102 protein-coding genes (2 of these 102 only partly in view) are annotated in these 115343 nt (G+C 57.2%); 66 read left to right on the top strand and 36 right to left on the bottom strand.

All coding sequences use genetic code 11. The features are described 5' to 3' along the window. The 13 genes from PGH32_RS22960 to PGH32_RS22900 all read left to right on the top strand — a co-directional run. Positions 1 to 304: the final stretch of a substrate-binding periplasmic protein gene (locus tag PGH32_RS22960; RefSeq protein WP_314419272.1), read on the top strand. Its footprint begins 530 nt before the window's first position; only the last 304 of its 834 coding nucleotides appear in the window; its start codon lies off the left edge, out of view; it ends in the stop codon at positions 302 to 304. Between the two features lie 63 nt (positions 305 to 367). After that, the gene (locus tag PGH32_RS22955; protein WP_314419271.1) at positions 368 to 1204 is read left to right on the top strand and encodes an amino acid ABC transporter ATP-binding protein; all 837 of its coding nucleotides are present in this window, start codon (positions 368 to 370) and stop codon (positions 1202 to 1204) included. Between the two features lie 11 nt (positions 1205 to 1215). Beyond that, the gene (locus tag PGH32_RS22950) at positions 1216 to 1887 is read left to right on the top strand and encodes an amino acid ABC transporter permease (RefSeq protein ID WP_314419270.1); all 672 of its coding nucleotides are present in this window, start codon (positions 1216 to 1218) and stop codon (positions 1885 to 1887) included. A 7-nt stretch (positions 1888 to 1894) separates the two neighbouring features. Next, on the top strand, positions 1895 to 2563 hold the full coding sequence (locus PGH32_RS22945) for an amino acid ABC transporter permease (RefSeq protein WP_239553191.1): 669 nt from the start codon (positions 1895 to 1897) through the stop codon (positions 2561 to 2563). Positions 2564 to 2584: 21 nt separating this feature from the next. Continuing rightward, positions 2585 to 3463, top strand: coding sequence for a dihydrodipicolinate synthase family protein (locus PGH32_RS22940; protein ID WP_314419267.1), 879 nt, complete (start codon positions 2585 to 2587; stop codon positions 3461 to 3463). Positions 3464 to 3524: 61 nt separating this feature from the next. After that, a complete protein-coding gene (locus tag PGH32_RS22935; protein WP_337895286.1) occupies positions 3525 to 4799 on the top strand; it encodes an NAD(P)/FAD-dependent oxidoreductase in 1275 nt (424 codons plus the stop codon). Then, entirely contained in the window at positions 4796 to 6277 is a 1482-nt protein-coding gene (locus PGH32_RS22930) for an aldehyde dehydrogenase family protein (protein WP_337895285.1), read from the top strand. The genes PGH32_RS22935 and PGH32_RS22930 overlap by 4 nt, the downstream gene beginning before the upstream one ends. Positions 6278 to 6288: 11 nt before the next feature. Next, positions 6289 to 7314, top strand: coding sequence for a proline racemase family protein (locus tag PGH32_RS22925; RefSeq protein ID WP_337895284.1), 1026 nt, complete (start codon positions 6289 to 6291; stop codon positions 7312 to 7314). A 42-nt stretch (positions 7315 to 7356) separates the two neighbouring features. After that, positions 7357 to 8064, top strand: coding sequence for a GntR family transcriptional regulator (locus PGH32_RS22920; protein ID WP_337895283.1), 708 nt, complete (start codon positions 7357 to 7359; stop codon positions 8062 to 8064). 109 nt (positions 8065 to 8173) lie between these two features. Further along, a complete protein-coding gene (locus tag PGH32_RS22915; RefSeq protein ID WP_337895282.1) occupies positions 8174 to 8929 on the top strand; it encodes an SDR family NAD(P)-dependent oxidoreductase in 756 nt (251 codons plus the stop codon). A 15-nt stretch (positions 8930 to 8944) separates the two neighbouring features. Continuing rightward, positions 8945 to 9697, top strand: coding sequence for an SDR family NAD(P)-dependent oxidoreductase (locus PGH32_RS22910; protein WP_337895281.1), 753 nt, complete (start codon positions 8945 to 8947; stop codon positions 9695 to 9697). Between the two features lie 327 nt (positions 9698 to 10024). Then, positions 10025 to 12406, top strand: coding sequence for a membrane-bound PQQ-dependent dehydrogenase, glucose/quinate/shikimate family (locus tag PGH32_RS22905; RefSeq protein ID WP_337895280.1), 2382 nt, complete (start codon positions 10025 to 10027; stop codon positions 12404 to 12406). 350 nt (positions 12407 to 12756) lie between these two features. Beyond that, complete coding sequence (locus PGH32_RS22900; RefSeq protein ID WP_337895279.1) at positions 12757 to 13959, top strand: MFS transporter; 1203 nt, start codon at positions 12757 to 12759, stop codon at positions 13957 to 13959. 65 nt (positions 13960 to 14024) lie between these two features. Here PGH32_RS22900 and PGH32_RS22895 read toward each other — a convergent pair whose 3' ends face one another. After that, entirely contained in the window at positions 14025 to 14459 is a 435-nt protein-coding gene (locus PGH32_RS22895; RefSeq protein ID WP_337895278.1) for a DoxX family protein, read from the bottom strand. Positions 14460 to 14841: 382 nt separating this feature from the next. Here PGH32_RS22895 and PGH32_RS22890 point away from each other — a divergent pair, with 382 nt between their 5' ends. Further along, on the top strand, positions 14842 to 15918 hold the full coding sequence (locus tag PGH32_RS22890) for an NAD(P)H-dependent flavin oxidoreductase (protein ID WP_337895277.1): 1077 nt from the start codon (positions 14842 to 14844) through the stop codon (positions 15916 to 15918). An 80-nt stretch (positions 15919 to 15998) separates the two neighbouring features. Here the strand turns inward: PGH32_RS22890 and PGH32_RS22885 are convergent, their stop codons facing one another. Further along, positions 15999 to 16928, bottom strand: coding sequence for a DMT family transporter (locus PGH32_RS22885; RefSeq protein ID WP_337895276.1), 930 nt, complete (start codon positions 16926 to 16928; stop codon positions 15999 to 16001). 132 nt (positions 16929 to 17060) lie between these two features. Here PGH32_RS22885 and PGH32_RS22880 point away from each other — a divergent pair, with 132 nt between their 5' ends. Continuing rightward, positions 17061 to 17549: an Lrp/AsnC family transcriptional regulator gene (locus PGH32_RS22880; protein WP_314419252.1), complete on the top strand. Its 489-nt coding sequence runs from the start codon at positions 17061 to 17063 to the stop codon at positions 17547 to 17549. Positions 17550 to 17553: 4 nt separating this feature from the next. Here PGH32_RS22880 and PGH32_RS22875 read toward each other — a convergent pair whose 3' ends face one another. Further along, positions 17554 to 18357 carry an IclR family transcriptional regulator gene (locus PGH32_RS22875; protein ID WP_337895275.1) on the bottom strand — a complete coding sequence of 268 codons (804 nt, stop codon included), beginning with the start codon at positions 18355 to 18357 and terminating at the stop codon, positions 17554 to 17556. 71 nt (positions 18358 to 18428) lie between these two features. On the opposite strand from PGH32_RS22875, the gene PGH32_RS22870 reads away from it, so the two are divergent. Genes PGH32_RS22870 through attM form a run of 3 tightly spaced genes read left to right on the top strand, consistent with a single transcriptional unit; the run spans position 18429 to position 21917 of the window. Further along, positions 18429 to 19883 (top strand): NAD-dependent succinate-semialdehyde dehydrogenase, encoded by a 1455-nt coding sequence (locus PGH32_RS22870; protein ID WP_337895274.1) that lies wholly within the window; start codon positions 18429 to 18431, stop codon positions 19881 to 19883. A gap of 28 nt (positions 19884 to 19911) precedes the next feature. Further along, complete coding sequence (locus PGH32_RS22865; RefSeq protein WP_337895273.1) at positions 19912 to 21072, top strand: iron-containing alcohol dehydrogenase; 1161 nt, start codon at positions 19912 to 19914, stop codon at positions 21070 to 21072. A 53-nt stretch (positions 21073 to 21125) separates the two neighbouring features. Next, entirely contained in the window at positions 21126 to 21917 is a 792-nt protein-coding gene (gene attM, locus PGH32_RS22860; RefSeq protein WP_337895272.1) for an AttM family quorum-quenching N-acyl homoserine lactonase, read from the top strand. Positions 21918 to 22044: 127 nt separating this feature from the next. Here attM and PGH32_RS22855 read toward each other — a convergent pair whose 3' ends face one another. From PGH32_RS22855 to PGH32_RS22840, 4 genes are all read right to left on the bottom strand, one after another. Next, positions 22045 to 22197 (bottom strand): type I toxin-antitoxin system Hok family toxin, encoded by a 153-nt coding sequence (locus PGH32_RS22855; protein WP_314419242.1) that lies wholly within the window; start codon positions 22195 to 22197, stop codon positions 22045 to 22047. Positions 22198 to 22528: 331 nt separating this feature from the next. Further along, positions 22529 to 22678 carry a hypothetical protein gene (locus PGH32_RS22850; protein WP_337895271.1) on the bottom strand — a complete coding sequence of 50 codons (150 nt, stop codon included), beginning with the start codon at positions 22676 to 22678 and terminating at the stop codon, positions 22529 to 22531. Between the two features lie 50 nt (positions 22679 to 22728). Continuing rightward, positions 22729 to 22881: a type I toxin-antitoxin system Hok family toxin gene (locus tag PGH32_RS22845; RefSeq protein WP_337895270.1), complete on the bottom strand. Its 153-nt coding sequence runs from the start codon at positions 22879 to 22881 to the stop codon at positions 22729 to 22731. 455 nt (positions 22882 to 23336) lie between these two features. Further along, positions 23337 to 23891, bottom strand: a complete 555-nt coding sequence (locus PGH32_RS22840) for a VOC family protein (RefSeq protein WP_337895269.1) — start codon at positions 23889 to 23891, stop codon at positions 23337 to 23339. Between the two features lie 138 nt (positions 23892 to 24029). Between PGH32_RS22840 and PGH32_RS22835 the strand changes: the two genes are divergently transcribed. Continuing rightward, positions 24030 to 24947: a LysR family transcriptional regulator gene (locus tag PGH32_RS22835; protein ID WP_314419239.1), complete on the top strand. Its 918-nt coding sequence runs from the start codon at positions 24030 to 24032 to the stop codon at positions 24945 to 24947. Between the two features lie 150 nt (positions 24948 to 25097). Beyond that, a complete protein-coding gene (locus PGH32_RS22830) occupies positions 25098 to 25859 on the top strand; it encodes an antibiotic biosynthesis monooxygenase (protein ID WP_337895268.1) in 762 nt (253 codons plus the stop codon). A 120-nt stretch (positions 25860 to 25979) separates the two neighbouring features. Here the strand turns inward: PGH32_RS22830 and PGH32_RS22825 are convergent, their stop codons facing one another. The 3 genes from PGH32_RS22825 to PGH32_RS22815 form a co-directional block, all read right to left on the bottom strand. Next, a complete protein-coding gene (locus PGH32_RS22825) occupies positions 25980 to 27116 on the bottom strand; it encodes an alpha-hydroxy-acid oxidizing protein (RefSeq protein WP_337895267.1) in 1137 nt (378 codons plus the stop codon). After that, positions 27113 to 28708, bottom strand: a complete 1596-nt coding sequence (gene mdlC / locus PGH32_RS22820) for a benzoylformate decarboxylase (protein WP_337895266.1) — start codon at positions 28706 to 28708, stop codon at positions 27113 to 27115. The genes PGH32_RS22825 and mdlC overlap by 4 nt, the downstream gene beginning before the upstream one ends. A gap of 196 nt (positions 28709 to 28904) precedes the next feature. Beyond that, entirely contained in the window at positions 28905 to 29588 is a 684-nt protein-coding gene (locus tag PGH32_RS22815; protein ID WP_337895265.1) for a GntR family transcriptional regulator, read from the bottom strand. A 124-nt stretch (positions 29589 to 29712) separates the two neighbouring features. Here PGH32_RS22815 and PGH32_RS22810 point away from each other — a divergent pair, with 124 nt between their 5' ends. From PGH32_RS22810 to PGH32_RS22795, 4 genes are all read left to right on the top strand, one after another. After that, positions 29713 to 30189, top strand: a complete 477-nt coding sequence (locus PGH32_RS22810) for an OsmC family protein (protein ID WP_337895264.1) — start codon at positions 29713 to 29715, stop codon at positions 30187 to 30189. A 134-nt stretch (positions 30190 to 30323) separates the two neighbouring features. After that, positions 30324 to 30764 carry a VOC family protein gene (locus PGH32_RS22805; RefSeq protein WP_314419225.1) on the top strand — a complete coding sequence of 147 codons (441 nt, stop codon included), beginning with the start codon at positions 30324 to 30326 and terminating at the stop codon, positions 30762 to 30764. Between the two features lie 281 nt (positions 30765 to 31045). Continuing rightward, a complete protein-coding gene (cysI, locus tag PGH32_RS22800; RefSeq protein WP_443112822.1) occupies positions 31046 to 32743 on the top strand; it encodes an assimilatory sulfite reductase (NADPH) hemoprotein subunit in 1698 nt (565 codons plus the stop codon). A 406-nt stretch (positions 32744 to 33149) separates the two neighbouring features. Then, entirely contained in the window at positions 33150 to 33377 is a 228-nt protein-coding gene (locus tag PGH32_RS22795; protein ID WP_337895262.1) for a hypothetical protein, read from the top strand. A 38-nt stretch (positions 33378 to 33415) separates the two neighbouring features. Here the strand turns inward: PGH32_RS22795 and cyoD are convergent, their stop codons facing one another. Genes cyoD through cyoA form a run of 4 tightly spaced genes read right to left on the bottom strand, consistent with a single transcriptional unit; the run spans position 33416 to position 37292 of the window. Then, a complete protein-coding gene (gene cyoD, locus PGH32_RS22790; protein ID WP_314419220.1) occupies positions 33416 to 33751 on the bottom strand; it encodes a cytochrome o ubiquinol oxidase subunit IV in 336 nt (111 codons plus the stop codon). After that, a complete protein-coding gene (gene cyoC, locus PGH32_RS22785; RefSeq protein ID WP_337895261.1) occupies positions 33752 to 34366 on the bottom strand; it encodes a cytochrome o ubiquinol oxidase subunit III in 615 nt (204 codons plus the stop codon). Between the two features lie 2 nt (positions 34367 to 34368). Next, positions 34369 to 36348 (bottom strand): cytochrome o ubiquinol oxidase subunit I, encoded by a 1980-nt coding sequence (gene cyoB / locus PGH32_RS22780; protein WP_337895260.1) that lies wholly within the window; start codon positions 36346 to 36348, stop codon positions 34369 to 34371. A gap of 17 nt (positions 36349 to 36365) precedes the next feature. Beyond that, positions 36366 to 37292, bottom strand: coding sequence for a ubiquinol oxidase subunit II (gene cyoA, locus PGH32_RS22775; RefSeq protein WP_314419216.1), 927 nt, complete (start codon positions 37290 to 37292; stop codon positions 36366 to 36368). A gap of 270 nt (positions 37293 to 37562) precedes the next feature. Here cyoA and PGH32_RS22770 point away from each other — a divergent pair, with 270 nt between their 5' ends. From PGH32_RS22770 to PGH32_RS22750, 5 genes are all read left to right on the top strand, one after another. Continuing rightward, positions 37563 to 38960 (top strand): aminotransferase-like domain-containing protein, encoded by a 1398-nt coding sequence (locus tag PGH32_RS22770; RefSeq protein WP_337895259.1) that lies wholly within the window; start codon positions 37563 to 37565, stop codon positions 38958 to 38960. A 147-nt stretch (positions 38961 to 39107) separates the two neighbouring features. Continuing rightward, positions 39108 to 39365 carry a hypothetical protein gene (locus tag PGH32_RS22765; protein WP_314419214.1) on the top strand — a complete coding sequence of 86 codons (258 nt, stop codon included), beginning with the start codon at positions 39108 to 39110 and terminating at the stop codon, positions 39363 to 39365. Between the two features lie 532 nt (positions 39366 to 39897). Next, positions 39898 to 40137 carry a biofilm development regulator YmgB/AriR family protein gene (locus PGH32_RS22760; RefSeq protein WP_337895258.1) on the top strand — a complete coding sequence of 80 codons (240 nt, stop codon included), beginning with the start codon at positions 39898 to 39900 and terminating at the stop codon, positions 40135 to 40137. Positions 40138 to 40495: 358 nt separating this feature from the next. Beyond that, entirely contained in the window at positions 40496 to 41383 is an 888-nt protein-coding gene (locus PGH32_RS22755; RefSeq protein WP_337895257.1) for an SDR family oxidoreductase, read from the top strand. Positions 41384 to 41454: 71 nt separating this feature from the next. Then, positions 41455 to 43260: a glycoside hydrolase family 15 protein gene (locus PGH32_RS22750; RefSeq protein WP_337895256.1), complete on the top strand. Its 1806-nt coding sequence runs from the start codon at positions 41455 to 41457 to the stop codon at positions 43258 to 43260. Positions 43261 to 43441: 181 nt separating this feature from the next. Here PGH32_RS22750 and PGH32_RS22745 read toward each other — a convergent pair whose 3' ends face one another. The 4 genes from PGH32_RS22745 to PGH32_RS22730 form a co-directional block, all read right to left on the bottom strand. Beyond that, positions 43442 to 44116 carry an NAD(P)H-binding protein gene (locus PGH32_RS22745; protein ID WP_337895255.1) on the bottom strand — a complete coding sequence of 225 codons (675 nt, stop codon included), beginning with the start codon at positions 44114 to 44116 and terminating at the stop codon, positions 43442 to 43444. Positions 44117 to 44225: 109 nt separating this feature from the next. Then, the gene (locus PGH32_RS22740; RefSeq protein WP_337895254.1) at positions 44226 to 45638 is read right to left on the bottom strand and encodes an aldehyde dehydrogenase family protein; all 1413 of its coding nucleotides are present in this window, start codon (positions 45636 to 45638) and stop codon (positions 44226 to 44228) included. A gap of 104 nt (positions 45639 to 45742) precedes the next feature. After that, on the bottom strand, positions 45743 to 46306 hold the full coding sequence (locus PGH32_RS22735) for a TetR/AcrR family transcriptional regulator (RefSeq protein ID WP_337895253.1): 564 nt from the start codon (positions 46304 to 46306) through the stop codon (positions 45743 to 45745). Positions 46307 to 46865: 559 nt separating this feature from the next. Beyond that, positions 46866 to 47423, bottom strand: a complete 558-nt coding sequence (locus tag PGH32_RS22730) for a histidine phosphatase family protein (RefSeq protein WP_337895252.1) — start codon at positions 47421 to 47423, stop codon at positions 46866 to 46868. A 332-nt stretch (positions 47424 to 47755) separates the two neighbouring features. Here PGH32_RS22730 and PGH32_RS22725 point away from each other — a divergent pair, with 332 nt between their 5' ends. Further along, positions 47756 to 48367: a TetR/AcrR family transcriptional regulator gene (locus PGH32_RS22725; RefSeq protein WP_337895251.1), complete on the top strand. Its 612-nt coding sequence runs from the start codon at positions 47756 to 47758 to the stop codon at positions 48365 to 48367. Positions 48368 to 48808: 441 nt separating this feature from the next. Here the strand turns inward: PGH32_RS22725 and PGH32_RS22720 are convergent, their stop codons facing one another. The 3 genes from PGH32_RS22720 to PGH32_RS22710 all read right to left on the bottom strand — a co-directional run bounded on the left by PGH32_RS22720 (position 48809) and on the right by PGH32_RS22710 (position 51403). Then, positions 48809 to 49579 (bottom strand): MipA/OmpV family protein, encoded by a 771-nt coding sequence (locus PGH32_RS22720; protein ID WP_337895250.1) that lies wholly within the window; start codon positions 49577 to 49579, stop codon positions 48809 to 48811. Then, the gene (locus tag PGH32_RS22715; RefSeq protein ID WP_337895249.1) at positions 49576 to 50241 is read right to left on the bottom strand and encodes a DUF3313 domain-containing protein; all 666 of its coding nucleotides are present in this window, start codon (positions 50239 to 50241) and stop codon (positions 49576 to 49578) included. The genes PGH32_RS22720 and PGH32_RS22715 overlap by 4 nt, the downstream gene beginning before the upstream one ends. A gap of 283 nt (positions 50242 to 50524) precedes the next feature. Further along, positions 50525 to 51403, bottom strand: a complete 879-nt coding sequence (locus tag PGH32_RS22710; RefSeq protein WP_337895248.1) for a DMT family transporter — start codon at positions 51401 to 51403, stop codon at positions 50525 to 50527. A gap of 141 nt (positions 51404 to 51544) precedes the next feature. On the opposite strand from PGH32_RS22710, the gene PGH32_RS22705 reads away from it, so the two are divergent. Together PGH32_RS22705 and gap are read left to right on the top strand one after the other, a co-directional pair. Then, a complete protein-coding gene (locus PGH32_RS22705; protein WP_337895247.1) occupies positions 51545 to 52429 on the top strand; it encodes a LysR family transcriptional regulator in 885 nt (294 codons plus the stop codon). A 152-nt stretch (positions 52430 to 52581) separates the two neighbouring features. After that, positions 52582 to 53583 (top strand): type I glyceraldehyde-3-phosphate dehydrogenase, encoded by a 1002-nt coding sequence (gap, locus tag PGH32_RS22700; RefSeq protein WP_314419179.1) that lies wholly within the window; start codon positions 52582 to 52584, stop codon positions 53581 to 53583. A gap of 70 nt (positions 53584 to 53653) precedes the next feature. Here the strand turns inward: gap and PGH32_RS22695 are convergent, their stop codons facing one another. Next, positions 53654 to 54532: a LysR family transcriptional regulator gene (locus PGH32_RS22695; RefSeq protein ID WP_337895246.1), complete on the bottom strand. Its 879-nt coding sequence runs from the start codon at positions 54530 to 54532 to the stop codon at positions 53654 to 53656. 127 nt (positions 54533 to 54659) lie between these two features. Here PGH32_RS22695 and PGH32_RS22690 point away from each other — a divergent pair, with 127 nt between their 5' ends. Then, the gene (locus PGH32_RS22690) at positions 54660 to 55385 is read left to right on the top strand and encodes a pirin family protein (protein WP_337895245.1); all 726 of its coding nucleotides are present in this window, start codon (positions 54660 to 54662) and stop codon (positions 55383 to 55385) included. A 70-nt stretch (positions 55386 to 55455) separates the two neighbouring features. Here the strand turns inward: PGH32_RS22690 and PGH32_RS22685 are convergent, their stop codons facing one another. Continuing rightward, positions 55456 to 57084, bottom strand: coding sequence for an MFS transporter (locus PGH32_RS22685; protein ID WP_337895243.1), 1629 nt, complete (start codon positions 57082 to 57084; stop codon positions 55456 to 55458). A 188-nt stretch (positions 57085 to 57272) separates the two neighbouring features. Further along, positions 57273 to 59150 (bottom strand): amidohydrolase, encoded by a 1878-nt coding sequence (locus tag PGH32_RS22680; protein ID WP_337895242.1) that lies wholly within the window; start codon positions 59148 to 59150, stop codon positions 57273 to 57275. A gap of 320 nt (positions 59151 to 59470) precedes the next feature. On the opposite strand from PGH32_RS22680, the gene PGH32_RS22675 reads away from it, so the two are divergent. Genes PGH32_RS22675 through PGH32_RS22655 form a run of 5 tightly spaced genes read left to right on the top strand, consistent with a single transcriptional unit; the run spans position 59471 to position 66647 of the window. Then, complete coding sequence (locus PGH32_RS22675) at positions 59471 to 60157, top strand: hydrolase (protein ID WP_337895241.1); 687 nt, start codon at positions 59471 to 59473, stop codon at positions 60155 to 60157. Positions 60158 to 60216: 59 nt separating this feature from the next. Then, entirely contained in the window at positions 60217 to 60369 is a 153-nt protein-coding gene (locus tag PGH32_RS22670) for a DUF1427 family protein (protein ID WP_443112821.1), read from the top strand. A gap of 31 nt (positions 60370 to 60400) precedes the next feature. Next, on the top strand, positions 60401 to 60655 hold the full coding sequence (locus PGH32_RS22665) for a XapX domain-containing protein (RefSeq protein WP_314419165.1): 255 nt from the start codon (positions 60401 to 60403) through the stop codon (positions 60653 to 60655). 41 nt (positions 60656 to 60696) lie between these two features. Then, complete coding sequence (locus PGH32_RS22660) at positions 60697 to 61083, top strand: response regulator transcription factor (RefSeq protein ID WP_314419163.1); 387 nt, start codon at positions 60697 to 60699, stop codon at positions 61081 to 61083. Beyond that, a complete protein-coding gene (locus PGH32_RS22655; RefSeq protein WP_337895240.1) occupies positions 61080 to 66647 on the top strand; it encodes an ATP-binding protein in 5568 nt (1855 codons plus the stop codon). Before PGH32_RS22660 ends, PGH32_RS22655 begins: the two co-directional genes overlap by 4 nt. A 74-nt stretch (positions 66648 to 66721) precedes the next feature. On the opposite strand, the gene PGH32_RS22650 is transcribed toward PGH32_RS22655, so the two are convergent. Both PGH32_RS22650 and PGH32_RS22645 read right to left on the bottom strand, forming a co-directional pair. Continuing rightward, the gene (locus tag PGH32_RS22650; RefSeq protein WP_314419158.1) at positions 66722 to 67342 is read right to left on the bottom strand and encodes a response regulator transcription factor; all 621 of its coding nucleotides are present in this window, start codon (positions 67340 to 67342) and stop codon (positions 66722 to 66724) included. A 776-nt stretch (positions 67343 to 68118) separates the two neighbouring features. Then, positions 68119 to 68328 (bottom strand): YdgH/BhsA/McbA-like domain containing protein, encoded by a 210-nt coding sequence (locus PGH32_RS22645; RefSeq protein WP_314419157.1) that lies wholly within the window; start codon positions 68326 to 68328, stop codon positions 68119 to 68121. 453 nt (positions 68329 to 68781) lie between these two features. On the opposite strand from PGH32_RS22645, the gene PGH32_RS22640 reads away from it, so the two are divergent. The 3 genes from PGH32_RS22640 to PGH32_RS22630 all read left to right on the top strand — a co-directional run bounded on the left by PGH32_RS22640 (position 68782) and on the right by PGH32_RS22630 (position 71371). Continuing rightward, positions 68782 to 69237 carry a helix-turn-helix domain-containing protein gene (locus PGH32_RS22640; RefSeq protein WP_337895239.1) on the top strand — a complete coding sequence of 152 codons (456 nt, stop codon included), beginning with the start codon at positions 68782 to 68784 and terminating at the stop codon, positions 69235 to 69237. Then, positions 69234 to 70358, top strand: coding sequence for a porin (locus tag PGH32_RS22635; RefSeq protein WP_337895238.1), 1125 nt, complete (start codon positions 69234 to 69236; stop codon positions 70356 to 70358). Before PGH32_RS22640 ends, PGH32_RS22635 begins: the two co-directional genes overlap by 4 nt. A 104-nt stretch (positions 70359 to 70462) precedes the next feature. Then, positions 70463 to 71371, top strand: a complete 909-nt coding sequence (locus PGH32_RS22630; protein ID WP_314419152.1) for a LysR family transcriptional regulator — start codon at positions 70463 to 70465, stop codon at positions 71369 to 71371. 5 nt (positions 71372 to 71376) lie between these two features. Here PGH32_RS22630 and PGH32_RS22625 read toward each other — a convergent pair whose 3' ends face one another. Beyond that, positions 71377 to 71862, bottom strand: a complete 486-nt coding sequence (locus tag PGH32_RS22625) for a universal stress protein (protein WP_337895237.1) — start codon at positions 71860 to 71862, stop codon at positions 71377 to 71379. Positions 71863 to 72042: 180 nt separating this feature from the next. On the opposite strand from PGH32_RS22625, the gene PGH32_RS22620 reads away from it, so the two are divergent. Genes PGH32_RS22620 through PGH32_RS22610 form a run of 3 tightly spaced genes read left to right on the top strand, consistent with a single transcriptional unit; the run spans position 72043 to position 76076 of the window. Next, positions 72043 to 73590, top strand: coding sequence for an MFS transporter (locus PGH32_RS22620; RefSeq protein WP_337895236.1), 1548 nt, complete (start codon positions 72043 to 72045; stop codon positions 73588 to 73590). A 9-nt stretch (positions 73591 to 73599) separates the two neighbouring features. Beyond that, positions 73600 to 74652 carry an HlyD family secretion protein gene (locus PGH32_RS22615; protein ID WP_314419145.1) on the top strand — a complete coding sequence of 351 codons (1053 nt, stop codon included), beginning with the start codon at positions 73600 to 73602 and terminating at the stop codon, positions 74650 to 74652. Then, on the top strand, positions 74649 to 76076 hold the full coding sequence (locus PGH32_RS22610) for an efflux transporter outer membrane subunit (protein ID WP_337895235.1): 1428 nt from the start codon (positions 74649 to 74651) through the stop codon (positions 76074 to 76076). The genes PGH32_RS22615 and PGH32_RS22610 overlap by 4 nt, the downstream gene beginning before the upstream one ends. Before the next feature lie 361 nt (positions 76077 to 76437). Here PGH32_RS22610 and PGH32_RS22605 read toward each other — a convergent pair whose 3' ends face one another. Beyond that, positions 76438 to 76731, bottom strand: coding sequence for a hypothetical protein (locus PGH32_RS22605; protein WP_337895234.1), 294 nt, complete (start codon positions 76729 to 76731; stop codon positions 76438 to 76440). 30 nt (positions 76732 to 76761) lie between these two features. Beyond that, the gene (locus PGH32_RS22600) at positions 76762 to 78162 is read right to left on the bottom strand and encodes an aminotransferase-like domain-containing protein (protein ID WP_337895233.1); all 1401 of its coding nucleotides are present in this window, start codon (positions 78160 to 78162) and stop codon (positions 76762 to 76764) included. Positions 78163 to 78529: 367 nt separating this feature from the next. On the opposite strand from PGH32_RS22600, the gene PGH32_RS22595 reads away from it, so the two are divergent. The 8 genes from PGH32_RS22595 to PGH32_RS22560 are packed head-to-tail and all read left to right on the top strand — an operon-like array spanning position 78530 to position 85875. Then, entirely contained in the window at positions 78530 to 79012 is a 483-nt protein-coding gene (locus PGH32_RS22595) for an MSMEG_0572/Sll0783 family nitrogen starvation response protein (protein ID WP_123333457.1), read from the top strand. Between the two features lie 13 nt (positions 79013 to 79025). Further along, positions 79026 to 80006: a Nit6803 family nitrilase gene (locus PGH32_RS22590; RefSeq protein ID WP_337895232.1), complete on the top strand. Its 981-nt coding sequence runs from the start codon at positions 79026 to 79028 to the stop codon at positions 80004 to 80006. Continuing rightward, positions 79987 to 81096, top strand: a complete 1110-nt coding sequence (locus PGH32_RS22585) for an MSMEG_0568 family radical SAM protein (protein ID WP_337895231.1) — start codon at positions 79987 to 79989, stop codon at positions 81094 to 81096. Before PGH32_RS22590 ends, PGH32_RS22585 begins: the two co-directional genes overlap by 20 nt. Positions 81097 to 81106: 10 nt before the next feature. Further along, positions 81107 to 81667 (top strand): MSMEG_0567/Sll0786 family nitrogen starvation N-acetyltransferase, encoded by a 561-nt coding sequence (locus tag PGH32_RS22580; protein WP_337895230.1) that lies wholly within the window; start codon positions 81107 to 81109, stop codon positions 81665 to 81667. Continuing rightward, a complete protein-coding gene (locus PGH32_RS22575; protein WP_337895229.1) occupies positions 81667 to 82629 on the top strand; it encodes a sll0787 family AIR synthase-like protein in 963 nt (320 codons plus the stop codon). Before PGH32_RS22580 ends, PGH32_RS22575 begins: the two co-directional genes overlap by 1 nt. Positions 82630 to 82641: 12 nt before the next feature. Further along, positions 82642 to 82932 carry an MSMEG_0570 family nitrogen starvation response protein gene (locus PGH32_RS22570; RefSeq protein ID WP_337895228.1) on the top strand — a complete coding sequence of 97 codons (291 nt, stop codon included), beginning with the start codon at positions 82642 to 82644 and terminating at the stop codon, positions 82930 to 82932. A gap of 17 nt (positions 82933 to 82949) precedes the next feature. Continuing rightward, on the top strand, positions 82950 to 84212 hold the full coding sequence (locus tag PGH32_RS22565) for an MSMEG_0569 family flavin-dependent oxidoreductase (protein ID WP_337895227.1): 1263 nt from the start codon (positions 82950 to 82952) through the stop codon (positions 84210 to 84212). Continuing rightward, the gene (locus PGH32_RS22560; protein WP_337895226.1) at positions 84187 to 85875 is read left to right on the top strand and encodes an AMP-binding protein; all 1689 of its coding nucleotides are present in this window, start codon (positions 84187 to 84189) and stop codon (positions 85873 to 85875) included. The genes PGH32_RS22565 and PGH32_RS22560 overlap by 26 nt, the downstream gene beginning before the upstream one ends. 109 nt (positions 85876 to 85984) lie before the next feature. Here the strand turns inward: PGH32_RS22560 and PGH32_RS22555 are convergent, their stop codons facing one another. Next, the gene (locus PGH32_RS22555) at positions 85985 to 88465 is read right to left on the bottom strand and encodes a membrane-bound PQQ-dependent dehydrogenase, glucose/quinate/shikimate family (protein WP_337895225.1); all 2481 of its coding nucleotides are present in this window, start codon (positions 88463 to 88465) and stop codon (positions 85985 to 85987) included. A 552-nt stretch (positions 88466 to 89017) separates the two neighbouring features. Next, positions 89018 to 91447 carry a membrane-bound PQQ-dependent dehydrogenase, glucose/quinate/shikimate family gene (locus PGH32_RS22550; protein ID WP_337895224.1) on the bottom strand — a complete coding sequence of 810 codons (2430 nt, stop codon included), beginning with the start codon at positions 91445 to 91447 and terminating at the stop codon, positions 89018 to 89020. A gap of 333 nt (positions 91448 to 91780) precedes the next feature. Here PGH32_RS22550 and codB point away from each other — a divergent pair, with 333 nt between their 5' ends. The 8 genes from codB to PGH32_RS22510 all read left to right on the top strand — a co-directional run bounded on the left by codB (position 91781) and on the right by PGH32_RS22510 (position 103039). Then, positions 91781 to 93049, top strand: coding sequence for a cytosine permease (codB, locus tag PGH32_RS22545; RefSeq protein WP_337895223.1), 1269 nt, complete (start codon positions 91781 to 91783; stop codon positions 93047 to 93049). A 2-nt stretch (positions 93050 to 93051) separates the two neighbouring features. After that, the gene (locus tag PGH32_RS22540; RefSeq protein ID WP_337895221.1) at positions 93052 to 94287 is read left to right on the top strand and encodes a PucR family transcriptional regulator; all 1236 of its coding nucleotides are present in this window, start codon (positions 93052 to 93054) and stop codon (positions 94285 to 94287) included. Continuing rightward, complete coding sequence (codA, locus tag PGH32_RS22535) at positions 94284 to 95522, top strand: cytosine deaminase (protein ID WP_337895220.1); 1239 nt, start codon at positions 94284 to 94286, stop codon at positions 95520 to 95522. Before PGH32_RS22540 ends, codA begins: the two co-directional genes overlap by 4 nt. Positions 95523 to 95877: 355 nt before the next feature. Then, positions 95878 to 98310: a membrane-bound PQQ-dependent dehydrogenase, glucose/quinate/shikimate family gene (locus PGH32_RS22530; protein WP_337895219.1), complete on the top strand. Its 2433-nt coding sequence runs from the start codon at positions 95878 to 95880 to the stop codon at positions 98308 to 98310. A gap of 125 nt (positions 98311 to 98435) precedes the next feature. Further along, the gene (locus tag PGH32_RS22525) at positions 98436 to 99260 is read left to right on the top strand and encodes a sugar phosphate isomerase/epimerase family protein (RefSeq protein ID WP_337895218.1); all 825 of its coding nucleotides are present in this window, start codon (positions 98436 to 98438) and stop codon (positions 99258 to 99260) included. Between the two features lie 106 nt (positions 99261 to 99366). Then, a complete protein-coding gene (gene iolE / locus PGH32_RS22520; RefSeq protein WP_337895217.1) occupies positions 99367 to 100278 on the top strand; it encodes a myo-inosose-2 dehydratase in 912 nt (303 codons plus the stop codon). 14 nt (positions 100279 to 100292) lie between these two features. Beyond that, positions 100293 to 101723 carry a sugar porter family MFS transporter gene (locus tag PGH32_RS22515; protein ID WP_337895216.1) on the top strand — a complete coding sequence of 477 codons (1431 nt, stop codon included), beginning with the start codon at positions 100293 to 100295 and terminating at the stop codon, positions 101721 to 101723. 272 nt (positions 101724 to 101995) lie between these two features. Then, positions 101996 to 103039 carry a LacI family DNA-binding transcriptional regulator gene (locus tag PGH32_RS22510; protein WP_337895215.1) on the top strand — a complete coding sequence of 348 codons (1044 nt, stop codon included), beginning with the start codon at positions 101996 to 101998 and terminating at the stop codon, positions 103037 to 103039. 219 nt (positions 103040 to 103258) lie between these two features. Here PGH32_RS22510 and PGH32_RS22505 read toward each other — a convergent pair whose 3' ends face one another. After that, on the bottom strand, positions 103259 to 103696 hold the full coding sequence (locus tag PGH32_RS22505) for a VOC family protein (protein ID WP_337895308.1): 438 nt from the start codon (positions 103694 to 103696) through the stop codon (positions 103259 to 103261). Positions 103697 to 103995: 299 nt separating this feature from the next. Here PGH32_RS22505 and PGH32_RS22500 point away from each other — a divergent pair, with 299 nt between their 5' ends. From PGH32_RS22500 to PGH32_RS22480, 5 genes are all read left to right on the top strand, one after another. Then, on the top strand, positions 103996 to 106029 hold the full coding sequence (locus PGH32_RS22500) for a beta-galactosidase (protein ID WP_337895214.1): 2034 nt from the start codon (positions 103996 to 103998) through the stop codon (positions 106027 to 106029). Then, on the top strand, positions 106026 to 107450 hold the full coding sequence (locus PGH32_RS22495) for an MFS transporter (protein WP_337895213.1): 1425 nt from the start codon (positions 106026 to 106028) through the stop codon (positions 107448 to 107450). Before PGH32_RS22500 ends, PGH32_RS22495 begins: the two co-directional genes overlap by 4 nt. Positions 107451 to 107538: 88 nt before the next feature. Continuing rightward, complete coding sequence (gene araC / locus PGH32_RS22490; RefSeq protein WP_337895307.1) at positions 107539 to 108417, top strand: arabinose operon transcriptional regulator AraC; 879 nt, start codon at positions 107539 to 107541, stop codon at positions 108415 to 108417. 215 nt (positions 108418 to 108632) lie between these two features. Continuing rightward, on the top strand, positions 108633 to 108977 hold the full coding sequence (locus tag PGH32_RS22485; protein WP_337895212.1) for a helix-turn-helix domain-containing protein: 345 nt from the start codon (positions 108633 to 108635) through the stop codon (positions 108975 to 108977). Beyond that, complete coding sequence (locus PGH32_RS22480) at positions 108967 to 109161, top strand: hypothetical protein (RefSeq protein ID WP_337895211.1); 195 nt, start codon at positions 108967 to 108969, stop codon at positions 109159 to 109161. The genes PGH32_RS22485 and PGH32_RS22480 overlap by 11 nt, the downstream gene beginning before the upstream one ends. 11 nt (positions 109162 to 109172) lie before the next feature. On the opposite strand, the gene PGH32_RS22475 is transcribed toward PGH32_RS22480, so the two are convergent. Beyond that, positions 109173 to 110243, bottom strand: a complete 1071-nt coding sequence (locus PGH32_RS22475) for a LacI family DNA-binding transcriptional regulator (protein ID WP_337895210.1) — start codon at positions 110241 to 110243, stop codon at positions 109173 to 109175. A 261-nt stretch (positions 110244 to 110504) separates the two neighbouring features. Between PGH32_RS22475 and PGH32_RS22470 the strand changes: the two genes are divergently transcribed. Further along, positions 110505 to 111767, top strand: a complete 1263-nt coding sequence (locus tag PGH32_RS22470; RefSeq protein WP_337895209.1) for a maltoporin — start codon at positions 110505 to 110507, stop codon at positions 111765 to 111767. Between the two features lie 103 nt (positions 111768 to 111870). Here the strand turns inward: PGH32_RS22470 and PGH32_RS22465 are convergent, their stop codons facing one another. The 3 genes in view from PGH32_RS22465 to PGH32_RS22455 are tightly spaced (at most 58 nt apart) and all read right to left on the bottom strand, a layout consistent with a single transcriptional unit that may run on beyond the window. Then, a complete protein-coding gene (locus PGH32_RS22465) occupies positions 111871 to 112185 on the bottom strand; it encodes a glucose PTS transporter subunit EIIB (RefSeq protein ID WP_337895208.1) in 315 nt (104 codons plus the stop codon). Between the two features lie 58 nt (positions 112186 to 112243). Beyond that, positions 112244 to 114301 (bottom strand): beta-galactosidase, encoded by a 2058-nt coding sequence (locus tag PGH32_RS22460; RefSeq protein WP_314419096.1) that lies wholly within the window; start codon positions 114299 to 114301, stop codon positions 112244 to 112246. A 46-nt stretch (positions 114302 to 114347) separates the two neighbouring features. Continuing rightward, a protein-coding gene (locus PGH32_RS22455) for a glycoside hydrolase family 53 protein (protein ID WP_123333524.1) crosses the window boundary here: on the bottom strand, positions 114348 to 115343 show its 3' portion. 198 nt of this gene lie beyond the right edge of the window; the window shows 996 of its 1194 coding nt (coding positions 199-1194); its start codon lies beyond the right edge, outside the window — the gene reads right to left on this strand; its stop codon occupies positions 114348 to 114350.

Here is a 115343-nt window from a genome sequence, read left to right as displayed (position 1 = left end):
AGGCACAATCATGCGCCTGCCCGGCAATGATGAAACCCGCCTGGCGCTGATGGCCCGCCGTGCCGACGTGCTGGTGGACGCCAGTGATACCAACCATCTGTTCGCACTGGCTAACCCGGACTGGGCGAAAGAGATCCTGCCGGTTCCGGCGCTGGCGAAACAGGGCGTGTCCTTCGGACTGCCGCGCTCCATCACCGAAGCGGATCGCGACGTGATTGATATCTATCTGACCCAGCGCCGTGCCACCGGCGAGATCGACCAGCTGGTCAATAAAGCCTCAATGGAAGTCAACGCCGCAAAATAAGGCGTGATAAATCTCTGAAATTAAATTAACCGTGTGCATTCCGCACGCAGCGGAGGAATGAGTATGAATGCCTCAAGTAATTTGGCGGCCGCACCCACGCGCCTGCAAGATAACCGACCTGTATTTCTCAATGAATTTAATAAAGGCGAATTTATTCAGCTGGAAAAAGTGAATAAAGCCTATGGCGAATTAGTGGTGATGGATAATTTTGACCTCACCATGAGAAGTGACGATCGTCTGGTTATCATTGGTCCGAGTGGAAGTGGTAAAAGTTCTCTGCTGCGTGTGTTAATGGGGCTGGAAGGTATTCAGGGCGGGACAATCAATTTCCATAAGCAGCACTATATCGTCGGTGATAAAGCCAAACGCGCAAAAATCGTTGACGCAAATATTCAGAAAAAGATTGGTATGGTCTTCCAGCACTATACGCTGTTTCCGCACTTGTCGATTTTAAGCAATCTGATTCTGGCCCCGATGAAAGTCCACGGGCTGGAGAAAAAGGTGGCGGTGGAAAAAGCGCGTGCGCTGCTGGCCCGCTTCGGGCTGGAAAGCAAGATCGGCGCCTATCCCAGCCAGCTTTCCGGCGGCCAGAAGCAGCGCGTAGCCATTGCCCGCGCGCTGATGCTGGAGCCGGAGCTGATGCTGTTTGATGAAGTGACCTCGGCGCTTGACCCGGAAATGGTTACCGAAGTGCAGAGCGTAATGATGCAGCTGGCCGATCAGAAAATGGCGATGATTATTGTGACCCACGATATGCACTTTGCGCGGAATATTGCTTCCCGCGTGGTGTTCTGCGCTAACGGGAAAATTGTCGAGCAGGGGCACCCTGATTCGTTATTTACCTGCCCGAAAGAAAAACGTACTCGTGAATTTCTGGAAAAAGTCCTGCATCTGGATTAATGAGGTTGATTATGAACTATCAGTTTGACTTTCATTTCCTGCAGGGAAATCTGGGGGCGCTGTGGGACGGTTTAAAAGTCACCCTTGAGCTGGCGCTGGTGGCTAATATATTTGGCCTGGTTCTGGGATTTATTTTATGCCTGATGGCGATGAGCTCGCTGGCGATATTTCGCTGGCCGACGAAATTATTTATTGAGTTCTTTCGCTGTACGCCGGTATTGCTGCAAATCGTCTGGTTTTATTACTGCGTACCAATCATGTTCAACCTGTTTATTGATCCGATCTATATGGGGTATCTGGCGCTGGGGCTGAATCTGGCGGCGTTTAATGCCGAAGCGTATCGCGCCGGGGTGCAGGCGGTGCCGCACGAGCATCACGACGCGGGGATTGCCCTGGGCCTGAATCGCTTCCAGCAGACGGCATACGTGGTGCTGCCGCAGGCGATTCGCAACGCGCTGCCGGTGCTGATGACCAACGGCATCTCGATTCTGCAGCAGAGCGCGCTGGTGGCGATTGTCGCTATCTCCGATCTGATGTACGTCGGCCGCAATATCGCCACCGAAAGCTACCGTCCGCTGGAAACCTACTCGCTGATTGCGCTGATTTACTTCGCGCTGTCGCTGCCGATTTCCCAGCTGGTTGCCTGGGTTGAACGCCGCCAGGATGCGGCTACAGAACGCTGAGGCTCAGATGATGACACTTGATTTCACCCAGGTATTTTCCTACTGGCAGGTGCTGCTGCAGGGCTTAGGTCTGACGCTGGCCTTTACGCTGAGCTGCGCGGTCATTGGCAGCCTGGCAGGCTTTATCGTCAGCCTGCTGCGCCTGTCCCCGTTCCGGCCGCTGCGCTGGCTGGTCACGCTGTACGTAGAGTTCTTTCGCGGAACGCCGCTGCTGATCCAGCTGTTCTGGGTATTTTTCTGCTTCCCGGTGGTGTTCCAGCTCAATATCGCCCCGTGGCTGTGCGTCACCCTGTCGCTGGTGCTGTATATGGCGGCGATCACCAGCGAAACCTTTCGCGGCTCGCTCAAATCCATCGCCGGGGAACAGCACGATGCCTGTGTGGCGCTCAGTCTGACGCCCACGGCCAAAATTCTCTACGTCATCTTCCCACAGGCGCTGCTGCGCGCCGTGCCCACGCTACTGTCGAACGTGGTTGCCCTGTTTAAAGAGAGCGCGCTGATCTCATCGGTCGGCGTGGCGGATCTGATGTTCGTGGGACAAAGCATATCCAACAGTACCGCGCGTCCGGTGGAGTTTCTGACGGCCGTGGCGGTGATCTATTTCGTTGTGGCATTCCCCTTAACGCGCCTGGTGGGCGTGGTCGAGTCGCGTTTGTTACGGCGTTACGCCCTTTAACTGTCCACAGGAGAAGTAACGATGAAACTACAAGGTATTTTACCGGCCCTGGTCACCCCTTTTGATGCCGCAGGCGCGGTAGACCATCAACAGCTGGCCGATATTCTGGAGTACCAGCTGAAGGCGGGCGTGAACGGCTTTGTGCCGCTCGGTTCTACCGGCGAATATTATGCCCTGACCAATGAAGAGCGCCGTCAGGTGCTGAAAACGGTGAAAACGGTGGTGGGCGATCGCGGCACGCTGATCGCCGGGGCCAACGGTTCCTGCACCCGCGAAGTGCTGGAACAGGTCAGACAAACGGTTGAAGCGGGCTATCACAACCTGCTGATTGCTCCGCCGTACTACGCGCTGCCTTCTCAGGAGGAATTGATCGGCCACTATCAGGCGATTCTTGATGAATTCAGTGACATCAATGTGGTTCTGTATAACTATCCGGTGCGCACCAATGTGGAGGTCGGCTTCAGCGTGCTGGAAGCGTTTAAAGACCATCCACGCGTGGTCGGTATTAAGGAAAGCAGCGGCAGCGTGCTGCGTGCGGTGGAAATTGGTCACCGCTATAAGGATCAGTATCAGCTCTCCTGCGGTTCGGACGATGTAGCGTTTGACTTCTTTATGTGGGGCGCCAGCAGCTGGATTTGCGGACCGGCCAACTGCTTCCCGGATCAGATTGTCGACTTCTACCGTAAATTCAGCCGCGGTGATTTGCGCGGCGCCCAGGACGTGATGCGCACGCTGTTCCCGGTAATGGCCAGCATGGAAGAGGGCAAGTTTATCCAGAAAGTGAAATACGGCTGCGAGCTGGCAGGATTCAAGGCGGGTAACGCCAGGATGCCGCTACAGCCGTTAACCACGGAAGAGAAAGCGGCATTCCGTCAGGTATTTGAAGCGTCCCAGCGCTAATCGCGAGGGTGGAAATTGGCTGGCGGCCAGAAGGGTGCCAGCCTGTTAACGAGTGGTAACTATGTCAAAACAGCAGATTACGCAAAAGTCGGTGGTGATTGGTGGCGGTATTGTGGGCGTCTGTTGTGCGCTCTGGCTGCAAAAAGAGGGGCATCAGGTCTGGCTGATCGACCCGGCCGCACCCGGCGACAGCACCGCCAAATGGAGCTGCGGGCAGATGGCAGTCAGTGAAGTGATCCCGCTTTCCAAACCGGGTATTTTGAAGCGCATTCCGGGCTGGCTGCTGGATCAGACCGGGCCGCTGGCGCTGCGCCCGGCGGCGCTACCGGCCATGCTGCCGTGGTTTCTGCGCTTTGTTGCCAATGCACGCCACAGCCGTATCGACGCCATTGCCCATGCGATGGCCACGCTGACGCATCAGGTTTACCCCGATTTTGCCACGTTGCTGGCGATGTGCCCGGATAAAACGCTGCTCGGCCAGCGTCCGGTGATTGAGGTTTTCGATTCACCGCGCGGCCTGGCGGCGGAAAGCGAACATCTGCGCCTGCGTGAGCAGCTGGGTTTCCAGGCCGAAACGCTGGATGCGGCGGCGATTGCCGATCTGGAACCGGCGCTGGCGGGGAAATTCTCGCACGGCGTGCTGTTCCCGGACTGGTGCGCCGTCAGCGATACCAAAGGATTTATTGCCGCGCTGACCGAGGCGTTTGTGCGTCAGGGCGGCGTGCGTGTAGACACCGAAGCGCGGTCAATTAACGAAGCTAACGGGCTGGCCTGCGGCGTGACGCTGAACGATGGCCGCCAGCTGCCCGCCGATCACGTTGTGGTGGCGGCCGGGACCGGCTCGCGGCGCTTCTTCAACCAGCTGGGCGTGCGCGTGCCGCTGACCGGTATTTCCGGCTACCAGGCGCTGCTGCCAAGCCCCGACGTTGAGTTTAACCATTCGGTGATTTATGCCGAAGGCGGTTTCTGCTTCACGCCGATGACCCGCGGTTTGCAGATCGGCGGCACCATTGAGTTTGCCGGGGCCGATGCGAAACCGAATTTCCACCGTGCCGAGATTATCCTGCAGAAGGCGCGCAGGCTGCTGCCGCAGTTGAATGTGACCGATAAGGAATTCGGCGTCGGGCACCGTCCCTTCCTGCCGGACACCAAACCGATTATCGACCGTTCGCGCCGTCTGACCAATGTGCTGATGGCCTTTGGTCACGGCCAGCTCGGGCTGACGTTAGGCGCGACAACCGGACGACTGATCGCCGACCTCGCCGCTCAACGCGCCACCGCCCAGGATTTAACGCCGTTCAGCGCCTACCGATTTATGTCAGGAGACCGTTCATGACCACTACCAATCAGCTCTTTATTAACGGCCAGTGGGTTGCCCCGGCACGCGGCGGCAGCTTTGACACCATTAACCCGGCGAATGAAACCGCGATAGCACAGGTTGCGGCCGCCACCGCTGAAGACGTGGATCGGGCGGTACAGGCCGCGCGCAACGCCTTCGACCACGGCGGCTGGCCGGAACTGAGCGGCAAAGCGCGCGCCGGGTATCTGCGCCGTATCGCCAGCCTGATCCGCGACCGGCAGCAGACGCTGGCGGAGCTGGAAGTGCGCGATAACGGCAAACCGCTGCCTGAAGCTCTGTGGGATATTGGCGATACCGCCTACTGTTTCGATTTTTATGCCGATCTGGCCGAGCAGCTGGATGCGCAGCAGGAAAAAGCGGTGGCGCTGTCCGACGATCGTTTCAGCTGCGTGGCGCGCAAAGAGCCGGTCGGGGTCTGCGGGGCGATTATCCCCTGGAACTTCCCGATGCTGATGGCGGCGTGGAAAGTGGCGCCGGCCCTGGCGGCGGGTTGCACGGTGGTGCTGAAGCCTTCGGAAGTGACACCGCTGACCGCGCTCCAGCTGGCGGACATCGCCCGGGAGGCCGAACTGCCGCCGGGCGTGCTGAATGTGATCACCGGCTTCGGGGCCGATGCCGGTTCACCGTTAACCGAACACCCCGATGTCGATAAGCTGGCGTTCACCGGCAGCGTGCCGACCGGACGTAAAATCATGCAGGCCGCCGCCGCCGGGATTAAAAACGTCAGCCTGGAGCTGGGGGGGAAATCGGCGTTTATCATCTTTGACGACAGCGATATTGAAAAGGCGGTGGAGTGGATCCTGTTCGGTATTTTCTGGAACAAAGGGGAAGTCTGCTCGGCGACCTCGCGGGTGCTCGTGCAGCGCAGCCTGTATGATGCGCTGCTGGCGCGGCTGGTGGAGGAAGCGGAGCGCATCCGCATCGGCAACGGAATGACGGACGGCGTGCTGCTCGGGCCGCTGGTCAATGCCGCACAGTATGAAAAAGTGCAGGCGGCGATCGCCCGGGGAATCGAACAGGGGGCAACGCTGCTCAGCGGCGGTCAACGGCCGGTGGGGCACGATAAAGGCTATTTCCTGCAGCCGACGATTTTCACCAACATGTCGGAAGAGAGTGACATCTGGCGCGAGGAGATTTTCGGCCCGGTGGTCTGCGTGCGCGCCTTCGATGATGAAGCCGAAGCCGTGGCCTCCGCTAACCGTTCTCGCTTTGGCCTGGCCGCGGCGGTGATGTCGCCGGATCTGGCGCGCGCCGAACGCGTAGCGCGCAGACTGCGCGCCGGGATCGTGTGGATTAACTGTTCGCAGCCGACCTTCACCGAAGCGCCGTGGGGCGGCTTCAAGGAGAGCGGCATCGGCCGCGAGCTGGGCGAATGGGGGCTGAATAACTATCTGGAAACCAAGCAGATGACCCGCTACGACAGCGATGAGCCGTGGGGCTGGTACATTAAATAAGAGATAACGCCATGCGCTGGAAAAAAACATTACAGCTGATTGATGTGCACTGTGAAGGGGAGATCGGCAAGGTGATCACCTCGGGGGTGATTGATATTCCCGGTGCCACCATGCTCGATAAAATGAACTACATCAACGAGGTGGACGACAGTCTGCGTCGCCTGGTGATGCTGGAGCCGCGCGGCTGCCTGCAAATGTCGGTGAACCTGCTGCTGCCGCCGACGGTGCCGGGCGCGCAAGCGGGGTTCATTGTCTTGCAGGCCGATAAGGCGCATCCGATGTCCGGCAGCAACTGCATCTGCGTGGTTACCGCGCTGCTGGAAACCGGGATGATTGCCATGCAGGAGCCGGAAACCACCGTGGTGCTGGATACCCCCGCCGGGCTGGTGACGGCGGTAGCGGCCTGTTCCGACGGGCGCTGCGTGAGCGTGTCGCTGGACATGGTGCCTGCCTTTGTTGAACATCTGGACCGCGAGTTTAATATTCCCGGCTTTGGTAAGATTGCCGCGGATATTGCCTTTGGCGGCGTTTATTATGCGCTGATTGACGTTGAGCAGATCGGCCTGACCATTTCACCGGACAACGCCCGCGAGCTGGCAACCCACGGCGTGGCGTTTTGCCAGGCGATTAACCAGCAAATCCAGGTTCGCCACCCGCTGCTGCCGTTAATCAACGACGTGGCCTATGTGATGTTCCGCCAGCGCGAGGACGCGAAAACCTGGCGAACCTGCACCACGCTGCCGCCGGGACGGGTGGATCGTTCGCCCTGCGGCACGGGCAGTTCTGCTAACCTGTCTGTACTGGATGCGCGCGGTGAGGTGGAAGTGGGCGATCGCCTGACCTCGCGCTCAACGATTAACGGGGAATTTCGCGTAGAGCTGCGCGGGCGCACTCAGGTGGGCGAAAAGCTGGCGGTGCTGCCGCGCGTCACCGGGCGGGCCTGGGTGTACGGCATTCAGCAGCTGGGGGTGGATCCTGACGATCCGCTCGCGGCGGGCTTTATGCTCAGCGATACCTGGGGACCGGCGTTATCCTGAGGCCGTTTTTGTATGAATTGACACTCAGTCAGGGAAAAGAATATGAAACCAAACGAGAAAGAAGAAGGCACCGGCCGCCGCCACGGTGGGCGATATATTTATGAAGAGCTGCGTCGGCAGATCCTGACGCTACAGTTGAAGCACGGCGAACAGCTGGACGAGATCTCGCTGGCTAACACCTTTGGCCTGTCCCGTTCCCCGGTGCGCGATGCGATGGCGCGCCTGGTCAGTGAAGGGCTGGTAACGATTCTGCCCAACCGCACCGCCATCGTCACGCCGTTTGAAATTGAAGAATTTCCGAACTACATCACCGCGCTGGATCTGATCCAGCGGGCGGTGACGCGGCTGGCGGCGAAGCACCGCAGCGAAGCCGATTTGCTCAAAATCGAAGCGGCCAACGCGGAGTATATGGAAAAGGTCTACCAGGGGGATTTCAGCGCCATGACGGAGAAAAACAAGGCATTCCACCTGGCCATCGCCGCCGCCGGCCGCAATAACTACCTGGCGACCTACTACGATAAGCTGCTTTCCGAAGGCCAGCGCATCCAACATCTGCAGTTTGATTTTATGACCAGCCAGGATGCGCCGCAGAAGCTGGGCCGCGATCATGATGAACTGATCGCGGTGATCCGCGCCGGAGACGCCGACGCGGCCGACAAAGCGGCCCATGAGCACACCATGCTATTCCAGAATCGTTTCCTGACCTTTATGCAGCGCAATCTGCTGAAGGATATGGACATTAACGCCTGATTTCCCGGTTATAAACCCGCCGCCGTGCGTCAAAAGCACTGCGGGCGGGGAGCGTTTGGTTTTTTTTCCGGCAGCGGGCAGCGCACAACAGCGACACGAGGAGTGAAAAATGCAGCGTTTTATCAATAAGAACGTCATCGTTACCGGCGGCGCAGGCGGCATCGGCGAGGCTATCTGCCGTCGTTTTGCCGCAGAAGGGGCGCAGGTGTGGATCGTCGACAGCAATGCGGATCTCGCCGCCGCGCTGGCGGAAAGTATTCGTGAACAGGGCGGAAGAGCGCAGTGGCGGGCCGTGAATCTGGCGAGTGCTGCGGAAATTACGGCGTTTGTTGCAGAGGTCAAGGCGCTGGAGGCCCGCATTGATGTGCTGATTAACAACGCCGGTATCAACCGCCGTGGTCCGCTGCTGGAACTGAGCGAAGAGGACTGGCACAGCACCTTTACGGTGAATCTGGATGCGCTGTTCCATATGTGTCGCGCGGTGCTGCCGCAGATGATCGCCCAGGGCGGTGGGGCGATTGTCAACACCGCCTCGCAGTGGGGGCTGCATCCGGCCCCGGGTCATATTGCCTATAACACCTCTAAAGCCGCCGTGGCCGCCTTTACCCTCAATCTGGCGCGTGACTACGCCGCCGATAAGGTGCGGGTCAACGCGGTGTGCCCCGGTGAGGTGCGCACGCCGATGCTGGAAAGCAACCTGGCGCGCAGCGGCCGCACGCTGGACGATTTAAACGCGCTGGTGCCGTTCGGACGCATCGGTGAACCGGAAGAAATTGCCGCTACGATGGCGTTTCTGGCCTCTGATGAAGCGCCGTATCTCTGCGGCGCACTGATTGAAATCACCGGCGCACAGGCCGTAGCGTAACCCTCTGGAGGAATAATGACTTCACTTACCGGCAAAACGATACTGGTCACCGGCGCAACCAAAGGCATTGGCCGAGAAATTGTTAAATCCCTGCACGCTGAGGGTGCCTCGGTTATCGGCCACTACGGCCACGATGAACGCAGTGCGGTGTCGCTGCTTGCGGAGTATCCCCGACGACTGCAACTCGTTCAGCAGGATTTGTCACAGCCGCAGGCTGCGGCGGCGCTGTGGCAGAAGGCGCTCCGCTGCGCCGACAGAATAGACGTGCTGGTGAACAACGCCGGGATTTATGTTGCCTCCCCACTGGGTGATGACGAAGCCTGGCAGGCAGGCTGGCAGGTCAATTTACAGGTGAATCTGCAGGCACCCGCCGACCTGTGCCGCCTGGCGATCGGGCACTTTACCCCACTGGGCGGCGGGATCCTGATCAACATGGCCAGCCGATCCTCGCATCGCGGCGACGGCCCGGAACACCTGGCCTACGGCGCGGCAAAAGGCGGGCTGCTGGCGCTGACCAAGGGGATCGCGCGCGGCTACGGCCACCAGAACGTGCTGGCCTACGCGCTGGCTCCGGGCTGGGTACGCACGGCGATGGCGGAAGAGCATATTGCCAGCGTCGGCGAAGCTGCTGTCACCGCAAACCTTCCCCTGCGCGAAGTGACGCCGCCCTCCGACGTGGCGGCGATGATCGCCTTTCTCGCCAGCGGCCGCTGCCGCCATGCCACCGGATCGACCATCGATATCACCGGTGCGGATTACGTCCGCTAAACATCCTCGCTGAATTTTTCACCTCTGTTTCGCCATCCTGCATTCCGCCAGTGGAGTGCAGGTGTGATCTGCATCACAAAATATACCCCGATGCGGTGAATTTAAATTTATGTAAAGCAGCTTGATTGACTTTGTTAACCACGAGGTTCTATCCTTTGCGCCTCATTGTGTGCAAATTTGTACACAATGAAACTTTCAGCCTGACAATCCGTCATTCCCTGAGCGGATGAAACGATTATCGCTTTTAACACAGTGTGTTAAGAGACGGGCTGCTATTGCCTGAATCAACGTGAGTTAACTGACTATTCATTTTTTGGAACTAAATTTATGGATGCAAACAACCCGGGGAAACTCGGCAAACTGTGGCTGAAGCTGGTGGCGGTGGTGACCACGCTGGCCGGTATTTACTTTCTGGCGGGCGGCGCCTGGCTGGCTGGCATCGGGGGAAGCGGGTACTTCCTGATCGCTGGTATTCTGCTGTTGGGCAGCGGGGTGCTGATGTTCCGCCGCCGCCTGGCCGGCGCGGTGCTGTTTGGCATTACCCTGGTATACACGGCGGTCTGGGCGCTGTGGGACGTCGGCCTGCAGTTCTGGCCGCTGTTCTCACGCGTTTTTGCCCCGGCGGCGGGCGCGGTGCTGATCGCGTTTACCGTGCCGTTGCTCACCCGCCGTGTCGGTATCCGGCGCGGGGCATTTGTTTCCGGCTGCGTGCTGCTGGTAGCAGTCATTGCCGCCTTTATCAGCTCATTCCAGCCGAAGGGCATCATTCGTAACACCGATGAAGCGGTAGTCAGTAAAGCGATCCCGGAAACGGACCCGCACGCCTCGCAGTCCGACTGGCCCGCGTGGTCCGGTGATAACAAAGGCTCACGCTTCTCCTCGCTGAGCGATATCACCCCGGCCAACGTTAAAGATCTCAAGGTCGCCTGGACGGCGCATACCGGCGAAGCGGTGATCCCGGATAAAGGCGATGCGGAAGACCAGAACACCCCGCTGCAGATTGGCGACAGCCTGTACGTCTGCACCGCCTATACCTCGCTGATTTCCTACGATATCGACAGCGGTAAGGAAAAATGGCGCTACAAGGCCGGGCTGGGGAACTCCACCTATCAGCGCTGCCGCGGCATTGGCTACTTTGATGCCACGACGGCGAAAAACGTCGCCGAGCCGGGGAGTGCCGTTGATGCCTCCGTCAGCCCGCAGCGCCTGTTCTTCCCCACCGGCGATGGCCGCCTGGTGGCCATCGATGCGCACACCGGTAAACCGGCTGCCAACTTTGGTAACAATGGCGTTGTCGATCTGAAAATCGGCATGGGTGAGGTGAAACCGGGTTATTACCAGCAGTCTTCTTCTCCGCTGGTGGCCGGAAACCTGGTGATCGTCGGCGGCCGCGTGGTCGATAACTTTGAAACCAACGAGCCGCCGGGCGTGGTTCGTGCCTATAACGCCGTGACCGGCGAACTGGTGTGGGCGTGGGATCCGGGTAACCCGGACGTGACCCGCGAACCGCTGTCGCCGGAAGGCTATACGCGCGGTACGCCGAACGTCTGGGTCGGCATGTCCTATGATGCCGAGCTGGGGCTGGTGTATCTGCCAACCGGAAACGCCACGCCGGACTTTTACGCCGGCGAACGTACCGAGGCCGATGATCAATACGGCTCTTCAATTGTGGCGGTGAAGGTCTCCACCGGGCGTCCCGCCTGGTCGTTCCAGACCGTGCATCACGACGTTTGGGACTTCGACGTGACCGGCACGCCGGTGCTGTACGACGTGAAAAACGATGACGGTACGGTCACACCGGTGCTGGCGGAAACGTCGAAAACCGGGATGATTTACCTGCTGGACCGCCGCGACGGCAAGCCGGTTGCGCCGATCGAAGAAAAGCCGGTGCCGCAGGGCAACGTGCCGGGCGAACGCTATTCCCCGACGCAGCCTTATTCCACCGGGATGCCGGGCATCGGTAACGAAACGCTGACTGAATCGGATATGTGGGGAGCCACGCCGTTTGACCAGCTGATGTGCCGCATCCGCTTCAAGTCCAGCCGCTACGATGGCATCTTCACCCCGCCGGGGCTGGATACCGCGCTGCAGTATCCCGGTTCGCTGGGTGGCCTGAACTGGGGCGGCGCGTCCGTTGACCCAACGACCGACCTGATGTACGTCAACGATCTGCGCCTGGGGCTGTATCACTACCTGGTGCCGGCGAAGGATATTCCACCGGGGCTGGGCAGCAGTGAAGGGATGGGGATCGTGGTGCAGAAAGGGCTGCCTTACGGCTCCATGCGCCAGCGCCTGATGTCACCGCTCGGCGTGCCGTGCCAGGCTCCGCCGTTCGGCACGCTGTCGGCGATCAATCTGAAAACCCACAAGCTGGTGTGGCAGGTTCCGGTGGGCACCGTGCAGGATACCGGGCCGTTAGGTATTCCGGTTGGCCTGCAAATGCCGCTGGGTATGCCAACGCTCGGCCCGACGCTGACGACGCGTTCCGGCCTGCTGTTCTTTGCCGGTACTCAGGACTTCTACCTGCGGGCATTTAACAGCCACAACGGTGAGGAAATCTGGAAATCGCGCCTGCCGGTGGGCAGCCAGAGCGGCCCGATTACCTACCGTTCGGCGAAAACCGGCAAGCAGTACGTGGTAATTTTTGCCGGTGGTTCGCCGCACTCCAGCGAGCGCGGTGATGACATTATTGCTTACAGCCTGCCTTAACGGCTGACGCGGCGGCAGGCAGCTGCCGCCTGGAAGGGCCACGGGATTGCCGTAGCCCTTTTTACTGCATAAATGACTTGCCGCACGTTAATCCGAACGGCAGGCTGCTAACTCTGCTAAAACTCTGCTAACTCTGCTAACTCTGCTTTCCCGGCTAAGCGATTTTTATGCTAAGGATTTGCGGAGTTTTTTTTTTCGTTCAAAACTCCATCATTCGTCACCTTTTTAACTTGTTTCCAATCTTTAACATCTGCTAAAAAGGGTCTGCCAGGACGGCATTTGATTAATGGCAAATTCAATTCTCCTGCGTTAGAACAATAACGTATTAAAACTATCTTACTGGTATAAAAATGAATAATACTGCGGCCGTTGCGCGGCCAAAAACCTGGATGAGCGTGCTGCTTGTTCTGGGGTTAACGCATTTACTTAACGATCTTATTCAGTCTCTGATACCCGCCGTTTACCCGATACTAAGAGAGAAATATCAGCTCGATTTTGTGCAGATCGGTATTATCACCCTGACTTTCCAGATTGCCGGATCGCTCCTGCAGCCGGTCGTGGGCGCGATTACCGATCGTCGCCCGTATCCTTATTCCACCGTGCTCGGCATGATGTTTACCCTGGCCGGACTGGTGGGGCTGGCGTATGCGCCAAGCTATCATCTGATCCTGCTGTCCGCTGCCAGCATCGGTATTGGTTCCTCGATTTTCCACCCTGAAGCCACACGTATGGCGCGCTACGCGTCCGGCGGCAGGCAGGGGCTGGCGCAGGGGATCTTCCAGGTGGGTGGTCAGGCCGGTGGGGCGATGGGACCGCTGTTTGCGGCGCTGATTATCGTGCAGCGCGGGCAGGAAAGCCTGGCCTGGTTTGCGGTACTGGCGCTGTTCGCCGTGGCGCTGATGATCTGGACCGCCGGACGCCACGATGCGATGAAGCACAGCTTTATCCAGTCGGTCAAAGCCAAGGCGAAAAGCGGGCACAAGTCCAAAACCTATCCCCCGGCGGTGGTGGCAACCGGGCTGATCGTGCTGACCCTGCTGATGTTTTCCAAGAACGCCTATAACGAAAGCTTCCGCTCGTTTTACACCTTCTATCTGATGGACCATTTTGGTGCCTCGATCACCACATCCCAGTTTATGCTGTTCCTGTTCCTCGCCGCGTCGGCGGTGGGTGCGCTGCTGGGCGGGATTCTGGGTGACCGCATCGGCCGCTATAAAATCATCTGGATTTCAATTCTTGGCCCGCTGCCGTTGACGCTGATACTGCCGTATGCGGATTTCCAGTGGACGGTGGTGCTGACGATCCTTATCAACCTGATCATGGCCAGTGCCTTTGCCGCCATTCTGATTTATGCCATGGAGCTGGCGCCGAATCGTATCGGTCTGGTCGGCGGATTATTCTACGGGCTGAACTTTGGCCTGGGCGGGATCGCGGCGGCGGTGCTGGGCGCGCTGGCGGATAAAACCGGCATTGAGAATGTTTACTGGCTGTGTTCATTCCTGCCGCTGGCGGGGCTGCTGGCGTGGTTCCTGCCGAAAATCGACAACGTATAAACCGCGTTCGGTGGGTTCAGCAATAAATCGGGCAGCTTTCGCGACAGGCGGGCTGCCCGTTTTTTTTACCGCCAGTTGGGGTTCGTTATCACGGAGTATTTGCCGCTGCCAAGGAGCAGTAAAATAACCGACAGCATCACGTAGAATATCAGGTCTTCTATTGCCCATGCGCCGGTTTCACTCAGCGCCAGCGTTTTATCAACGCCCACCAGCAGCCATGCCACGATCATTGTACCAATGATTGCCAGCGCCGAAGGGCGACAAAGGATACCGAGAATAATCAGTATTGGAGCCACGACTTCACCGAGGTAAACGCCGTAGCCAACAAAGGCGGGGACGCCATGTTCGGCGAGGGTATTTAAAATAAAGCTGATGCCGCTATGGACCTTGTGCCAGCCGTGGAACAGTAATAATCCCCCTAAGGTGATCCTTAACAGCAGGGCCGCCAGGTCTTTATTACTCAGACGGTGGTTAATATTGGTGAGGATATTTTCAATCATGATTCAGCTCCGGTTTTTATAATTTAAATATTACGGCTAATGCTGTTTTCAATGAGATATCCGTTCTGAAAGCGGTTAATGGCGTCCTCCCCATTAATACCTGGCGACAGAGTTATTGCATAAGGTAAAGGAGAATCGTTTCTGGTAATTAACTTAGTGTAAATCTTTACTCCATTCAACGATATTTTAAATTCTTTTTTAAAAGAATTAAATTGAACAAGGCAATAACAATTGCCTCACATTTACTGTATTTCCACTTCTCTTTGACGCATCCTTTTGTACTCATAAAAGCAATATTGACAGGGCCAGCCCGCGCAAACGATCTTATACTCTTGCCATTCGCTTTTAAGGCCCGTCCAGTAATGCCGCAAAGGATGACCGAATGAATAATGTGCTCTGTAAAATGCTTAACCTCCGCTTTCCGCTGATTCAGGCACCGATGGCCGGGGTCTCCACGCCCGAACTGGCCGCCGCCGTCAGCAATGCGGGCGCACTGGGATCGATCGGCGTAGGAGCATCAACGCCGCAGCAGGCGGAGGCGATGATACGGCAGTCGCTGGCGCTGACCAGCGGCCCGCTTAACGTCAATGTTTTTTGCCACGCCCCGGCGCAGCGCGATGCGCAGCGGGAAAGCGCGTGGATTGCACGGTTTGACGAGCGCTTCAGGCGCTTTGATGCGGCTCCCCCCGCAGAACTGTCGGAGATTTATCAGACCTTCTGCGGCAATGAGGCGATGCTGGAAGTGCTGTTCAATACCAGCCCGGCCGCCGTCAGCTTCCATTTCGGCCTGCCTTCGGCGGACTTTATCCAGCGGCTGAAATCGCAGGGTATCGTCACGCTGGCGACGGCCACCAGCCCGGAAGAAGCGCGAAAAATTGAGGATGCAGGCGTTGATTTTATCGTTGCGCAGGGCATTGAAGCCGGAGGACACCGGGGTATTTTTGACCCACAGGCTGAGGACCGATCCCTCAGCACCTTTACGCTGGTGCAGGCGATACGTCGGGCATCGCGGCTGCCGGTGATTGCCGCGGGCGGCATCATGGACGGGGCGGGGATCGCGGCGATGATGAAGCTGGGCGCGGCAGGCGTACAGCTGGGAACCGCCTTTGTGCTGTGCCCGGAATCTGCGGCGAATGCGGCCTATCGGCAGTTGATGAAGAGCGAGCACGCCGCGAGTACGGTGATGACGGCGGCGATTTCCGGCCGGCCGGCGCGCTGCATCACCAACGATTTTTGCCGTATGGCGCAGGATATTCCCGCACAGGCTATCCCTGACTATCCGCTGACCTATGCGCTCGGCAAAGCGCTGGCGGCGGCAGCCGGCGCAAAAGGCGATGACGGTTACGGTGCCCAGTGGGCGGGACAGGGCGCATCGCTCGCCCGCGAGCTGCCCGCCACAGAACTGGTCAATGTACTGATAGCCGAGTGGCAGGCCGCTGAGGATGTGACGAAAGGCTGATGCCGGGCGTTGAGAGGGTGGTGGTGTTTTGAGAGAAAGGGATTCGAGGAACAGAGGCCCGCTCGGGCCTCTGCGATAAATTACTTTTTCACGGCGGCAAAGGTGGTCAGCAGCACGCCGGAGAAAATCAGCAGCAGGCCGGCGATATACAGCGATGACAGCGTGTTGTGCAGAAATACCACGGCGGCCACGGCCCCGATCAGCGGCACGCCAAGCGTGACGTTAGACATGGTAAACACGCTCACCCGACGGCCATGCTCGGATGAGATCACAAAGCACAGCGACGTCGCCACCGGGCCAATAAACAGCAGCAGCCACAGCAGATTGCTGCTGAATTCAATCGTTGCCGGTGAGCCTTCCACACCCCAGGCGATCAGCGCCAGCGGCACCACGGCGAGCAACATTTGCCAGGGAGCCAGCGACAGCGGTGATGAAGCCCAGCGGTGATGGCGCACGTGCACAATCACCAGCGACCAGGAGATCGCGCCGATAATCAGCAGCGCGGCACCCATCAGCACCTCCGCATTATCCCACTGCATTTCCCACGGCGAACAGATCAGCCCGATGCCCGCCATGCCGGTCAGCAGCGCCACCAGCTGCAGTTTCGAGGGTGCCTGCTTCAGCAGCAGCCACGAAGTGAGGATCCCCCAAAGCGGCGTGGTGTACGCCAGCAATACCGCGTGGCTGGTGTCGGTGTGGCGCATGGCGATCATCCCCAGCCCGGTGAACACCATCATCTGCATGATCCCCACCGAGGCGACGATAGGCAGATCCTGACGCGATGGCAGCCTGAGCTGGCCGCGCAGGGCGACAAAAGCAAACAGGCAGATCCCGGCCGAGCCGAAGCGGATTGCGGCCAGCCACAGCGGGGGCGTGACGTTCAGCGCCAGTTTCGTCGCGGGCCAGCTTAAGCCCCACAGCACCACCATCAGCAGCAGCCATAACAGGGTGGATCGCCCGGCGTAACGGGCTGCGTTTTGTTTCAGGGCTTCGGAAGTGATAACGCTCATCGGGTTTCCTGATAATTCAGCATGATTGCGATAATGCTATGCCGCTTCATCAGGTAAATCCGTGCTATTTTGTTCTCACTTTGCTTCATTAAAGAAAAAATTAACGCAAAAAGCTATCAAGAAAGGAAAACTATGCCGCAACAGAAGCCGCAGCTGGACGAAGTGAGTCTGAAAATTCTCGATATCCTGCAAAAACAGGCCGATATCAGCAATGCTGAACTGGCCGAACGGGTCGGCCTTTCGGTGTCGCCGTGCTGGCGACGGGTGACTGAAATGCGCGAAAAAGGGGTGATCCGGGGGTCGGTGATGCTGGTGGATCCGGAAAGCCTGGGGCTGGAGGTCAACGTTTTCGTCCACGTCACCCTCAGGCATCAGGATAAACAGTCGCTGGAGGAGTTCACCAGCACCGTCAGCAACCGGCCTGAAGTGATGGAATGCTATCTGATGACCGGAGAAGCCGATTATCTGCTGCGCGTGGTGGTGGAAAACCTGAAAAAATATCAGGTGTTTATTCAGGAGTGCCTGACGCAAATCCGCAGCGTGGCGAGCATTCGTTCCAGCTTTGCCCTGAGCCAGGTGAAATACACTACCGCACTGCCGACCGAGCATCTGCTGCGCTAACCGCCTACTTCCCGCTGTAGCCGCTCTGCCGCGACAGCGCCATCGCGGCATTCCGTATTTTCTCTCCCAGGCGGGTAGTCATATCCGAACGGGCCTCGCTGCTGAGGAAGCTGGTGGCAATCCCCGCCACCACTTTACCCGTGTGATCGTAAATTGCCGCGCCGACGCAGGTCATCGCTTCGTGGATCTGCCCGTTATCAATCGAAAATCCCCGTTCCCGAATGCCGGGAAATTCCGCCTGCAGTTCAGCAAGGTTGCTGACGCTGGCTGGGGTCAGCGGGGCGGGAAAGCGATCGGCAAAGATCCGTTCGAGTTCGTCATATTCCAGCTCGCTCAGCAGCACCTTACCGGTGGCGGTGAAGGGGGCGGGCAAACGCTTGCCGATACGGAAGCTGTGCCCCAGCGGCTGATCGGTGTTGCGGCAGCTGACGTACACCACCTCATCACGGTCGAGCACGGTGAGGGTGATGGTATAGCCGTCGAGTTCGCTGTCGCCGGCGAAATAGTCACGAAACAGCGCAACAAAATCCATCTGCGACAGGAAACCGTCCGCCCAGTGCATCAGATGCGGCCCCAAACGATAAGTGCCTTCCGCCGTCCTCACCAGTAATCCCAGTTCGGCCAGGACGTTTATCTGGCCGTGCGCGGTGCTTTTCGGCAGCGCCAGCTGCCGGGTGATATCCGCCGCCGAGAGCGAACCGCTGGCCGCCGCCACCAGATCGAGGATGGTGACCGCGCGCCGCAGGGCGGGCACCGAGTCGACGCTTTTGAGCGGTTGATCGCTTTTTGCACTGGAAATCCCTGACATACTGCACCTCGCATAAAGTTCATAATACAGGCTTTAGTTCAATATATTGAACTAAACGACAAGAGGAAGCTATGATCAAGCTCAAGAATTCAGCACTGCTGCGTGTCCGCTGCCTGATTAATGGAGAATGGATTTCCGCCAGCGATGGCCGTGTGATTGAGGTCGATAATCCGGCCAGCGGGAAAATAATTGCCACGGTGCCCTCGCTGACCGGCAGTGAGGCGGAAAACGCCATCGCCGCCGCGAAAGCCGCGCTTCCTGGCTGGAGTCGCCTGGCGGCGAAGGACAGAGCCGCCATTCTGCGCCGCTGGTTTACGCTGATTGTAGAGAATGCTGACGATCTGGCCGCGCTGATGACCGCAGAGCAGGGTAAACCGCTGGCGGAAGCGAAGGGGGAAGCGCTGTACGCCGCCTCCTTCGTCGAGTGGTTCGCGGAAGAAGCCAAACGCGTGTATGGCGAAACGGTCCCGGCCCCCGGTACTGACAAACGCATTATCGTCATGAAGCAGCCGATCGGCGTCTGTGCCGCGATCACCCCGTGGAACTTCCCGGCGGCGATGATTACCCGCAAGGCCGCACCCGCTCTGGCGGCGGGCTGTACGATGATCGTGAAGCCCGCCGAGCAGACGCCGCTGACCGCGCTGGCGCTGGGCGTGCTGGCGGAGCAGGCCGGTATCCCTGCGGGCGTACTGCAGGTGATCACCGGCGATGCGAAGGCGATCGGCGGGGTACTGACCGCCAGCGAGACGGTAAGAAAGCTCTCTTTCACCGGCTCGACGGAAGTGGGCCGGATCCTGATGGCGCAGTCTGCGCCAACGATCAAAAAGCTGTCGCTGGAGCTGGGCGGCAACGCGCCGTTTATCGTCTTTGACGATGCCGACCTGGATGCGGCCGTTGAGGGCGCGCTGGCATCGAAATATCGCAATGCCGGCCAGACCTGCGTCTGCTCAAACCGCATTTACGTTCAGTCCGCCGTCTATGACGCCTTCGCCGAGAAATTTGTGGCTCGTGTCGCCGCGCTGCAGGTGGGAGAAGGCACCCAGCCGGGCGTAACCATCGGGCCGTTGATTGACGGCAGTGCCGTTGAAAAGGTTGAAGATCATATCGCCGATGCGCTGGCAAAGGGCGCAAAACTGCTGTTCGGCGGGCGGCGGCACGCCCTGGGGGCCACCTTTTTCCAGCCGACGGTGCTGGCCGAAGCCACGCAGCAGATGAAAATCGCCCGCGAGGAAACCTTTGGGCCGGTGGCACCGCTTTTCCGCTTTGAAACGGAAGAGGAAGTTATCGCCATGGCTAATGATACTGAATTTGGCCTGGCGGCCTATTTCTATACTGAGAACGTGCGCCGTACCTGGCGGGTGGCCGAAGCGCTGGAGTACGGGATGGTGGGCCACAACAGCGGGCTGATCTCTAATGAAGTTGCGCCGTTTGGCGGCGTGAAGCAGTCCGGGCTGGGGCGCGAGGGTTCGCACCACGGCATTGATGAATATCTGGAAATTAAATATCTGTGCTCGGTCATCGCCTGAGCATGCCCGTTACCTGAAAGGAGGAATAATGACTATCAATCCCTTTGAGTTCCGCACCGTGCCCTCCATTGAGGTGAAATGGGGAGGTGCTCAGGAACTGGGTACAATCGTTGCGGCCCGGTTTAAGGCGCGCAATGCCCTGCTGGTGACCGATGCCGGGCTGATTAAGGCCGGACTGATCGCGCCGATTGAAGCTTCGCTCAGGAGCGCCGGCTTTACCGTGACGTTGTTTGATCGGGTGGTGGCTGACCCACCAGAGACGGTTGTTCACGCCTGCGCTGACGCGGCGCGCGCGGCGAAGGCCGATATCGTGATCGGCCTGGGCGGCGGCTCATCGCTGGATATCGCCAAGCTGGCGGCGGTTCTGGTGGAGAGCGAGCAGCCGCTGGCGGAGATGTATGGCATCGGTAAGGTGAGCGGATCCCGCCTGCCGCTGGTGCTGATCCCCACCACCGCGGGAACCGGTTCGGAAGTGACCAATATTTCGATCATCACTACCGGTGAAACCACCAAAATGGGCGTGGTATCGCCGCAGCTGTACGCCGATTTCGTGCTTCTGGACGCCGAACTGACCGTCGGGCTGCCGCAGATCCACACCGCCGCAACGGGCATTGATGCGATGGTGCATGCGATCGAAGCCTATACCAGCAAACATAAAAAGAATCCGCTGTCCGATGCGCTGGCGCGTGAAGCGCTGCGACTGCTCGGTGCGAATCTGATTGCCGCCTGCCGCGACGGTAAAAATCGTGCGGCGCGCGAGGGGATGCTGCTTGGCGCAACGCTGGCCGGGCAGGCGTTTGCCAACTCGCCGGTGGCCGCCGTACATGCGCTGGCCTATCCGCTCGGCGGCCACTATCACATTGCGCACGGCCTTTCGAACGCGCTGATGCTCGGCCCGGTGCTGCGCTACAACGCCAGCACCGCCGCACCGCTGTATGCCGAGCTGGCAGACGTGCTGGGCGTTGAGGGCAGCGGCAATGCGCACCAGCGCTCGGCCGCTTTCGTGGAGCATATGCTGAACCTGATGGAAGAGAGCGGAGCGCCGCGCCGTCTGCGTGATGTGGGCGTCACGGAAGAGAGCCTTCTGCGCCTGGCGGCGGATGCCATGCTGCAAACGCGCCTGTTGATGAACAATCCGGTCGACGTGCAGGAGCAGGACGCACTGCATCTGTATCAACAAGCATTCTGACAACCTGACTCAAACCTGTGACTGTACCCACTATAAAAAGAGGCAAGCCCAGTATGAACGATATCAGACTCTATATGCTTCAGTCCGGCACCCTGAAGTGCAAGGTGCACAATATTAAAATGAACCAGGGCAGCGGTGCGGATTATGAAATCCCGGTGCCGTTTTTTCTGATCACGCACCCCGACGGTCACACGATTATTGATGGCGGCAACGCCATTGAAGTTGCGACCGACCCTCGCGGCCACTGGGGCGGCATCTGTGACGTGTACTGGCCGGTTCTCGCGGAGGATCAGGGCTGTATCGATCAGATTAAAGCGCTGGGCATCGACCCGGCGGATGTGAAATATGTGGTGCAGTCGCATCTGCATCTCGACCATACCGGCGCAATTGGCCGTTTTCCGAATGCGAAACATATTGTGCAGCGCGTGGAATATGAATATGCCTTTACACCGGACTGGTTTGCCGCCGGCGGCTATATTCGTAAAGATTTCGATAAGCCAGGACTGAACTGGCAGTTCCTGAACGGCACCGAGGATGATTTTTACGATGTATACGGCGATGGTACCCTAACCACCATCTTCTCTCCCGGACATGCGCCCGGCCACCAGTCGTTCCTGGTGCGGTTGCCCAACAGTAAACCGCTGCTGCTGACCATCGACGCGGCCTATACGGTGGATCACTGGGAGGAGAAGGCGCTGCCGGGCTTCCTGGCCTCGGCGGTAGATTCCGTGCGTTCGGTGCAGAAGCTGCGTAACGTTGCCGAGCGTAACGATGCCATTGTGGTCACCGGGCACGATCCGGATGCCTGGGCGGGCTTTAAGAAAGCGCCAGAGTATTATTCCTGATCGGCGTTGAGAAATTCGATAAGGACGGGGCTATCAGCGTTTACTGATAGCCCCGTATTGATGGTGCTCTAAGCCATGCCCTGAAGCATCAGCCTGAAAACGGGGGATTGCTCCCCCGTCCAGGTCGCTACTTACCGGATTCGTAAGCCATGAAGGCAGCCACCTCCTGCTCCCCACTCTTCCAGCGTAATTCGCAAAGCGTTTCACGGGTAAAGTAGGTAAATATCAAAACGGTAATACAGAGTATTAACACGATAATGATTAGGGATGGTATTTTCATAGCCCTTGCTCCTTGCATTGCTGCGGGTAAGAGGCTACTCTGATGTTCTCTGGACATAGAGGATGCCTCGTTGGTGATTAACATTACCTTCGGGGCTTTCTTCTTTTTATCCTTCAACAACCTGTTACTGCCAGTTACCTGAGATAAAAAGCCTCAAGCACCGCCTGGGATTATACTGTGGCTCGGGATTTATTAAATAAGCTTTGGCCTTCAGCACATCTTTTTGCATGCCATATCGCAATTCACATGAAATTAACTCTGAAGTGTTATTATTATCAGTAACTGACCCGCGTTATTATCCCCAATTCAATGACTGGCGATAGCCAGACCATCATGCCACGTTATCTTTATCCTTGCCGGTACAATGATAATTTTCTGCCTGCATGAGGCAGGGAAACAGCAGAATATTTGCACCGTGTTGTAGAAGGACGGGGCTATCAGCGTTCACTGATAGCCCCGTATTGATGGTGCTGTAAGCCATGCCCTGACTCATCAGCCTGAAAACGGGGGATTGCTCCCCCGTCCAGGTCGCTACTTACCGGATTCGTAAGCCATGAATGCAGCCACCTCCTGCTCCCCACTCTTCCAGCGTAATTCGTAAAGCGTCTCACGGGTAAAGTAGGTAAATATCAAAACCGTAATACAGAGTATTAACACGATAATGATTAGGGATGGTATTTTCATAGCCCTTGCTCCTTGCATTGCTGCGGGTAAGAGGCTACTCTGATGTTTCTTGGGCATAAGAGTGGGCCTCGTTGGTGATTAACATGACCTTCGGGGCTTTCTTCTTTTTATCCCTCAACAACCTGTTACCGCCAGTTACCTGAGATAAAAAGCCTCAAGCACCGGAAAAGATTATACTTTCCTACGGCTAATTTTGAATGGATTTATATTTCCCATCTGTTTATTTATGGCCAGAATCACAAACTTTATGAAATTTAAAGGCCGTATTCATTTGCGCTGTGGATAATTTTTCGTGTGGAAGTAAATAGAGTTACGCATCCTTTTTAAATGCACCAGTAATTAATGCTGCCAGACATCTCTGTTGTTATTAATTTAATTGATTCGGCGTAGTTATTATTAGCCGTAACCGACCCGCGTTATTATCCCCGATACGATGACCGGGGATAGCCAAACCATCACGCTGATTTAACACCTTCAGCCACCAGCTCAATCTGCGAGCCCCACGGTGTGAGGAAATAAAACCACTGCGTACCATCAGCGTTGGTCACCGGTTCATTCAGGATTTTCAAACCGGATTGCTTCAGCGCCCGATAGCTGGCCTGAATATCATGCGTGCGCAGGGCGATGTGCGTTGCCGCAGCGTCATCCTCATGCGGCTGGGTTCGATCGATCTCTGGGCCACTGTACTGGAACAGTTCGATCCCGCTACCGTCCGGCAGCCTGACCATCACAAAGCGTTTTAACTCGCTCGATGAACGCCAGTTGAACGCCGTTTTCCATTCCTGGGGTATGGCGCCCGGCGCAGAGTCAGATTCCACCTTCGCACCAAAGGTTTTCACAAAGAAGCTAACGGCGGCTTCAACATCCGGAACGTTGATCCCGCCGTGATCGAGGCCGCTGATTTTGACCACCGGTTCAGGCTGGACTTCAAGCGCCGCAGCGGAGAACGACACCGCGCCAAGAAGCAGGCCGGAAGCGAAAAGGGTTGAATTAATGCTGATATTTTTCATCGGAACGCTCCATCTAATGAGTTTTATCGCCCCACAGGGCAGGATGTCAGGCGACGGTTTGTCGCGATGGAAGAAGCATATCGACGAGTCAGGATTTTCAAAATAGAATGGTTTGAAATCCATCATTGCAGAATTGAAATGAGTAAACTTCCTGATTTTGAAGGCCTGGCTATGTTTGCCAAAGTGGCGGAAGAGGGCTCTTTTGCCGCAGCGGCAAGAGTGATGGGGGTCTCGGTGCCGACAGTTTCCCGTGCCGTGGCGCGTCTTGAGGAACGTCTGGGCGGCAGGTTATTCAACCGGACATCCCGCCAGTTAGCGCTGACCGAGTTTGGCCAGAGCATGGCGGCGAAGGCGGCAGAGATCTACCGGCAGGCGGAAGAGGTTGAGAGTGAAGCGCACGAGCTTTCCGTTCAGCCACGTGGACAGGTACGGCTGGCGATCCCGATGTCATTCGGGCTGCGCTGGGTCGCTCCGCTGATGCCTGAGCTGATCCGCCAGTTTCCTGAGCTGAGCGTGGATCTGCATTTATCGGATGCTTCGGTAGATTTAATCGCCGAGGGGTTTGACGCAGCGCTGCGTATTGCCGCACTGCCTGACTCTTCGCTGGTGGCCCGGCGGATCTGCCCGGTTACCCAGTACCTCGTGGCCTCGCCCTCTTATCTTGCGCTGCATGGGCAACCCGTTCACCCCCGGGAGTTAACCGGAAGGCCGTGCTTCAGCTACGCCTATCGCGCCCGCAGCCAGGTCTGGCGCTTCACCCATACTTCCGGCGAACAGGAGGATATCGTGCCCAACGGGCCGCTGCGGGTGACAAACTCCGACGCGCTGGTGCCTTCTCTGCTGGCGGGACTGGGAATTGCAGAGCTGCCGGAGTTTATTGCGGCGGAATATCTGCGCGATGGCCGACTGGTCCGCCTGCTTGATGAATGGTCGATGACTCAGGGCGGCCTGTACTTTGTGACGCCAACGGCGCGCAGCCGTCCGCTTAAAGTGCGCGTACTGTCCGATTTCCTTGCCCGCCATCTTGCGGAACCCGAGTGGCGCTGGCCGCAGTAAGCCCGCATCGATCGGTACAGGTTCAGCGGTACTTTCATTTTTGAAAGGATGACTTTCATTCATTGCTGTTTTCAGCGTCAATGAAGTTCCTTAAGGTTAATCCACGCCGCCGGAAACGGGGCAGACACTTAACACTTTAGGAGCAAAAAGATGAAAAACGCCATTCAACTACTGCAAAACTACCTGGACGTTATACAGGATCCGCACGCCGCTGCGGCGTTGTTCGCCGAAGATGGCGTGCTGGAATTACCTTACTTACAGACGCTTGGCCTGCCGCACCGCGTGCAGGGCCGTGAACAGATCCAGGCTTTTATCGCCGGATTATTGAAAAAAGTACCGGATTTCCGCTTCCGCAATATTCAGTTCCTTATCGACACCCCGACCCAGGCGTTTGCCGAATACAGCGTAGAGGCCAGTGTCCCCGCCACCGGGCAAATCTATAAACAAACCTATGCCGGACGTCTGGTGGCTGAAAAGGGACAAATTGCCCTGCTGAGAGAATCAATGGATACGCTGGCCGCACAGCGCGCCTTTACCGATGGCCATATTTCCACCGCCGGGGATCATGATAAAACGCAGCCAACGGAGATCGTTGTCAGCGCTTATTATCGCGTTCATCCGGAAGACCGGCAGACCTTTATCAATGCGGTAAAACCGGAAATGCAGGCCGCTCAGCGTCTTCCCGGTTGTGTGTTCTATGCCTTCTCGCAGGATTTAGTGAACCCCGATGCTTTCCATCTCTCTGAAGGGTGGGCAGATAGCGAAGCCTATGAGCGTCACGAACATTCCGCGACCTTTTTGCAGGCGCTGTCCACCGTGGTCAAAGAGGTGCGGATCCTGCACCGGGAAGGGGTTCGTTACGACGTGGCGAAGCAGCATATCGACGATCCGCGTGGAAAGGTGACTGCCTGATTGCGAGTCAACGCTGGGCCAAACTGAAAAACAATGATTGTGTCATCGGGGAAGTCTGACCCGCCGGATTGGCCCTGACGGCCCATCTGGCCGGTCGGGGCCAGATCCGTCTGGCCAGATTCATGACTGCTGATGAATATATGCTGCTGATAACTCTGTAACGGCGGGGCAACCTATCTGTGCCAGGGTGCAGTCGATCTCTTTTTTCAACAACGAGATGACCTCATCCACCCCCTGCTGGCCCCCGGCCGCCAGGCCGTAAAGCGTAGCCCTGCCCAGCAGAACCATATCCGCGCCGAGGCAGAGCGCCTTAACGATATCCGATCCCCGGCGGAATCCACTGTCAATCAGCACCGGTCGGTCGATGCGGCCGGCGACGTCGGCCAGTGTTTCAATCGGTGCCAGGTTACCATCTAACTGACGGCCTCCGTGGTTGGATAACACCACACCATCGGCACCGCAGGCCACGCACAGCTCTGCATCCTCCGGCCGGATGATACCCTTAACCAGCAGCCTGTGAGGCCACATTTCGCGAATGCGCCTGAGGCTGTGCGGGTTAAAGCTGGCATCCATCTGGCGGCTCATCACCGCCGCCTGTGCTTCAAGACTGCTGCTTTCTGCACTGGCAAAATTGGCCAGCTGCGGCATGCCGTTTTGCAGGAATCGCAGCGTCCAGGAGGGGTGAAGACAGCCAGACATCATCAGCGAAGGGGTGAACTTCAGCGGGAGACTGAATCTGTTCCGTCTGTCGCGCTCGCGGTTGCCGTTAACCCCAACATCCACCGTCACGATCAGGGTGGTGTAGCCTGCATTCAGCGCACGCATGACCAGCTGTTCCGCCAGATCCTGCTGGACGACATACAGCTGGAACCATTTTTCCCCGTCGACACAGCGGGCGACCTCTTCGATCGATGCATTTGATGCGGTGGACAGAATAAACGGGATACTGGCACTGGCTGCGGCTCTGGCCAGCTTGATGTCACCCTCTGGCCACAGTGCGCTGTTAAATCCAGTCGGTGCGATAGCAAACGGCGCGCTCCATCGCCTGCCGAACAGGGATGTCGAGAGCGTACGCTGGCTGACATCCACCAGCCGGTGGGGCGTAAAGCGCCACCGGTCAAAGACGTCGCGGTTATGCGCCAGACCTTTTTCATCCTCGGCGCCGCCCTCCAGGTAATCAAAGATGATGCGCGGCAGCGTTTTGGCTGCCAGTCGCCGGTAGTCTTCAACGTTGACCCGCTTGCCCATGCCCATCATGGCTTCTCTCCCTGTTCCGCCCAGCAGGTTTCGACCTCAATCAACGCCGGTTTACCCGATGTACGCGCCTGACCAATGGCATCGCTGAGCTGCTCTGGCGTGCTGACTTTGCAGGCATGGACGCCGTAGCCCTCCGCCAGCTGTGAAAAGTTGATGCCCGGCAGGTTCAGCCCGGGGATATCGGTGGCATCCAGCACCTCCGCGAACCATCTTAATGCGCCGTAGGTGCCATTTTTCATCACGATAAAGATGACCGGGATCGCATAGTGCGCGGCGGTCCACAGCGCCTGAATACTGTAATTTGCTGAGCCGTCACCCACGACGACGAACACCTGCCGTTCCGGGCTCGCCAGCTGAATGCCCACGCCTGCCGGCATGGCAAATCCCAGTCCGCCGGCAGCGGCCAGGTAGTAGCTCCCCGGAGTGGCCATATTGATACGCTGCCAGAGCGCCGGAATCGTCGAGGTGGATTCATTGACGAAGATGGAGTTTGCCGGGGCCACGCGATTCAGGGTGTCGAAGACGGCTTCTGCTTTGAGCGGATGGGTGATAGAGGCAGGCAATGGGGCGGGCAGGGCCTCGGGCATGGCTTTGGCCCGGTCGGCAACGTGATCTGCCAGCTGGCTCAGTATGGGGTTAATATCGCCAATCCAGGCATCCCCGACCGGTGCGCGGGCGGCTTCCTGCTGGTCGCAGGAGAGAAGGATCAGCTCAGATCCTTTGGGGAGAACCGGCCCGGCTTCAAACTGATGATAGCGAAATACCGGCGCGCCAATGACCAGGATCAGATCGTGACCGGTAAGCAACTGGCTGATGGAAGCAATTCCGGCGGGCAGCATGCCCCTGAAGCAGGCATGGCGCGTCGGAAACGCACAGCGTGGAGAGGAAGGGGCGGCCCATACCGGGCACTTGAGTTTCTCCGCCAGCGTAACGGCGGCCTGACTGGCCCGCGCGGCATCAACATCGGCACCCAGCACCAGCACCGGATTTGTTGCCGTATTAATGCGTTGAACCAGTGTAGCCAGTTCATCACTGCCCAAAGCGCGGGCGTTTTTGACCCACCGGTTGAGCAGGCTGGCGGACGATTCATCCGCCCGCTTATCCCAGTCGTCATAAGGAATGGAAAGATACACCGGTCCGGGCGCATCGGAGGTCGCCGTGTGGAGGGCGCGACTGAACGCATGGGGCACCGCCTGAGCGGAAGCCGGTTCATGGCTCCATTTCACCAGCGGTCTGGGCAGCATTGGGGCATCAATATTGGTCAGCAGCGGTTCCAGCGCGACCATCGCACGGGTTTGTTGCCCGGCGGTAATAATCAGCGGTGAATGCCCGTTCCAGGCGTTGGCCAGCGCACCCATCGCGTTCCCGGTTCCCGCCGCAGAATGAAGGCTGACCAGCGCGGGTTTGCCAGAGGCCTGGGCATAGCCATCCGCCATGCCCACGGCAACGCCTTCGTGCAACGCCAGCACGTAGTCAAAATCTTTGGGGAAATTCTTGAGGAAGGGGAGTTCGTTGGAACCCGGGTTGCCAAATACTTTATTGATCCCGTTGCGGCGCAGTAATTCGTAAGTCACGTTGCGTACAGTTTTCATCGTAGCATCTCCCTTAACGATGGTGATCCGTCATGATCCTCAACGCCAGGCGGCGGCCTGCGTTGAGCTGGAGATCAGCGTATACCAGGGAGATATAGATGTTTTTGTGAAAACGCGACAAATGCCTGTTACAGAAACACTTTGTTAATGTTTGGTTCGGCTTTTGCGGCGAGGCCGCCTGCTGCGCGAACCTGTTTTAACCACGCTTGCTGTAAGCGAGCTGACCATTCTCTTCAACTGATGGGGGAGTCACTGCATCCATCACGATCTTCCCTGCGGAGAGGATATGCTTAATGGTCATTTCACGTGCTTTATCAGCGTCCCTGGCCCGGCAGGCGTCAAGAATAGCGGCGTGTTCATGCTGAAACATCGGCGTATCGGAAAGCAGCTTTCGCTGAAGGTGCTCATAGCGTTCTATCTGGTTGCGCAGTTCGGCAATCAGCAGCAGCTGGCGCGGATTGCGACAGTCGGCATAGAGGATTTCATGGAACTCAAGATTCAGCGATCCCTGCTTCTCCGCTTCGCCGGCATCCCCGAGCAGCTGATGGGTGAGGCCAGCCCGTGAAAGGGTCTCTGCACCCATATTCTTTACGCTGTGGAATATTGCATCGCCTTCCAGCAGCGCACGCAGGTGATAGATATGGCGAATCTCATCGGCTGACATTGTCCTGACTACCGCGCCGCGATTGGGATAAATATCTACGATCCCCTCCTGCTCCAGCTGCCGGATAGCTTCACGCATAGGAACACGGCTGACAGAAAACTGCGTAGCGAGATCGCGCTCCACCAGCCGCGAGCCTTCAGGCAGCGTACCGTTGTTGATCATCGCCCTCAGCTGCTCAGCTAAAAGGCTTGCCGTGGATTGAGTTTTTAGCGTCATAAACATCCCCTGTTGATTTTGGCATAATGGTATACCATTATGATGGCTTCTGCCAGATCGTGGCTAACAGCCCCTTAACCCTGGTAAATGCTTTATGGAAACCTTCCAGACAGGAGAAAACATCATGGCTCAGCGCGAACATCATTATCGGGTTAACATCGAATGGACCGGCAATAAAGGGCAGGGCACGGAATCTTATAAAGCGTACAGCCGCGACTTTACGATTTCGGCATTAAATAAAGCCGGGATAACCGGCTCGTCCGATCCGGCTTTTCTGGGTGACAAATCGCGCTGGAACCCGGAAGACCTTCTGGTTGCCTCGGTATCAGCCTGCCACAAGCTGTGGTATTTGCATTTGTGCGCCGAAGCGGGCATCAGCGTGTTCGCCTATCAGGATCGTGCAGAAGGCACCATGGTTGATGGCGATCGCGGACATTTCACGCGTATCACGCTACGGCCTGAAATCGTGATTCGCGAAGGGGATGATATCCAGCGGGCGGCAGACCTGCACCACCAGGCTCACGAACAGTGTTTTATCGCTAACTCCCTTAATTTTCCCGTTGAATGCCGGCCAATTATTTCCTGTACATCAGAGAAATAGACGAATAACTGTTCATTCTCCGCACCTTCGTGTTCTGCCGGAAGTGGCAATGTAGTTCCCCTCAGTCACGGAATCCTGCTACGTTATCGACATCAGAATGTACTGATGTCGATAATGTGAAAAAGGGAAGCGCCATGACACAGGATTTAGCGGGAGTGGATGTTCTGTTTGTTGCCGGTTTTGGGCCAGTCACGCGCAGTAGCGCAGTCAGCGCTGCATTTTATCGCGATGCACTCGGTTTACCGCTGAAGGCAATGGAAGGAAATGAAGACTACCTGCTGAGCGAGCACGATGCGTTGGGTGGGGTTAAGCATTTCGCACTGTGGCCGCTGGCGCAGGCCGCGTTATCCTGCTTCGGCAGCGAGCAGTGGCCTGCCGATCTGCCCGAACCCCAGGGATGGATCGAGTTCGAAGTGCGTGATATTCAGGCTGCGACCCGCTCGCTGGAGGCGCAGGGCTATCGCCTGCTGGTGGCAGAGCGCGAAGAGCCCTGGGGCCAGACGGTGACGCGACTGCTCAGCCCGGAAGGGCTGCTGACGGGCGTGACCTTTACCCCCTGGCTGCGCGACGCGTAATGATCCGCAGGAAAGCAAGCTGAGAGGTCAATATGTCGCTTCGCTGTAATATTATGCGGATTGATTTATAACATTTATCCTGTACATATTTCGTTTCGATATAATAATAAGCCATCCGTTCATGGCTTATTATTTGCGGAATCGATAGGTTTAATAAATTAAAGTGATTAGCGCCAGATAAATCAACTGTTATAGCTCGCTACATTATTTCTGTGCATGGTGGCGGTCCGTTTTCAGTGATTAACTTTCCATTCATTATGATAAAGAGTGGTAAGTTTATTATGAGCGATGAAAAACTGTCTGATAACGAGCGGTTAAAAGGCAATAGCGTATTACTTCGCGGCACCATTACCCGCGATCTTGAAAATGATATTACCGGTGGCTTTGACGGCGATAACTTCCAGCTGATTCGCTTCCACGGCATGTATCAGCAGGACGACCGCGATATCCGTCAGGATCGTATTGCGCAAAAACTTGAGCCGCTGCATACCGTCATGCTCAGGGTGAGACTACCGGGTGGGATAATTACGCCGCAGCAGTGGTTAGGCATAGATGAGTTTGCGCGTGATAATACGCTGTATGGCAGTATTCGTATTACCAACCGGCAGACCGTTCAGTTTCACGGCGTATTGAAACACAATATTAAACCCGTACATCAGCTACTTCACCGGCTGGGGCTGGATTCCAGAGCCACCGCAGGGGACGTAAACCGTAATGTATTATGCACGGCCAACCCCGTTGAGTCGAATCTGCATATTGAAGCTTACGAATGGGCGAAAAAGATATCTGAGCATCTTTTACCCCGTACTAATGCCTATGCTGAAGTCTGGCTGGACAAGGAAAAAGTTTCCATTAAGGATGAGAAAGAACCTATTCTCGGTAATACCTATCTTCCGCGAAAGTTTAAAACCGCGGTGGTGATCCCGCCGCAGAATGATGTCGACCTTCACGCCAACGATCTGAACTTTATTGCCGTTGGTGAGGATGGACAGCTTACCGGTTTCAATGTGCTGGTCGGTGGCGGTCTGGCTATGACTCAGGGAGATGCCTCCACCTGGCCGCGGCTGGCGTCGGAATTTGGTTTTATCCCGCTGGCGCAGACGCTGCAGATTGCCGAAGCGGTGGTGTCGGTGCAGCGCGACTGGGGTAATCGCAGCAACCGGCGCAATGCCAAAACCAAATACACCCTGGAACGCGTGGGCGTTGCGGTGTTTAAAGCCGAGGTCGAAAAAAGGGCGGGGGTCAGCTTTCAGCCGGTGAAGCCGTATCAGCTTACCGGGCGCGGCGACCGCATCGGTTGGGTTGCAGGTGTGGATAAGCAGTGGCATTTAACGCTGTTTATCCCCAGCGGCCGTCTGATTGATAAACCCGGCTATCCGTTTAAAAGCGGCATTGCGGAAATCGCGAAAATTCACCAGGGTGACTTCCGCCTGACGGCGAATCAGAACCTTATCGTGGCGGGCGTCAGCGAGGAGCAAAAGCAGCAGATTGACGACATTGCCCGCCAGTTTGGTCTGATCGACGATACCGTGACGAATCTGGAAAAAGATTCCATGGCCTGCGTTTCGTTTCCCACCTGTCCGCTGGCCATGGCGGAAGCCGAACGCGTACTGCCTGATTTTGTCAAAAGCCTGGAGCAGTCGCTGGACCGCCATGGACTCACCGACGAATCGATCGTATTCCGCATCACCGGCTGCCCGAACGGCTGCGGCCGCGCCATGCTGGCAGAAATGGGGCTGGTGGGCAGAGCACCGGATCGCTACAGCCTGTACCTGGGCGGCAACCGGCAGGGTACGCGTATCCCCCGGCTTTATCGCGACAATTTCAGCAGCGCTGAGCTGATGCTCATGATGGATGAACTGATAGCCCGCTGGTCTGCCGGGCGCGATGCGGATGAAGGGTTCGGCGACTTTGTCATCCGCAGCCAGATTGTTGCACCGGTGGTCGACTCCGCCAGAGATTTTCACGCCGTTGTTTGAGGCCGGAAAGCCATAGGGCAATATCAGCATTGCTATTTTCGGGCAGAAATGATTTACAACATCAAAGCCGCACGAGTGCCCGCGTCATATATTCCACGTTAAGCACCGGGGAAATTAATTATTATTATAATATTTATCTTTCGCAAACGATAACAGTCATTGAATTAAATGCTATAACAGTTTTCATTTGATATTTAACTTTACTTGGTAATTCGGTAAGCGTAATATTTATTTCGACAAGGGAGGTGTTGTGGTTTAAGTGTGTGTTCCTCCTTTTTATACGCCCGCCCCTTTTTGGAGTCGGGCTTTTTTTATTCATCTTTTTTAATTCTTTTTCATTCATTCGGAGTCAGCCATGAAGTTAACGAGGGTGAGAAAAAAAGAACCCGGTAAGTCAGGGTGTTTAATGCTGATGCTGGCGGCCTGCGTTTTTATCGCAGCGGTATATGGCGTGATGATCCTCTGCATGACCCTGCAGGATAAATCGTCCGCCAGAGAAAATTCGTTAAAGCAGATTGATGCCTGTCACCAGGCGGAAGGCGGGGGTAAAGATAAAATAAGAGATTACTTCGATAACGAATCCTGCACCGAGCTGATTAAGCAGCACGCGGCGAAATTTAAAAATGAACCCTGAGAAATGGCCTGTTGAATAGAAACAACAGGCCATTTTTATTATCGATTAATCATCATGTGGTAATGCATACTCCAGATGATCCAGATTGAAAGTCCGATAATGATTAACAGGATCAGCAGAGTGAAAACAAAGCTTGCCAGATTCCAGCCATCCTCGGTCTTACGATTTAAATGCAGGAAATAAACCAGCTGTACCAGCAGCTGCGCCACCGCCGTCACCACAAAAAGCGTAATAGTGAGCCAGCGAGGCCCGGCCGGATACATCACCAGCATGAAAGGGATCAGCGTGAGGATCACGCAGAGCACAAAGCCGGTAAGATAGCTTTTATAGCTGCCGTGATCGTGGCTGTCGGAATGTAAAACCGCCTTACTCATTTAATAGACCCCCAGCAGATAAACAACGGTGAACACGCAGATCCACACCAGATCGAGGAAGTGCCAGAACAGGCTCAGGCACTCCAGCCGCAGCGTGGTTTTGCCCCCCAGTCCCCGGGTCATAATCTGGTGGATCATAATGCCCATCCAGATCAGGCCCACGCTGACGTGCAGGCCGTGGGTGGCCACCAGGGTAAAGAACGCGGAGAGCCAGGCGCTGCGGTCGGGTCCGGCGTTGTTCTCAATCAGATGGTGGAACTCGTTGACCTCCATCCCAACAAAGGCGAGGCCAAACAGGAAGGTCACGGCCAGCCAGAACAGCACCTGATTCTTTTTCCCCTGGCGCAGGGCGATCATCACGAAACCGCAGGTGATGCTCGACAGCAGCAGCATAAAGGTTTCGGTCAGAACGTAGGGGATCTCAAAGATGTCCTTTGGCGTTGGCCCGCCGGCAAACGCATCGCTCAACACCGCGTAGGTGGCGAAGAAACTGCCAAACAGAATGCAGTCGGACATCAGATAGATCCACAGCCCGAGTTTGGTGCCGTGATCGTGATGCCCGTGTTCATGCTCTGCATCGTGATGCAGAGCCGGATTGAGTGTGTGACTACTCATAGTTAAGCCTTTTCCGTAACAGAATGAATACGCTGGTTTTCTATTTTCTCAATCTCTTCCGCCGTGACGGTGTACTCGATGTCCTGGTCATAGACGCGCATAAAGACGCCCGCGGCCATACCAAACACGCAGAAGATTGCCAGCCACCAGATGTGCCAGATCAGCGCGAAGCCCAGCAGGGTAGCGATCATCGACACCACGAACGGCGAAGCGGAGTTTCGCGGCATCAGGAAAGCTTCGTATCGGGTGGGTTTTGGCGGCAGCCCTTTTTTCTTCGCTTCGTGCCAGTAATCCAGGCTGTCCACATGCGGAACGACGGCGAAGTTATAGAATGCCGGCGGTGACGAGGTGGCCCATTCCAGCGTGCGGCCATCCCACGGATCTTCCGCGCACGGCTGCCGCTTGTGTTTAATGTGATCGCGCACGCTGACGTAGATCTGCGCGAGGAAGAAGAGAATGCCGAACAGAATGAAGAAGGCACCGACCTCAGCGATTTTCAGATACGGGCCCCAGTCCGGGTTGGTGTAGTGGTTCAGGCGGCGGGTCATGCCCATAAAGCCGAGGATATACATCGGGATAAAGGCCAGATAGAAGCCAATAATCCAGCACCAGAACGAATAGCGGCCGAGTCTTTCATTCAGCTGGATACCGAAGACTTTCGGGAACCAGAAGCCGAAGCCCGCGAAGTAGCCGAACAGCGCCCCGCCGATAATCACGTTATGGAAGTGGGCCACGAGGAACAGGCTGTTGTGCAGCAGGAAATCCGCGCCGGGGATGGCGAGCAGCACGCCGGTCATACCGCCGACGGTAAAGGTCACCAGCGACCCCAGCACCCAGAGCATCGGCGTGGTAAAGACCAGATTGCCGCGATACATGGTGAACAGCCAGGTGAAAATCTTCACCCCGGTCGGGATGGCGATGATCATGGTCATAATGCCGAAGAAGGCATTAACGCTGGCCCCGGAACCCATCGTGAAGAAGTGATGCAGCCAGACGATAAACGACAGAATACCGATCGCCACCGTGGCGCTGACCATGGAGGTGTAGCCGAACAGTTTTTTACGCGCAAAGGTGGGGGTGACTTCGGAGAACACGCCAAAGGCGGGCAGCACCAGAATATAGACTTCAGGGTGTCCCCAGGCCCAGATCAGGTTCACGTACATCATCGCATTCCCACCCAGTTCATTGGTGAAGAAATGCATATCCAGATAGCGGTCCAGCGTCAGCATCGCCAGCGCCGCCGTCAGGATCGGGAACGCCGCAATGATAATCGCGCAGGTCACCAGCGTGGTCCAGGTGAACACCGGCATGGTCATCAGCTTCATGCCCGGCGCACGCATTTTCAGGATGGTGACAAACAGATTCACCCCGGTCAGCAGCGTACCCAGGCCCGAGAGTTGCAGGCTCCAGATATAGTAGTCGACCCCAACGCCGGGGCTGAACTTGATCCCCGATAGCGGCGGATAGGCGACCCAGCCGGTCTGCGCAAATTCACCGACGCCCAGGGAGAGGTTAACCAGAATCACCCCGCCGACAAACAGCCAGAAGCTGAGTGCGTTAAGCCACGGGAACGAGACGTCGCGCGCGCCGATTTGCAGCGGCATGATGATGTTCATCAGACCGGTAATAAACGGTGTGGCAACGAAGAAGATCATAATCACGCCGTGGGCGGTGAAGATCTGATCGTAGTGATGGGGCGGCAGGAAACCTTCGCTGCCGCCACCGGCCACCGCCAGCTGGGTACGCATCATAATGGCATCCGCAAAACCGCGGATCAGCATAATCAGCGCCACGAAGATGTACATAATGCCGATGCGCTTGTGGTCAACGGTGGTCAGCCAGTCGTTCCACAGCACGGTCCATTTTTTAAACCAGGTTATGCCCGCCACCACCGCCAGCCCGCCCAGAATAATGGCGGCCACCGTCACCATGACGATGGGTTCGTGATAGGGGATTGCATCTAATGTTAATTTGCCAAACATCGCTTGCTCCATCGTTCTTATTCGCCTGTATGGCTCATATGCATTTCGGCTGAACCCATACTCATGCCGGCATGCGCGTCATCTGCGTGCCGGTCCATACCGGAGTCCATGTACTGGTCGATAATTCGCTGGAACAGCCCCGGTTCAACGTGGGAGAAATGCTCAACCGGATGTTTTACGGAGGGCAGGGCCAGCGTTTTAAAGCCGCTGAAGCTCAGCGGATGGTTCTGCGCTTTAATCCCGCTGACCCAGCTCTGGAAGTCGGCGTCCGAAGTCGAGTGGGTGATGAACTTCATATCTGAGAACCCCGGACCGCTGAAGTTGCCGGAGATGCCGTCAAACTGACCGGTTTCATCGGCGATAAGGTTCAGTTGGGTACGCATGCCGGCCATGGCATAAATCTGCCCGCCCAGCTGCGGAATGAAGAAGGTATTCATCGTGGAGTCAGAGGTGATCTGGAAGGAAACCGGGCGGTCGACCGGAATATAAAGTTCGTTGACCGTGGCAATGTTTTCTTCCGGGTAGATGAAGACCCATTTCCAGTCGGTGGCGATCACTTCAACCGTCAGCGGGGGTTTTGAAGATTCAAGCGGCTTGTAGGGATCGAGGCGGTGGGTACTAATCCATACAATTACCGCCAGCGCGATAATGATAATCAGCGGCACGCCCCAGACAACCACCTCAACACGGGTGGAATGCGCCCATTCTGGGGTGTATTTCGCCCGTTTGTTCCCCGCACGATAGCGCCATGCAAAGGCAAAGGTCATCAGAATGGCCGGGATAACCACGATCAGCATCAGCAGGATCGCGGTGATAATCAGGTTGCTCTGCTCTTTTCCCACCTGCCCCCTGGAGTCAAACAGCGTCCAGCTACAGCCGGTCATTAAGGGGATAATTGCCAGAACAATCATTGCCTTAATTGATTTAATTGTGTTTTTTAACATCCTGAATACCCTATAATTTTTTCGCATTTATGCAGAGTCCCGCAGGCGAAATGTTGTATCCTTCTGGCAATACGCGGTGCTCAGACAGCGCTTTCAAAGCTGTCTGCTTCACACCATTTACAGTCGACCCTGTTATCAATTTGTTATCCTCATTTTGGTTTTGTGTTTATATGCCAACAAAATCCATACAAGATAGCGATTAAATGCATTTTATTTGCAACAACAGGCGCTTTTTATACTCTTTTGTATGGGTATTTTAAAGGGTGATCTATGTCATTTGCCGAAAAAAAGAAGACAAGCTCGATAAAAACCCACTGGATCTATCCGATAAAGCCGGGCAACGGGGCAAGATATAAGCAAATCATCAATATGGTGACCGCGGCCATTGATGCCGGAGAGCTGTTGCCCGGCGACCGGATGCCGACCCAGCGCGAGCTGGCGGAATTACTGAGGGTGGATTTGACCACGGTCACCCGCGCCTACAATGACCTGCGCGAAAGGAACCTGACGCAGGCGGCGAGCGGTAGGGGATCGTTTATCTCTTACCAGCCGGATACGCTGTCGCATATCGACCTGAGCATGAATACGCCGCCGGGATCGGCAAAAATACTGCCGCTGATAAGCCGCTCCCTGGAACGCCTGCAGTCCTCAACTGATGCGGAGTCGCTGATGACCTATCACGTGGGGGCCGGTTCGGCGGTGGAGCGCAACGCGGCGGTGAAGTGGCTGAAGCCCCTGCTCGGTGAGTTCGACAGCCAGCGGGTTGTGGCCTGCCCGGGGGCGCAGACGGCCATCAGTGCGTTGCTTTCTCTACTGACCAAACCCGGCGACGTGGTGGTGACGGATGAACTGACTTACCCGGGATTTATCTCCGCCGCCCGCCAGCACAACCTGCAGATTGTCACCGTGGCGGTGGATGAGCAGGGGATGGACCCCGACGGGCTGGTCCACGCCTGCAAGACCTACGGCGCGAAGGTGGTTTATCTCAACCCGACGATCCACAATCCGACGGCGATGACCGTCTCCTTAGAGCGACGTAAGGCGATTGCGGCGGCGCTGATAGCGCATAATCTGACGCTGATCGAGGATGACCCTTACGGCCTGCTGCCGGATGAGCCGTCTGCACCGATTGCCACGCTGGCACCGCACAATAGCTGGTATGTGTCCACGCTGTCGAAATGCCTGACCCCGGGCGTACGCGTGGCCTGGGTAATCTGCCCCGAGTCCACATCCTGGGAACCGCTGGCGGGGGTTATTCGTGCCAACGTGCTGATTGCTAATCCGCTGATGCTGGCGGTGACGGCGGACTGGATCCATACCGGCGCGGCGATGGCGCTGCTGCAGGAACTGCGGCAGGAAAACGCTCAGCGCGTGGCTCTGGCGAACAGTATTCTGCCCGGAAAAATTGTCTCCAGCCCGTTCGGGCTCCACGTCTGGTTGGAGGGAGAAGCGGGATTCGATCCCCATTCACTGGTGCATTCGGCGGCGAAGGTCGGGCTGGGGATTACGCCATCGTATGTGTTCTCACCCGTTGGCGGCGTGCTGTCCGGTATCCGGATTTCACTCGGCGGCGCGCGGGATCTCTCCCAGCTTTCTAATGCATTGCAGCGGCTGAATAATGTCCTGAAAAATGCCAGCCAGCCGCTGGCGGGCGGGGGATATGTTTAAAAACAGATAACAAAGGTAAATGGAGGCTTAGCCCTTTTCGTTTAGCCTCCTGATCCACAGGTTCAGCACGGTGCGGGTGATTGGTCTGGCATCTTTATTTTGAGTTTATGTTAAGCTTCGCGGTAAACACGTTACAGGAATTGACCGATGAATAATCATTCAGATGAAAAAATGACAGAGCACATTATTGGTGAAGCTGTCACGGAGTTGCTCAATGACAACGCCGCCATCACGTGGCATTCGCTATTGGCCAAACTTCATGCGATCGTTGCTAACGAACTTGATGAAGATCGCGTCAATGCGGCAGTACGTGCAATAAAAGAAATCCGGTCGGAAAGGCTGAACAGTTCCGGGGAAAAAGACAGTTCGTCCGCTGATGTACCTTCACGACAGCAGATCCACTAACGCCGCTTAACACAGTCGATAAGCAATGCTGGCAGGGCGCCAGTCAGCACAATAAACTGGATTGTGCTATAATAAACACTTGTCCACCTGTCTAGAGAGGTTTTGTGATAGATGACACTACCACTGAAGATATCTATGTCGCTATAGGAACGGTTGTAACACGACTGCTTAAGCCGGACCAGCCGCTGACCGTTCATGAGATAATCAATGAGCTCCACAGGATGGCGCAAAATACTGAAGAACCAGATTTTGTTAACGCCTGTCGGGAAGCGATAAAATTTCTGGCCCGTTTGATGCATTGATACCTTCACAATTTAAAGTTTAACCCCTTAAATTCATTAATCTTCACTACAACTGAGTTTGGGTCTCCTCAACCTTCACTTCAGCAATCCATGCGAGACCCATTCCTCAGATTACTCAGAAACTAAAAACCTTCATCGTCTGGCGTACGGCCAACAACAATCTCTACTGTACTTGAACACGGGCATCAGTTATTTTGCGGCATCGCCCACTTTTTTAACCAGGACTTCCTATGCATCAAGATGGCATTCTTCCGGAAAAATCCGGCGGGATTAGCAGTTATTTTTGCCGGGTCACTCACCCGTATCAAATTGAGATTCTTGGAAAAATCACCGTAGAAATACTCCGTCAGGGGAAAAATCTTAGCTGTACTTCCGTATGTCTTAAGCTGATCGTTCGACTCGACGCCACAACGGATGAGACTGAACTGATGCATCTGCGAGATCTTCTTGGCAAACTCTTTGGCCGATAGTGACGGCGGCCTGCCCATTTTATTTCCCGCGAAACACCATTTTTCACTTCCTGATTATCACCGCCTGCCTTACTTCATATTATCCTGGATCTTATTTTATTAAATTCACTACAGGCTAAATGTTAATCACTCACCCCGATGATAATATCTTGGTGTGTGACACTTACAGATATTGATCTGTCGAATTTATTGGATGTTAAACGTGCGTTAGCACGTTAGTTGACAGGATTTTGTTATTTACTTTTGTTTTTTTTAAGTGGATATGAATTTAACGGTTAATATCTGAACACGGTTTTTTATTGTGAAAATGAATATCTGTGCCAGGCTTAAACCTCACTGAAAAAATGAAGGAGAATACATGCCTACTCACAAGAATCTTAATCCTGTTGACTACCCTGTACCTCCCTTCGTCGAACAGCCTCAGCCGATGCCGGGGCTGGCCAGTAAAATGATCCCGGTGCCGGATCACGGGGAAAAAAGCTATAAGGGCAGCGGTCGCCTTGCCGGGCGCAAAGCGTTAATCACCGGCGGCGACTCCGGTATTGGCCGGGCGGTGGCAATTGCCTACGCCCGTGAAGGGGCTGATGTGGCAATCGGTTATCTGCCGGAAGAGGAGCCGGACGCTGCGGAAGTTATCCGCCTGATCGAAGCGGAAGGGCGCAAGGCCATTGCGCTGCCTGGCGATATTCGGAGCGAAGCATTTTGTCAGCAGCTGGTAAAAGAGGCCGCTGAAAAACTCGGCGGGCTGGATATTCTGGTCAATAACGCAGGGCGCCAGCAATATAACGAATCCATTCGGACATTAAGCACGGAAGATTTTGACGCGACATTTAAAACCAATGTTTACGCCATGTTCTGGATAACCAAAGCGGCGCTGGAATATCTTCCGCGCGGCGCGTCAATTATAAATACCAGCTCGGTCCAGGCCTTTAAGCCCAGCGAAATTCTGCTGGATTACGCGCAGACCAAAGCAAGTATTGTTGCCTTTACCAAATCGCTGGCAAAACAGTTGGGTAAAGAAGGCATTCGCGTTAACGCCGTCGCACCAGGCCCTTACTGGACGCCACTTCAGTCCAGCGGCGGGCAACCGCAGGAGAAAGTGAAAGAGTTTGGCGCTTCGGCCCCGCTCGGCCGCCCCGGCCAGCCGGCGGAAATAGCCGCGCTCTACGTGACGATGGCGTCGGTAGAAAGCAGCTACACCTCCGGTCAGGTGTGGTGCTCGGATGGCGGTACCGGCACGCTGTAGGCGGAAGTTAATCAGTTGTTGCGTGGCCTTCGCGGCCACGTATTGATTCACAGCGGCAGGGACGACAGACAATGAACAATACGATTTATCATTCACCCCTTCGGGTGGAGGGTTTTGCCGAATTAGGTGATTACGCCGCCATCGGCGAAGGCCGATCGGTTGCACTTATCGCGCCGGACGGGTCGATTGACTGGTGGTGCGCGCCCAATCTGGATTCTCCCCCTCTTTTTGACCAAATGCTGGACGCGTCCATCGGCGGTTTTTTTAAGCTGGAGCCGTCCGCACCGTACAGGGTTGAACGCCACTATCGCCCTGACAGCAATGTGCTGGAAACCCGCTTTGAAACCGATACCGGATCCCTGTTATTAACCGAGTCGATTAACAGCACGCTGGCGGGCAGACTGCCGTGGAGCGAACTGGCTCGTCGGGTGGAAGGGATTGAAGGCACGGTTACGCTCGATCTGCATCTGCGGTTTGGTACGGCGGCCGAGACGCGCTCTCCGTGGATGGCGGAAACTCCGCAGGGCACGGTCTTTCATATCGCCGATCTTATGGCGATGCTGCGCACCAGCGATGATGTCATCGTAACGCGCTGCGATGATGAGGAAATCATCGCCAGTGTGACTACCCGCCCGGGTAGCCGGTCGCTGATTGCATTACTGGTGACCGAGGGCGAGCCGCTGGCGATCCCCGCTATCGATGCAATTGATAAACGAATTGAAACCAGCCACGAGGCCTGGTGCGACTGGTCGCGGGGCCTGAGCTATCGCGGGCGCTATGACGATTACGTCAAGCGTTCGGCGCTGGCGCTTAAGTTTTTATGGTACTCGCCAACGGGAGCGCTGGCAGCGGCGGCGACTACCTCGTTACCTGAAGGGATAGGTGGGGAGAAAAACTACGATTATCGCTATGCCTGGGTACGTGATGCCTGCCTGATCATCAAAGCCTTTGTTTATATCGGGGCGCTCGAAGATTGTAAGGCGGCCTATTCGTGGCTGTCGCAGACAATCATTCGTCATGGGGTTAAGCTGCGTGCCTGCTACACCCTGGACGGCGAACTCGTCCCTGAAGAACGCTACCCCGAACTCTCAGGATACCGGGGATCAAAACCTGTCCGCATCGGTAATAACGCGCGCGACCAGGTGCAGCTCAGTATGTATGGTGACATGCTGGCCACCGCCCGGCTGTTTATTGAGGCAGGCCACGTACTCGACCTTTCCACATCGCGCATGCTGGCGGAACTGGCGAACTGCTGTGCAGACAGCTGGCGACAGAAGGATTCAGGTATCTGGGAGCTGCCTGAAGAACAGCATTACACCCAATCGAAAATGGCCTGCTGGCTGGCGCTTGACAGAGCGGTGGAGCTGGCAAAAGAGAAGCATATCGAATCGACCTGGATTGAGCGCTGGCAGCGGGAACGGGATCGTATTCGTGACTGGGTGGAAGAACACTGCTGGTCGGAAAATCTGCAGGCCTATCTGTTCTATCGGGGCAGCGATGACCGTCTGGATGCGTCAATGGCGCTGGTTCATCACTATGGTAACAGCGTTAACCCTCAGCGAATGCTGGCGACCTACCGTGCGATATATCGTGAACTCGGCCATAACAGCCCGATGCTGTATCGCTATAGCGGGGTGGAAAAGGAAGAAAGCACCTTTGTGGCGTGCTCGTTCTGGCTGGTAGAGGCGCTGGCTTCGATGGGGGAGCGAAGTGACGCCGAACAGGCGATGCGGACGATCCTGGATACGTTATGCGAGCAGGGGAATGTGGAAACCTTTAATGAAATGTTCGATGTTCGTAGCGGCACCTGGCGCGGCAACCTGCCGCAGGGGCTAAGCCATCTGGCGCTGATTTGCGCCGCGCAGGCGCTGTCCTGATCCCTCCTCAACGGTGAAGCGGCCTGATGGGCCGCCCTGGGGGACTAACATGACTTTATCCTGGTGAAATCGATTCATTAAAAAGTGTGTGGCTGTAGCTTAAGAATGTATTCATTTACATCGAACGCACTTTATTGAAGCCTGAACGACTTTTCCGCTGAGCAAAATGAATCCACAGGATTTAACGATATCTTCTGGCGATTCGGCTGATATCCTGCTTTTCCAGCACAGGCTTATCGAAGCCATAGCGGGCAGCATTCAGCATTGCTTTACCCATTTCTTCAGTGGTAAGAATGCTGTCCGGGAAGAGGCGTTTAAGTAATGAAAAGAACGGTCCCAGGGCACTATAAAAAATTCTGTAGGCAGCAGTTTTGGATTGGATACCGTTAAGCGGCTGTATTATTGCCGGGCGAAACATCAATGCGGTTGCAAAGCCCTGCCTGAGCAGGGCATTTTCAGTTTTGCCCTTAACTCTTGCCCACATGCTTTTCCCTTTTTCAGAACTGTCGGTCCCTGCACCTGAGACATAAATAAAGGTCATGGCAGGGTTTAAGCGCACCAGATGAGCGGCGACGTCAAGCGTCAGTTTATATGTAAGGCGACAGTATTCCTCCTCTGACAGGCCGGAAGCACTGACACCGAGACAAAAAAAACAGGCATCCCATTTTTTAGACGCATTTGCGTCAGTCAAGGGTGAGATGAGGTCATCAGTGACCACCTGTACAAGCCTGGGGTGCTTCTCCGTCAGGGGAGAACGAACAATGACAGTGACTGTTTCCACATCACCTGCTTTCAGACACTCGCGTAACACGCCCTGGCCGACCATACCGGAAGCGCCATAGATTAAAATGTTCATAATGAATCCTGACTGTTTGACTTCGTATAAATGCCCCTTCAGGCAATCAAAGACCTGAAGGGGCGCTCGGCTGTTACATTTATTACAGAAACAGCCCCCGGGAGTTGCTTCACGCTATCGTCTTATATTCCAGGTAACTTTGAATGCCGTAAGGGCCGTTCTCTCTTCCGATGCCCGACTGCTTCACGCCACCGAATGGAGCAAATGGCGTGTGCGCAAACGCATTGATCGAAACCGCGCCAGTCTGCATCTGTTCTGCGACCCTCTTCGCGCGGGCGGCATCTTCGCCACTGACGTAGCCAGCCAGGCCATAGGGTGAGTCATTAGCAATCGCGATAGCTTCCTGCTCATCTTTATAAGCAATAACGCATAGCACCGGTCCGAAAATTTCTTCACGGGCGATGGACATGTCGTTGGTCACGTTAATAAAAATCGTTGGCTTTACAAAGTTACCGCCTTCCAGCCCGGCAGGATATCCCGGGCCCCCGGCAAGGATTTCAGCGCCTTCCTGAATACCGGTTTCAATATAGCCCTGCACTCGCTTGAACTGCGTCCGGGAGACCAGGGGACCCACCGCTGTATCAGCCTCCTGAGGCAGGCCGACCTTGATATGTTCAACCGCCTGCTTCAGTGCTGTGGTAATTTCATCATAGCGGCTTTCCGGCACCAGAATTCGCGTGCCTGCAATGCAGGCCTGACCGCTGTTCATGAATCCTGACTGAAGGATAAATGGCAGTGCTTTGTTCAGGTCAGCATCTTCCAGAACGATATGCGCTGATTTACCGCCCAGTTCAAGCGTCACGCGTTTCAACGTATCGGCGCCGCGAGCGGCTATGCTCTTGCCGACGGCCGTTGAGCCGGTAAAGGAAATTTTAGCGACGTCGGGGTTGGTCGTCAGTTCCACGCCGACCACGTCACCGCGACCATTAACGATGTTGATAAGGCCGTCAGGCAGACCTGCGGCGTCCACGCACTCCATTAATACTTGAGTCTGCAGGGCACTCATTTCACTGGGTTTTGTCACCACGGTGCAGCCTGCTGCCAGCGCGGCTGCGGCCTTGTTACAGAAGTACATGATGTTGGCGTTCCATGGCGTGATGTGCCCTGCCACACCGACGGGGTGCAAAGACACTTCAGCCTGGCCGACCATCTTTTTAAAGGGGACGTCTTTCAGACTTTCTTTTACGCTCAGAATAGCGTCGCAGGAGGCTTTGACGAGGAACTGCGCCATCTGCACCGGTCCGCCATATTCCTGGACGAGGGCCTGTACATGTTCATCCGCCCGTGCGGCTACCGCATCGTGGAAGCGCTGAAGAAAACCGGCACGCTCAGCTGGCGTGGTCAGGGAGTAGGTACGGAATGCGTCCTTTGCTGCAGCGATCGCCTGCCGGGTATCTTCTTCGTTACCCAACAGCACGGAGCCGATAAGTTCGTTTGTTGCCGGATTAACAAGATCAAACTTCTCCTGGCCGACTGAATCAACAAATTTCCCGCCAATATAGTGTTGCGTTATATGCTTCATGAGTTCTCCTCGCTGGAGTGGTGGGTGGTGTATCCGGCTGCTTAAAAAACGGCTCCGGAATATGAAACTGACTAGTCAGTCATTTAATGTTTCATGAGGATGGGCTAAAAGCCCAGTCCCTGCCAGAACATCTGAAATCCATCACGGGTGTAATTCTCAGTGTTTTCCGGCTCGCTCAAAGAAAAATCCACTGTTGTCTCAGCCAGTGAGGCCATCACTGCAGTTACAAACGCCACACTCCGGCCTGAATCTGATTTCCCTAACTCAGCCAGCATCTGATTGACAGCGTCAAACATGTCGGAAGACTGCCGGCGCGTTTGTTCCGTTACGCTACGGGAGACACTCAGCTGCTGCAGTGTCGAACGCTTTTCAGGATTAGCACATGCCCATCGGATATAAGACTGCCAGACATGAAAACTCTTTTCCCTGATGTTCTTCTGAAGAGGAAACCCTTCAAGCAGGGCACTGGCGACTTCACTTTTAATGTGCAGGTAAAGCTGGTTGAGCAGCGTCAGCTTATCCGGGAAATAGGTAAACAGAGAGCCCGTTGAAACGCCCGCTTCTTTCGCCATCAGTGACGTGGTGGCGCCAAGGCCCTGACTGGCAATAATGCGAAGCGCAGCATCAAGAATGGCAGTACGTTTTTCCTGATCTAATGGGCGAGCCATAAAACATCCTTAGCTGAGTGATTAGTCAATCATAATGCATTTCACAAAAATAGCAACCTGATGGGTAGAATCGTTAGTGTTCGGTTTTTGACCGGTCGTGGTCATTTCCCTTTCAACAAAGGCATGATGCTGCGGTGGACAGTGCAGAAGGCTACAACACATTTTCAAAACTTCAGCGGGATCGCTGTTTCGAAAGGGACTTGAGTTTCTTTTTTGAAGCACAAATCCATTATGACAGGCAGAAAGAACCTGCTTTCATCATCGCGAGAATGGCGGGGGGCATAACGAGTGTGGTGAGTGTCTGATGCTTTCGGGGGGCTGGCGTCATATCCGGTACGATCTTACGCAGGTTCAGGATCGACTGGTTAACCCTGAACCTGCTTTAACACCCGTTATATTGGGCGTCAGTTTACTTCACTACAGGCTTCCCAGGCGGAGATGAACAGGTGTTGATTACCGATCTAAAAAATGAACATCGCTATCTTCAGCACAATGATGTTCAGTCGGGCATTGACGGGCATTTCAATCAATCGATTCATCTGCCGAAATGCCACAATCCTTACCGAACCCGATAAATCCCCGCTCCCCAGTACCCTTTCCCGGGCCGACTGACCTCCTGCCAGCCCAGCGACTTCAGCTCGCGGGCGATCAGCCGGTTGATAATGCCGTGCCCCATCAGCAGTACGGGGCGATTGCTTTCCTTCGCCAGATCGACCAGCCTTCGCGCCGCGCTGGCCGCACGCACTTTCGCCATGTTCAGCGATTCAACATTGCGAGCAAATCCGCAAAGCCACAGCAGGCGATAAGCCACCGCCCAGTGAAAGGGGGAAAGCCGAACGCCGGGCAGCGCGTAAATCGGTAAATCTGCCTCTTTAAATACCTCGTCGACCAGCACCGGCTCGCAGCCGAGGGCCTGAAGGGAGGAAATGGCCCGGGGTAGCGGGCTGCTGATGGCGATCGGCCCTGTATTTTTCAAGGCGATGGCTGATTGCGGCGGTATGTCACCACGCGTATCCGAGAGATCGTACTGTTTAACCCAGTCTGCCATTTCCCGTGACGTGACTTTTGCCGCGCCGCTAAACGTCGGTTTGCCGTGGCGCATCAGAATAATGTTCATTGGTATCCTTGCCTGGTGATTCGTTTTTACCAACATTGCACACTGCGGTTGACGATCTAAACGTCACAGTAGCAGTAGTAGTCGCCGTACCGCCGCAGTATACCTGCTACGGCTCCGGCTGGCAGCGTTCGCAGCCGCGCCCGCCTGCGGCCAAGTTAGCCAGTACGGTTGAGCGTTAAGCCCGGTAGTCAAAAGAGCCTTTTCTCGATGGTGGGATAAGGCTCTCGCGAAGCTTAATGATATATCCCCGATCTCCCCCTCTGTTTGCAGTGCCGTTCCTTTAATGAACCCACCGGTTTTGTTATCATTCAGGCCGGTTTTAGGAGGAAACGATGCGAACACTGACTGATGAAAAACGAAATGCCATTCTTGCCGCCGCCTCGGCGGTGTTTCAGGAGTTTGGCTATGAACGTGCGTCGATGAATGAAGTGGCTAAGCGTGCCGGTGGCTCGAAGGCGACGCTGTATAACTACTTTCCGTCCAAAGAAGCGCTGTTTGAAAGCGTGGTCAGAACCTACAGCACCCACTATCTGACCCAGGCCGCCAGCGAGCTGGACCGCAAGGATAACGCGTCGCTCAGCCTGGAAGAGAAGCTCACCGTGTTTGGCCGACGGATGCTCAGCGTGCTGACGACGGACAGCCAGGCGATGCAGCTTTATCGCGTTGTTGTAGGTGAAGCGGGGCATTCGGATATTGGCGAGCTGTTTCGTGAATCCGGCGTACGTGAAAGCATGGCCGCACTGACCGTGCTTATGCAGGCATCAATGGATCAGGGGGCGCTGTACGTCAGCTCACCGGAACTGCGGGCGAAGCAGTTTACGTCACTGGTCAAAGCCGAAGTAGACGAGCTGCTGCTGAAAAGAGAGGTGGAAACCCTCAGCGAAGACCGCATTCAGAAGATGGTGTCGGCGGCAGTCACGCTGTTTATCAAGGGTGCCTGCTAGCCGGGACATTCATCTTACCCAACGTTGATTGAGAGAAGGAAACGGCGATTGACAAATTACGCTCTTTAAGTAAACTGAACCGTACAGTTTATTTAAGGGGTGTGCCATGTTCAGATCTATCGTCGTTTCCGTATCACTTTTCTCCGCAGCGCTGATGTTGAGCGGCTGCGTGTCTCTCTTTTAAGGCGGGTTTGAAATAATGAAAATCGTGCTCAATTGTTATCTTATCGCCGGCGTTTTCCTGCTCTCGGGCTACCTTTCCATCGGTAGCCACATCTGATCCCCTCGTAGATTTATCACCCGCCATAACCTGCGCCGTTCCGCATCACACTCTGCCACCGGGAGAACAAGAGTTCCTCCCGGCGGCTGTCGTTTGCGGCGACACGGCAAAAAAAATCCTGCAGCCAGAATCGCTGCAGGATTGCCCTGGTGGTGGCAGAATTAAAGAAATCGGTAACTGAAGCCGGCCGTGATGATGGCTGCGCTGTCGCGATCGCTCATCGGGCTGTGTCTGACCTCATCGGGCAGTCGTTCATACTGTGCGGAAATATACGTCAACAGCTGGTCGCCTGGGGCGTAGCGCAGGCTCAGCCCCAGCCACGGCGTAAACGCATCCCCGGGATGCCACTCGGCAAGGTGGCTGCGCCGGGACTCCTCCTCGCTGATGCCGTAGTAGTAACGGTTTTGCGCTCCGTTATCCCACCGCACTCCGGCCGCCGGGATCAGCGACCACCGATCCTGCCGCAGGGTGTACGACCAGGCCGCTTCCACCGACATGCCATCGCTGTGATTAATGACGTCCCGTTCCAGCGAGGTGCTGAAATCTCCCGCCCGGGTGGTCAGCGTGTAGGCCAGGCCGGATGCGACACCAATCCGCCGTTTGTTCAACTGCCTGATCAGCCAGTCCGTACTGTCTTGCGGCCGGAACTGGCGGGGATCGACACCCAGATAAAAATCGAGGCGGTGCGAGCTGTTTTCAACAACATGAAACCCGCCTCGCGCTCCCTGCCAGAAAAGCGTGCCGTCTTCGTAACCCACGGCCGGTAACGGCATGACTTTAACGGGCGTATCTTTATAAGGAACAATAAAACCCGCCGCGGCAAGGCCCAGAGACAGGTCCGTTGCCTGGCAGGTTGAAAGCGTCACCGTGCCCAGTAGTAGCCCCACGGTGAAAGTAAACACGGCAGGAGGGGCGGGTTTTATCGCGCTCACTGTAATTTTTCCAGCAGCTGGTCGGCACCTTTATCAATGCCCGTTTCCGCCGCGCTGAGTGCGCCAAAGGTTGCCCCCACGTTCATCGCATTCGGATACTGTTCGGCGATATAGGCCAGCAGCAGTTCATCCGTTATGGCGTCATGCAGCTCCACCGCGTAGTTCACGTAGCCGCTCATCAGGCCGCGTCCTCCTCTCACCGACTGCACGATATTGTACGGACCGCCGGCAAGGTCGAACTTGGTGAAGGTGCCGATAACCTGCGGGGTGGTGTCCGCGCCGGTCAGGGTGAGTTTTAACTTCAGCGTGCCGGGTGCATTATCAGAGACAACCCGGAATTTTTTACCCAGCACCTCACTGAATTTTTTCTGCATATAGTCCGCAAGCTGTTTGCGGTCGGCGCGTTCAACGTCATTGAACTGACCATCGCTGCCCTGATAAATCGTCACGGGTTCGATATTGATGCTGCTGTACTTCTTCCAGTCCACCGGGGACGCGTATTTAAACGGGATCCTGTCGCTGTCCTCGGACGGATTGGGCGTTAATCGCGAGGAAGAGTCCAGCCCTGCGTACTTATTCGGCGAGGAGCCTGAGCATCCGGCCAGCAGGGCGAGGGAGGCGAAGATCGCCAGATGGGTGGTTTTTCGAACGATTAACGACATGATGTTCACTCCTTTAAATAACTGGAAACATAATAACTAAACTGTACGGTACAGTTATGATGTTTTATTGCAGCAGTGTCAAGAGGGAACCGTTACTCAGAGTGATTAAATTCAGGCGAGGGTTATGCCTTAACACTGAAACATATTTACGACGGGTGAAAATGGCGTATCGCTTTTGATCAGGTAAGAGAGAAACGCTACAAGGATGGCCGCCTGGGCTGCCGTTAATCTCTCGGTGGAAAACTACCCCCGTTCCAGCCTGTAAACGAAACGGGGGTATCTCTTAGAGGGCGATGCGCTGCGGCTTTTGCGGCGCGCGAAACACCAGCATGATACCCAGCAGAATTGCCGTCATGCCGGCAATGCCGGACCACGGCAGCCGGTTGCCGAGCAGCAGATAATCCAGCACGGCAGTGATCACCGGCACCAGATAAAACAGGCTGGTGACATTCACAATGCTGCCGACGCTCAGCAGACGATAGAACAGCAGTTGAGCAACCACGGAAATCAGCACGCCGAGGAACAGTGCCGAGGTGATAAATGCGGCGTTGATACGAAGATGGACGGTTTCCGTCGGCAGCAGAAACAGGCACAGCAGCAGGCTGATGCCGTACTGCATGGGCAGGATCTCCGCGGGCGACTGGCGGTTTTTCTTCTGCATGATGGTCCCGAAAGTCATAAAGCCGAGTGCGGCCAGCGCGCAGGCCACGCCGGAGAAGGGCAGACGGGAGGCAATCAGGCTTTGCCAGACCATCAGCACCAGGCCCGCCAGCGCGATCAGCAGACCGCAGAGCCGCATTCCCTGCAAACGGCGCTCGGTCAGGCACAGCGTCAGAATCGGCTGAATGCCCATAATCGTGGCGATGGCCCCGGGCGTAACGCCGTCCGACATCGCCCGGAAGTAACACACCGAATAGCCGCCAATCAGCATCAGCCCGGTCAGCGCTACCGGCACACGTGTCCCCTTCGCAGGCAGCCCGGTTTTGCGCAGGCCGCCGATAATCAACAGCGCGGTGAGGGCAATGGCGAAGCGCACAATCAGCAGGGCCAGCGGCGAGGCGTTATCCAGCCCCAGACGGGTGAAAATCGCTGCCGATCCCCACAGCAGCACAAACCCGGAGGTCGCGCCCTGTGCGGCCAGCGTTGTTTTAGATATACGCATCAATGTCGTCGTTCCTTAGCGTCGATTTGTTTCCGGCAAGCACCCGGTTCAGATGAAAGGCAATCTACCATTGGCTTTGAAATGACAAAAACGAATGTTTATCATGGAATGCATGACAAAAGCAGATGGGTGCGTTGCCGGATGGATATCAATATTCAGAAATATAAAGCCTTTATGAAAGTGGTGGAGCTGGGCAGTTTTACCAAAGCGGCTGAAAAACTGTTTTATTCCCAGTCGGCAATCAGCCGGATGATCAACGATCTGGAAAAAGAGTGGCAGGTGTCGCTGTTCGAGCGTCACCGCAGCGGCGTACGGCTGACCTCCGACGGCATTAAGCTGCTGCCCTTTGCGAAAAGCGTCTGTGAGGAATACCTGAAGTTGCAGGCGGAGGTGGATGCGCTTAACGGGCTGCAGTCCGGCATTATCCGTATCGGCACCTTTTCCAGCGTCGCCACCCACTGGTTACCCGGGATGCTCAGCGCCTTTCAGCGCGATTACCCGAATATAGATTTCGAACTGCTGCTGGGGGACTACACCGAAATCGAGGCGTGGATTGCAGAAGGGCGCGTCGACTGCGGCTTTACCCGTCTTCCTGCGTTAGCGGGGCTGGAGACGATTTTCCTGGAAAAAGATGAATATCTGGCGGTGCTGCCGCAGGATCATCCGCTGGCAGAAAAAGACCTCGTTCCCCTTGCCGCACTCTGCGATCGGCCTTTTATCCTGCTGGAAAAGGGCAGCAATCATGAAATTGCGGAGATCTTTAACACGTCCGGGCTGGCACCGCGCGTCAAATTTACCCTGTGGGATGATTACGCGGTGATGGCAATGGTCGAGAAGGGGCTGGGCGTCAGCATTTTACCCCGTCTGATCCTCAGGAATATCCCTTACCGCATCGTCACCCGCCCACTGGATGTTGCGCCCTATCGCGAAATCGCGCTGGCATTGCGCAGCAGCAAAACCTGCTCCCGCGCCGTGCAGCAGTTTTTGCATTACCTCCGATACCGGAAATCCGAATCCGTCAGCTAATCCAGCCTCATTCACTTTTTTTGACGTTGGACGACAAAGCTTTTCGCTGTTTGTTTATCGTCATGAGGATTATGCTTTTTAACAGCTGCGCAACAGCCTGTTCGAGAGACGGCCTGCGTAATCAACTACTGAACTGAATTCTGGAGAGTTCCATGAAAAAGATTGGCATCAATGGTTTCGGACGTATTGGCCGCCTGGTACTCCGTCGTATTCTGGAGCAAAACGAGCAGGTGGAAATCGTGGCGATTAACGACCTCACCTCGCCGGAAATGCTCGCCTACCTGCTGAAATACGACTCCAACTACGGCGCGTTCCCGGCAACCGTCAGCGCCGGTGAGAAATCACTGGTCGTGGGCGGCAAAGAGATTACCGTTTTCGCCGAAAAAGATGCCCGCAACATTCCGTGGGGCGATCTGGGCGTTGACGTGGTGATCGAATGTACCGGCTTCTATACCTCAACCGAAAAAGCGCAGGCGCACATTGATGCGGGTGCCGCTCGCGTGCTGATCTCAGCCCCGGCCGGTGAGATGAAAACTATCGTCTACAACGTCAACGATGACCAGATGACGGCGGACGATACCATTATCTCCGTGGCGTCCTGCACCACCAACTGCCTGGCACCGATGGCGAAAGCGCTGAACGACAGCTTCGGCATCCGCGTGGGGACCATGACCACCGTTCACGCCTACACCGGTACCCAGGCACTGGTTGACGGCCCGCGTGGCAAAGATTTCCGCGCCTCGCGTGCGGCGGCAGAGAATATTATTCCGCACACCACCGGCGCGGCGAAAGCTATCGGGCTGGTGATCCCGGCCCTGGCGGGAAAACTGAAAGGCCATGCGCAGCGCGTCCCGACCAAAACCGGTTCGGTAACCGAGCTGGTCACCGTGCTGGATAAAAAAGTGACGGTGGCAGAAATTAACGCCGCGCTGCAGGCCGCCTGCGAGAATAACGAATCGTTCAAATATACCGACGACGAGATCGTCTCCTCAGACGTGATTGGCCTGCCGTTCGGTTCGATCTTTGATGCAACCCAGACGGAAATCAGTGAAGTGGGCGATCTGCAGCTGGTGAAAACCGTTTCCTGGTACGATAACGAGTACGGATTTGTCACCCAGCTGGTGCGCGTGCTGCATAAATACATCAGCCTGTAAGTTGAAACGCTGATAAGTTAATACGGGCCGTCGTTTCTCCAATACGGAGAAGCGGCGGCCCGTTTGCGTTTTAGCGGCCCAGCTCCGCCAGCAAAAAGTCGATCAGCACGCGGATGGTTTCGCTCTGCTGGCGGTGCTGCGGATACACCGCACTGAGCATGAGTGATGACGGATGGCACGCATCCAGTACGCTGACCAGATCCCCGCGCTTCAGCGCGTCACCGACGATAAATTCCGGCAGCAGCACCAGACCCAGCCCGGCCACCGCCGCATCGCGCAGCACCTCGCCGTTATTGCTCTGCATCGGCCCGCACACCGCGACAATCTTCGCTTTCCCCTCAACGTTCAGCTCCCAGCCGTACTGTCCTTCGCGCCCGAAGCGCAGGCAGGCGTGATGCTGCAGATCCTCCGCGACCTGCGGCGTCCCCGCACGCTGAAGGTAGGCCGGGCTGGCGCAGATCACCCGTTTTAGTTCACCCAGGCGACGGGCCATCAGCGTGGAGTCCGCCAGCGTGCCGATGCGGATCGCCATATCAAACCCTTCGCCAATCACGTCCACGTAGCGGTCCGCCAGTTCCGTGTGCAGCTGTACGGCAGGATGGCGGGCAAGAAAGGCGGCCAGTAGCGGCGACAGATGGCTCATGCCGAACGACATCGGCATGCTCAGGCGGAAGGTGCCGTGCAGCTCGCGGCGGCGCTCCGAGACCGACTGCTGCGCCGCCTGAATGTCATCGAGGATCTTCAGCGCGTGCTGGGCAAAGGTCCGCCCGGCATCGGTCACCGACAGTTTGCGCGTGTTGCGGATCAGCAGCCTGGCCCCGAGCGAGGCCTCCAGCGCGGCCATGCGGCGGCTGACGTACTGTTTGGACAGCAGCAGCTGTTCGGCCGCGGCGGTGAAGCTGCCGGCGTTAATCACGGCGACGTAGATCCTGAGGTCTTCTATCTGCATATTGTCCACTAAAACGTGACGGTGATTGCCAGTTCAGGCCATTGTTGGGCATATGAGTTTACTTATATTCTGTGTCTATCGGAAGGGCAAACGCCCGCCACCCAACACAAAAACTAAGGAACACATCATGATCGAGCAAAGACTTTCAGCACAGCGCGGCCTGGGCGATCACGGCTGGCTGCATTCACGCCACACCTTCTCCTTCGCTAACTACTGGGACCCAAAACAGGTCGGATTCTCTGACCTGCTGGTAATTAACGACGACCAGGTGGCGAAATCCCGTGGTTTTGGCGCACATCCGCACAGCAACATGGAAATTATCTCCTACGTGCTGGAAGGCGCGCTGGCACACAAAGATTCAATGGGAACCGGTTCGGTGATTGTCCCGGGTGATGTGCAGCTGATGAGTGCAGGCAGCGGCGTGACCCACAGCGAGTTCAACCATTCGCAGACCGAAGGCGTTCACTTCCTGCAGATCTGGATTGTGCCGGCAGAGAAAAACACCGCGCCGGGCTACCAGCAGGTTTCGGTGCCGGACAGTGAAAAACGCGGGCAGATGCGGCTGATTGTCTCCCCGGAAGGCACTGACGGCTCGCTGAAGGTGCGCCAGGACATGCGGATTTACAGCGGCCTGTTTAACGGTGACGAAAGCCAGACGGTGACGCTGCCGGACGACCGTTATGCCTATATCCACGTGGCCCGCGGCAGCATCACCGTCAACGGCATTGAGTTTAAAGAAGGTGACGGGGCGCGGGTGCGCAACGAGCAGACGCTGACCTTTACCGACGGCCAGGATGCGGAAGTGCTGCTGTTCGATCTGCGCCCGGTGGAAGTGAACCAGCCAACGCGCTAAGCGACGGATGATAAAAAGCGCTGACTTCGGTCAGCGCTTTTTTTTATGCCATTAACATCAGGCGGGGTGTTTAAACGGGGGCCACCAGATAGCGGACCGCCGGCAGGCTGTCCTGCTGATGGAATTCGTAAAGCCTGTTCTGAATTTTCTGATCGTTCATGGTGTAACGGTCCCGCTGGCGCAGGTGCTCCATCCAGGAGCCCACGATAAAGGTCTCCACAAAAATACCCGGCTGCAGGATATCTTCATACACCGACCAGTTAATGGCGCCACCGCGTCGCCTGACACGGCGCATATCCTGCATGCACAGGATAAAGTCATGCGCATCGTCCTGGCGGATCAGGTATTCATAGCTCACCATCACCGGTCCGCGATCGTGGTGAATATCCAGGGCCGGGACGGCGCTGTCCACATTGCTGAGGTCAAGATCCAGGTCCGGGTCCTGATCCAGCCGCCAGCGCAGCGCCGTGGTGCTGGCCAGTAGCATGCCGACCGTGGCCACGCACAGGGAGGCCGGGATACCGTAATGCGAGGCCAGCTGCCCCCAGACGGCACTCCCAACGGTCATGGCGCCGAAAAATACGGTGAGGTACACCGCCAGCGCGCGGGCCTTCACCCATTTTGCCGCGCTGCGCTGTGCCCCCAGATTCAGCGTGGAGAGCACCGCAATCCACGAGAAGCCGGTAAAGAATTCGAAGGCATTCAGCAGCCAGAAATTGCGTACGAAGGCCAGCGCCAGCAGGGTGACCGCAAACATCAGGCTGGACAGAACCATCAGGCGGTCCGGGTTAAAGCGCCTGCGCAGTCGCGGCAGCATGACTGCGCCACAGATGGCGCCGACCCCGATAAACGCCAGCATAATCCCGTAGCCGCCGGGACCAAGATTTAACTCACGGCGGGCGACCAGCGGCAGCAAAGCCCAGCCGGCGCTGCCGAAAACGAAGAAGGCGACGGTACGAACCAGCACGTTTCTCAGCACCGGCGCGGCATGGACGTAGCGCAAACCCGCGCGAACCGCCGAGAAGAAGTGCTCCGGCGGCAGGCGCTGCACCGCCGGTTCGGCTTTCCAGCGATACAGCACCCACGCCACGCCGAGAACGGACAGCGCGTTGAGCAGAAATACCATCCACGGGCCGGCGAAGGAGAGGATCAGGCCGCCCAGCGCCGGGCCAATGGCACGGCTGATATTAATCCCCAGCGAGTTTAGCGCGATGGCCGGGCCGAGTTCCTCCTTGCGCACCAGATCCGGCACAATCGCCTGAAACGGCGGGGAGCTCATCGCCGCCCCGGCGCTGAGCAGGAACGCAGCGATAAGCAGGATCGGCGGCGTCACGTGGCCGGTAAAGGAAAGCACGGTTAACCCGGCGGCGGCGATAAACACCCACAGCTGGGAGAACAGTAAATACTTACGCCGGTCGACAATGTCGGCCATCACCCCGGACGGTAGGGCAAACAGAAACATCGGCAGGCTGCTGGCCGCCTGCACCAGCGCCACGCTGAGCGGATCCGCGCTGAGCGTCAGCATAGTCCAGTTCACGCCGACATCGTTCATCCAGGAACCGATGTTAGACACTACGGTGGCAATCCACAGCAGGCGAAAGACCGGCTGGCTCAGCGGCTGCCAGGGAGACACCCCGGCCTGCGGCGGCAGCTCGGCGACCTCCGGCGTAGCGCTGTGAATATCGTTAGTTTGCGCCATAGCGCACCTCCTGTTACCAACCCGCCCTGAAAGGCATCCGCAATCGCGATCTCTCATTCGGAGTCAGTCGGTTACTCAAGTTAAGCCCCTGGGAAACCCAGCACGACGGCACGGCCGGCTGAAATTCAGGCGCAGAAAAACCGCCCCGTAGTGATACGGGGCGGCAGGGTTAATCGTGATTCAGGGGATCAGAATGCGAAGCAGCTACAGCCCAGCGCGCCCCAGAAGGCGTTGTCTTCGGCCACCGGCACGCTGGAACCGCGTGCGATATCGTGATGATGGCTGTGCACGCCGCACGGGCCGCTGCACTGGTGAGGCTGGGAAGCAAAGGCCGCACGGCCGTTCGCCTGAGGAGGCGCGCTGCGGTAGTGGCCCGGGAATTTCACCACCGGCGACCACTCCGGCAGCACCGGAATTGACGGCGGCGCTTCGGAGGTAAAGGATCCCGCCGCATACACCACGTTGCCGTCAACCACGGTCAGCACCGACTCAATGCCTTTAATCTCTTCTTCCGGCACCACAAAGTAGTCTTTGCTCAGCACCGCCAGGTCCGCCAGCTGGCCGGTTTTGATCTGGCCTTTTTTACCCTGCTCGCTGGAGAACCACGCGCTGCCCTGGGTCCACAGCATCAGCGCGGTATCGCGATCCAGGCGGGCATTGACGTCGTACATCTGCATGCCGCCGACGGTACGACCCGATACCAGCCAGTACAGCGCGGTCCACGGGTTATAGCTGGCCACGCGGGTGGCATCCGTTCCCAGGCCGACCGGGACGCCGGTTTCCAGCATCCGCGCGACCGGTGGCGTGTGTTTGGTGGCTTCAATCCCGTAGCGCTCGGCGAAGTATTCCCCCTGGAACGCCATGCGGTGCTGCACCGCGATGCCGCCGCCCAGCTCTTTGATGCGATCGATGTTCTTCTGGGTCACGGTTTCCGCGTGGTCGAAGAACCAGTGCAGGCCGTTGAACGGAATATCACGGTTCACTTTCTCGAACACGTCCAGCATGCGGCTGATCGATTCGTTGTAGGTGGCGTGCAGGCGGAACGGCCAGCGGTGCTCCACCAGGTGGCGTACCACGCGCTCCAGCTCATCTTCCATTCCCGGGGCCAGGTCCGGGCGCGGCTCAAGGAAATCTTCGAAGTCGGCGGCGGAGAACACCAGCATCTCGCCCGCGCCGTTGTGGCGGAAATAGTCGGTGCCCTGGCCCGGGGTCAGCATATCGGTCCACTTCTCGAAATCTTCCAGCTCGTGGCCCGGACGCTGGGTGAACAGGTTATAGGCGATACGCAGCGTCATCTGCTTCTTCTCGTGCAGCTCGGAAATGACCTCGTAATCCTCCGGGTAGTTCTGGAAGCCGCCGCCCGCATCAATGGCGCTGGTCAGACCCAGGCGGTTCAGCTCGCGCATAAATTGGCGGGTAGAGTTAACCTGCTGTTCCAGCGGCAGCTTTGGCCCTTTCGCCAGCGTGGAGTAAAGGATCATCGCGTTAGGGCGGGCAATCAGCATCCCGGTCGGGTTGCCGTTGCCGTCGCGCTGGATCTCGCCGCCCGGCGGATTTGGCGTATCGCGGGTATAGCCCACCACTTTTAATGCCGCGCGGTTCAGCAGGGCGCGATCGTAGAGGTGCAGGACGAAGACCGGAGTATCCGGTGCGGCTTCATTGATCTCTTCCAGCGTTGGCATGCGGCGCTCGGCAAACTGGAACTCATTCCAGCCGCCGACCACGCGCACCCACTGTGGGTTTGGCGTGCGCAGCGCCTGCTCTCTCAGCATACGCATGGCATCGGCAATCGACGGCACGCCTTCCCAGCGCAGTTCCAGGTTGTAGTTAAGCCCGCCGCGGATCAGGTGCAGGTGCGAGTCGTTCAGGCCCGGCACAGCCGTATGCCCCTTCAGATCGATGATTTTCGTGCCTTCACAGCTGTGCTGCATCACTTCGGCAACGGTGCCAACTTCCAGAAACTTACCGTCGCGGATCGCCACAGCGTCGGCAACCGGGTTTTCGCGATCGACGGTGTGAAAACGGCCGTTGGTTAAAATCAGGTCTGCTTTACCAAGCGTTACCATAGAACCTCCTGAACTGAGATGTCCGAATCAGGCCCGACGGCCACGGACAAAGAAAATCGCTGCCGGCAAAGGCAGGACGTGTAGGTAGATGACGGGATTATGGTCAGCGCGGGGGAGGAGCGTCTAGTTATACAAACGGATAGGTATCCCTCCGTATAGGTATACACAGAGATAATAGTGCGAATAAAAAAAGCTTCGTAGACTGCGCTCCATGGTCAACCCGGACTGCTTCACAGCGCAGCGGACCGCGTAACGCCGATGAATTTACAACGTCGTCATTTTTTATTAATCCAGCATCATTAACCTCAATGGGTATTACTATGACTAACTCGAAGCTTGAAGTCCTGACGCCACACAACAGCCAGATTATTTTCATCGACCAGCAACCGCAGATGGCCTTCGGCGTGCAGTCTATTGACCGCCAGGTTCTGAAGAACAACACCGTTGCGCTGGCAAAAGCGGCGAAGGTGTTCAATATCCCAGCCATCATCACCACCGTGGAAACCGAAAGCTTCTCGGGCCACACCTACCCGGAACTGCTGGACGTGTTCCCGGGCCAGGATATCCTGGAGCGTACCTCCATGAACTCCTGGGACGACCAGAAAGTGCGTGACGCGCTGGCGGCAAACGGTAAGAAGAAAGTGGTGGTGTCCGGCCTGTGGACCGAAGTGTGTAACAACAGCTTCGCCCTGTGCGCCATGCTGGAAGGCGGCTACGAAATCTACATGGTGGCTGACGCATCCGGCGGTACCACTAAAGAAGCCCACGACTATGCCATGCAGCGCATGATCCAGGCCGGCGTGATCCCGGTGACCTGGCAGCAGGTGATGCTGGAATGGCAGCGCGACTGGGCACACCGCGATACCTACAACGCCGTGATGGACATTGCTAAAGAGCACTCTGGTGCTTACGGCATCGGCGTTGATTACGCCTACACCATGGTACATAAAGCGCCTTCACGTCAGAAGAGCGAGCACCGTACTCTGGCTCCGGTCCCGGCACGTTAATTGTTCTTTGCCGACCGGTGCGCCGTGCGCCGGTTGGCATTGACTCATCAGGGGAAACCATGAGTCCGTTACTCGTTTCGCTTGGCGCAGGTGTGCTGATCGGGCTGGTTTACGCGCTGCTTAACGTGCGTTCACCGGCACCGCCCGCCATTGCACTGATTGGCCTGCTGGGTATGGTTATCGGTGGCCAACTGGCAACGCAGTTCCTGTAGCGTTGTTTTTTGCTAAGAAGGTGGGCTAAAGATGGTAAAGTCTTACGCTATTTCACTGGTGGTCGGCATGCTGGCCGGCGTGATTTATTCACTGATCGCGGTTGATTCTCCGGCCCCGCCGGTTTTTGCGCTGGTCGGGCTGTTCGGCATGCTGGTGGGCGAGCAGATTGTCCCGCTGGTTAAACGATGGATTAAACGAGAGCCGGTGACGCTCAGCTGGTTTAAGCAGGAGTGCGTGCCGAAAATCAGCGGCACCCCGCCGCCGCCAGACGAAAAGTCCGGTTAAGGACGATCTCACGCTCCGTGAGCATTTCAAAGGATAACAGCATGCAGCTGTCGCAGCGCATTGTCGTCGTTGATGACGAACGTTCCGTTCGCAGTGGGCTGAGTAACCTTCTCCAGTCGGAGGGATACTCAACCCGGATTTATGAGTCGGCGGAAACGCTGCTGGAAGATGCAACCGCGCTGGCAGAGGCCGCGCTGTTTATCATTGATGTCAGGCTCAAGGGAATGAGCGGCTTTGAACTCTTTATAGAACTTACCCGGCGGATTGAAAATCCGCCGGGTATTATTATTTCCGGCAACGGCGATGATAATACGCTGCACTATGCCATCAGCCTCGGGGCCATCGCTTTTTTACCCAAGCCCATTGATATTGATACGCTGCTGGATCATGTCCGCCTGGCGCTGGCAACGAACGGGGAATGCCGATGAGTACACTCCCGGAGGCGCCCCCCTCCTTTGAATCCGCTCCGCTTTCCCTGCCCGACGATCTGGTTATCACCTCGCTGGCGCAGGAGGGGAACAGCGAATGGTTTTTGTGCCGCAGCCCCGCCTCGGATGAGGACTTTATTCTCACCACCGCCGCCAGCGAGTCCGTCCAGTTCCCGGTTTCGCAGCTACTGAAAAACGAATACCGGCTGCGTGAGAATCTCTCCGCACAGTGGGCGCTAAAGCCCCTCGGACAAACCCTGTACCACGGCCGCTATGCGCTTATTTACCCGGTTTTTGCCTGTCAGACGCTGGCCGACCGGATGCGCGTGCAGCGGCCGTCGCTGGAGAACTTCCTGCACAGCGCCGCCATGCTGGCGAGTACGCTGGGAATGATGCACCAGCAGGGGCTGATCCACGGCGATATCAAACCGGCGAATTTTTTCGTGACCGACGACGGCGGATTTAAACTCGGTGGCTTCGGCCTGGCCTGTCCTTCTTCTGAAGTTTTACTGCAAACGCAGTTGCCCGCGTCGGGCGGTACGCTGGCCTATATGTCCCCGGAGCACACCACGCGCACGACCCAGCGGGTGAGCAGCCTGAGCGATCTCTACAGCCTCGGCATCGTGATGTACGAACTGCTGACCGGAAAACTGCCTTTTGGCACCCCGGATGCCGGGCACTCCGAGTGGGTGCATCACCATATTGCCTCCGAGCCGCTGCCCCCGGAGCGGGTGCGCCACGATGTGCCCGCCGTGGTATCGGCTATCGTGCTGCGTTTACTGTCCAAGTCGCCGGAGCATCGCTATCAGAGCGCGGAAGGGCTGCAGGCCGATCTGCGCCGCTGCCTGTCGAGCCTTACCCCTCAGGGCCAAATTGAGCGCTTCGACCTCGGCTTGCAGGATCTGCCGCAGACCGGGCCGTCTTCTGACGTGATGTACTACGATCACCCTCAGGCGCAGGAGGTGCTGGACGCTTTCGAGCGGTTCAGCCACAGTGGCAAGCACAAGCTGGTGATGATCGGCGGCGCACTGGGCTCGGGCAAAACCTCGCTTATCGCTTCGGCGGCGAAAAAACTTCAGCAAAAGAAGCTGCTGCTGACGGTGGTGAAAGCCGACCGGCATTCACCGATTCTGCCGCACGGTATTCTGATCTCCGCAATCCGCACGCTGACCCTGCAGCTGATGGGCCTGCCCGTGGCGGACGTTGCCCGCTGGCGTGCGCATCTCTCCCGCCTGCTGGGCGACTACAGCGAACTGGCGATCCACTTTTTCCCCGAGCTGGGCGTTTTACTCAATCAGAAAGGCCATTTCGCGGAGGATATCCACTCGCTGGATGCCCGCGATCGCTTTAACACCATGGCCTGCAGCATGATCAAAGCCTTCGCCACCCCCGGCAGGCCGCTGGTGATGATCGTTGACGACATTCACTGGGCGGATCGCGCCAGCCTGGCGCTGCTGCAAAATCTGCTCAGCCAGAGTGAAGATATCCCGCTGATGGTGGTAGTCAGCCACAAAGATTTCGCCACCTTGCCCTGCCAGACCATGCGCGGGCTGCTGACCACGCTGCGCGCTTCGGCCGTGCGGGTTACCGACATTACGCCGCAGAGTCTGAGCATTAAACACATTGCCCGCAGGCTGGCGGGCATGTTTCACGTGCGGGCGTCTGCCACCTGCGAGCTGGCGCGGGTGGTACATGAAAAGACGGGCGGCAACCCGCTGTTTACTCAGGAGTTTATCCGTCAGGCCATACAGCAGGGCTTGATTAGCCACCGAAAGTTCCCCCTCGACTGGCACTACGATCTCGACGCTATTAAGGCCTGCCAGTACAGCGAAAATGTCGCCAGTCTGGTCCTGCAGCGCATCGAGACCGTCCCCGAAATCACCCGGCAGATGCTGAGCAGCCTGGCGTGCCTGGGCGGGTCCGGCTCGCTCACTCTGCCCGGCAGGGTGCTGAACCTGACGCAGGATGAGATCCGTATGCATCTCCTGCCCGCCGTCGTGGCGCAGCTGATTACCCTGAAAAACGAGGACTATGCCTTTACCCACGACCGCGTCCAGGAAGCGGCAATGGACCTGATCGGCGCGGATGAAAAAGACCGTCTGCACCTTCGTGCCGCCAGCCTGCTGGCCGAGCGGGCCAATGAGGATCTCAGCAACGACGCGCTTTTCCGGGTCGTTCACCATGTGGCCGCGATTAAAAACACCGGGCTGCTCCGTCAGAGCGCGAGCCGGTATCGCCAGCTGATCCTGCTGGCGACCCGGCGGGCCAAAAACACCGGGGATTACGTCTCGGCCTTGCGGTTTTTACAGGCCACCCAGCGAATTGAAGCGCCGCTGACCCCGGAGGAGGATTTCACCTTTACGCTGGAAGCGGCGGAGTGCGAATTCCTGCACGGCAACCTGTCGACCGCGCAGGACCACTGCGGCAGGCTGCTCAGCGCGCCGGGAAACCCCACCGATAAGGCCATTGCCGCCTGCATGATGGCGGAAATCCATATGCGACGATCGGACAGCAAGCTGGCGCTGGAAACGGCAATTGCCTGGCTGGCGGTGTTCGGCATTCACCTCAACCGCGAGCCGGACAAAGCCGAATGCGATGCCGCCCGCATCAAACTCAAGGAGCAGGTCGGGAAAAATCCCTATACCCGCCTCAGACCGCTGCCGCTGATGACCTGCCGTAAAACCGAAGCGATCATGAACCTGATGGCCAGCGCCTGCATGTTTGCCGCGTTCGTCAGCCCGCGGCTGCACTTTATGATCGTCTGCAAGATGCTGCATCTGACCATGGACAGGGGGATGACCGGCGCCTCCACGTTTGCGCTCTCGTGGTACGGCGTGCTGTGTGGCGACCATTACAACGAATACAGCCGGGGATTCGCCAGCACGCTGCTGGCCCGCGAACTGGTCTACAAACACGACTTCACCAGCTTTAAGGCGCGCACGCTGCTGCCGCTGGACCAGGTCAGTATCTGGACCATGCCGACCACCTATTCTATCGAATGCGCCAAAACCACATTCGACACCGCCGTGGCGGTGGGCGATCGGACCTCGGCCTGCCTCGCTCTGCGCCATCTGGTGATGAACTATTTAACGCGTGGCGATCACCTTGAAGGCGTGCAGACCTCCATCGAGCGGGGTCTGGCCTACGTCAGCAAGGCACAGTATCGGGACGTTGAGGTGATTTTACAGATGCAGCGCGACTATGTGCTGTTTCTGCGCTTTGCCGGCGATACGCCGCTCTCCGGGAAAAACTTCACGCCGCAGCCTATTCTGCAGATGAAACCGGGCACCGCCATAGAGCCAATTCTGCTGATGCAGTTCTGGTCCTGGCTGTACCGGGGCATGGCGCACTTTTTCGCCGGGGAATATGCCTGCGCCACGGACTGTTTTGCCCAGGCGGCCCCGCTGACCGGCTCCATCCCCGGACACATTCACCGACTGGATTTTCATCTGTACAGTGCGCTGTCGGTGACCATTCCGCTGACCTCCCAGACCTGTACCGATGAAGACCGGCAGTTCGTCGCCGCGCATTATGAAATGATTGCCACCTGGTCGGTGGAAAATCCGCGTACCTTTGCCGATAAGGCCGGGCTGCTGCGCGCGGAAATGCTGCGGCTGGAGGGCGATTCCCTGCAGGCCGCTCAGCAGTACGAGCTGGCGATCACCCTCTCCCGCGAGGGCCGTTTTGACCATATCAACGGGCTGGCCTGCGAACTGGCCGCCGGCTATGCCAGCACCTGCGGCCTGAGCGTGGCCGCGGATGGCTACATCAAAGGCGCGATAGCGGCCTGGGAGCGCTGGGGAGCCGGGGCCAAAGTCAGACAGCTGGAGCTGCGCTATCCCCATCATGCCTCCTCCCACCGCCATGCCGCCTTCAGCACGGTGTCGTTTGAGCAGAGCGCCGAGCTGAGCGATCTGCAGAGCGTGATTACCGCCGTGCGCGCCCTGACCGAAGAGATTAACCTCGACCGGCTGATCAACACGCTGATGATGATGCTGCTGGAAAGGGCGGGTGCCCAGCACTGCCTGCTGATCCGCCTGCTGGACGGCAGCGTGCCGGAAATTGAGGCGCGGGCCACGACGACCGCCGACGGTATCCGGGTAAAAATCGTGCAGGAGACGCCGCTGGCGACGGACCTGCCGCTGTCGGTGCTGTCGGCGGTGATCCGCACCGGGCAGGAGATCCGCACCGGGAAACCGGAGGTGTTCAGCCCGTTCAGCCAGGATCCCTATCTGGTTGCCTCCGGCGCGGCGGTGATGTGCGTGCCGATGTTCAAGCAGGCGCGGATGGTGGGCGTGCTGTATCTGGAAAACCGCCTGATGCCGGATGTGTTTACCGCCGAACATTCGCGCGTGGTGTCGATGCTTGGGGCGCAGGCCGCCGTCTCGCTGGAAACCGCGCGGCTGTACGCCGAGCTGATGGAGGAGAACGTTAACCGTCGCCGGGTTGAAAAACAGCTGCGCGCCAGCCAGACCTCGCTGATTATGGGGGAAAAAATCAGCCATACCGGCACCTGGCACTGGAATCTGGCGAAAGACCAGATGATGATTTCCGAAGAATATCGCCGGATCCTCGGCCTGCCGCCGGAGCAGCGCAGCCTGTCGATGGCGGAGTTTATGACCATGGTGCACCCCGACGATCATGGCTGCATCAGCGAACTGGTCAGAGAAAGCGTCATCGGCGGCGTCAGCATGCAGGCGGAGTTTCGCATTATCCGCCGCGACGGCGAGTGCCGCTATATTAAGGGCATTGGCGATCCCGTCGAGAATCTGCCCGACGTCAGCGAGTATTTCGGTACGATCTCCGATATCACCTCGCAGCGCCTGGCCGAGGATGCCGTGCGCATTGCGCAGGCCGATCTTGCCCGCGTCTCCCGCGCCACCACGGTCGGGCAGCTCACCGCCTCGATTGCCCATGAAATCAATCAGCCGCTGATGTCGATTGTGGCAAATGCCGGGGCCAGCATGCGCTGGATAAAACGCGGACCCGGGCATATGGACAACGCCTGCCACGGCCTGCAGGAGATCCTCAGTGAAGGCAAGCGCGCAGGCGATATTATTCGCGGGCTGCAGGCGCTGACCCGCAATAATACCGCCGAATTCGCTCCGGCTAAACTGCACCATCTGGCGCGGGATATCCTGTCGCTTTCGCGTATGGAGCTGGAACGGCGCTGGATCTCACTGGATCTCGACCTCCGGGCGGTGAACGACAATATTTACTGCGAGCGGGTGCAAATCCAACAGGTACTGTTGAATCTGGTAGTTAACGCCATTGATGCGATGGTTGAGAAAGGCAAAGGGGCCAGCGTGCTGAAGCTCTCCTCGTCGAATCCCGACCCGGATACGATTCTTTTTGAGGTGGCCGATAACGGCACCGGCCTGTCGGAGGAGGTGATATCGCGCATTTTCGACTCCTTCTACACCACCAAAAAAGAGGGAATGGGCATGGGGCTGACCATCTGCGAAGGGATTATCAAAAAGCATAAGGGCGAACTGAAAGCGGAGAACCGCCCGGACGGCGGCAGTAAATTCTGGTTCACGCTTCCCACGGAAGCCGAAAGTTAAAACCCGTTCCCTGAGACACGGCTCAGGGAATGGCCATCACGCAGGAATTTACCGCGTCTACAGGCTCCCCAACGTTAGCGGCTGGCCGATTTGACCATGCTGAGCCGCTCGGCGGCCCTGACCAGGTCCGACAGCGAACGCACCTGCATTTTTTCCATCACCCGGCGCTTATGCACCTTGGCGGTGATCTCACTGACGCCCATCTCGGCGGCAATCTGTTTATTCTGCAACCCCCCAATCGCCAGCAGCATCACCTCGCTTTCGCGCGGCGTCAGCGACTGGTGCCGCTCGGTCAACACCCGCTTCTCCCGGGCGGTTTCCATGCCCGCTTCGGACAGCCTGAGTGCTTCCGCCACGGCCTGCAGCAGATGATCGGGATCGACCGGCTTGGTTAAAAACTCGCAGGCACCGGCCTTCATCGCTTTGACCGTAATCGGAATGGTGCCAAAGCCGGTCAGAAAAATGGTCGGGATCGCGTCGCCGCGCTCGCTGAGCGCGCGGGTGACATCAAAGCCGTCAGCGCCGGGCATGTTGATATCCACAATCAGACAGCACGGGCCGGAAGAGAGTGACGCCGCCAGGAAAGACTGAGGAGAGGTAAACGGAGCGACAATATAATCTTCGGATTTAAGCAGGTTGGTCAGTGCGGTAATCACTGATACATCATCATCAACAAGATAAACGGTGTGATTCATTGGCGAACTCTCAGTCGGTGTGATGGTCGTAACGAAAAAAGTGCAGCCTCTGAGGCGCGGAATAGTTTTTATTTGTATGAATTATATAAGGAGCACGTCCTTATAATATTAAATACTATACCAACTCTCTGTAAATGACGACTATTTTTATCATCCGGGATGCTTATGTAACCTGATGAAATTATGAATAAAACATCTCCCTCGGAATCACGTGATTGTAAATCAGCCGGCAGTGATGAATATTACAAATTATGTCTGAGAAGCGTGAAGGATATAGTGGTAAGAATTATCTTAGTCAATGTGCATCATTTACGCGCAAACAGTTAAATAATATTATTCAAATGCGACACGAATTCTGAAACGTACCGGACGTTATTTCCCGTCATCGCCTGAAAAGTATATCCACTGTATGAGAAGGGGATTATGTGAATAATCGCAGGGTGAGCAATTAATCTCCGATTCGATCGGGAAATTAACGCCTTAGAGCGCCAGACGGTGCCGGTGGGTTTAACATTGGCAGGATTTTTCGAGAGGTTTACAACGGCTCAATCGCGCGGCGGAAAAAGCGTATTAAGCCAGCCTGAAATTTTGCTAACCATTACGATGAGTGACGAGCCGGGCGCGCACGTTTCGTCGACAAGACCGCCATAAACAGGGTGATAACCGACAGCGCAATCAGGGTTTTGAACGTGTTCATTTTATATTCCTTTTCTCGTTCCCGGCCGCCTGTGAGTAACGGTTCACAGGCGTCAGGAGGGTGTTCCAGCGTAGGAGGATTATTTAATCAGTTCTGCGGTAACGTAGGCGTGATTATCAACGCGGGCACCGGTAATTTTATACGTTGCGCCACTCTGTTTTGCCTGGGCTGCAATACTGGCTTCTGCGGCATCCAGCGTGGAGGCGGTAGCGGTAACGTTCTGCGCCATGCTGCCGAAAGAAACCAGAGCCAGGGCGGATACTGCAACGAAAGTTTTGATAGATTTCATGATTGATTCCTCAGTTTATTTTGTTTTGGATGAGGCGTTTCGCCTCGATGGAATGCATAGTAGACCCGTGCGGGGATGAAAAACATCCCTGTCTTTTGCTGAAGTAAGTCAGAAAATTTGAATAATATGTCGCGAGGGATTTTGCCGCCCTGTTGCCGTACGTTTGCCACGGTCCGGCGACGGCGGATCCGTCACAGAATAGCCGCCAGCAGCGTGGATCTCAGCGGTAATAGATGAACGGATGCGGGCAGGGAATACCCGGGTTATATCCCCTTTGGCCACTTAGCAATTATCCATTGGTATAACTATCCATCTGTATAGCTATCCGTCTGTATAACTTATATTTTCTACCGACTGATAAGATAATTAGGCTCCTTTATTTTATCACCTGCGGAGCCAAAGACTTCGCAAAGGCCGCTATCCGAACGCTGAAACGATCGGACAGGAGAAAATATGCATATCGCCAGTTCTGCACGCGAATCCCTGAACCGGACAGCGCAGGATCCGGGAAGGGGAATAAAATCGGTTGTGCAGGATATCATCCCGTGGATTGAAGATAATCTTGATGACGAACGCATCAGGGTCAGCACGGTCACGCGCAAAAGCGGTTACGGGCATTCCCACTTCCAGCGCGTGTTCAGAAAACAAACGGGCTACAATCTGGCCGAATATATTCGCACCCGGCGGTTGATCAGGGCGGCACAGTCGCTGCTGTTTACGAATAAAGACATCATGCAAATCGCGTTTGATAACGGCTTTACCAGCCAGCAGACCTTCTCACGGACGTTTCGCCGCTATCTGAACGTGCCGCCCGCCGCATTCAGAAAAAAGCACGCCCCCCGATCGCTACCCCGTGAAAACAGCCAGGTGATCTTTGCCTGGCGCTGCCTGTCCGGAGAGGAACAATGAGCATTCGCCCGCTGACGCTGCTGGCGTCCTGTTTCCTGCTCTCCGCGCCGGGTTTCGCGGCTGAAATCTACAACCGCGACGGAAACCGGCTGGATCTGTCCGGGCTGATCTCCGGCCTGCGCTACCTGAGTGACAATAAAAGCGAGGACGGCGACCAGTCCTACATGCGCTTCGGCTTTAAGGGAGAAACGCAGATCTCGCCCCTGCTGAGCGGCTACGGGCAGTGGCAGACCCAGGTCGATATGAATCAGCCCGAAAACAGCGGGGCTTCGATGTATACCCGTCTGGGCTTTGCCGGCATCAGACTGGGTGACTACGGTTCACTGGATTACGGACGCAATATCGGTGTGCTGTATGACGCACTGAGCCTGACCGATATGCAGCCGGAATTTGATGCGCAGACCTATAACACCGATCAGTTTATGTTTCGCCGCGGCAATGGCCTGGCGACGTACCGCAACAGCAACTTCTTTGGCCTGGTGGACGGCCTGAACGTCACGCTCCAGTATCAGGGCAGGAACGACGGCGGCGGCGAACCCGGCTCCCGCGGTGCGCTGCGCCAGAACGGTAACGGCTACGGGATGTCGGTGGCCTGGGAATTTGCCGGTGATTTTAAAGCGGTTGGCGCGTTTACCCAGTCCCGGCGTACCGGTGCGCAGAATAATGCCGGCGGCGGGATAATGGGGCAGGGCGATCGGGCAGAAGCGTATTCCGGCGCGATAAAATATGACGCGAACGGGCTGTATCTCGCGGCGATGTACACCCGGGCGTATAACGCCTCACGCTTTGGTTCGGCTTCAGGGGACGGGGCGTATGGCTATGCCAATCAGTCAGACATTGTCGAACTGTTTGCCCAGTACAGCTTCGATTCCGGGCTGGTGCCGTTTATCGCCTATAGCCAGGCGCGCGCCAGCGACCTCGGCCGTGCCGCCAGCGGCCAGACTTTCGGCAGTCAGGATCTGGTGCGGTTTGTCGATTTCGGTGCATCCTGGCTGTTTAACCGCAATATGCAAACCTACGTTGATTACAAACTTAACCTGATCGATAACAGCGACTTCAGCCAGGCCGCAGGCGTGTCGACGGATGATGTGCTGGCGGTCGGGCTGGTTTATCAGTTTTAACCGGTTGAAAACAGGCGCTTCTTCGTTGCTCACGTGGTATTTATCTTTGCCGAAGGCCGCTTTCTGGCTATGTTAGGGCATGGATGTTGACGTGATAAACGAGTATGAAAATTCCTGATTTAAATCTGATTATTGCGCTGGATGCCCTGCTGGATGAGGGATCGGTGATTGGCGCGGCGCGCAGAATGAACCTCAGCCCGCCGGCAATGAGCCGGACCCTGACCCGCATCCGGCATCAGCTGGGCGACCCGATTCTGGTCAAGGCGGGGCGGAAAATGGTGCCGACCCCGCGCGCGCTGGCGCTCCGGGAAGAGGTGCATCAGGTCATGGGTGAGGCTGTTCGCCTGCTACAGCCGCAGTCGGGGGTGGATTTATCGCAGCTGGAACGCACCTTTACGCTGCATGCCAACGATGTGTTTATCAGCGCGTTTGGCGGCGTACTGCTCAGCCGCCTGCGGCAGGAGGCGGGCAATGTGGGACTGCGCTTCACCCCGGAAAGCGGCAGCGATGAAGACAGCCTGCGCGACGGCAAGGTGGATCTCTATATCAGCGCCATGCGCCCGCTCGGCGACGATATCCACGTGCAGTCGCTGTTTTCTACGCACTTCATGGGGCTGGCGCGCGAGGATCATCCGATATTCGCCAGCGAGATCACCGCGGAATCCTTTGCCCGCTACGAGCAGATCAGCGTGTCCCGCCGTGGGCGCGCGCGCGGGCCGATAGACAAACGTCTGGCGGAGCTGGGGCTGGTGCGCCATATCTCGCTGGTGGTGCCGACCTTCCATTCCGGAGTGTTTTCGCTGGGAAACTCCGATCTGATCCTGCCGCTGCCGGGCCACGTGGTTCGCGCGGTGCAGGAGATGGGGATTAAAACGCGGGCGTTTCCGCTGCCGGTGGAACTGGATGCCATTCCCATAGTGCAGGCCTGGCATCCGCGATTCCAGAACGATCCTGCCCATCAGTGGCTGCGGCGGACTATTCACCAACTCTGCGTTCAGTCAGCCGGGGGCTAAACCCCTCAGCACGACTGCTCCGTTTCCGCATTTTCAACCAGCACCGGACAGGCCGCGAGGTCGATCACCTCCTTAACGATGGAGTGTTCGACCCAGCGTTTCAGCGATGATAAATGCCGGTGCCCCATCACGATCAGATCCACCTTCAGCCTGGCCGCCTGCTGGATGATCACCTGCGTCGGCTCGCCGCCGATAATCAGACCACTCACCCGGCGGCTTTCCCAGCGCAGGCTGCCAACGGCCTGATTCACCGTTTCCTGTGCGGCCTGATATTCACGGTCGGCGGGAGGGTAAACCAGGCCGTCGCTGGCCTCCGTGGCGTGCTGCTCCTCGGGGTAAAAATAGTTCTCCTCGGGCAGCAGATACGCGCCGTCGACCACGCACAGAATATGCAGCGTTGCCGGATGGCCGGCGGTGACTTTACGGCTCAGCTCGATCACCGCCTGCGACTGTGGTGAACCGTCCAGGGCGACCAGTATCGTATTAAACATGCTGTTTCCTTCATTGACAGGGTTAAAGCATGCATCTTCCAATTCCCGCGCGGGTAAATAAATGCCTCCGCACGCATCTGACCAGTGCGTCAGACGCACGCCTCGGCTGCACACATCGCAATTCCTGTCCCCCGGTCATCTTTCTAGACTGTGCGCCTGATCGACTGGAAAGGATGAACTATGCAAACACTCGCGCAACCCAAAGCTGCGCCGCCCGCGGCGGCGTTTGACCTGCGCATCATGACGGGACTGACCGGCATTTTGCTGGCATCGCTGGTGGCCGGATTAAACGAGCACGTAACGGATATCGCCATGACCGACGTTCGCGGCGTGCTGTCGGTCAGCCACGATGAAGGCAGCTGGCTGACCACGCTGTATGAAGCCGCGCAGGTGGCGGCGATGGCGTTTGCACCGTGGTTTTCGGCCACGCTATCGCTGCGCCGTTTTACCTTCGGCGTGACCGCCGTGTTTATGCTGGCGGGGATGCTGTGCCCGCTGGCACCCAATTTGCCGACCCTCTACGTGCTGCGCACGATCCAGGGGCTGTTTGGCGGCTGCCTGCCGCCGATGCTGATGAGTGCGGCGCTGCGGTTTTTACCGCCGGGGATCAAGCTGTACGGCCTGGGGGCCTATGCGCTGACGGCAACGTTCGGACCGAATCTGGGCATTCCGCTGGCGGCGTTGTGGACTGAGTACACCGGCTGGCAAATGGTGTTCTGGCAAATCATCCCGATCTGCCTGCTGGCGATGGCCGCCGTTTCCTGGGGTATTCCACAGGACCCGCTGCGGCTGGAACGCTTCGCGCAGTTCAACTGGGTGGGTCTGCTGCTCGGACTCCCGGCCATTACCTCGCTGGTGGTGGTGCTGGAGCAGGGCACGCGGCTGGGCTGGCTGGATTCACCGTTTATCTGCCGGATGCTGCTGCTGGGGCTGACAACCCTGACGCTGTTTATGATCAACGAATGGTTCCATCCGCTGCCGTTTTTCAAAGTGCAGCAGCTGGCGCGGCGTAACTTAACCTTCTCGCTGATAACCCTCGGCGGGGTGCTGGTAATTCTGGTCGCAGTGCCGGGGATCCCCGCGGGCTATCTGGCCGAGATCCAGGGGTATCGGCCGCTGCAAACCGTGCCGCTGGCCCTGTACGTGGCGCTGGGCCAGCTGGTGGCGCTGCCGCTGGTGTCGGCGCTGTGCAATTTCACCCGCGTTGACTGCCGCTGGGTGCTGGCCTGCGGCCTGGGGCTGATCGGCGTCACCTGCTACCTCGGCAGCGCGATGACCTCCGAGTGGATCCGCGACAACTTCTACGGCCTGCAGATGCTGCAGATCCTCGGGCAGCCGATGGCGGTGATCCCGCTGCTGCTGCTGGCGACCAACGGCCTGCCGCCCGCCGAAGGGCCGTTCGCCTCCGCGTGGTTCAACACCGTGAAAGGAATGGCCGCGGTGGTCGGTACCGGGGTGCTGGAAGGGCTGACCACCGCCCGCGCATATTTTCATTCCAACACGCTGGTCAATCAGTGGGGCAACAGCGGCCAGGCGCTGTCGCTTTCTCCTTCTGACGGCGAAGGTCTGTCCGCGCTGGCGGAGCAGATCCACGTGCAGGCGGTGGTGCTGGCTTCCGCCGATGTGTATCAGGTGATGACCGGGCTGACAGCCGTCCTGATTTTATTTATTCCGTTAATGGCAACCCGCGTGTATCCGCCGCGGCCGCTTGCCGCTTCTCACGCATAAGGCTCGATCATGACTTCATTAAAATTCACTAAGAAACACGCACCGGTTCTGGCCGGGGCTGCCGTACTGGCCGTAGCGGCGGGGATCGGGTTTGGCCTGCTGAGCGGCAGTGCCGATCGGCGCACCAACGACGCTTTTATCCGCGCCGATTACACGGTGGTGACGCCGCGTATCACCGGGCAGATTGTGCGGGTGGCGGTCAAGGACAATCAGTATGTGGAACAGGGGCAGCTGCTGGTGGAGATCGATGACCGCGATCTTCTTGCCGAAATGAACGCGGCAGAGGCCAGCGTGGTGGTGCAGCAGGCCACCGTAGCGAACGCCAGCGCCAGCCTGGCGCAGCAGCAGCCGATGATTGACCAGGCCGACGCCACGCTGGCGGCCAGCCGGGCCGGTTACGTTTTTGCCAAAGCGGAGCTGGCGCGCTATCGCGACCTGGCCGTCCACGGCGCGGGCAGCCAGCAAAATGCCCAGCTGGCGCGATCGCGCATCGACACCGCCCAGGCCAACGTGGCGCGTGATACCGCCACGCTTAACGCCGCCCGCGCGAAAACCGTGGTCTTACAGGCCGAATTTCAGCGGGCGCAGGGGGAGCTACAGCGGGCGCAGGCGATGCGGGATACCGCCGGGCTGAGGCTGTCGTACACCAAAATCCTGGCGCCGGTTGCCGGATGGGTCGGGCAGCGGGTAGTGCGCGAGGGTGCTTACGTCACGCCCGGCACGCCGATGCTGGCAGTGGTACCGCTGAATAAAGCCTACGTGGTGGCGAATTTTCAGGAAACCCAGCTTGAGCACGTGCGGCCCGGACAGCGGGTGGATATTCGCGTCGACGGCTTTGGCGGGGCGCTGCTGCACGGTGTGGTAAACAGCTTTGCGCCGGCGACGGGCGTCACCTTCTCCGCGATTACGCCGGATAACGCCACCGGCAACTTCACCAAGGTGGTGCAGCGCATTCCGGTCAAAATTGAACTCGACGGCGGGCAACGCCTGGCGGAGCAGCTGCGGGTGGGTATGGCGGTGGAAGCCACCATCCACACCGCGAAAGCCGGAGAAAAATCATGAAACTGGCCGCTTTAACCACCGGTATTCTGCTGCTGAGCGGCTGCACGGTCGGCCCGGACTTCACGCCGCCAACGGTGAACAGCCCGCAGGGGTGGCCGCAGGGTCACGCGGCGGGGCGCATTGTAGAACGCGGACTGCAGCCGCAGTGGTGGCAAATTTTTCATGACGACACGCTGACCGCGCTGGTTGAACAGTCCGCGCGAAGCAACCTCGATTTGCAGGCGGCGGAGGCGCGTCTGCTCCAGGCGCAGGCGGAACATCAGGTGGTCACCGGGGAGAGCCTGCCGTCGATTGACGCCACGGCGTCGTTCCAGCACGCCCGCAACAGTCAGAACGGGCTGCAGGATATCTCCGGGCTGGGCGGTAAAAAGGCCTGGAGCGTGTGGCAGCCGGGCATCGGTGCGGCCTGGGAGCTGGATATGTGGGGGCGGCTGCGGCGCCAGAAAGAGTCGTCCGCCGCCCGCGTCGAGGCCAGCGACGACCAGCGCCGTGCGGTGCTGTTAACCGTGCAGGCGGCGACCGTCAGCGACTACGTCCAGCTGCGCAGCGTGCAGCTACAGCGTGATATCAGCCTGCAGAACCTGGATATCGCCCGCCACAGCCTGAAGCTGACCGGCATCCGCCTGGCCGACGGCGTGGCCACGCAGCTGGAGGTGGCGCAGGCCCGGGCGCAGGTTGCCTCGGTTGAATCGACGCTGCCGATGCTGGAGCAGCAGCAGGCGCACCTGATGAACTCGCTGAGTTTCCTGCTGGGTGAGAACCCGGGGGCATTAACCGAACGGTTGGCCGGGAGCCGACCGCTGCCGCTGACGCCGCCGGAAGTGCCGGTGGGGCTGCCGTCCGAGCTGGCGCAGCGGCGGCCGGATATCCGCGCCGCCGAGGCGCAGCTGCACGCGGCTACCGCCGATGTTGGCGTGGCGACCGCAGATTTCTATCCGAGTATTACCCTGACCGGCAACATCGGGCTACAGGCGATGCAGTTCAGCCAGCTGGGGAACTGGGGATCGCGCCTGTACAGCGTCGGTCCGTCGCTGACTCTGCCGATATTCGAGGGCGGAAGGCTGCGCGGGCAGCTGGCGCTGAAAAAAGCCCGGCAGCAGGAAGCGGCGATCCACTTCCAGCGCACGGTGCTCAAGGCCTGGCATGAAGTGAATGACGCGATGGTGGATTACGACACGTATCAGCGCCAGCGCAGCCAGCTGGCAACCCTGGTGGAAAACGATCGCATCGCGCTGGCGGCGGCATCAAAGCAGTATGAAGCGGGTGCCACCGACTTTCTTAACGTGCTGACCATGCAAAAGGAACTGCTGGCCTCGCAGCAGGCGCTGGTGAAAAGCGACGCCGACGTGTCGCTGGCGCTGGTGCGGCTGTATCAGGCGCTGGGTGGAGGATGGGAGAACGGGATAGCGGGAAATCAGCGGTGAAAATAAGTCAGTTCCCCGATCGCAGGGCGACCTGGCTGGCGCTGCGATCCGGTCATTCTGAGCGCAATCCGGGGTAAGGGTAATCTTATTAATATTCTTGAGCCAGCGAATCAGTTCATCTTCGACTTCATGCAGGATAGTCATGAAGTCCTTGAGCGGAAAGCGCCTTTCAGCTTTCCGCTCAAGCACAATCTGATCGAAGAAAAATTCGATTTCAACTTCTTCATCCTCAACCTCTGTTTTAATCAGCCTGCAAAGAATTTGGCTGTCGTACAGAATCTCACCGTAGATATCTTCAGATGTTGGGTTTGTGGTAAAGACAACCTCGAACTCTTTTTTCATTTTCCGATCGCTCTTCGCATCAGATCCTGATCGGACGACGAGTAAGAATTTTGACGAAGGCACCGACCAAAAGCGCGGAGTAGTACAGGGGAACGAAAATTAACCCCAGGGCAATCAGCATCGCCCCGGCGGACAGTAATAACGCCACGGTGCTGTCCGGTGACTGTAAGGCCAGAAACCCCTTTTCAATACCCGTCAGAAATGTCAGCCCCTGTAGCCTGGCGTAAAGCCACGACGTGCCGACCAGTGCGGTACCTATCCAGAAGCTTATCCAGCAAAGACCCGAAGTAAAACTGACCGTTGTTTGTCGCATTAACATCCTCTCCCTCCCTTTTTGGCTATTTTACAACAGGATACTGTGGTAGTGCTCCGGATACTGCAGTACGTGGGAAATCGTCTGCAGATTTTCTGCACAGAGTTCCCGCGACCACGCGCCGCCCAGGCAGATGCGCAGCGCATCGGGGGGATTATTATCGGTGCAGAACGCCGCGCTGGAAACGGCGCTGACGCCGAGTTCGCGCAGTTTCACGGCCACTTCAGCCGGATTCCAGTTATGGTGGCGCGGCAGCAGCAGCCACAGATGAAAACCCCGCTGCGACGCGCGCACGGTGAACGGCTGCAAAATCTCCGCCGCGAGCTTCTGGCGGATACCGGCCTCCGCACGAATCGAATCCAGCACGCGATCGGCAGTGCCATCCTGGATCCACTGAGCGACTAATCCATTGGTTATCGGGCTCGCCATCACATTCAGCGCGCGCAGTGCCCCGGCCAGCAGCTCCGTGTTGCGCCTGCCCGGCCCTTTGACAAATGCGGTGCGTAATCCCGGGCCAAAGCATTTCGACATACCGGTGATGTACCACGTCAGCTGCGGTATCAGCTCACTGAAACTGGCAATGTGATCCGTCGCCAGCGCGGCATACGCCTCATCTTCAATCACCGGGATGCTGTAGCGTTCGGCGACGTCGGCCAGGGCTTCACGGCGTCGCAGGGGAATGGTCAGCGTGGTGGGGTTCTGCAGCGTCGGGTTAACGTAAAATGCGCCGATATTTCCCGTCTGGCACTGATGTTCAAACGCGCGTGGCAGCGGGCCGTCTTCGTCACACGGTAGCGACTGCAGTGGGATATTGAGCTGGCTGGCGATGGCTTTCAGCCCGGGATAAATCAGCGAGGCAACCGCCACACTGCCGCCCCGGCGGCACAGCAGGGTCAGCAGCCCCACCAGCGCACTGTGGATGCCTGGCGTAATCAGCACCTCCTCGACGCTGACCGGCGGCAGCTGCTTCTCAAGCCACACGCTGGCCATCGCCTTGTCGTCAGCCGTGCCGCCAAAATCCTGATAGCGCAGCAGGCGGATGAGGTCTTTCTGCGCAAACATATTGACGGCACCGTCGCGGATGGCCTGCGCCAGCTCTTCCCCCGGCTCAATCGGTGAGTTCATGGTCATTTCATAACTGCTGCCGCCGGTGAGCGGGACGGCAGGCACCTTGCCGCGAATAAAACTGCCTAACCCCGGCCGGGAATCAATCAGCCCCCGTCGTTTCGCTTCGGCATAGCCACGGGTCACGGTGGTGTAGTTAAGCGACAGCGACACGGCCAGATCGCGCAGAGGCGGCAGGCGGTCGCGCGGCTGAAACTCCCCGCTGTTGATGCCGTCAGCAATGATATCGGCAATCAGCAGATAAGCCGGGCGTTGCGTTTGATGAGTGAGATGGGTGTTCCAGCTGCTGGAGAGTTTGGTCAGCATCGTCGTGGCGCCTCCGGGCCCAGGCAAGACCCACACTATGCCGTCCGTCATGCCCCTCTGCAATCAAATTTCCATTGATTGCATCATTGATTGCATGATGATTTTTATTGTGTGCTTTTTTGGTGCAAAACAGCATCAAACCGGTGCATTTATGTCGTGAGGATGGGGTGATGGCCCCGCGAATAACAGGGAATTACGCCGGGTAAAAAAATTTCTGGCTCACAAAATAAGCAATTGATGGGAGGTTGATTGCATCAGGCTAAATCGTGGCTGGCACGTCCCTTGCTCCCGTTAATACAGCATCACCTGCGGATGCGCCAACATGGGGAGCCAGACTCCCCCAGACAATAAACGGGAGAAACGTGCTATGCCAAAAGTCACATTACCAGCTCATGCCACCGGTGATTTCTTTGTCGATTACGAAGAGAAGGTGTTCGAGGATGTGAAAGCAGAACCGGGACAGAAGGCATTAGTGACCTTCCACACGGTCGCCTTTGAAGGATCCATTGGCTTCGTCAATATGCTGCAGGCCACCCGCCTGCAGCGTAAGGGATTCGAAACCTCAATTCTGCTTTATGGACCCGGCGTGCTGCTGGGGGTGGTGCGAGGCTACCCGACCATCGGAGCGGAAGCGTTTCCCGGTCATCAGAACTATGCCAACCAGCTGAACAAATTTATGGCCGAGGGCGGCAAAGTGTATGCCTGTCGTTTTGCATTACAGGCGCTGTACGGTCACGGCGAACCGTCATTACTGGAAGGGGTGCGCCCAATCAACCCGCTGGATGTGCTGGATCTCAAGCTACTGCATGTGCGTGACAACGCACTGATCATTGACACCTGGACCATGTAAGCGGAGGCGCAAGATGGCTGGATCTCGCATAGTCCGCGCCGCTGCAGCTCAGATTGCTCCCGATCTTTACGAGGCCAGCAAAACGCTGGCCAAAGTACTCGAGGCAATCGATAAGGCCGCAGAGCAGGGCGCTGAAATCATCGTATTTCCTGAAACCTTTGTTCCCTATTACCCGTACTTTTCGTTTATCACCCCCGCGATGACCGCCGGTGCTGAACATCTGAAACTTTACGAACAGGCGGTGGTGGTCCCCGGCCCAATTACTTATGCCGTCGGCGAGCGTGCCCGCGTCCGCAATATAGTGGTGGTGCTGGGAGTCAATGAACGCGATCGCGGCACGCTGTACAACACGCAGCTGGTGTTCGATGCCAGCGGGGAGCTGGTGCTCAAACGCCGCAAGATCACACCAACCTATCATGAGCGCATGATCTGGGGACAGGGCGATGGTGCCGGGTTAAAAGTGGTCGATACCGCCGTCGGGCGTGTGGGTGCGCTGGCCTGCTGGGAGCATTACAACCCGCTGGCGCGCTACAGCCTGATGACGCAGCACGAGGAGATCCACTGCAGCCAGTTCCCCGGCTCGCTGGTGGGGCCGATTTTCGCGGAGCAGATGGATGTCACGATCCGTCATCATGCGCTGGAGTCCGGCTGTTTTGTGATCAACGCCACCGGCTGGCTGACGGAAACGCAAATCAATGAATTAACATCCGACCCCGCCCTGCAGAAGGGGCTGCGCGGCGGGTGCAACACCGCGATTATTTCGCCGGAAGGCCGTCATCTGGTGCCGCCGCTGACGGAAGGGGAAGGGATCCTGGTGGCCGATCTGGATATGGCGCTGATCACCAAACGTAAACGGATGATGGACTCCGTGGGGCACTATGCCCGCCCGGAATTGCTGAGTCTGGTGCTGGATGACAGGCCCGCCCGATACGTTATCCCCCGCAGCCCTGAGGCTGAATCAGAAGGAGCGAGCGATGCAGAACGCCCCACTTAATCGTCAGCAGCTGATCACCGAGCTCCTTACACAGGGAGTACAGGTGATCAATCCGCTGCAGCAGCATGCCAGCCGTCAAGGCGGGGCCGGGCCTTCCGATCACCAGGCGATGAATATTGACGGTGTGACGGTGATGGTGCCGGTCTACACCCATTCCGCGCACCGGTCACCGTGGCAGGTGAAGCATGAAGAATCGGGCACCACCCGCCTTTACCACCAGAGCATTCCCGTGCGGGAGATCGGTGTTACCCGCAAGCCGCGCTTCTATGAGCGGCAGACGGCGGAGGGGATCCGCTATTCACAAATAGCGACCCTGCACGGCACCGATGTGCTCGCCACCACGGTGCTGCAGACCTGTATTCGTTATGAAAACCGCGCCAAAGCCTGTCAGTTTTGTGCCATCGGCCAGTCTCTGGCGGCAGGCAGTACCATCGCCCGCAAGACGCCACAGCAGCTGGCCGAAGTGGCCAAAGCGGCGGTGGAATTAGACGGCGTTAAACATATGGTGATGACCACCGGCACGCCGTCGGGCAGTGACCGGGGTGCGCGAATTCTGGTGGAAAGCGCCGAAGCGATTAAAGCCGCCGTGGATCTACCGCTACAGGGGCAGTGCGAACCGCCGGGCGATCCGCGCTGGTTTCAGCGTCTGAAGGATGCCGGGATTGATGCGTTAGGCATGCATCTGGAGGCCGTAACGCCTGAGGTGCGGGCACGTATTATGCCGGGGAAAGCGCAGGTCAGCGTTGAACAGTATCTGATTGCCTTCGCCGATGCGGTGGCCGTATTCGGTCGGGGCCAGGTCAGTACCTATATCCTGGCGGGGCTGGGGGATACGCCGCAGGCCATTTTGGCGCTGTCGGAAAAGCTGATTGCGCTGGGCGTTTATCCCTTCGTGGTGCCGTTCGTGCCGATCAGCGGTACGCCGCTGGAGCATCATGCCGCGCCGGACAGCGCCTTTATGACGTCAATCCTGCAGCCGCTGGGCCAGATGTTGAATCAGGCCAACCTCCGCTCCCGGGATATCAAAGCCGGCTGCGGCCGCTGCGGTGCCTGTTCGTCACTCTCCAGTTTTGAGCAGGCGATGGCCTGAAGGAGTATCGATGAATCATTACGCGGGATACACCATTAAATGGGTCACGCTGCCGTGGGAACGGCAAAAAGCCTATGACCTGCGCCAGCGCGTCTTTTGCCAGGAACAACAGCTGTTCCAGGGCGACGATCGCGATGATATCGACAGGCACGCCCGCCTGCTGGTCGCGCTGGGCAGCGTTGGCGGCTGGCACGACGAGGTGGTGGGTACCGTGCGTATTCATCAACCGGAGCCGGGTATCTGGATCGGTTCCCGTCTGGCCGTGGACAGTCTGTACCGGCGACAGGGGCAGCTCGGCCCGACGCTGATCCGTCTGGCGGTATGCAGCGCTCATGCACTGGGCTGCACGGCGTTTTATGCGCAGGTTCAGCACCAGAACGAACCGCTGTTCAGGCGCATGCACTGGCACGCGCTGGACAGTATCGACCTGCATGGCGTGCGTCATGTGCGAATGCAGGCCGATCTCAATTTCTATCCCCCCTGCCACGATCCCCGCAGCGGGATGGTGATCGGCAGCGCGACGCGGCCACGCGCTGCGAGGACCTCAGACTTCCTGACAGGAGCGGCGTGATGACTGACGAACTGACCGCGATGATTGCCCGTCTGCGGGCGTTCAGCGGCCTGGCCCACAAGCAGGATATTCAGCTTATTGCGCAGCAGCTTCGTGAAGCGTGGCCTAACCCCTGCGCAAACGGTGATGACTGCGCGCTGATCCCCGACGGCGAGGGGTACAAACTGCTGGCGATGGAGGGATTTATCAATCGTTTTGTCGCGGAGGATCCGTGGTTCGCAGGCTGGTGTGGCGTGATGGTGAACCTGAGCGATATCGCCGCAATGGGCGGGCGACCGCTGGCGGTCGTTAATGCTCTGTGGGACGACTCGCTGCCGCATGCTGAACGGATCATGCAGGGAATGGCGGCCGCCTCCCGGGCTTATCAGGTTCCGATCGTTGGTGGGCATACCAATCTGCGCGGCGATCGGCCACAGCTTGCGGTTGCGGTACTGGGCGAAACCCGCCATCCGCTGAGCAGTTTTCTGGTGCAGCCCGGTCAGGCATTGATGGTGGCGATTAATCTGCAGGGGCGCTGGCATCCGCCGGGCCACAACTGGGACGCCGCAACGGAAGCTGACCCCGCCGCACTGCGGCGTGCGCTGGCCTTACTGCCTGAACTGGCAGCAGACGGATTAATCCATGCCGCGAAAGATATCAGCCAGGCGGGGCTGGCGGGCACGCTGGTGATGATGCTGGAGAGCGGTGGCGTCGGGGCTGAAATCAATCTGCCCGATATCCCTATCCCTCAGCAGGTGGATCTTGAGCAGTGGCTGTGTGCCTTCCCCAGCTTTGGCTTCCTGCTGGCCGTGGAACCCGACCGGTGTTCAGCCGTTCAGCAGCAGTTTCACACCGTCGGGATCGCCTGCGCGCGCGTCGGTAATTTCACCGCGGACAGACAGCTGATGATGCAACTCGGGCAGCAGCGCGCCTGCTACTGGGATCTTGACCAACTGCCGTTAACCGGCATGAGCCATCACTAAAAGGAGCGAGCAATGCCTGCAATGCACTTTGTCGTTTGCTGGCCGGACGGCAGCAAAGAAACCTGTTATTCACCTTCAACGGCGATTGAGAAACACCTGCTGATCAATCACCCCTACCGGCTGGATGAGTTTATCGCCACGACGGTCCGCGCGCTGGATGAAGCCAGCGAACGGGTAAAAGCGAAATTCGGTTATTTCTGCTCCAGCGCGATGGATCAGTCGGCGGCCATCAGGCTCAGGGCGCAGCAGTTCAGCCCGGAGCAGGTCGTCATTGTCGAAACCATTAAGCCTGTAACGGCCTGACAACAAGCGGACACCTTATGAATAATCATTATCCTGTGGTCATTATTGGCGGCGGGCAGGCTGGCCTCGCCATGAGCTGGCATCTGACCCAAAAGCAGATCCGTCATATCGTACTGGAACGTCATCAGCTGGCCTGGGCCTGGCGTCATCAGCGCTGGGACAATTTCTGCCTCGTGACCCCTAACTGGCAGTGTAAGCTGCCGGGCTTTCCCTATGACGGCAACGATCCCAACGGGTTTATGCTGCGTGACGACATTGTGGCCTACATCGAGCGCTATGCCCTAAGCTTCAACGCCCCACTGCGCGAAGGCGTGACGGTGGAGCAGGTGACCCAGCGCGGTGAGGGTTTCCTGCTGCGCACCTCCGCCGGGGAGTTTCTCGCCGATCGGGTCGTGGTGGCGGTGGGGAATTACCATCGCCCGCGTTTCCCTGAAATTGCGGCACAGCTACCCGATCGCATCGTCCAGGTGCATTCTGCCGATTACAAATCCTCACGGCAGTTGCCTGAAGGGGAAGTGCTGGTGGTGGGCTCCGCGCAGTCGGGTGCGCAGATCGCAGAGGATCTTCATCTTGACGGGCGCCGCGTACATTTATGCGTCGGTAGCGCGCCCCGCGTGGCACGCTTCTATCGCGGAAAGGACGTGGTTGAGTGGCTGGAGATGATGGGTCATTACCGTTTAACGGTGGACAATCATCCGCTGGGTGAAGAAGCCCGCCGCAAAACGAATCATTACGTCACCGGGCGCGATGGCGGGCGCGACATCGACCTGCGCGCATTTGCCTTACAGGGGATGCAGTTACACGGACGCCTGCTCGGCTATCGCGAAGGACAACTGCTGACGGCAAACGATTTGCAACACAATCTTGACGCCGCGGACGCCACCTCTCAGAAAATCAAAGACAGTATTGATGTCTGGATCGCAGAACAGGGGATTGATGCCCCGGCGGAGGCGCGTTATCAGCCGCTGTGGCAGCCGGAGCTCGGGGAGAAAACCCTCGATCTGCGCGCTATCAGCGCCATTGTCTGGGCCGTCGGTTTTCACACCGACTTCAGCTGGATTGATGCTCCCGCCTTTAACGCCAGCGGCTATCCGCGCCATACCCGCGGCGTGTCGGTGCACCCCGGGCTGTATTTCCTCGGTCTGCCGTGGCTGTGGACGTGGGGATCGGGCCGCTTTGAAGGGGTGGGCGAAGACGCCGAATGGCTGGCGAAACATATTGCACATCACACTGCGTGCGCGGAGCCTGCTGAAAATGACTATGTTAACGATGCACAATGATCGGGATGGATTCAGCCTGGCGTTCTGGCAGCAGGAAGCGCGGCGTATCCACTGGCAGTGCCCTTTCCGGCAGGTGGTGTCGCTAACGGAACGGGGGCCGCGCTGCCGCTGGTTTGCTGATGGCACCACGAATTTGTGCTTCAACGCGCTGGATCGCCATCTGGATCGGCGCGGGGAGCGATGCGCCATTATCCATCGCGACTATCAGGGCCGGACGCATCGCCTGAGCTATCGCGAACTGTGGCAGCAGGTCAATGCGCTCAGCAGCCTGATGATTCACTGGGGAATTAAACCGGGCGACCGCGTATTGATCGCCCAGCCTATGACGCCGCAGGCCGCGGTGGCGATGCTGGCCTGCGCGCGTATTGGGGCGGTACACGTTGTGGTGTATTCCGCGATGACCGGCGACGCCCTGGCTCAGCGCATCGCGGCCTGCCAGCCCGGGCTGCTGCTGCATCACGGCGACCCGCGCGGGCGCGGCATCCTGCCGCCTGTTCCGCCCTCGTCAGAAACGATGCGGGTTGTCGATACCGCATCGGCTGAGTTCGCTGAACACCTCGCCCGGCATCAGGGGCAGCTCACGCCCTGCGTGTGGCTGGAGTCCAGCCAGCCGTCCCATATTCTGTTTACCTCCGGCACTACCGGCACGCCGAAAGGCATCGTGCGCGATACCGGGGGCTATGCGGTTGCCCTGCTGGCGAGCCTGCACCATCTGTTCAGACTCGGCGACGATGAAATCTGCTTTACCTCGGCGGATGTCGGCTGGGTAACCGGGCACAGCTATGGCGTTTACGCGCCGCTGCTGGCGGGTCTAACCACGGTGATGTGCGAGGCCAGCCCGGCAAACGCCCCCGGCCAGAGCTGGTGGCAGATGATTGAGGCACTGGGTATTACGCGCGTGCTGACCATTGCCGGTGCGATCCGTCTGGCACGGCAGCAGGGCGCACCGCGCGCCGGCCTGGGTTCTCTGCGCACCCTGTATCTTGCGGGTGAGCCGCTGGATGATGCCACCGAACGGTGGGTAGTGACGCATCTGGCGGTGAAATGTGAAAATCATTACTGGCAGACGGAATCCGGCTGGCCGCTGCTTGCCGGGGAAGGATCGGCGCTGAACGCCGTTTTTACCCGCCGGGTGGGCATTGTTCATCCGGGAACGTACCAGCCCTGTGCGGACGGCGTTGCCGGGCTGCTGGTGGTCAAAGACACGCTGGGCCCGGGGGCGATGATGACACTCTGGGACGGCGATGAGGCACACGATCGACAGTACTGGGTCAAAATTTCGGGGCGCTGGCATTACCTGACCCATGATTGTGCTGTCCGGCAGGATGGCCGGATTTTGGTGCGGGGACGCATGGACGAAGTGATCAACGTCGGCGGCAAAAGAGTGGCCACGGCCGAAATTGAAAACGCGCTAACGGACCTCGAGGGGATCGTGGAAGTGGTCGCAACCCGCATGCCGCATCACCTGCTGGGTGAAATGGTCGCGCTGTACGTGGTGACGGAGGGGCTGGATGCGCACCAGCAGGAGATATTGAAACATCAGATCCGCGAAACGCTGAAGACGCGATGCGGGCGGCATGTGCTGCCGCGCCGGATCCATTTCCGGTCATCGTTGCCGAAAACGTTTTCAGGGAAAATCGTCAGGCGGAGGCTTTCGGTCTGACGTTCAGCCCGTAAAAACGTCAGGCTGAACGGGGTCTCCGGTTATTTAATTCAGGTTCAGGGCAAAAAAAAAAGCGCGCCGTGGCGCGCTTGATCATCAGGCCGTATCGTTATTTTTTCTCAGGTAAGGCATAGGCAAGAACATAGTCGCCTGCGGGGGTTTCCATAAAGTGATGCCCGGCGGCAACGATGACCAGATACTCACGCCCGTTCTGGGTATAGATCATCGGGTTCGCCTGTCCTCCCGCCGGTAACGGGGTGCTCCAGACTGTTTTACCCGTTGTAATGTCGATAGCACGGATTAGATCATCGGTCGCCGCAGCCACAAAGATCAGACCGCTCGACGTCACCACTGAACCACCGTTATTCGGGGTGCCGATATTGATCGGTAAACCAGTCGGCAGGCCAAATGGACCATTGCGGCGGGCCGTTCCCAGAGGTCGATCCCAAATTGTACGGCCATCGCGCACGTCAATCGCCCGGATACCGCCGTAAGGAGGTTCTTTACAGAGCATACCGGTGAAGGGCAGACGCCAGCCTGCGTTAACATTCACCGCATATGGTACGCCGATTTGCGGGTCGCCAGCGCCTTCGGCATGGCCGGTATCGTGTGGATTGTGCGTGACCTGATCCCGGGGTTTCCAGCCAAGCTCATCGGCCTTCTTGCGGGGCACTAAAATATTCAGGTTCGGCATATCATTGTAGTTGGCGATGATAATACCGCGGCTGGGATCGAATGAAACGCTGCCCCAGTCTGAACCCCCGTTGTAGCCCGGATACTCAATGGTATGACGATCGGCTTCTGGCGGCGTGTACTGTCCCTGATAGCCCGCTTTCTGGAACTGAATACGGCATACCATCTGATCGAACGGCGTGAGTCCCCACATATCCTGAGGGGTCAGGTCCGGCTTGCTCAGATGGTGGAACAGAGAATACGGCTGCGTCGGGGAGCGATCTTTCGGCTCAACGCCACCCCCCGGCACCGGACGCTCCTCAACGCCAAACAGGGATTTACCCGTGCGGCGATCGAGTACATAAATTTCACCCTGCTTAGTGGGGACAATAATGGCAGGTATTTTCTGACCGTTTTTATCCGGGTAGTCAATCAGTGTTGGCTGTGAACCCTGGTCATAGTCCCAGACGTCTTTGTGCGCGGTCTGGAACGACCACACCGGAAGACCGGTTTCCACGTTGATTGCGGTCAGTGAAACCGCGTATTTGTTCTCCGCGGCGGTACGGGAGCTGCTCCAGTAATCCCCGGAGGAGTTGGCGACAGGAAGATAGACCAGGCCGAGCTTATCGTCACCGGTAAATGAGGTCCAGACGTCGGGCGAACCCCGCTTATAGGCATCGGGACCCGTTTTAGGCGTGCTGGTTTCCGGCGCGGCAGCATCCCATGCCCATTTCAGCTTCCCGGTAAGGACATCATAGGCTTTGATAACGCCCGGCGGGCCGAAAGCGCGCTGGCCATCGATAGTCTGGTGAGCCACGACCAGCGTGTTACGGATCACCACCGGTGCGGAGTTAATCGCCACGTAGCCTTCGTAAATTTCGCCCATGTCCTCAGCTAAATTCACGGTGCCGCCGTTGCCGAAACTTTTACAGACTTCCCCCGTTTTCGCATTCAGCTGGATAATGCGGGCATCGAGCGTGCCCAGGATAATGCGCTGGTCGCAGTCATTATCTCCGCCTGAACCGGCGGGAACGGCAGGAACGGCAGCGACAGCATTATCCGCAGCGGTGACATGGCTGTTGGTCGTGGCATCGTACCAGGTCAGTCCGCGGCACGCCGCAGTGTAAGGGATAGACTTATCGCTCACTTTCGGATCGAAGTGCCACTTTTCTTTACCGGTAGCGGCATCCAGAGCAAACACCTGGTTGTGTGGCGTACAGGTATAGAGCGTATCTCCGACCTTAATCGGGGTATTTTCTGCGCCCCAGCGCGTTTTCGGCAGGTCTCCGGTCCTGAATTGCCAGGCCAGCTTGAGGTCTTTTACATTCCCAGGGGTGATTTCGGTCGATTCCGCAAAGCGCTGTGAGGCGAGCGAACCACCATAGGTATACCAGTCGCCAGAAGAGGGCGATGATGCCTTACCGGAGCCGGTATCGGTCGCGAAGGTATCCTTACCCGCAGGAGGAACATCGGATGCCGGCGTTACGTTCAGGGCAGTAAACGGAATAATCGCCGCCGCGATAAACCCAACAGCAAATATCCCCGTCAGGGTCAGCGACAGTTTTTTGCTAAATCCGGGAGCCAGGGACGGCAGTTGAAAAGCAAACACGATCCCCAGTATCAGCATCAGGTCAAAACGAGGTACCCAGCCCCAGTAGTCCAGCCCTGACTCATAAATAGTCCAGAACAGGGTGCCGATAAATACCAGAGCAAACCAGTACACCGCACTGGATCGGCGCATGAAAATCAGGACGGCAGAAATAACCGATCCAATCCCTGCTAACAGGTAATACCAGGTTCCGCCTGCAGCAACCAACCAGCCTCCGCCATAAACCATGCCCGCGCCAAATAACAGCAGGGCGATAGCGAAAAGCTTATTCCAGACGGAAAGTCTGGGTATACGCTTTGAAATTTTCAAAATGTTTTCCTTTGCCAATAAATATCGAGAAGGGCGTTTACACGCCTTTACAATGGTAGCACAAGAGTCGAAACCCGTGATTTTTATAGGGATTTTAGGGGGTTGCAGCGGTCGAGATACATTGTCCATGATAAATATATGGACTTATATGGCACCATTCAGGCACCGAAAATCCGTACTGAAATAATGAACGTTTTTTTCACAGGTCATGGGATCTTTAATTACTAGTTTAATTCGGGCTGTAAATTTCCTCGATTACGGGCGATGAAATTTATTTTGGCTATTTCTTTGTCCGAAACCGTAAATCTGACCTGCGTTCCGCCTGTGAAAGGGACGGGCATAGTGCATATGTTTATGCGTTGTGCTGAATTATGTGCTGGTGAAAGTCCCGGCTATTCATCGCTATAGGGTGCGTGACCGGAGTGGTGCGCGTATCTGAATGAGGTACGAACGTGATGAGGAGGGCTTAGCCCTCCTCATGTTTTGTCTCAGCCCCTTTGGCAGCAGGCTGAAATCGGGTCAGTAGACCGGTTGTACAATCCGATCGTTAAATCATGGCAGTTTATACGCAATCACGTAATCACCGCGATCCGGCGAATTACGCGCGCCGCCTGCGGAGATGAGCAGATACTGCTGACCGTCTACCGGCGATTTGTAGCTGATTGGCGTGCCCTGGCTGCCAACCGGCAGGCGGGCTTTCCACTCTTCTTTGCCCGTTGAGGTATCGAAAGCGCGCAGATAGTAATCCTGCGTCGAGGCGATAAACACCAGACCGCCCTGCGTGGCGAGGGTACCGCCAATGGTCGGCATACCAATTGGCATCGGCAGGCCAATTTTCACTCCGAACGGTCCGGTGTCCTGGACGGTGCCAACCGGTACCTGCCAGGCAATTTTCTGCGTTTTCAGGTCAACGGCGGTCAGCGTGCCGAACGGTGGCTTCTGGCAGGGGATTTCCAGCGGCGACATAAAGCGCACTTTCGCATTGATCGCATACGGTGTGCCAGACAGCGGCAGAGGACGGCTGATGGCCGCCGCTTCGTTGCCGTCGTTCTTCATGCCCTGAATCTCTGGCGAAGCCGGGATCAGCTGCACTTCCAGACCCACGCGCATATCATTGATAAAGAGTAACTGATTAACCGGATCGGTCGACAGGCCGCCCCAGTTCATGCCGCCTAACGAGCCGGGCAGATTCAGTGAAGGATCGGTTCCCGGCGGGGTGAACAGTCCGTTGTAGCGTTTGGATTTAAACTGAATGCGGCACAGCAGCTGATCGAACGGCGTTGCGCCCCACATATCCGACTCTTTCAGCACATCCGCGCCAATGGTCGGCATGCCCACGGAGAAGGGCTGCGTCGGCGAGTAGTTTTCATTCGGGATCTGCCCCTGGGTCACCGGGCGTTCTTCCACTTTGGTCAGCGGCTTGCCGGTGGCGCGATCCAGGACAAACAGCTGGCCTGACTTGGTGCCGAAAATCAGCGCCGGCGTTTTTTTACCGTCCGCACCCGGGAAATCAGAGAAGGACGGCTGCATCGGAACATCGAAGTCCCACAGATCGTTGTGAACGGTCTGATACACCCATTTCACCCGACCGGTGCTGGCATCAACGGCAACCATCGACGCACCAAATTTACGATCCAGATCGTTATGTTTGACGCCCCATAAATCCACCGCCGCGCTGCCGGTTGGCATATACACGGTGTTCGAATGACTGTCGTAAGACATCGGCGCCCACACGTTCGGCGTGGAGCGCGTATAGGTCTTATTATCTTCCGGTGCCTGTTTCTGGTCAGGATTACCCGGGTCAAACGCCCAGCGCAGCTGGCCGGTGATCACATCAAACCCACGAATGACGCCACCGGGCATGTCGGTGGCCACGTTATCCGCCACGCGGCCACCGATTACCACGGTGGTGCCCGCCAGCGTAGGCGCGGAGGTCGGATAGTATTCACCCGTGTCCCCGCCTTTACCCATATGGTCGCTCAGGCTGACCCGACCGTTGTTACCAAAGTCATGACAGAACTCACCGGTATCGGCATCCAGGGCGATCAGCTCCGGCGTGACGCTGTTCATCAGAATGCGGCGCTGACACTGTGCCGCTGCCGGCACGGAGACGCTGGCGACCGGTGTGGAGTCCGGCATATCAGGCTGCTTGAGCGGTGCCTGAGCATCGAAGTAGGCCAGTCCACGGCAGCGCATCCATTTTTTCTGCTTCGCGTTGATTTCCGTTTTCCACAGCTCTTTACCGGTGGTGGCATCAACGGCAATCACGTTGTTATGCGGCGTACATAAGAAGATACGGTTACCGATCTGCAAAGGTGTCTGCTGATCCTCGGCACCGCCGCCGTTCGGGCTGACGGGAATATCCCCGGTGCGGTAGGTCCAGGCGACCTGCAGGTTTTTCACATTGTCGCGGGTAATCTGGTCCAGCGCGACAAAGCGCGAACCGCCCGACGTGTTGCCATAATTATCCCAGTTGACCTGCTCTTCACCCGGCTTCACCTTAACCAGCGGCAGAGACTCACCCGATGCGCTGATGGGTGCATGGGGGACAAACATCCCGCCCAGGGTCGCCGCGAAGGCGATTGCCAGCACACCGGCCAGCGATGCGGAGAATTTCCAGCAGGTTTTTTTACCCGACCGCTTCAGCAGGAGCGGCAGGGACAGCGCGACCAGAATGCCAAATCCGGCCAGCGTCAGCAGCCGTGAAACCAGCGGCCAGAAATCCAGGCCCACGTCCCACAGCGCCCAGATGCCCGTTCCCACCAGCACCGCGCCATAAAGCACCGCGCCGCTAACACGCTGGCGAATAATCTGAATGCCTGAAACCAATAGCGCGATACCCGCTATCAGGAAGTAGGCGCTACCGTGCAGGCTCACAAGCTGCCAGCCGAAATAGATGAAGAAAGCGGCCATCAGCAGAATGATGGCACCCAAAACCGTCAGCCATGCGGCCGCCGCTTTGGTGTTTTTGTGACCCGACATAAATGTTCCCTTAGGTGTAACACATGCGATAACGGCAATGCTAAAGCCTTACAAAGGGTAAGGTTTGTTAATCACATGTAAAAAAGAGGCGCAATGTTAGTTTTTTTTTAAAATAAAGGCCAACGAACTTTGAGTAGATGTGCATATGCTCACCGCTGCTCCGTCATGGTGCGAAAGCCTGCACCTTGCACAATTTCCTGACAATTACCCGCACGTTCATACTCTTTTATGTGCAGAGTGCCCACTTTCCTGTGGTGCCTCTGCCCAGCAATTTCTGGCATAACTCTTGCTGTTACTGGCATAGCCATTCAGACAGCCACTCAGGGGTTCACTATGTCAAACAGCAATGATTTTCCGCTCGTTGAAGCGCCCGCCTCGGGGCGCAAGGGTCTATTTTCGATTTCCATGGTCCTGTTCAGCTTCACGTTCTTTACCGGCACGATGTTTGCGGGAGGAAAACTGGGCGTCTCGTTTTCCATCGTTAACCTGCTGTGGATTGCCGTTATCGGTAACCTGCTGCTGGCCCTCTATGCCGCGTCGCTCGGCTGGATCGCGGCTCGCAGCGGGCTGAATACCGTGCTGATGGGACGGTTTTGCTTCGGTGAAGCAGGCAGCAGGCTGGCTGATTTTATTCTGGGCTTCGCTGAGCTGGGCTGGTACGCCTGGGGGACGGCGACCGTGGCCATTTCACTGGTCAAGATCCTCGGCATACCCGACGCGATGACCGTTCCGCTGATGATCGTCTTCGGTATCCTGTTCTGCGTCACCGCGCTGGTGGGCTACAGGGGGCTGGATGCGCTGTCCCGCGTGACGGTGCCGCTGATGTTTATTCTGCTGGTGATTGCTATGTACATTGCGGCCCATCACGCCGGTGGCTGGCAGGCGATGACCCAAATTAAGCCGGACGCCAGCGACACTATGACCTGGTCGGCGGCCATCACCATGGTCTTCGGCACCTTCGCCAGCGGGGCAACCCAGGCAACAAACTGGACGCGTCTGGCCCGCTCCAGCCGCACCGCCATCGTCGCCAGTATGGGCAGCTTTCTGCTGGGAAACGGGCTGATGATTGTGGCCGGGGCGTGGTGTGCGATCGTCTACCAGCAGGCCGATATCGTCGAGGTGCTGATTTTGCAGGGGCTGTCCGCCGCCGCGGTGGTGATGCTGTGCCTCAACCTGCTGACCATTCAAGGGCCGACGATTTACAACGTCTCGGCTGCCGCCTGCCATCTGCTGCGCAGCGAGCGCCGCCGCACCCTGACCGTCGCTTCCGCCGCCGTTGGCATTCTGCTGGCCATTGGCGGCATGTATGAAATGCTGATCCCGTTCCTGGTGCTGCTGGGCAGCATCATTCCCCCCATCGGCGGCGTTATCCTCGCCGACTACTGGTTCTATCGCGGCGGCCGCTATCCATTGCTGCACACGGCCCGCCTGCCGCGCTTTAACGGGGCGGGGCTTGGCGCCTACGCGGTGGGGGCGGGGGTGGCTTATCTGTCACCGTGGATCGCCCCGCTGGTGGGCATTACCGTTTCCGCGCTGGTCTACATTGCTCTGACCCGCCTCGGCAAACGCCATCCCGCCGCCGATTCGGTCGCAGAGCAGTAGCCATGAGCCTGACGCTGAGCGACATCCTCGCGCTGGACGGGCTTTCCGCCCTGCGGCTGCGTGCGGGCGGGCAGGGGTTACAGCTGGCGGTGCGCTGGTACTACGTGGCGGAAAATGAAAACATCGCCGACTGGATTATGGGCGGCGAGCTGGTGTTTATCACCGGCATCAATCATCCCCGCGATGAGGACAATCTGATCCAACTGCTGAGGGAGGGTAAACAGCGCGGGATCGCCGGGATGGTGATCCTGACCGGTGACGCCTATATTCAGTCAATCCCGCCGCGCCTTATCGCGCTGGCCGACGAGCTGGGTATTCCGCTGATCGAACAGCCCTATCTACTGAAGATGGTGATCGTGACCGAACGGATTGGTACCGCCCTGGTGCGCAGTGAAAATGCGCTGCAGTCGCAGCGCGATATTCTGATGCAGTTGTTAACCGGGGATTATCCCGATTTGCAGATGCTCCAGCAGCGGGCAGTCCATCAGCGGCTGGATTTTACCCGCCCGCTTCGGGTGGCGGCGCTGCGCCTGGAGGGGATACAGAACCTGTTTCGCCAGTTTCCCCCTGAGCAGGCCGAAGCCTGGCTACAGCAGGCGCGCCGTACCCTACGCCAGCGCCTGCAGCAGCAGCTCAATCAGCAGGGCAACGGCTTTCCGCTGGTCGAACGCGGCAACATGTTTATCTTCCTGCTCCCGGATGAGGAGGGGGCGTTTTATCAGCAAAAAACGTGGTTGCAGCAGTGGCTGCGCGAACTGGCGGAAGGCAATGAGGGGCTGTCGCTGCTGTGCGGCCTGTCGGCAAAGGTGCAGCAGTTACAGGACTATCAGCGCGCGCTGTCGCAGGCACGCCAGGCGCTGGATCTCAGTGAAAACCTGCGCCCGGCCCAGCGCATCAGCGACTACCAGCAGCTGGGCTTTATCCGGCTGCTCTCCGCCATCGGCGATCCTGCGCTGCTGAGCGATTTTATGCATGACACCCTCGGCTGCCTGATTGAGCGCGATCGCAAAAGTCCCTGGCTGCTGATGGAGACGCTGGAAACCCTGCTTCAGGAGAACGGCAACGTGGTCAGGGCCGCCGAGCGGCTCGGCATCCACCGCAATACGCTACATCAGCGCATTCAGCGAATTGAAAAGCTGACCGGCTACGCTGTCGGTCAACCGCAGTTTCATCTCAACGCCTCGGTCGCTTTGACCATCTGGCGTATGTCACAGGACAATTTACGGGAACATCTATGAACATTATCAACGCGCGCCTGCGCCACAAAGACGCACTCCATACCCTTGAATTACACGACGGGGTGATTAACCGCATCACGGAGCAGTCCTCCGCACAGATGGCCGGGGCAGGCGATCTCGACGCGCGGCAAAAGCTGGTTATCCCGCCGTTCGTCGAGCCGCATATCCATCTCGACGCCACGCTGACGGCGGGGGAGCCGGAGTGGAACCGCAGCGGCACGCTGTTTGAGGGGATCGCCCGCTGGAGCCAGCGCAAACAGACCGTCACGATTGAGGATACCCGCCAGCGCGCGCTGAAAACCATCGGTATGCTGCGCGATAATGGCGTGCAGCACGTTCGCACGCATATTGACGTCACCGATCCCTCCCTGACGGCGCTTGAGGCGATGCTGGCAGTGAAAAAAGAGGCCGCGCATCTTATCGACCTGCAAATCGTGGCGTTCCCGCAGGAGGGCATTGAATCCTTCCCCGACGGCCGCGCGCTGATGACCCGCGCCATTGAGATGGGCGCCGACGTGGTGGGTGGCATTCCGCACTACGAATTCACCCGCGAGAAGGGCATCAGTTCACTGGGGTTCCTGATGGACCTGGCCCAGCGCCACGACCGCCTGGTCGACGTGCACTGCGATGAAATCGACGATCCGCAGTCGCGCTTCCTTGAAGTGCTGGCGGAAGAGGCCCGGGTCAGGGGGATGGGCGCGAAGGTGACGGCCAGCCATACCTGCGCCATGGGATCCTACGATAACGCGTACTGTTCCAAGCTGTTTCGGCTGCTCAAGGCGTCGGGGATTAACTTTATCTCCTGCCCAACGGAGAGCATTCATTTACAGGGCCGCTTCGACACCTGGCCGAAACGCCGTGGGGTGACGCGGGTGGCGGAGCTGGACCGGGCCGGGATCAACGTCTGCTTTGCGCAGGATTCCATCCAGGACCCGTGGTATCCGCTCGGTAACGGCAACATCATGCGTATTCTTGATGCCGGCCTGCATATCTGCCACATGATGGGATACGACGATTTGCAGCGCTGCCTCGACCTGATTACCGATAACAGCGCGCGGGCGATGTGCCTGGGGGATAACTACGGCATCGCCGTGGGGCGCCCGGCGAACCTGCTGATCCTGGATGCCGAAAATGACTACGATGCGCTGTGCCGCCAGGCCCGGGTGCTGACCTCGGTTCGGCACGGTAAAATCATTATGCAGCGCCAGCCGGAACGGATTAGCTATCCGGAGTGATGCGATAAGTTCGCCCGGCGAGTAAGCTGCCGGGCGAAAGACACTGCTGCCGTCAACGCTAAATATGCATAAATGAGTCTTTTTGTGTCATTTCCATAAAGAAAACGGTCGCCTGACATAAGTTAATGTTCATATAGCGATATTAATACGCTCGTTCAGATTGAATGATTCATTTTCAAGCGTTTATGAAATAAAAGTTCGACTTGCGTCTCATTTTACATCTCCTTTCATTGTCTCAATTGTCTCTTTCGATCTATTTTGTCCTCATTGTGACTCTTTTTGTATCAATAAGAGGCGACTAACCATTAGTTGATGCCTCATAAAAAACAATGGCAAGTAAGCGGAAGAAAACAAAATGACAAAATCTGATTGGCTACTGGGCGCTATCGGTGCAGTGGTGATTATCCTGGGAGCAGCACTGGCAGCAGGCGGTGCCTGGCTCGCGGTATTAGGGGGAGCCTGGTTCTATTTGTTCGCCGGGATCCTGCTGTGCCTCACCGGCTACGGGTTACTGCGCAGGCGTTTCTTCGCCTTGCCGGTGGCGCTGGGGCTGGCGCTGTACAGCGTGATATGGGCCTGCTGGGAAATTGGCGATGACTTCTGGCAGTTTCTGCCGCGTGTATCGGTGTTCCTCGCTATCGCACTGCTGACGTCACTGTGCGCACCGTGGCTGGCCCGCAAAAATAGTCTGCCGTCACTCGGTAAAAAACCGGCTTTCATTACGGCCGGTGCCTTCTTGATTGCTCTGGTCGCGCTGATTAGCGGCATTTTCTTTCCGCATGCGGAAGTCACCGCATCGGGCGAAGCCGCGCCGGTGATTAATCCTCAGGCCGGCCACGAAGGAGGCAACGACTGGTCAGCCTGGGGGCGTAGCACCCTTGGCGAAAAATATGTCCAGTTTGACCAGATCAATAAAAGCAACGTCAAGGATCTGAAAGTTGCCTGGACTTATCGCACCGGAGACATGGCAGTGGATGGTGCTGAATATCAGGTCACCCCGTTAAAAGTGGCTGACACCGTTTATCTGTGTACGCCATTGAGTAAGGTGATTGCGGTTGACGCAACAACCGGTAAGGAGAAGTGGCGTTTCGACCCGCAGCCGAAAATCTTCGAAAGCAACCAGGGCTGGAAGCGATGCCGCGGGGTGGGCTATGCCGATCTCGACACGCTATCGTCGACCAGCCCGGATAACGGCGAGGTTACCGGTGCTGCACTGTCCGCCACTGCCACCTGTCGCAAACGCATCATTGAAACGACCATCGATGCACGCATCGTGGCGCTGGATGCTGAAACGGGAAAACTGTGTGAAGACTTTGGCAACGGAGGCTACGTCGACCTGACCGTGGGCCTGCCCGCTGACGCCAAAGGGGGACAGCAGGGTAGCTATAATGTGACTTCCGCGCCGCTGGTGGCCGACGGGGTGATTATGGTGGGTGGCCGTCTGAACGATAACCTCACCGTTGGTGAGCCTGGCGGCGTGGTGCGTGGCTTTGATGTGGCAAGCGGCAAAATCCTGTGGGCCTGGGATGCGAAACGCGGTGCCAGCGACAGCAGTCCGCTGCCGACCGGTCAGACCTATCCGATTGAAACGCCTAACTTCTGGGGCACTGCCGCGTACGATCCCAAGCTGGGTCTGGCCTATTTCCCGACGGGCAATCAGACGCCTGATTTCTGGACCGGCGACCGTCATCCGTACTCTAACGAATACAACGATGCCATCGTGGCCGTCGAACTGAAAACCGGCAAGGAACGCTGGCACTTCCGCACCGCCAACATTGACCAGTTTGACTACGACGTCTCCACTCAGCCGATTCTGTACGATATGCCGCAGAAGGATGGCACCGCCATTCCGGTGATCATCCAGGGTACCAAACGCAGTCAGATCTTTGTGCTGGATCGCCGTACCGGCAAACCGGTTTACCCGGTGGAGCAGCGTAAAGTGCAGACCGATGTGATGCCGGGGATGCAGGTCGCTGACACCCAGCCGTACTCCGCACTCTCCGTGGGTGTAGACAGGCTGAAAGAGTCCGATATGTGGGGAGCCACGATCTTCGATCAGCTCTACTGCCGCGTTCAGTTTAAAAAGCTGCGCTACGAAGGGGAGTGGACGCCGCTGTCGGATAAACAGGACACGCTGATCTGGCCGGGTTATTACGGCGGCCAGAACTGGGGCAGCATGGCGATCAATCCGGCGACCGGTATGCTCTACGTCAATGACATTCGCATGGCGATGGTGGGGCGTTTCCTGTCCCGCGAGGAGGCCGCGAAGGGCGGGCTGAAACCGTCAACCGAAGGTGAATATTCCGAGCAGAAGGGCACGCCGTGGGGCGTTGAGCGCGGGATGTTCCTGTCACCGCTGGGTACGCCGTGCTTTAAACCGCCGTTCGGCTCGCTGACCGCCATCGATCTGGCGAACAACCAGGTCAAATGGCAGGTGCCGCTCGGGGGTATTCAGGATGCGCCGATCCATAACAGCTTCTTACCGAAGGAGGGCATTGTCCCGAACCTGTATATTCCGCTGGGCATGCCGAACCTCGGCGGTCCACTGGTCACGGCGGGCGGGCTGAGCTTCTTCCACGGCACGCTGGACTACTATCTGCGCGCGTTCGACAACGATACCGGCAAGGAAATCTGGCGCACCCGGCTGCCGGTTGGCGGGCAGGGCACGCCAATGAGCTATATCGGCAAGGACGGCAAGCAGTACATCGTTGTGGTGGACGGCGGCGCGACCCGTACCGGCACCAACAAAAATCGCGGCGATTACGTGATTGCTTACGCCTTACCCTGATTAAGTTTTACCCCGAACCGTCTGTAAAACGACGCTCTGCACAGGCAGAGCGTCTGCCGGGCCGCGCGATGATAAATCGGTTGCCTGAATAACGATCTTATTCTCTGTATATTAAGGTGATTATAATGCTGACCTCACTACATGGTATTTCGACCAGTCACGGTAATTTAATAACGGATGTGCGTCTCGCGAAAGAGGCGGGTTTTGATGCGCTGGAAATATTTTATCCTAAGCTGGTGCGCTATTTGGAAATTGGCGGAACCACGCGGGAAATAAAACAGATTATTGCCGATGCGGGGCTTTCCGTTTCATTTCTCAGCGCGCTCGACAGAATTGAACGGCATGAGGGAAGCGAGAAGCAGCAGCTGCTGGCCGAGGCGGAAAAAATCACCCGTGAGGCCGTTGAGCTGGGTACCCAAACCGTCATGATATTACCGCGTACCGGTATCGACCATTATGCCGATGACAAGATCATGGACATCATGAGCGAAAATATTTCTGCTATTGCCGCCATCGGTGAACAGCACGGCATTCGCTATATGATCGAGCTGCCGGCCTTCACCAGGTTCCGCACGCTGGGCCAGGCACGGGAGGTGATCCGCCGGATTGATAAGAAGAATGTCGGCGTTGTAGTCGACTTCTGGCACTTCTACGCCTCCGGCGCTACGCCGCAGGATGTCGCTACGATGAACAAAGAGATGATTTTTGGCGTGCACTTCGGTGACGGCCGTGTGCCGCACAGCCCGCAGGAACCCTGGGATGAGACGGTATTACGCGACTGCATACCGGGAGAAGGGGAGATCGATCTCCGCGCCTGGTCCGAAGCCGTTAAATCCACCGGCTATAACGGAGCCTGGTCAATTGAATTAATCAGCCCGCGCCTGTGGGAACGCGATCCTGCTTTATTAACAAAGGAGCTGTTGGCCTCCATTAAGAAATACGCGAATTAATTTAACCATTATCGAACTTCGGGTGTTAACGATCATTCTTAATTAATGAATTCGATCGTTATCACCTTAATACCTCCCTGTATTAATGCGTGACGTAGAGAATAATATGAAAACAAATAATGCTCCCCGTTTACCGGTGAGAGTGGCAATCAGTCCGCTCTCCTGGGCCAATGAAGTGATTGAAGAGTTTGGTAAAGATGCCACGGCAGAATTATGCCTGACGGGCGCGCAGGCTGCGGGTTATGAAGGCGTTGAGATGAGCCGTTTATTTCCCCGCGATCCTGACGAATTGAATTCGCTGCTGTCCGGTTATCACCTTTCCCTGGCATCCGGCTGGCACAGCGGTTTTCTCGCCGAGCGCAGCGTGGATGAGGAGCTGAGTGCGGTTGAAGAGTTTGCCACGCTGCTGCAAAAAACCGGTGCGCGGGTGATGGTGTACGGCGAGTGTGCCGCGATGGCGGAGAACGCGCTGGATGTGCCCATGTCCCGCCGTCAGAAGTTGACCCCGGAACAGATGGCGGCGTATGGCGCGCGGCTGACCGAATTCGCCAGGGCGCTGGCGGAACGCTATGGTCTGGCAATGGCGTACCACCACCACCTGATGATGGTGGTGGAAACGCGCGATGAAGTTCGCCAGCTGATGGCGGCAACCGGTGATGAAGTTGGCCTGCTGCTGGACACCGGACATGCGCTGACGGGCGGGTTCAGTTACGTCGATCTGATTTCGGAATTTGGCCCACGGATTAAGCATATCCACCTGAAAGACGTGCGTCCGCCGGTTCTGGAAACCGTGCGCAGCGGCGATCTCTCGTTTAACGATGCGGTGCGGGCGGGCCTGTTTACTATCCCCGGCGACGGCGCCATCGATTTCCAGCCGCTGTTCGAGTTTATCCGCCGCTCGGGTTACGAGGGCTGGTTGGTGGTGGAAGCCGAGCAGGATCCTTCGCTGGAATGCCCGGAAATCACCGTTGCCAGAGCGCGTGACTGGCTCAGCACCATCCTGCCTGCCCGGGCATAACGGAGAGCACTACGATGTCTTATCAACACAGGTTTCATGCCCGCTACGTGTATATGCTCTGCCTGGCGGCTTCCGCCGGTGGATTTATGTTTGGTTATTCCGAAGGGGTGATCGCCGCCACGCTGGAGTCGATTCAGCACACGTTCGGCCTGAATTCGGTACAAACCGGTTGGGCTGTTTCCAGCGTGATTTTTGGCGGGGTGATCGGCGCGCTGACCGCCGGGAAAATGGCGAATAAAACCGGCCGCAAACCGGTCCTGCTGCTCAGCGCCATCCTGTTTGTGATTACCTCTTATTTTTCGGCCGTCGCGGACTCGTTTACGCTGTTTACCGGTTCACGGCTGATCTGCGGTATCGCCGTTGGCCTGGCGGCGACGGTGGCGCCGATGTATATCTCTGAAATTTCACCGGCCAAAATGCGCGGCAAAGCCACCGGCACGTACGATCTGTCTATGGTGGTTGGCGTGCTGGCGGTGTTTACCGTCAACTACCTGATTGCACGCGGCATGCCGCAGGCCTGGATGGTGGAAACCGGCTGGCGGATTATGATGGCTGTGCAGCTGGTGCCCTCGCTGGCGATGCTGGTGTTGATCATTTACTTACCCGAGTCGCCACACTGGTGCATCCGGCATAACCGCAGCGAGCAGGCGATTAAAGTGCTGTCGCGTATCTATCCGGAACTTAATCAGGAAGAGGCCCGTCAGCTGTTTCAGCTGCCGTCTTCTCCCGCCAGAAGCTCAAACACGGCGAGCAAAGGCGCGTTGGCGGACAGCCCGGCACTGCGCTACATCCTGGTGGTCGGTGTGGCGATTGCGATTCTGCAGCAGTTCACCGGCATCAACGTCATCAACTACTACACCCCGATGATGCTGGAAGGCACCACCAGTGATAAAGACATCATCTTCTTCGAAACGATTTTTGTCGCCCTGCTCAATGGTATTGGTGCATTTATCGGCATGCACCTGTTCGACCACTATGGCCGCCTGCCGATCATGAAGATTGGCACCGTCGGTGCGATCGTCGGGTTGCTGATTGCCTCCTGGGGTCTGTACAGCAATGATGTCGGCTATATCGCCATCAGCGGCATCCTGATCTTCACGCTGTTCTTTGGTATGGGCTGGGGCGCGGGCGCCTGGGTAATGATCTCGGAAATTTTCCCGGACAGGATCCGTGAATTCAGTATGGGACTGGCCGTGGGCCTGATGTGGATCAGCAACTTCCTGATCACCCTGGTGTTCCCGATCGTCAACGACAATGCCTGGCTGCAGGAGCAATTCCATGGCGCGTTCTCCATGTGGATCTTCGTGGCGTTTAACGTCGTCTGTTACTGGTTCCTGTCGCGTTACGTTCCGGAAACCCGAGGCGTGGCGCTGGAAGATATCGAAAAGGTCGCGGAAGCCAAGATGCTGAAAAATTCGCTGTCTGTGCAGACGGAGAAAGGCTGACTTCCCTGCTGCTGGTGAGGGTAATCATCCGCCAGCGGGTTTCCCTACACATAACGGAAAGCGGGCCAGACTACAGGCTCGCTTAACCGTACAGTCCTGCTCACATCATCTGCCGGGTGCGGCGTTTCTTTCGCCCTGCAGATGATTTGTTAAAATGAGATCTGTGTTGAGGTATTAAGAATCAAAAAGATTTCCTGAGGCTTTATTGAGGCTTTCCTGAGCGGGATCGAGTAACATCGGCGCAGGCGATAACAGGAGACAGGTTGTTGTTTATGAACCGTAAACCGACGATGAAAGAGCTGGTTACTGCGACGCAGCTCAGCAGAGCAACCATTGACCGGGTGCTCAACAACCGTCCTGGGGTTAAAGCCAGAACGGTAGAGACTGTTCAGCGTGCTTATTCAAACCTGCTGGTTGCCGCGGCGGATGAAGTCAGTTCCGAACGTTCGCTTCACAGCGAAAAGTTCGCTGCGCGCTTTGGCGTGGTGGTTCAGGCCGGTGCGGAGTACAACGAGTCCGTGCAGAGTGCGGCGGACAGGATACAAGATAAGCTGGGTAATCAGGGTATTACGCTTGACCTTGTCAGCTGTTCCGACGTAGACGATGAAGCCGTGGTACAGCTGCTCATCAAGCAGGCTGAGCACACCGATGGCCTTGCCGTGGTGGCAAAAAATACGCCGGTTATCAATGCAGCCGTACAAAAACTTCGCCAGCAGGGTAAACACATTGTGGCGCTGGTCAGCGACCTCGATCCTGAAGCGCGTGATGCCTACGTTGGTATTAACAACCGTGCAGCGGGGCAGGCGGCAGGCTTTATCCTTGGCCGGCATTTACAACGCGAAGTAAACCCCTGCGTGGCGGTGATAGTCGGCACGCTTTCCTACAGCTGTCACGATGACCGCGAGATCGGGTTCCGCGCGCAAATTCGTAAAACGCTGCCGTCCGTTCAGGTACTTGAAGTGGTATCCGGCAACGATAACACCGAGCAGACTTACCATGCGGCAAAAGAACTCTTCAACAAGGCAACGAACCTGTGCGCCGTGTATAACGTTGCCGGGGGCAATGCAGGACTGGCCTCAGCGCTGGATGAATATGCCGGTTTGGTCAGGCCTGTGGTGGTGACCCACGAAGTGAATAACGTTACAGAGAAGCTGATTCGTGAAGAGAAGATCGACTATATCCTGACCCAGGATATTTCCCAGCTGCTGACCGTAACTGCCGAGAAACTGACCGCGTTGGTCATGCAACAGCCCGTGAGTTCGCAGACGTGTCTTCCGATTGAAATTATCACCCGCTTTACACTGCCTGCGGGGTGAATGGTTGGCGTTGAATCTGGTGCTCGCTAAGATCCAGCTGACTTGCAGCATCACGCCGACGTAACCGTTTATCATCAGTGCGTATAACATAGATTATGTTAAATTATATCTCAAAAGCCGCACCCAATTCATCCATATCACCTCTACCCTCAGAGGCATGCCTTCCCCTTAATCAGGCGGAAGGCAACTTTATACTATGACAACAATCAGAACTGTGATTTATTGCTTTATAGCGTTATCTGAGGCCTGCAGCCCAACACGCTGTCCGTAAGAAAGCTCCAAGGTATTGCCGTCTGGGTCAGCGAAGAAAACGTAATAACCCACTGGGTCGCCCGCATCTACAGGTTCTTTCCGCAAAACATTTTCAGCACGTGCCAAACTGATTTTTTCATCAATTTCCTGGCGGCTGGCACAGGCAACGCCAAGATGGCCGAAGCTCCCTAATGGGGTGTCCGTCACATTATCTGACTGTACCAAAACGAGGGCAAACGGGCGGGTTCGATCGCTCAGCCATGCCACTTTACGCGCATCAGGAACATCAGGTTCGCGCTGGTGAACAACAGACATACCGGCATAGCGTTCATAAAACGCAATACTGTTACCTAAGTTTCTAACGACAAATGCAACATGCGTGAAACCAACATCTATTTCGTTCATATCCATAATTCGCCCATAGAAGTTAAGAGCAGGCATTCTAGGACCTCAAGTTAAGTTGAGGTCAAGAGCCGGTCTGAGCTGCTTTTACACCAGGAATGAGTCACATACCCTGGATTAACTTCCGAATGCAGTAGCCAGAACAAAATGATTTAATGCTTCACGCCGTCCTTTTGTGATGACCTTCATAAGACTAACCGGGCAGCGAGTTTCTCTATGTTGCCAGCGACATGCTTTATCTATCACCGACCAACTTCCTCTAATTTATCTGCCGAACGCTTAAAATAAGAGGCAGGATAAAAGTGGAAAAATTACTCTATGGTGTGGCTTACTACCGTGAATATATGCCTGAAGAAAGGCTGGATGAAGATATACGGCTGATGAAGGCGGCAGGCATCAATGTGGTTCGTATTGCGGAAAGCACGTGGAGCAGCTACGAACGACAGGACGGTGATTTTGACTTTTCCAGCGTGCTGACCGTTCTGGACCGTATGCATGCTAACCACATCGCCGTTATCATCGGTACGCCAACCTATGCCATTCCTGCATGGCTTGCGAAAAAGCACCCTTCGGTCATGGCCACCACCCCGCAGGGAGTGAATAAATATGGTCACCGCCAGAAGATGGATATCACCAGCCCTGTTTACCTGCGATATGCAGAGCGGATTATTCGCGAGTTGATGAGCGCCACCGCCACTCATCCGGCCGTCATTGGGTATCAGATCGATAATGAGACTAAATACTATGATACCTGCGGATCACCCGTTCAGAGGGGCTTTATTGAGCAGTTGAAAAAACAGTTCGATGGCAATCTCGACAAGCTGAATGCCGAGTACGGCCTTGATTACTGGAGTAACAGAATCGACGCGTGGGAGGATTTTCCGCCGCTGGAAAGTACCATCAATGCCAGCCTGGGCGCCGCCTTCCAGCGCTATCAGCGCGGCCTGGTGACAGAATTCCTGGCCTGGCAGGCAACGCTGGTCAGCGAGTATCGCCTGCCCGGTCAGTTCATCACCCATAACTTCGATTTCGAGTGGCGGACATGGTCCTTTGGCGTGCGCGGTGAAGTCGATCATTTCACGGCATCGTCGGTGCTGGACATTACCGGCGTGGATATCTATCACCCGGGCCAGCATCAGCTTACCGGGGTGGAAATTGCCTTCTGCGGAGACATTGCGCGCACCACGAAGGACGCAAACTATCTGGTTCTGGAAACGCAGGCGCAGGCGTTTAAGAACTGGACCCCCTATCCCGGCCAGCTCCGCCTTCAGGCTTTCAGCCACATCGCTTCCGGCGCAGCGATGGTAAGCTACTGGCACTGGCATTCCCTGCATAACTCCTATGAAACGTACTGGAAAGGACTGCTCAGCCACGATCTGCAGCCAAACCCTGTTTATGATGAGGCGAAAGACGTCGGGCAGGCCTTTGCCCGCCTTTCCCCGCAGCTTGCGGGCCTGAAAAAACACAATCGCGTCGCCCTGCTCGTCAGTCACGACTCACTGACCGCCGTTGACTGGCATCCTTACAGCGGGCATCAGTTTGGTCGTAACAAGGAACACCAGTATAACGACACCGTCCGCGCGTATTATGATGCCCTTTACCGCCTTAACATTGAGGTGGACATTCTGACCGTTGACGATCCCCGGCTGTCCCGCTATCAGCTGCTGATTGCTCCCCTGCTTTACGCCGTTTCTGAGTCATCTCTGCAGCGCCTGAATCAGTTTACCGAACGGGGCGGGCATATCCTCTACGCCTTCAGATCGGGCTTTGCTAATGAGCATCTCAAAGTCAGAACGAACAGGCAGCCGGCCGTCATCAGGGAAGCGGTGGGTGCAAGCTATCAGCTGTTCGTTGAGCCACACGAGGTGACCCTGCAGTCCGGGCTGCTGGACATTCCTGCCGGGAAAGCCGCTGTAGCCGACTGGATGGAGCTGCTGGAGGCCGATGCCGGGGCCGAGGTTTGGGCAAGTTATCGGCACCCCTACTGGAATAAATACGCGGCCATCGTTCATAACCGCTACGGTGCCGGAACGGCAACCTACGTGGGCTGCAGCATCAGTTCTGAGGCCGTGGAGGCGGTGCTGCTTCAATTGATTGAAAAAACGTCTCTGGACGTCGCAGCCATATCGCCGGATTACCCGGTCACGGTCAGGCGCGCGGTGAACCGTTCAGGCAATACCGTTCTTTTCTTCCTGAACTATTCCAGCCAGCCTCAGACCCTGTCCTTCCCGTTTAAGGCCGGCGAGGAGTTACTGAGCGGGCAGCGTTACCGGCAGGGACAGGCGCTTGAACTGGCTGACTGGGGCGTGGCGATTTTTGAAGTGGAGAAAGAATGATGAACTCTGACTCATCGAATCAGGATTTGCAGCGTATTGGCACCCGGGAACGTCTGGCCTTTGGCGTGGGCGATTACGGCACCAACTTAACCTACACGTTAATGGTGACCTTTCTGGCGTATTATTACACCGATGTGGTGGGCATCTCTGCTCTGCTGGTGGGATCGCTGATGTTCTTTGCCCGCGTGCTGGATGGCATTATCTGTATCTACGTGGGTATACGCATCGATAAGACGCGCTCCCGCCTGGGCAAAGCCCGGCCCTGGGTCCTGTGGACCGCCGTCCCGTTTGGCCTGTCGGCCTTTCTGATGTCGACCATTCCGGACGTCAGTTACACACTGAAAGTGGTGTACGTCTGCATTACCTATCTGCTGACCAATATTATGTTTACCGCGAACAACATTGCCTACGGCTCGCTCCTGGCGTTGATCACGCGTGATAATTATCAGCGCGGCATATTGAGTGTCTTCCGGAAGGGGTTCTCAACCTGCGGATCGCTTACCGTTGGGGTGTTAACCCTGCCGATGGTGGCATTTTTTGGCAACAGCAATACGTCCTGGATTATCGTATTCGCTATCTTTGGCTTGTTCACCGCCCTGTTCCTGCTTCTGACCGCGCTGGGTACCCGCGAGCGTGTAGAACCGGTGAGCAGCGACAACAGTCAGAGAATTAATGCCCGGCAGGTTACGCGTTCAGTCATGGCAAATCGCTACTGGCTGATCATCTTCTTCTATCTGATGATTACCTTCACCAGCCTCACTGCGTTGTCGGCAGTCGGGGTGTATTACTCGAAATATGTTCTTTCGGATGTTTCACTGATTGCCTACATCAGTATGGCCCAGTACATACCGGGCTTGCTTACGCTGATGATCATCCCGATGCTGCTTAAAAAGCTGGGCAAGCGGCGCCTGGCCATGCTCGGGTTAGTCGTGTGCTGTATTGCTTACCTGCTGCCGCTGTTCGACAAGCAGAATGCGCTGTTTGTGATTATGGCCACGGCGGTACGCAGCGTGGGATTCTGCGGCATTGGTGCCACCATGTTTGCCCTGCTGGCAGACACCATCGACTACGGTGAATGGCGAACCGGGCTGCGTATTGAAGGCATACTCTTCAGTGCGGGCACGCTGGGGCAGACGCTGGGGATGGGGCTCGGTACGGCGAGCGTAGGCTGGATACTGGGTGCGGCCGGATTTGTCAGTGGTGGAAGCGCCCCTCAGTCTGAAACCGTCATCAGGACTATCGAATTTCTGTTTATCTTTTTCCCGCTCATCCTCGCGGCGCTAAACCTGGTACTGCTCTGGTTTTACAAGCTGGATCGGTTCTACCATCAGGTCGCGCAGGATTTGTCTGCCGGTCGTTATCAGCAGGCCGATCGCACCGACGCTTCAGTCACCGGCGACAGTTTGCTAAATTTGAAGTGATCTCTACGACAAAATGAGTACATCCCCCCTTCAGCAATGGAGGGGGTTCCCTATAGTATCTGCAGCACTGAAACAGGGACGGGAACCAATGGAAGAACTGAACGAAGCCGGTATGTTAAGCTTTTCTCCGCTCATGAGAAGCTTCACCTTTAACGCATTCATGGTTTCCGGATTCACCCCAATCAGCCCCGGCAGCAAACTCGATTTTTTTATCCACCGCCCCAACGGAATGAAAGGCTACATGATTAACCTGACGCTGAAAGGTGAAGGGATCATTCATCATGCAGAGGGCGAGTTTCACTGTCAGCAGGATGAGATGCTGTTGTTCCCGCCCGGCGTGATTCATCACTACGGCAGGGCCAAAGAGAGCATTGCCTGGGACCATCTCTGGATCTATTTTATCCCCCGCCCGTACTGGATTGACTGGCTGCGCTGGGACAATAAACAGGGCGACATCGGCCGCATGTTGCTTGCTGATAAATCGCACAGCCAGCAAATGGTTCAGCTCTTCAAAGAGGTGATATCGTGTAATGCAGTCGGGGCACTGCTCCAGGAAGCCATGGCCATGAATGCGCTCGAGCGCATCATTCTGAAGGCCTTCCAGCTTCAGCCGGCCAGCAATCGTCATAACCGGGACCCCCGTATTCAGACCGTCTGCGATTACATCAATGAGCACCTGTGTGAAGATACCCGAGTCGAAGAACTGGCGCGCATGACCTTCCTTTCCGCCTCACGCCTGACTCATATATTCAGGAAAGAGATGGGCAATACCATTTACGGCTGGCGTGAACAGCAGCGTATTTCACGTGCCTGTGATTTACTTCGGTATAAACAGCTGAATGTCACTCAGGTTGCCCGCGCCGTCGGCTATGAAGACCCGCTGTATTTTTCACGCGTGTTCAGTCAGCACAACCAGCTGAGCCCACGCGAGTACCGAAAGAAATTTGAGCAAGCCGCTTTATTTTGACCGTACAGAGCCTGGGGCATTTTAAAGCTAATGTTCGAACATCAGCTCGAACATCATTGACACGCCATCACCACCCTTTTATGACTCGTATATGAGTCATAAATCACCTTTAAGACTCATATAGCATCCATTTTGTTTGTAGATCCAAAAGTGAAATGGTATTTTGAGTTCTATATGATGCACTAAGATGGTTAACGACCTTTAGGGAGGTCAAAATGCCGCGTTCGGTACAGAGGGTTTACTCACGCTACACGCTGGAAGCGATCAAATTGTTCGCTGAAATGATCCGTTTTGAACGTAAAAATCAAAAAATGACGGAGTCAGAACTCGCAGAGCGAGCAGGTATATCGCGGAGTATGCTGCAGCGAATTGAAAAAGCCGATCCGAAGTGCGAGCTCGGGGTTGTTTTCGAAGTTGCGGCACTGCTCGGGATTCCTCTCTTCGATGCGACAGCCGACGTCAACCGGCTGATAGCCTATCGCAGGCAAACTGAGGATAAGCTTAGCCTGATGCCACAAAGGATTCGTAAACCAGCGAAGGAGACGTTTGATGACTTCTGAAAACGCGCCGCAGCAGGCATTTGTATGGATTTGGTTGCCAGGTGAAACCGCACCTGTGGTCGCCGGACGTCTGAGTTACGGCAATAATGACCTTTCATACATCGCGTTTTGCCTGATGATGGATCGAACATATCCACATCAGGCAATCACACCTATTTTGAACGACCTCCAGCCAGGTACTTAAAGGCAACCCCCCTACTGCAACCGGCTCGCAATCTGGCGCAGCTGCTCGGCGATTTGTGCTAAATCCTGCGTTCCCGACCCCAGCGCGGCGGTGGAATTGCGCACTACCAGGCGTGCGGGCAGGATCGAGGACGATCGGCTGTGGTCGTCTTCACTGGCCTGCAGAATACGGTTCACCGCCTCTTTTCCCTGTAAATCGAGGTCGAGAGAAACCGTGGTCAGCGCAGGATGGAAAAACGCGCTTTCATAGGTGTCATCGTAGCCCACCACCGAAACCTGCCCCGGAACCGCCATGCCGCGCTGGTGCAGCGCGCTCAGCACGCCCAGCGCCATCTGATCGTTGCCGACCAGCAGCGCGCTGAAGCGCGGTGTTTCATGCAGCATCTGCAGGATGCCGCTAAAACCGCTCTGCGCGTCCCAGTTGCCGTGGATCACGCTGATCGGCTGCAGGCCATACCCTTCCAGCGTCTCCAGCCAGCTTTTCAGCCGCAGGCGGGCGGAAACCGAATGCTGCGGCCCCGCCAGCAGCGCGAACTCACGGTGCCCTTGTTCGTAGAGATATTTGACGCTGGCGCGGGTGCCGTCCGCCGGGTTAAACGAAACGTTAAACACCGACGAGAACGGATCGACGTCCAGGAACAGGCACAGGATGTCGTCGTTCTCCTGCACGATGCGCTCTGCGTCTGCCGTCTCCAGCGGTACGTTAATAATCACCTTATCGACGCGCTGTGACTTCAGCTCGTTGATACAATCCTGCAGGCTTTGGTTGACGTTCTCATCAATCATCGCGATCAGCACCTGGTAATCCGCCGCGTTGGCGTAGCGTTTTACCGCAGCGGCCACCTGTGAAGGCGCGTGCAGCGCCAGCGAGGTGGTCACCAGCCCAAGGGTGGTGCTCTGCTTGCCGACCAGCTGCTGCGCCAGGCGATTCGGCACATAGCGCAGCACCTCTATCGCCTTCTCAACCTTGCTGCGCGTCGCTTCGGAGACGTTGGCAGACTTATTAAGCACCCGGGAAACGGTCTGATAAGACACTCCGGCGTGACGGGCAACATCCTCTAAAGTGGAATTCTTCGATTTCATGGCTCGCTTCCCTGGTAGCAGATGCGGAAATTGTAACACAGCCGAAACCCTGGCCGGGTTAACCCCGTCACACTGTCGATAAAATCATAAAAAAGTCCGACGTTCACATTTATATTTCGGTGATCAATCTCACCAATCGTTACAATAAACGCCTAAAAACTTGCAGTAAATCACACAATCTTGACATTTAAATTGCGGAGTATTCGTCACTGGGCGTTTACTGCTCTCACTTTGTGAACGTATTACAAAAATGAGGGTGACATGAATACCAGACTACACGCAACCGCTGTGGCACTTGCTGCGGCACTGACTTCCCCGGCGTTATACGCCGCCATCGATAACATTGATTTCCACGGCTATCTGCGCGGCGGCGTGGGCGTATCGCAGGATGGCGGCATACAGGAGTGGCAGAAGAATAAACTCGGTCGTCTTGGCAACGAAGGCGATACCTACGGCGAGGTGGAGCTGGGCAGCGAAGTCTACAAAAAGGACGACGTCAGCTTCTACGTCGACAGCATGGTCAGCATGTTCTCCGACGGGTCTAACGATAACGAAACCACCCTCGGCGACGATGCGCAGTTTGGTCTGCGCCAGCTTAACCTGCAGATTAAAGGCCTGGTTCCGGGCGACAAAAATGCGGTGATCTGGGGCGGTAAGCGCTACTACCAGCGCCACGATCTGCACATTATCGACACCAAATACTGGAACATTTCCGGTTCCGGCGCCGGTATTGAAAACTACACCGTTGGCCCGGGTGCCGTGTCATTCGCCTGGATCCGCGGTGACGCGAACGACGTTGACTACCGTGAAGACGGTGATAATGACGTCAACATCAACTACCTCGACCTGCGTTACGCCGGATGGAAGCCGTGGAGCGGTGCCTGGACGGAGTTTGGTATCGACTACGCCATGCCAAACGCCACTAAAAAGCAGAAAGAGTACGGCGGGCTGTACGAGGCCGATAACGGCGTGATGCTGACCGGCGAAATCAGCCAGGATATGTGGGGCGGCTATCAGAAGCTGGTGTTCCAGTATGCGAATAAAGGGCTGGCGCAGAACGTTATCTCGCAGGGCGGCGGCTGGTACGATATGTGGAACGACACCCGCGACGCCACCGGCTATCGCATCATTAACACCGGCCTGCTGCCGATCACCGACCGCCTGTCGCTGAATCAGGTGATTACCTGGGGCTCCGCCCAGGATCTGACGGCCTACAGCGATAAGAGTACCCTGCTGTCCGTCGTGGGCCGTGCGCAGTACCAGTTCACCGACTACGTGCGCGGCATCGGCGAAGCGGGTAGCTTCTGGCAGAAAGATCAGTACAAAGACGGCAGCGACTACAAACAGGCCGGGCAGAAATATACCCTCGCGCTGGGTCTGGCGGCCGGTCCTGAGTTTATGTCACGCCCTGAACTGCGCGTGTTTGCCTCCTACCTGAATGACTCCGAGCAGGGCAACAGCTTCGACGATGGTACCGCCAGCGATACCTGGAACTTCGGCGTTCAGGTCGAGGCCTGGTGGTAATCGCCAACGCCCTCTCCACGATCACTGCTTGAACACTGGCTGTTTTATTGGATAACCGTTGCCGGTTATCCTTTTTTTATTGTGACAACGTCACCCTGAAAACTCAGGCATCGCCGAAGAAACGCGCATCCAGCAGCTGCCGCAGCCGGTCCGACCGCGTGCCGAAGATGGCATGCACCTCGTGGCCGAGGATCACCACCCCGATCGCCCCCGCCTGCTGCAGCCCGGCAGAATCCACCGCCGCCAGCGAGTTGACCGTCACCCGCAGGCGGGTCAGGCAGGCATCAACCTGCACGATATTGTCGCGGCCACCAAAGCAGCGCAGCAGCTGGTCCAGCAGCGCACTGTCAACGGGGGCCTCCTCTGCCGGTCCGGCTTCCCGGCTGAAGTAGTGTTTAAACGATTTCAGACTCACCATCTCTCTCTCCTTCTGGACATAAAAAAAGGCGGGCCTGCGCCCGCCTGTGAATTCGCCGTTACAGCGGCGCGCGCAGCACGCGGCAGCCCCACGGCGGCAGGACCAGCGGCCCCGACAGCGGCGTGCCGTCCGTCAGGTCGCTGATGCCCGCCGGCAGCGTAATCGTGTGTTCAACCGCGGTGAAGTTCTGCAGGAAGATAAACGACTGCTCACCGTCGGTACGACGATGTGCAGTCACCCCCGGCGGGAATGTCACGTCAAGGGCGCGCGGCAGCGCCAGCTGCTTAATCAGCGCGCCGTAGAAGTCGCGGTGGAAGGTCAGATCGTTGCGCGAGGCGATGTACCACGCCTTACCGGCACCGACTTCATTAACCGTGACCGCCGGCTGACCGGCGTAAAAATCGCTCTGATAGCGGGCCAGCGCGGTGGCGCCCTCAAGATGGATCAGCTCGCAAAGCTCGCGCGCCTGGTACGGGCCGCTCAGCCCCAGCGCGTTGCCTTTGATGCCCTGAATACCGTTCGACTCCTCGTCGGTCAGGCTGTCAATCTCCTCCGCCCAGATGCCCAGCAGCGGCCTCAGCGGGCCGGGGAAGCCACCCAGATGGCAGAGATCGGTTTCATTCACCACGCCCGTCCAGTAGCTGGCAACGAACTGCCCGCCGTTGTGCAGGTGGCGCTCCACGCGTTCGGCAAAGCCGTCGCGCACCATATACAGCATCGGGGCGATCACCAGCGTATAAGGCGTCAGGTCGGCATCGGCGTTGATCACGTCAACGGCCACGCCCTGCTCCCAGAAGCTCCGGTAGTGCTCCACCACCGTGCGCTCATAGTGCAGGCCGATATTGCGCGGGCCTTGTGCGTTGTCCATCGCCCAGCGGCTTTCCCAGTCAAAGATAATTGCCACGCGGGCTTCCACGCGGCTGCCGAGCACCGGGGTCATGGCGTCCAGCATCCGGCCCAGCTCGCTGACCTCGCGGCCGATGCGCGTATCCAGATGACCCACGTGGTCGATCACCGCGCCGTGGAATTTCTCCACCGAGCCGCGGCTTTTACGCCACTGGAAATACTGCACCGCATCCGCGCCGTGCGCCACGGCCTGCAGCGAGGAAAGAATATGCATGCCCGGCTTTTTAAGCTTGCTGGTCGGCTGCCAGTTGGTGGCCCCCGGCGTGGACTCCATCAGCACGAACGGTTTGCCCTGCTTGAGGGTGCGCATCAGGTCATGGAACATCGCGGTGTAGCAGGCCAGCGTGGTGTCATCCTTCTCGTTGTGCCACGTCGGATAGCTGTCCCAGGAGATAAAGTCCAGCGCCTGCGACAGCTTCCAGTAGTCGTAGTCGTAGAAGTACTCCATAAAGTTGGTGGTGGCCGGCAGCTCCGGGTTAACCGCCTTCAGAGGCTTGATCTCCTGGGTGCAGAAATCGGTCACCTGGTCGGTCATAAAGCGCCGCCAGTCGAGGTTCAGTCCGTGGATGGACATCTCGCCCTGCGGTGAAGGCGAGGCAATCTGCGACCAGTCGGTATAGGTGTGGCTCCAGAAGTCACTCCACCAGGCGTGGTTCAGCTGTTCCAGCGTCTGATAGCGGCGCTGCAGCCAGTCGCGAAACGCCTGCTGGCAGCTGTCGCAGTGGCACTCGCCGCCGTACTCGTTGGAAATATGCCAGCCGATTACCGCCGGGTGATGGCTATAGCGCTCCGCCAGCTGACCGTTAATCGCCTGCACCTTCTGGCGGTACACCGGCGAGGTCATACAGTGGTTGTGTCGCCCGCCGTGCAGCGCCTTCACGCGATCGCGGCCCACGCGCAGCACCTCAGGGTATTTCTGCGACATCCAGGCCGGGCGCGCGCCGCTCGGCGTGGCGAGGAACACGCGGATGTTCTGTGCATACAGCTTGTCCAGCACGTTATCCAGCCAGCTGAAATCGTAGCGCCCCTCTTCCGGCTCCAGCTTGGCCCAGCTGAAGATGCCGACCGACATCACGTTGCAGTGGGCCTCCTTCATCATCGCCACATCTTCATCGATAATGCCCGGCGTGTGCGACCACTGCTCGGGGTTGTAGTCCGCGCCGTGCAGCAGGCGGGTCACCCCGGCCGCCAGCGGTGGGAATTTAGTCATACTTCTTCCTTAATGTGTCAGAGGTACCGGCCCGCAGGCCGGTCAATTAATGAAAAGCCTGGATGGACGGCAGCACTTTGCCGCGGCAGTCAAACAGCGCCTGGTTTTCACGGGCGTTGCCCTGCTTCCACTCGTCGTGGATGTACTTCATGCCTTCCGGCGTGGCCCAGGTATTGCCGCTGGCCGGGATCCAGGCCGGCTCCCAGTACACCACGCCCTTGCCACGATGATTCGGCACCGCCAGCACCGCCGACATCAGATCGTGCAGGTAGGCCGCCTGGCCGGCGACGGTTGCCGGGTAGCCGCCGTCTTTCTCTTCTTTCGCCTGGAAGCTGTTCTCGGCGCTGTCGCAGTTTTCCAGCGTGTAGCCATAGGCGGCTTCCACCACCATCACGTCTTTCTGATAGCGCTGGCTGATGTCATCCATATTGGCCTTCAGCGCGGAGATCGGTCCGTTCCAGTAGGTGTACATCGACAGGCCGATCACATCGAACGGCACCTGACGGCGGGTGATTTCATCGAACCACCAGCGGAACATGTCGTTTTTGGTGCCTTCCGCCAGGTGCAGCATGATCTTCACCTGCGACGGATCGCTGAGGTTCTCACGCAGGCCGGCGATGGCCGATTTCAGCAGGCCCGCCAGGCGATCAAACTCGCCGCCGTTCTGCCCCCAGCTTTTGCCTTCCGGCCACAGCATGCCGCCGTTCAGCTCGTTGCCGATCTGCACGATTTCCGGCAGCACGCCCTCGGCCTTAAAGCGGGCGATGGTGTCGCGGGTGTAGTCGTGAATGCGCGTTTCCAGCTGCGGGAAGGTCAGCTTTTCCCACGCTTTCGGCTTGAACTGCTTGCCCGGATCGGTCCAGAAGTCGCTGTAGTGGAAGTCGAGCAGCAGCTGCATCCCCGCCGCTTTGGCACGTTTGGCCAGCGCCAGCGTGGTGTTCAGATCGTTGGTGCCGCCGCCGTAGGCTTTGCCGTCAGGGTCATACGGGTCAACCCACAGGCGCAGGCGAATGGTGTTGATGCCGTTGGCCTTGAGGATGGC

The sequence above is a fragment of the Erwinia sp. SLM-02 genome, assembly GCF_037450285.1.
Taxonomy (GTDB): Bacteria; Pseudomonadota; Gammaproteobacteria; order Enterobacterales; family Enterobacteriaceae; genus Erwinia.
The sequence above is the reverse complement of the archived record's forward strand: the minus strand, read 5'-3'. Positions and strand labels throughout refer to the sequence as shown.

What these genes read in the sequence shown, in the direction of transcription:
- PGH32_RS22955 (WP_314419271.1), top strand. Translation starts at nt 368, where the DNA reads ATGAATGCCTCAAGTAATTTGGCGGCCGCACCCACGCGCCTGCAAGAT.
- PGH32_RS22950 (WP_314419270.1), top strand. Translation starts at nt 1,216, where the DNA reads ATGAACTATCAGTTTGACTTTCATTTCCTGCAGGGAAATCTGGGGGCG.
- PGH32_RS22945 (WP_239553191.1), top strand. Translation starts at nt 1,895, where the DNA reads ATGATGACACTTGATTTCACCCAGGTATTTTCCTACTGGCAGGTGCTG.
- PGH32_RS22940 (WP_314419267.1), top strand. Translation starts at nt 2,585, where the DNA reads ATGAAACTACAAGGTATTTTACCGGCCCTGGTCACCCCTTTTGATGCC.
- PGH32_RS22935 (WP_337895286.1), top strand. Translation starts at nt 3,525, where the DNA reads ATGTCAAAACAGCAGATTACGCAAAAGTCGGTGGTGATTGGTGGCGGT.
- PGH32_RS22930 (WP_337895285.1), top strand. Translation starts at nt 4,796, where the DNA reads ATGACCACTACCAATCAGCTCTTTATTAACGGCCAGTGGGTTGCCCCG.
- PGH32_RS22925 (WP_337895284.1), top strand. Translation starts at nt 6,289, where the DNA reads ATGCGCTGGAAAAAAACATTACAGCTGATTGATGTGCACTGTGAAGGG.
- PGH32_RS22920 (WP_337895283.1), top strand. Translation starts at nt 7,357, where the DNA reads ATGAAACCAAACGAGAAAGAAGAAGGCACCGGCCGCCGCCACGGTGGG.
- PGH32_RS22915 (WP_337895282.1), top strand. Translation starts at nt 8,174, where the DNA reads ATGCAGCGTTTTATCAATAAGAACGTCATCGTTACCGGCGGCGCAGGC.
- PGH32_RS22910 (WP_337895281.1), top strand. Translation starts at nt 8,945, where the DNA reads ATGACTTCACTTACCGGCAAAACGATACTGGTCACCGGCGCAACCAAA.
- PGH32_RS22905 (WP_337895280.1), top strand. Translation starts at nt 10,025, where the DNA reads ATGGATGCAAACAACCCGGGGAAACTCGGCAAACTGTGGCTGAAGCTG.
- PGH32_RS22900 (WP_337895279.1), top strand. Translation starts at nt 12,757, where the DNA reads ATGAATAATACTGCGGCCGTTGCGCGGCCAAAAACCTGGATGAGCGTG.
- PGH32_RS22895 (WP_337895278.1), bottom strand. Translation starts at nt 14,459, where the DNA reads ATGATTGAAAATATCCTCACCAATATTAACCACCGTCTGAGTAATAAA.
- PGH32_RS22890 (WP_337895277.1), top strand. Translation starts at nt 14,842, where the DNA reads ATGAATAATGTGCTCTGTAAAATGCTTAACCTCCGCTTTCCGCTGATT.
- PGH32_RS22885 (WP_337895276.1), bottom strand. Translation starts at nt 16,928, where the DNA reads ATGAGCGTTATCACTTCCGAAGCCCTGAAACAAAACGCAGCCCGTTAC.
- PGH32_RS22880 (WP_314419252.1), top strand. Translation starts at nt 17,061, where the DNA reads ATGCCGCAACAGAAGCCGCAGCTGGACGAAGTGAGTCTGAAAATTCTC.
- PGH32_RS22875 (WP_337895275.1), bottom strand. Translation starts at nt 18,357, where the DNA reads ATGTCAGGGATTTCCAGTGCAAAAAGCGATCAACCGCTCAAAAGCGTC.
- PGH32_RS22870 (WP_337895274.1), top strand. Translation starts at nt 18,429, where the DNA reads ATGATCAAGCTCAAGAATTCAGCACTGCTGCGTGTCCGCTGCCTGATT.
- PGH32_RS22865 (WP_337895273.1), top strand. Translation starts at nt 19,912, where the DNA reads ATGACTATCAATCCCTTTGAGTTCCGCACCGTGCCCTCCATTGAGGTG.
- attM (WP_337895272.1), top strand. Translation starts at nt 21,126, where the DNA reads ATGAACGATATCAGACTCTATATGCTTCAGTCCGGCACCCTGAAGTGC.
- PGH32_RS22855 (WP_314419242.1), bottom strand. Translation starts at nt 22,197, where the DNA reads ATGAAAATACCATCCCTAATCATTATCGTGTTAATACTCTGTATTACC.
- PGH32_RS22850 (WP_337895271.1), bottom strand. Translation starts at nt 22,678, where the DNA reads ATGGCTTACAGCACCATCAATACGGGGCTATCAGTGAACGCTGATAGC.
- PGH32_RS22845 (WP_337895270.1), bottom strand. Translation starts at nt 22,881, where the DNA reads ATGAAAATACCATCCCTAATCATTATCGTGTTAATACTCTGTATTACG.
- PGH32_RS22840 (WP_337895269.1), bottom strand. Translation starts at nt 23,891, where the DNA reads ATGAAAAATATCAGCATTAATTCAACCCTTTTCGCTTCCGGCCTGCTT.
- PGH32_RS22835 (WP_314419239.1), top strand. Translation starts at nt 24,030, where the DNA reads ATGAGTAAACTTCCTGATTTTGAAGGCCTGGCTATGTTTGCCAAAGTG.
- PGH32_RS22830 (WP_337895268.1), top strand. Translation starts at nt 25,098, where the DNA reads ATGAAAAACGCCATTCAACTACTGCAAAACTACCTGGACGTTATACAG.
- PGH32_RS22825 (WP_337895267.1), bottom strand. Translation starts at nt 27,116, where the DNA reads ATGATGGGCATGGGCAAGCGGGTCAACGTTGAAGACTACCGGCGACTG.
- mdlC (WP_337895266.1), bottom strand. Translation starts at nt 28,708, where the DNA reads ATGAAAACTGTACGCAACGTGACTTACGAATTACTGCGCCGCAACGGG.
- PGH32_RS22815 (WP_337895265.1), bottom strand. Translation starts at nt 29,588, where the DNA reads ATGACGCTAAAAACTCAATCCACGGCAAGCCTTTTAGCTGAGCAGCTG.
- PGH32_RS22810 (WP_337895264.1), top strand. Translation starts at nt 29,713, where the DNA reads ATGGCTCAGCGCGAACATCATTATCGGGTTAACATCGAATGGACCGGC.
- PGH32_RS22805 (WP_314419225.1), top strand. Translation starts at nt 30,324, where the DNA reads ATGACACAGGATTTAGCGGGAGTGGATGTTCTGTTTGTTGCCGGTTTT.
- cysI (WP_443112822.1), top strand. Translation starts at nt 31,046, where the DNA reads ATGAGCGATGAAAAACTGTCTGATAACGAGCGGTTAAAAGGCAATAGC.
- PGH32_RS22795 (WP_337895262.1), top strand. Translation starts at nt 33,150, where the DNA reads ATGCTGATGCTGGCGGCCTGCGTTTTTATCGCAGCGGTATATGGCGTG.
- cyoD (WP_314419220.1), bottom strand. Translation starts at nt 33,751, where the DNA reads ATGAGTAAGGCGGTTTTACATTCCGACAGCCACGATCACGGCAGCTAT.
- cyoC (WP_337895261.1), bottom strand. Translation starts at nt 34,366, where the DNA reads ATGAGTAGTCACACACTCAATCCGGCTCTGCATCACGATGCAGAGCAT.
- cyoB (WP_337895260.1), bottom strand. Translation starts at nt 36,348, where the DNA reads ATGTTTGGCAAATTAACATTAGATGCAATCCCCTATCACGAACCCATC.
- cyoA (WP_314419216.1), bottom strand. Translation starts at nt 37,292, where the DNA reads ATGTTAAAAAACACAATTAAATCAATTAAGGCAATGATTGTTCTGGCA.
- PGH32_RS22770 (WP_337895259.1), top strand. Translation starts at nt 37,563, where the DNA reads ATGTCATTTGCCGAAAAAAAGAAGACAAGCTCGATAAAAACCCACTGG.
- PGH32_RS22765 (WP_314419214.1), top strand. Translation starts at nt 39,108, where the DNA reads ATGAATAATCATTCAGATGAAAAAATGACAGAGCACATTATTGGTGAA.
- PGH32_RS22760 (WP_337895258.1), top strand. Translation starts at nt 39,898, where the DNA reads ATGCATCAAGATGGCATTCTTCCGGAAAAATCCGGCGGGATTAGCAGT.
- PGH32_RS22755 (WP_337895257.1), top strand. Translation starts at nt 40,496, where the DNA reads ATGCCTACTCACAAGAATCTTAATCCTGTTGACTACCCTGTACCTCCC.
- PGH32_RS22750 (WP_337895256.1), top strand. Translation starts at nt 41,455, where the DNA reads ATGAACAATACGATTTATCATTCACCCCTTCGGGTGGAGGGTTTTGCC.
- PGH32_RS22745 (WP_337895255.1), bottom strand. Translation starts at nt 44,116, where the DNA reads ATGAACATTTTAATCTATGGCGCTTCCGGTATGGTCGGCCAGGGCGTG.
- PGH32_RS22740 (WP_337895254.1), bottom strand. Translation starts at nt 45,638, where the DNA reads ATGAAGCATATAACGCAACACTATATTGGCGGGAAATTTGTTGATTCA.
- PGH32_RS22735 (WP_337895253.1), bottom strand. Translation starts at nt 46,306, where the DNA reads ATGGCTCGCCCATTAGATCAGGAAAAACGTACTGCCATTCTTGATGCT.
- PGH32_RS22730 (WP_337895252.1), bottom strand. Translation starts at nt 47,423, where the DNA reads ATGAACATTATTCTGATGCGCCACGGCAAACCGACGTTTAGCGGCGCG.
- PGH32_RS22725 (WP_337895251.1), top strand. Translation starts at nt 47,756, where the DNA reads ATGCGAACACTGACTGATGAAAAACGAAATGCCATTCTTGCCGCCGCC.
- PGH32_RS22715 (WP_337895249.1), bottom strand. Translation starts at nt 50,241, where the DNA reads ATGTCGTTAATCGTTCGAAAAACCACCCATCTGGCGATCTTCGCCTCC.
- PGH32_RS22710 (WP_337895248.1), bottom strand. Translation starts at nt 51,403, where the DNA reads ATGCGTATATCTAAAACAACGCTGGCCGCACAGGGCGCGACCTCCGGG.
- PGH32_RS22705 (WP_337895247.1), top strand. Translation starts at nt 51,545, where the DNA reads ATGGATATCAATATTCAGAAATATAAAGCCTTTATGAAAGTGGTGGAG.
- gap (WP_314419179.1), top strand. Translation starts at nt 52,582, where the DNA reads ATGAAAAAGATTGGCATCAATGGTTTCGGACGTATTGGCCGCCTGGTA.
- PGH32_RS22695 (WP_337895246.1), bottom strand. Translation starts at nt 54,532, where the DNA reads ATGCAGATAGAAGACCTCAGGATCTACGTCGCCGTGATTAACGCCGGC.
- PGH32_RS22690 (WP_337895245.1), top strand. Translation starts at nt 54,660, where the DNA reads ATGATCGAGCAAAGACTTTCAGCACAGCGCGGCCTGGGCGATCACGGC.
- PGH32_RS22685 (WP_337895243.1), bottom strand. Translation starts at nt 57,084, where the DNA reads ATGGCGCAAACTAACGATATTCACAGCGCTACGCCGGAGGTCGCCGAG.
- PGH32_RS22680 (WP_337895242.1), bottom strand. Translation starts at nt 59,150, where the DNA reads ATGGTAACGCTTGGTAAAGCAGACCTGATTTTAACCAACGGCCGTTTT.
- PGH32_RS22675 (WP_337895241.1), top strand. Translation starts at nt 59,471, where the DNA reads ATGACTAACTCGAAGCTTGAAGTCCTGACGCCACACAACAGCCAGATT.
- PGH32_RS22670 (WP_443112821.1), top strand. Translation starts at nt 60,217, where the DNA reads ATGAGTCCGTTACTCGTTTCGCTTGGCGCAGGTGTGCTGATCGGGCTG.
- PGH32_RS22665 (WP_314419165.1), top strand. Translation starts at nt 60,401, where the DNA reads ATGGTAAAGTCTTACGCTATTTCACTGGTGGTCGGCATGCTGGCCGGC.
- PGH32_RS22660 (WP_314419163.1), top strand. Translation starts at nt 60,697, where the DNA reads ATGCAGCTGTCGCAGCGCATTGTCGTCGTTGATGACGAACGTTCCGTT.
- PGH32_RS22655 (WP_337895240.1), top strand. Translation starts at nt 61,080, where the DNA reads ATGAGTACACTCCCGGAGGCGCCCCCCTCCTTTGAATCCGCTCCGCTT.
- PGH32_RS22650 (WP_314419158.1), bottom strand. Translation starts at nt 67,342, where the DNA reads ATGAATCACACCGTTTATCTTGTTGATGATGATGTATCAGTGATTACC.
- PGH32_RS22645 (WP_314419157.1), bottom strand. Translation starts at nt 68,328, where the DNA reads ATGAAATCTATCAAAACTTTCGTTGCAGTATCCGCCCTGGCTCTGGTT.
- PGH32_RS22640 (WP_337895239.1), top strand. Translation starts at nt 68,782, where the DNA reads ATGCATATCGCCAGTTCTGCACGCGAATCCCTGAACCGGACAGCGCAG.
- PGH32_RS22635 (WP_337895238.1), top strand. Translation starts at nt 69,234, where the DNA reads ATGAGCATTCGCCCGCTGACGCTGCTGGCGTCCTGTTTCCTGCTCTCC.
- PGH32_RS22630 (WP_314419152.1), top strand. Translation starts at nt 70,463, where the DNA reads ATGAAAATTCCTGATTTAAATCTGATTATTGCGCTGGATGCCCTGCTG.
- PGH32_RS22625 (WP_337895237.1), bottom strand. Translation starts at nt 71,862, where the DNA reads ATGTTTAATACGATACTGGTCGCCCTGGACGGTTCACCACAGTCGCAG.
- PGH32_RS22620 (WP_337895236.1), top strand. Translation starts at nt 72,043, where the DNA reads ATGCAAACACTCGCGCAACCCAAAGCTGCGCCGCCCGCGGCGGCGTTT.
- PGH32_RS22615 (WP_314419145.1), top strand. Translation starts at nt 73,600, where the DNA reads ATGACTTCATTAAAATTCACTAAGAAACACGCACCGGTTCTGGCCGGG.
- PGH32_RS22610 (WP_337895235.1), top strand. Translation starts at nt 74,649, where the DNA reads ATGAAACTGGCCGCTTTAACCACCGGTATTCTGCTGCTGAGCGGCTGC.
- PGH32_RS22605 (WP_337895234.1), bottom strand. Translation starts at nt 76,731, where the DNA reads ATGCGACAAACAACGGTCAGTTTTACTTCGGGTCTTTGCTGGATAAGC.
- PGH32_RS22600 (WP_337895233.1), bottom strand. Translation starts at nt 78,162, where the DNA reads ATGCTGACCAAACTCTCCAGCAGCTGGAACACCCATCTCACTCATCAA.
- PGH32_RS22595 (WP_123333457.1), top strand. Translation starts at nt 78,530, where the DNA reads ATGCCAAAAGTCACATTACCAGCTCATGCCACCGGTGATTTCTTTGTC.
- PGH32_RS22590 (WP_337895232.1), top strand. Translation starts at nt 79,026, where the DNA reads ATGGCTGGATCTCGCATAGTCCGCGCCGCTGCAGCTCAGATTGCTCCC.
- PGH32_RS22585 (WP_337895231.1), top strand. Translation starts at nt 79,987, where the DNA reads ATGCAGAACGCCCCACTTAATCGTCAGCAGCTGATCACCGAGCTCCTT.
- PGH32_RS22580 (WP_337895230.1), top strand. Translation starts at nt 81,107, where the DNA reads ATGAATCATTACGCGGGATACACCATTAAATGGGTCACGCTGCCGTGG.
- PGH32_RS22575 (WP_337895229.1), top strand. Translation starts at nt 81,667, where the DNA reads ATGACTGACGAACTGACCGCGATGATTGCCCGTCTGCGGGCGTTCAGC.
- PGH32_RS22570 (WP_337895228.1), top strand. Translation starts at nt 82,642, where the DNA reads ATGCCTGCAATGCACTTTGTCGTTTGCTGGCCGGACGGCAGCAAAGAA.
- PGH32_RS22565 (WP_337895227.1), top strand. Translation starts at nt 82,950, where the DNA reads ATGAATAATCATTATCCTGTGGTCATTATTGGCGGCGGGCAGGCTGGC.
- PGH32_RS22560 (WP_337895226.1), top strand. Translation starts at nt 84,187, where the DNA reads ATGACTATGTTAACGATGCACAATGATCGGGATGGATTCAGCCTGGCG.
- PGH32_RS22550 (WP_337895224.1), bottom strand. Translation starts at nt 91,447, where the DNA reads ATGTCGGGTCACAAAAACACCAAAGCGGCGGCCGCATGGCTGACGGTT.
- codB (WP_337895223.1), top strand. Translation starts at nt 91,781, where the DNA reads ATGTCAAACAGCAATGATTTTCCGCTCGTTGAAGCGCCCGCCTCGGGG.
- PGH32_RS22540 (WP_337895221.1), top strand. Translation starts at nt 93,052, where the DNA reads ATGAGCCTGACGCTGAGCGACATCCTCGCGCTGGACGGGCTTTCCGCC.
- codA (WP_337895220.1), top strand. Translation starts at nt 94,284, where the DNA reads ATGAACATTATCAACGCGCGCCTGCGCCACAAAGACGCACTCCATACC.
- PGH32_RS22530 (WP_337895219.1), top strand. Translation starts at nt 95,878, where the DNA reads ATGACAAAATCTGATTGGCTACTGGGCGCTATCGGTGCAGTGGTGATT.
- PGH32_RS22525 (WP_337895218.1), top strand. Translation starts at nt 98,436, where the DNA reads ATGCTGACCTCACTACATGGTATTTCGACCAGTCACGGTAATTTAATA.
- iolE (WP_337895217.1), top strand. Translation starts at nt 99,367, where the DNA reads ATGAAAACAAATAATGCTCCCCGTTTACCGGTGAGAGTGGCAATCAGT.
- PGH32_RS22515 (WP_337895216.1), top strand. Translation starts at nt 100,293, where the DNA reads ATGTCTTATCAACACAGGTTTCATGCCCGCTACGTGTATATGCTCTGC.
- PGH32_RS22510 (WP_337895215.1), top strand. Translation starts at nt 101,996, where the DNA reads ATGAACCGTAAACCGACGATGAAAGAGCTGGTTACTGCGACGCAGCTC.
- PGH32_RS22505 (WP_337895308.1), bottom strand. Translation starts at nt 103,696, where the DNA reads ATGAACGAAATAGATGTTGGTTTCACGCATGTTGCATTTGTCGTTAGA.
- PGH32_RS22495 (WP_337895213.1), top strand. Translation starts at nt 106,026, where the DNA reads ATGATGAACTCTGACTCATCGAATCAGGATTTGCAGCGTATTGGCACC.
- araC (WP_337895307.1), top strand. Translation starts at nt 107,539, where the DNA reads ATGGAAGAACTGAACGAAGCCGGTATGTTAAGCTTTTCTCCGCTCATG.
- PGH32_RS22485 (WP_337895212.1), top strand. Translation starts at nt 108,633, where the DNA reads ATGCCGCGTTCGGTACAGAGGGTTTACTCACGCTACACGCTGGAAGCG.
- PGH32_RS22480 (WP_337895211.1), top strand. Translation starts at nt 108,967, where the DNA reads ATGACTTCTGAAAACGCGCCGCAGCAGGCATTTGTATGGATTTGGTTG.
- PGH32_RS22475 (WP_337895210.1), bottom strand. Translation starts at nt 110,243, where the DNA reads ATGAAATCGAAGAATTCCACTTTAGAGGATGTTGCCCGTCACGCCGGA.
- PGH32_RS22470 (WP_337895209.1), top strand. Translation starts at nt 110,505, where the DNA reads ATGAATACCAGACTACACGCAACCGCTGTGGCACTTGCTGCGGCACTG.
- PGH32_RS22465 (WP_337895208.1), bottom strand. Translation starts at nt 112,185, where the DNA reads ATGGTGAGTCTGAAATCGTTTAAACACTACTTCAGCCGGGAAGCCGGA.
- PGH32_RS22460 (WP_314419096.1), bottom strand. Translation starts at nt 114,301, where the DNA reads ATGACTAAATTCCCACCGCTGGCGGCCGGGGTGACCCGCCTGCTGCAC.